The 90,208-nt window shown below is 50.8% G+C and carries 81 protein-coding genes; 51 read left to right on the forward strand and 30 right to left on the reverse strand.

Annotated features, from left to right (window positions below):
- The 6 genes from ACO1NT_RS16025 to ACO1NT_RS16050 form a co-directional block, all read left to right on the forward strand.
- On the forward strand, positions 1-977 hold a 977-nt coding region (locus ACO1NT_RS16025), incomplete at its 5' end, for a helicase-related protein (RefSeq protein ID WP_449049744.1).
- 250 nt (positions 978-1,227) lie between these two features.
- Positions 1,228-2,862 (forward strand): sensor histidine kinase, encoded by a 1,635-nt coding sequence (locus ACO1NT_RS16030; RefSeq protein ID WP_449049745.1) that lies wholly within the window; start codon positions 1,228-1,230, stop codon positions 2,860-2,862.
- 43 nt (positions 2,863-2,905) lie between these two features.
- The gene (locus ACO1NT_RS16035) at positions 2,906-3,559 is read left to right on the forward strand and encodes a response regulator (protein WP_449049746.1); all 654 of its coding nucleotides are present in this window, start codon (positions 2,906-2,908) and stop codon (positions 3,557-3,559) included.
- A gap of 740 nt (positions 3,560-4,299) precedes the next feature.
- Positions 4,300-5,424: a hypothetical protein gene (locus ACO1NT_RS16040; protein ID WP_449049747.1), complete on the forward strand. Its 1,125-nt coding sequence runs from the start codon at positions 4,300-4,302 to the stop codon at positions 5,422-5,424.
- A 32-nt stretch (positions 5,425-5,456) separates the two neighbouring features.
- Positions 5,457-8,153: an Ig-like domain-containing protein gene (locus ACO1NT_RS16045; RefSeq protein ID WP_449049748.1), complete on the forward strand. Its 2,697-nt coding sequence runs from the start codon at positions 5,457-5,459 to the stop codon at positions 8,151-8,153.
- A 5-nt stretch (positions 8,154-8,158) separates the two neighbouring features.
- Positions 8,159-9,061, forward strand: a complete 903-nt coding sequence (locus ACO1NT_RS16050; protein WP_449049749.1) for a PorP/SprF family type IX secretion system membrane protein — start codon at positions 8,159-8,161, stop codon at positions 9,059-9,061.
- A 20-nt stretch (positions 9,062-9,081) separates the two neighbouring features.
- On the opposite strand, the gene ACO1NT_RS16055 is transcribed toward ACO1NT_RS16050, so the two are convergent.
- From ACO1NT_RS16055 to ACO1NT_RS16075, 5 genes are all read right to left on the reverse strand, one after another.
- Positions 9,082-10,365: an NAD(P)/FAD-dependent oxidoreductase gene (locus ACO1NT_RS16055; RefSeq protein WP_449049750.1), complete on the reverse strand. Its 1,284-nt coding sequence runs from the start codon at positions 10,363-10,365 to the stop codon at positions 9,082-9,084.
- A 69-nt stretch (positions 10,366-10,434) separates the two neighbouring features.
- On the reverse strand, positions 10,435-11,442 hold the full coding sequence (locus tag ACO1NT_RS16060; RefSeq protein ID WP_449049751.1) for a 4-hydroxyproline epimerase: 1,008 nt from the start codon (positions 11,440-11,442) through the stop codon (positions 10,435-10,437).
- 32 nt (positions 11,443-11,474) lie between these two features.
- Entirely contained in the window at positions 11,475-12,959 is a 1,485-nt protein-coding gene (locus tag ACO1NT_RS16065; RefSeq protein WP_449049752.1) for an aldehyde dehydrogenase (NADP(+)), read from the reverse strand.
- Positions 12,956-13,906 (reverse strand): dihydrodipicolinate synthase family protein, encoded by a 951-nt coding sequence (locus ACO1NT_RS16070; protein WP_449049753.1) that lies wholly within the window; start codon positions 13,904-13,906, stop codon positions 12,956-12,958. The genes ACO1NT_RS16065 and ACO1NT_RS16070 overlap by 4 nt, the downstream gene beginning before the upstream one ends.
- 132 nt (positions 13,907-14,038) lie before the next feature.
- On the reverse strand, positions 14,039-14,908 hold the full coding sequence (locus tag ACO1NT_RS16075; RefSeq protein WP_449049754.1) for a helix-turn-helix domain-containing protein: 870 nt from the start codon (positions 14,906-14,908) through the stop codon (positions 14,039-14,041).
- A gap of 462 nt (positions 14,909-15,370) precedes the next feature.
- Between ACO1NT_RS16075 and ACO1NT_RS16080 the strand changes: the two genes are divergently transcribed.
- From ACO1NT_RS16080 to ACO1NT_RS16125, 10 genes are all read left to right on the forward strand, one after another.
- Positions 15,371-16,417: a hypothetical protein gene (locus ACO1NT_RS16080; protein WP_449049755.1), complete on the forward strand. Its 1,047-nt coding sequence runs from the start codon at positions 15,371-15,373 to the stop codon at positions 16,415-16,417.
- A 61-nt stretch (positions 16,418-16,478) separates the two neighbouring features.
- Positions 16,479-17,498 (forward strand): hypothetical protein, encoded by a 1,020-nt coding sequence (locus ACO1NT_RS16085; RefSeq protein WP_449049756.1) that lies wholly within the window; start codon positions 16,479-16,481, stop codon positions 17,496-17,498.
- A gap of 62 nt (positions 17,499-17,560) precedes the next feature.
- A complete protein-coding gene (locus tag ACO1NT_RS16090) occupies positions 17,561-18,700 on the forward strand; it encodes a glycosyltransferase family 4 protein (RefSeq protein ID WP_449049757.1) in 1,140 nt (379 codons plus the stop codon).
- A gap of 27 nt (positions 18,701-18,727) precedes the next feature.
- Positions 18,728-19,762, forward strand: coding sequence for a glycosyltransferase family 2 protein (locus tag ACO1NT_RS16095; RefSeq protein WP_449049758.1), 1,035 nt, complete (start codon positions 18,728-18,730; stop codon positions 19,760-19,762).
- A gap of 2 nt (positions 19,763-19,764) precedes the next feature.
- On the forward strand, positions 19,765-20,532 hold the full coding sequence (locus ACO1NT_RS16100; RefSeq protein WP_449049759.1) for a DUF268 domain-containing protein: 768 nt from the start codon (positions 19,765-19,767) through the stop codon (positions 20,530-20,532).
- Entirely contained in the window at positions 20,519-21,376 is an 858-nt protein-coding gene (locus tag ACO1NT_RS16105) for an alpha-1,2-fucosyltransferase (RefSeq protein WP_449049760.1), read from the forward strand. Before ACO1NT_RS16100 ends, ACO1NT_RS16105 begins: the two co-directional genes overlap by 14 nt.
- Positions 21,377-21,621: 245 nt before the next feature.
- Positions 21,622-22,521 (forward strand): hypothetical protein, encoded by a 900-nt coding sequence (locus ACO1NT_RS16110; RefSeq protein WP_449049761.1) that lies wholly within the window; start codon positions 21,622-21,624, stop codon positions 22,519-22,521.
- Position 22,522: 1 nt separating this feature from the next.
- A complete protein-coding gene (locus tag ACO1NT_RS16115; protein ID WP_449049762.1) occupies positions 22,523-23,491 on the forward strand; it encodes a hypothetical protein in 969 nt (322 codons plus the stop codon).
- 48 nt (positions 23,492-23,539) lie between these two features.
- Positions 23,540-24,532: a Stealth CR1 domain-containing protein gene (locus ACO1NT_RS16120; protein ID WP_449049763.1), complete on the forward strand. Its 993-nt coding sequence runs from the start codon at positions 23,540-23,542 to the stop codon at positions 24,530-24,532.
- Positions 24,533-24,601: 69 nt separating this feature from the next.
- Positions 24,602-25,618 carry an NAD-dependent epimerase gene (locus ACO1NT_RS16125; protein ID WP_449049764.1) on the forward strand — a complete coding sequence of 339 codons (1,017 nt, stop codon included), beginning with the start codon at positions 24,602-24,604 and terminating at the stop codon, positions 25,616-25,618.
- Here ACO1NT_RS16125 and ACO1NT_RS16130 read toward each other — a convergent pair whose 3' ends face one another.
- Positions 25,619-26,578: a Stealth CR1 domain-containing protein gene (locus ACO1NT_RS16130; RefSeq protein WP_449049765.1), complete on the reverse strand. Its 960-nt coding sequence runs from the start codon at positions 26,576-26,578 to the stop codon at positions 25,619-25,621. It abuts the gene before it with no gap.
- 243 nt (positions 26,579-26,821) lie between these two features.
- Here ACO1NT_RS16130 and ACO1NT_RS16135 point away from each other — a divergent pair, with 243 nt between their 5' ends.
- Genes ACO1NT_RS16135 through ACO1NT_RS16145 form a run of 3 tightly spaced genes read left to right on the forward strand, consistent with a single transcriptional unit; the run spans position 26,822 to position 29,917 of the window.
- On the forward strand, positions 26,822-27,319 hold the full coding sequence (locus tag ACO1NT_RS16135; protein ID WP_449049766.1) for a SixA phosphatase family protein: 498 nt from the start codon (positions 26,822-26,824) through the stop codon (positions 27,317-27,319).
- 54 nt (positions 27,320-27,373) lie between these two features.
- Positions 27,374-29,380, forward strand: a complete 2,007-nt coding sequence (locus ACO1NT_RS16140; protein WP_449049767.1) for a thioredoxin domain-containing protein — start codon at positions 27,374-27,376, stop codon at positions 29,378-29,380.
- A 39-nt stretch (positions 29,381-29,419) separates the two neighbouring features.
- Positions 29,420-29,917 carry an FKBP-type peptidyl-prolyl cis-trans isomerase gene (locus tag ACO1NT_RS16145; protein ID WP_449049768.1) on the forward strand — a complete coding sequence of 166 codons (498 nt, stop codon included), beginning with the start codon at positions 29,420-29,422 and terminating at the stop codon, positions 29,915-29,917.
- 8 nt (positions 29,918-29,925) lie between these two features.
- Here the strand turns inward: ACO1NT_RS16145 and mnmD are convergent, their stop codons facing one another.
- On the reverse strand, positions 29,926-30,594 hold the full coding sequence (gene mnmD, locus ACO1NT_RS16150; protein WP_449049769.1) for a tRNA (5-methylaminomethyl-2-thiouridine)(34)-methyltransferase MnmD: 669 nt from the start codon (positions 30,592-30,594) through the stop codon (positions 29,926-29,928).
- A 45-nt stretch (positions 30,595-30,639) separates the two neighbouring features.
- On the opposite strand from mnmD, the gene ACO1NT_RS16155 reads away from it, so the two are divergent.
- Together ACO1NT_RS16155 and arfB are read left to right on the forward strand one after the other, a co-directional pair.
- Positions 30,640-31,899 (forward strand): dicarboxylate/amino acid:cation symporter, encoded by a 1,260-nt coding sequence (locus ACO1NT_RS16155; RefSeq protein ID WP_449049770.1) that lies wholly within the window; start codon positions 30,640-30,642, stop codon positions 31,897-31,899.
- Positions 31,877-32,296, forward strand: coding sequence for an alternative ribosome rescue aminoacyl-tRNA hydrolase ArfB (gene arfB, locus ACO1NT_RS16160; RefSeq protein WP_449049771.1), 420 nt, complete (start codon positions 31,877-31,879; stop codon positions 32,294-32,296). The genes ACO1NT_RS16155 and arfB overlap by 23 nt, the downstream gene beginning before the upstream one ends.
- Here the strand turns inward: arfB and ACO1NT_RS16165 are convergent.
- Positions 32,293-33,255, reverse strand: coding sequence for a lipid A-modifier LpxR family protein (locus tag ACO1NT_RS16165; protein WP_449049772.1), 963 nt, complete (start codon positions 33,253-33,255; stop codon positions 32,293-32,295). The two genes, arfB and ACO1NT_RS16165, sit on opposite strands and share 4 nt — an antisense overlap.
- A 167-nt stretch (positions 33,256-33,422) precedes the next feature.
- Here ACO1NT_RS16165 and ACO1NT_RS16170 point away from each other — a divergent pair, with 167 nt between their 5' ends.
- From ACO1NT_RS16170 to ACO1NT_RS16185, 4 genes are all read left to right on the forward strand, one after another.
- The gene (locus tag ACO1NT_RS16170) at positions 33,423-33,860 is read left to right on the forward strand and encodes a cytochrome c maturation protein CcmE domain-containing protein (protein ID WP_449049773.1); all 438 of its coding nucleotides are present in this window, start codon (positions 33,423-33,425) and stop codon (positions 33,858-33,860) included.
- 9 nt (positions 33,861-33,869) lie between these two features.
- Positions 33,870-36,320 (forward strand): cytochrome c biogenesis protein CcsA, encoded by a 2,451-nt coding sequence (gene ccsA / locus ACO1NT_RS16175; protein WP_449049774.1) that lies wholly within the window; start codon positions 33,870-33,872, stop codon positions 36,318-36,320.
- On the forward strand, positions 36,320-37,072 hold the full coding sequence (locus tag ACO1NT_RS16180) for a Rossmann-like and DUF2520 domain-containing protein (RefSeq protein ID WP_449049775.1): 753 nt from the start codon (positions 36,320-36,322) through the stop codon (positions 37,070-37,072). The genes ccsA and ACO1NT_RS16180 overlap by 1 nt, the downstream gene beginning before the upstream one ends.
- Before the next feature lie 63 nt (positions 37,073-37,135).
- Positions 37,136-37,594 carry an SRPBCC domain-containing protein gene (locus ACO1NT_RS16185; protein WP_449049776.1) on the forward strand — a complete coding sequence of 153 codons (459 nt, stop codon included), beginning with the start codon at positions 37,136-37,138 and terminating at the stop codon, positions 37,592-37,594.
- 11 nt (positions 37,595-37,605) lie between these two features.
- On the opposite strand, the gene ACO1NT_RS16190 is transcribed toward ACO1NT_RS16185, so the two are convergent.
- From ACO1NT_RS16190 to ACO1NT_RS16200, 3 genes are all read right to left on the reverse strand, one after another.
- Positions 37,606-38,292 (reverse strand): phosphoribosylaminoimidazolesuccinocarboxamide synthase, encoded by a 687-nt coding sequence (locus ACO1NT_RS16190; protein WP_449049777.1) that lies wholly within the window; start codon positions 38,290-38,292, stop codon positions 37,606-37,608.
- A 63-nt stretch (positions 38,293-38,355) separates the two neighbouring features.
- Complete coding sequence (locus ACO1NT_RS16195) at positions 38,356-38,964, reverse strand: hypothetical protein (RefSeq protein WP_449049778.1); 609 nt, start codon at positions 38,962-38,964, stop codon at positions 38,356-38,358.
- Entirely contained in the window at positions 38,951-39,448 is a 498-nt protein-coding gene (locus ACO1NT_RS16200) for an RNA polymerase sigma factor (RefSeq protein WP_449049779.1), read from the reverse strand. The genes ACO1NT_RS16195 and ACO1NT_RS16200 overlap by 14 nt, the downstream gene beginning before the upstream one ends.
- A gap of 107 nt (positions 39,449-39,555) precedes the next feature.
- On the opposite strand from ACO1NT_RS16200, the gene ACO1NT_RS16205 reads away from it, so the two are divergent.
- Positions 39,556-39,951, forward strand: coding sequence for a hypothetical protein (locus tag ACO1NT_RS16205; protein WP_449049780.1), 396 nt, complete (start codon positions 39,556-39,558; stop codon positions 39,949-39,951).
- A 23-nt stretch (positions 39,952-39,974) separates the two neighbouring features.
- On the opposite strand, the gene ACO1NT_RS16210 is transcribed toward ACO1NT_RS16205, so the two are convergent.
- Both ACO1NT_RS16210 and ACO1NT_RS16215 read right to left on the reverse strand, forming a co-directional pair.
- Positions 39,975-40,769: an amidohydrolase gene (locus tag ACO1NT_RS16210; protein WP_449049781.1), complete on the reverse strand. Its 795-nt coding sequence runs from the start codon at positions 40,767-40,769 to the stop codon at positions 39,975-39,977.
- Between the two features lie 118 nt (positions 40,770-40,887).
- The gene (locus ACO1NT_RS16215; RefSeq protein WP_449049782.1) at positions 40,888-41,904 is read right to left on the reverse strand and encodes a polyprenyl synthetase family protein; all 1,017 of its coding nucleotides are present in this window, start codon (positions 41,902-41,904) and stop codon (positions 40,888-40,890) included.
- A gap of 73 nt (positions 41,905-41,977) precedes the next feature.
- Here ACO1NT_RS16215 and ACO1NT_RS16220 point away from each other — a divergent pair, with 73 nt between their 5' ends.
- Entirely contained in the window at positions 41,978-42,553 is a 576-nt protein-coding gene (locus ACO1NT_RS16220) for an RNA polymerase sigma factor (RefSeq protein ID WP_449049783.1), read from the forward strand.
- 13 nt (positions 42,554-42,566) lie between these two features.
- Positions 42,567-43,676, forward strand: a complete 1,110-nt coding sequence (locus ACO1NT_RS16225; RefSeq protein WP_449049784.1) for a trypsin-like peptidase domain-containing protein — start codon at positions 42,567-42,569, stop codon at positions 43,674-43,676.
- Between the two features lie 94 nt (positions 43,677-43,770).
- On the opposite strand, the gene ACO1NT_RS16230 is transcribed toward ACO1NT_RS16225, so the two are convergent.
- Positions 43,771-44,406, reverse strand: a complete 636-nt coding sequence (locus tag ACO1NT_RS16230; RefSeq protein WP_449049785.1) for a peroxiredoxin — start codon at positions 44,404-44,406, stop codon at positions 43,771-43,773.
- Between the two features lie 157 nt (positions 44,407-44,563).
- On the opposite strand from ACO1NT_RS16230, the gene ACO1NT_RS16235 reads away from it, so the two are divergent.
- From ACO1NT_RS16235 to ACO1NT_RS16260, 6 genes are read left to right on the forward strand one after another with little or no spacing between them, the layout of a single operon-like run.
- The gene (locus tag ACO1NT_RS16235) at positions 44,564-45,313 is read left to right on the forward strand and encodes an EcsC family protein (RefSeq protein ID WP_449049786.1); all 750 of its coding nucleotides are present in this window, start codon (positions 44,564-44,566) and stop codon (positions 45,311-45,313) included.
- Between the two features lie 20 nt (positions 45,314-45,333).
- Complete coding sequence (gene mutY / locus ACO1NT_RS16240) at positions 45,334-46,383, forward strand: A/G-specific adenine glycosylase (protein ID WP_449049787.1); 1,050 nt, start codon at positions 45,334-45,336, stop codon at positions 46,381-46,383.
- A gap of 19 nt (positions 46,384-46,402) precedes the next feature.
- Positions 46,403-46,861 carry a single-stranded DNA-binding protein gene (locus ACO1NT_RS16245; RefSeq protein WP_449049788.1) on the forward strand — a complete coding sequence of 153 codons (459 nt, stop codon included), beginning with the start codon at positions 46,403-46,405 and terminating at the stop codon, positions 46,859-46,861.
- Between the two features lie 33 nt (positions 46,862-46,894).
- Entirely contained in the window at positions 46,895-47,932 is a 1,038-nt protein-coding gene (gene pheS, locus ACO1NT_RS16250; RefSeq protein WP_449049789.1) for a phenylalanine--tRNA ligase subunit alpha, read from the forward strand.
- Between the two features lie 10 nt (positions 47,933-47,942).
- Entirely contained in the window at positions 47,943-48,362 is a 420-nt protein-coding gene (locus tag ACO1NT_RS16255; RefSeq protein WP_449049790.1) for a hypothetical protein, read from the forward strand.
- Positions 48,363-48,365: 3 nt separating this feature from the next.
- Entirely contained in the window at positions 48,366-48,947 is a 582-nt protein-coding gene (locus ACO1NT_RS16260; RefSeq protein WP_449049791.1) for a TetR/AcrR family transcriptional regulator, read from the forward strand.
- On the opposite strand, the gene ACO1NT_RS16265 is transcribed toward ACO1NT_RS16260, so the two are convergent.
- On the reverse strand, positions 48,944-49,480 hold the full coding sequence (locus ACO1NT_RS16265) for a hypothetical protein (protein ID WP_449049792.1): 537 nt from the start codon (positions 49,478-49,480) through the stop codon (positions 48,944-48,946). The genes ACO1NT_RS16260 and ACO1NT_RS16265 overlap by 4 nt on opposite strands.
- A 32-nt stretch (positions 49,481-49,512) precedes the next feature.
- Here ACO1NT_RS16265 and rlmD point away from each other — a divergent pair, with 32 nt between their 5' ends.
- The 4 genes from rlmD (at position 49,513) to ACO1NT_RS16285 (ending at position 52,932) form a co-directional block, all read left to right on the forward strand.
- Positions 49,513-50,925 carry a 23S rRNA (uracil(1939)-C(5))-methyltransferase RlmD gene (rlmD, locus tag ACO1NT_RS16270; RefSeq protein ID WP_449049793.1) on the forward strand — a complete coding sequence of 471 codons (1,413 nt, stop codon included), beginning with the start codon at positions 49,513-49,515 and terminating at the stop codon, positions 50,923-50,925.
- A gap of 32 nt (positions 50,926-50,957) precedes the next feature.
- Positions 50,958-51,356, forward strand: coding sequence for a hypothetical protein (locus tag ACO1NT_RS16275; protein WP_449049794.1), 399 nt, complete (start codon positions 50,958-50,960; stop codon positions 51,354-51,356).
- A gap of 63 nt (positions 51,357-51,419) precedes the next feature.
- Positions 51,420-52,172, forward strand: a complete 753-nt coding sequence (locus ACO1NT_RS16280; RefSeq protein ID WP_449049795.1) for a carboxypeptidase-like regulatory domain-containing protein — start codon at positions 51,420-51,422, stop codon at positions 52,170-52,172.
- A gap of 70 nt (positions 52,173-52,242) precedes the next feature.
- Positions 52,243-52,932, forward strand: coding sequence for an OmpA family protein (locus ACO1NT_RS16285; RefSeq protein ID WP_449049796.1), 690 nt, complete (start codon positions 52,243-52,245; stop codon positions 52,930-52,932).
- 62 nt (positions 52,933-52,994) lie between these two features.
- Here the strand turns inward: ACO1NT_RS16285 and ACO1NT_RS16290 are convergent, their stop codons facing one another.
- Entirely contained in the window at positions 52,995-53,417 is a 423-nt protein-coding gene (locus ACO1NT_RS16290) for a secondary thiamine-phosphate synthase enzyme YjbQ (RefSeq protein WP_449049823.1), read from the reverse strand.
- A gap of 90 nt (positions 53,418-53,507) precedes the next feature.
- Between ACO1NT_RS16290 and ACO1NT_RS16295 the strand changes: the two genes are divergently transcribed.
- Entirely contained in the window at positions 53,508-54,650 is a 1,143-nt protein-coding gene (locus ACO1NT_RS16295; protein WP_449049797.1) for an acyl-CoA dehydrogenase, read from the forward strand.
- 64 nt (positions 54,651-54,714) lie between these two features.
- Here the strand turns inward: ACO1NT_RS16295 and ACO1NT_RS16300 are convergent, their stop codons facing one another.
- Positions 54,715-57,408, reverse strand: coding sequence for a hypothetical protein (locus ACO1NT_RS16300; RefSeq protein WP_449049798.1), 2,694 nt, complete (start codon positions 57,406-57,408; stop codon positions 54,715-54,717).
- Between the two features lie 146 nt (positions 57,409-57,554).
- On the opposite strand from ACO1NT_RS16300, the gene ACO1NT_RS16305 reads away from it, so the two are divergent.
- On the forward strand, positions 57,555-59,942 hold the full coding sequence (locus tag ACO1NT_RS16305) for a TonB-dependent receptor (RefSeq protein ID WP_449049799.1): 2,388 nt from the start codon (positions 57,555-57,557) through the stop codon (positions 59,940-59,942).
- 1 nt (position 59,943) lies between these two features.
- Here ACO1NT_RS16305 and ACO1NT_RS16310 read toward each other — a convergent pair whose 3' ends face one another.
- Positions 59,944-60,828, reverse strand: a complete 885-nt coding sequence (locus tag ACO1NT_RS16310; RefSeq protein WP_449049800.1) for an AraC family transcriptional regulator — start codon at positions 60,826-60,828, stop codon at positions 59,944-59,946.
- Between the two features lie 310 nt (positions 60,829-61,138).
- On the opposite strand from ACO1NT_RS16310, the gene ACO1NT_RS16315 reads away from it, so the two are divergent.
- From ACO1NT_RS16315 to ACO1NT_RS16330, 4 genes are all read left to right on the forward strand, one after another.
- Positions 61,139-62,005, forward strand: a complete 867-nt coding sequence (locus ACO1NT_RS16315; RefSeq protein WP_449049801.1) for a sugar phosphate isomerase/epimerase family protein — start codon at positions 61,139-61,141, stop codon at positions 62,003-62,005.
- 78 nt (positions 62,006-62,083) lie between these two features.
- Positions 62,084-63,217, forward strand: coding sequence for a Gfo/Idh/MocA family protein (locus ACO1NT_RS16320; RefSeq protein WP_449049802.1), 1,134 nt, complete (start codon positions 62,084-62,086; stop codon positions 63,215-63,217).
- An 89-nt stretch (positions 63,218-63,306) separates the two neighbouring features.
- Positions 63,307-66,816: a PVC-type heme-binding CxxCH protein gene (locus tag ACO1NT_RS16325; RefSeq protein WP_449049803.1), complete on the forward strand. Its 3,510-nt coding sequence runs from the start codon at positions 63,307-63,309 to the stop codon at positions 66,814-66,816.
- Positions 66,817-66,892: 76 nt separating this feature from the next.
- Positions 66,893-68,041 carry an aldose epimerase family protein gene (locus ACO1NT_RS16330; protein WP_449049804.1) on the forward strand — a complete coding sequence of 383 codons (1,149 nt, stop codon included), beginning with the start codon at positions 66,893-66,895 and terminating at the stop codon, positions 68,039-68,041.
- Between the two features lie 48 nt (positions 68,042-68,089).
- On the opposite strand, the gene ACO1NT_RS16335 is transcribed toward ACO1NT_RS16330, so the two are convergent.
- Entirely contained in the window at positions 68,090-69,073 is a 984-nt protein-coding gene (locus ACO1NT_RS16335; protein WP_449049805.1) for a sugar phosphate isomerase/epimerase family protein, read from the reverse strand.
- Positions 69,074-69,102: 29 nt separating this feature from the next.
- Complete coding sequence (locus tag ACO1NT_RS16340; protein ID WP_449049806.1) at positions 69,103-69,801, reverse strand: NUDIX hydrolase; 699 nt, start codon at positions 69,799-69,801, stop codon at positions 69,103-69,105.
- A 494-nt stretch (positions 69,802-70,295) separates the two neighbouring features.
- Here ACO1NT_RS16340 and ACO1NT_RS16345 point away from each other — a divergent pair, with 494 nt between their 5' ends.
- The 3 genes from ACO1NT_RS16345 to ACO1NT_RS16355 all read left to right on the forward strand — a co-directional run bounded on the left by ACO1NT_RS16345 (position 70,296) and on the right by ACO1NT_RS16355 (position 76,821).
- Positions 70,296-73,496: a SusC/RagA family TonB-linked outer membrane protein gene (locus tag ACO1NT_RS16345; protein WP_449049807.1), complete on the forward strand. Its 3,201-nt coding sequence runs from the start codon at positions 70,296-70,298 to the stop codon at positions 73,494-73,496.
- Positions 73,497-73,505: 9 nt separating this feature from the next.
- On the forward strand, positions 73,506-75,392 hold the full coding sequence (locus tag ACO1NT_RS16350) for a RagB/SusD family nutrient uptake outer membrane protein (protein ID WP_449049808.1): 1,887 nt from the start codon (positions 73,506-73,508) through the stop codon (positions 75,390-75,392).
- 121 nt (positions 75,393-75,513) lie between these two features.
- Complete coding sequence (locus tag ACO1NT_RS16355; protein ID WP_449049809.1) at positions 75,514-76,821, forward strand: Gfo/Idh/MocA family protein; 1,308 nt, start codon at positions 75,514-75,516, stop codon at positions 76,819-76,821.
- Here ACO1NT_RS16355 and purE read toward each other — a convergent pair whose 3' ends face one another.
- From purE to bshA, 9 genes are all read right to left on the reverse strand, one after another.
- Entirely contained in the window at positions 76,822-77,325 is a 504-nt protein-coding gene (gene purE, locus ACO1NT_RS16360) for a 5-(carboxyamino)imidazole ribonucleotide mutase (RefSeq protein ID WP_449049810.1), read from the reverse strand. It lies immediately after the preceding gene.
- A 94-nt stretch (positions 77,326-77,419) separates the two neighbouring features.
- A complete protein-coding gene (locus ACO1NT_RS16365) occupies positions 77,420-78,562 on the reverse strand; it encodes a 5-(carboxyamino)imidazole ribonucleotide synthase (protein ID WP_449049811.1) in 1,143 nt (380 codons plus the stop codon).
- Positions 78,563-78,588: 26 nt separating this feature from the next.
- On the reverse strand, positions 78,589-79,092 hold the full coding sequence (locus tag ACO1NT_RS16370; protein ID WP_449049812.1) for an NADH-quinone oxidoreductase subunit B: 504 nt from the start codon (positions 79,090-79,092) through the stop codon (positions 78,589-78,591).
- The gene (locus ACO1NT_RS16375; protein ID WP_449049813.1) at positions 79,089-79,688 is read right to left on the reverse strand and encodes an NADH-quinone oxidoreductase subunit A; all 600 of its coding nucleotides are present in this window, start codon (positions 79,686-79,688) and stop codon (positions 79,089-79,091) included. The genes ACO1NT_RS16370 and ACO1NT_RS16375 overlap by 4 nt, the downstream gene beginning before the upstream one ends.
- Positions 79,689-79,710: 22 nt before the next feature.
- A complete protein-coding gene (gene ffh / locus ACO1NT_RS16380) occupies positions 79,711-81,051 on the reverse strand; it encodes a signal recognition particle protein (RefSeq protein WP_449049814.1) in 1,341 nt (446 codons plus the stop codon).
- A gap of 112 nt (positions 81,052-81,163) precedes the next feature.
- Positions 81,164-81,853, reverse strand: a complete 690-nt coding sequence (locus ACO1NT_RS16385; RefSeq protein WP_449049815.1) for a zinc metallopeptidase — start codon at positions 81,851-81,853, stop codon at positions 81,164-81,166.
- 684 nt (positions 81,854-82,537) lie between these two features.
- Positions 82,538-83,101: a ribosome recycling factor gene (gene frr, locus ACO1NT_RS16390; protein WP_449049816.1), complete on the reverse strand. Its 564-nt coding sequence runs from the start codon at positions 83,099-83,101 to the stop codon at positions 82,538-82,540.
- A gap of 33 nt (positions 83,102-83,134) precedes the next feature.
- Positions 83,135-83,842 (reverse strand): UMP kinase, encoded by a 708-nt coding sequence (gene pyrH, locus ACO1NT_RS16395; protein WP_326324761.1) that lies wholly within the window; start codon positions 83,840-83,842, stop codon positions 83,135-83,137.
- 53 nt (positions 83,843-83,895) lie between these two features.
- On the reverse strand, positions 83,896-85,023 hold the full coding sequence (gene bshA / locus ACO1NT_RS16400; RefSeq protein WP_449049817.1) for an N-acetyl-alpha-D-glucosaminyl L-malate synthase BshA: 1,128 nt from the start codon (positions 85,021-85,023) through the stop codon (positions 83,896-83,898).
- A gap of 203 nt (positions 85,024-85,226) precedes the next feature.
- On the opposite strand from bshA, the gene ACO1NT_RS16405 reads away from it, so the two are divergent.
- The 4 genes from ACO1NT_RS16405 to prfB all read left to right on the forward strand — a co-directional run bounded on the left by ACO1NT_RS16405 (position 85,227) and on the right by prfB (position 89,869).
- Positions 85,227-85,607 (forward strand): BlaI/MecI/CopY family transcriptional regulator, encoded by a 381-nt coding sequence (locus tag ACO1NT_RS16405; RefSeq protein ID WP_449049818.1) that lies wholly within the window; start codon positions 85,227-85,229, stop codon positions 85,605-85,607.
- A 38-nt stretch (positions 85,608-85,645) separates the two neighbouring features.
- The gene (locus ACO1NT_RS16410) at positions 85,646-87,331 is read left to right on the forward strand and encodes an energy transducer TonB (protein WP_449049819.1); all 1,686 of its coding nucleotides are present in this window, start codon (positions 85,646-85,648) and stop codon (positions 87,329-87,331) included.
- Positions 87,332-87,432: 101 nt separating this feature from the next.
- A complete protein-coding gene (locus tag ACO1NT_RS16415; RefSeq protein ID WP_449049820.1) occupies positions 87,433-88,680 on the forward strand; it encodes a DUF819 family protein in 1,248 nt (415 codons plus the stop codon).
- Positions 88,681-88,782: 102 nt separating this feature from the next.
- A protein-coding gene (gene prfB, locus ACO1NT_RS16420) for a peptide chain release factor 2 (protein WP_449049821.1) occupies positions 88,783-89,869 on the forward strand; the annotation gives its coding sequence in 2 pieces (ribosomal slippage) (positions 88,783-88,842 and positions 88,844-89,869; 1,086 coding nt in all).
- Here prfB and ACO1NT_RS16425 read toward each other — a convergent pair.
- The coding region (locus tag ACO1NT_RS16425; RefSeq protein ID WP_449049822.1) for a dCTP deaminase at positions 89,866-90,208 on the reverse strand (343 nt) is incomplete at its 5' end. The two genes, prfB and ACO1NT_RS16425, sit on opposite strands and share 4 nt — an antisense overlap.

Below are 90,208 nucleotides of genomic sequence, written 5' to 3' on the forward strand. Positions count from 1 at the left end.
CGCGGAAGTTGTCGTTGGTAGAATACGGGTTCCGCCTGCCCGCAGCGCTGGATAACCGCCCCCTGAATTTTCCGGAGTTCGAATCCATCGTTGGCCAAACCATATATGTGAGCGCCACACCCGGTGATTATGAGTTGCAGCAAACGGAAGGAGTGGTAGTGGAACAGGTAATCCGTCCGACGGGGCTGCTCGACCCGATGATTGAAATACGTCCGGTGGTCAATCAGGTGGACGATCTGCTGGACGAAGTAGATCGGGTAACCAAAGAAGGCGGCAGGGTACTGGTAACTACCCTGACCAAACGCATGGCGGAGGAACTTACCAAGTACATGGCCAAGTTGGGCATCCGCGTGCGCTACATCCACTCGGAAATCAAGACGCTGGAGCGCGTGGAGATCTTACGTGGACTGCGGCTGGGCGAATTTGATGTGTTGGTAGGTATCAACCTGCTTAGGGAAGGGCTAGACCTGCCGGAGGTGACGTTGGTGGCCATCCTGGATGCCGATAAGGAAGGGTTCCTGCGGTCGGAGCGGTCGCTTATCCAAACTATCGGCCGTGCCGCGCGGAATGATAAGGGCCGTGTCATTATGTATGCCGATACGATTACGCAGAGCATGCGGGTGACCATCGACGAGACGAATCGGCGCCGCGAGAAGCAGATCCGTTACAATGAAGAGCATGGCATCACGCCCCGCACGGTGGGCAAATCGCGGGAAGCTATCCTGGAGCAGACCTCGGTGGCCGACTTCAAAGGGGAGGGGGCCAAGATTTACGTGGAACCGGAGCCGACGAGCAGCGTTGCTGCCGATCCGCTGGTGCAATACATGAGCAAGCCGCAGCTGCAGCAAGCTGTCGATAAGGTACGTAAAGATATGAACAAAGCAGCCAAGGAGATGGATTTCCTGCAGGCGGCCAAGCTGCGCGACGAGCTGTTTGCGCTGGAGAAAACATTTGCCGAGCTGTTTGGTGAAGGGTGAGTGCGAGTAGGGTAGGAAGACTAGCTGAAAAAACAATTGGCGGTTTAGCAAAGAACCACTAGTTTTGTTTCTAGCGCATTTCGTGCGCGTGAAGTAGCTAACGATTACGATGAAAAGCCTGTTGGCCGCCTTATGTTCGTGCGTTTTATTAAGCTGTTGGTCCTGCCAATGGCAGTCTGGCAGCGGGCTACACATCACATCGACAGATAGCGTTTTCTTGTACCACGCTTTCACGCAAGCCGACAGCTTCATGGACCTAGACCATTACGACTCGGCCCAGGTGTGGCTCAATAAAATACATCGGCGCGAAAGCTACCGCAAGCCGTCGTTGTTTGCTTACTTTCTCACCGCTCGCCAAGCCGAAATCTATTATTACAACAATCTCCGGGGTCTGGGAATGCAGGAAGCACTACGGGCTAGGCATGTAGCCACCGTCTTAAATGACAGCATTCTCCTGCTTGATGCACAAAATTTCATCGGACTGTTCCATATGATGGCTGGCCAATACGAAGATGCGGTAAGCCAGTTCAGGTTGGGTTTGGTATTTACACGCGCCGCGAAGGAAAGCAATGATACAGACTACATACCCTTGTCCCGACCGCTCCACCTCTATGGTAACCTCGCAGAGGCCTTTGAAAAACTGCGGCAAACCGATAGCGCCATTTTTTACAGCAAAAGGTCGTTGGATGAAGCCAACCGCAGTGGAAATTTAAGAGGAATGGCGACGGCCACCCTCAACTTGAGCTTTGCCTATCTGTTAAGTGGAGAACTTAACCATGCCGGCAGGTTGTTTGCTGAGGTAGTTGACCACGCCGCCAAAGGCAAGGACTTTGATGTGGAACTGGCCGGCTATGGCGGGCTGGCTACATGCGCTGCACAACGGTCTGATCGGTTGGAGGCGCTTCATCAATTAAGCCGTGGCTTTACCCTCTTAGGTAACTATCCACAACTCAACGATTTCTATAAAGGGATTTTTCTCCGGCAAGCGGAGGCTATTTATCGGCGATACGATGAGGATGATGCCTTGATTAAAACGCTTGACACCAAGTCCAGTTTGCTGGAGGCCACGTACACGCGCAATAACCGGCAATTGCAAACCTTGTTGAATTCGGGCTTGGAGAATGAGAAGCGCATCCTCGATCTGGAATTAGCAGAGGCCCGTGCTAGCCAGCAGCTCGCCAATAGACGCCTCTATATCGCATTATTGGTTGTCCTGTTGGTTGTCGTCATGTTTGCGGCATACCGCTATTTCCTTCGGGAGCGATTGCGTTTGTCGTCGCTTCGGAATAAAATCAGCCAGGATTTACACGACGAAGTGGGGGCTACGCTCAGCGGTATCGCCATGTATTCGCATATCACGGAAGAAGAGGTGAAAAAGGCACGGTATGACGAAGCGACCCATCTTATCGGACTCATCAAAGGGAATGCGTCAACCATGGTGTCTACGCTGAGCGATATCGTATGGGCGGTGAACCCGGTACAAGATACCCTGCATGCACTATTGCAACGGCTAAAGGATTTTGCCTTTCCGTTGACCAGTGCGGCCCATATTTCGCTGTTGATGGATTGGGATGATTCGCTGGTCTCCGTGCGCCTGCCAATGGAACACCGTAAGAACATTTACCTCATTGGTAAGGAGGCCATCAATAACGCAGTGAAGCATAGCGGGTGTTCGACCATCCGGGTGGAGGTTGACCTTATGGTCAAGCAACTGCGGCTCAAAGTGGAGGACGACGGTGTGGGGTTTGAAAGTTCCGCCCCGCAACCGGGCAATGGAATGGTCAATATGGCCGATCGGGCCGACCAGATCCGTGCCGTGTTGAAGGTCGTCAGCAGAACCGGAACGGGGACGATTATCCATTTGGAGTGCCCAATCACCCAGTGAGGTATTGCGCGGTAGGAAAGAACATGGGATTTTTGACGTAGCAATGGAAAACCAGGATATCCGTGTCGCCATTTTTGAAGACAACCGCACGCACCGCGACGCGCTGTGCATCCTCATTGCCCATGCCGAAGGGATGTGTTGTGTCGGTGCATTCCCCAATGCCAACCACCTGGAGGCAGATATCGGGTTTTGCAAGCCCGATGTGGTGTTCATGGATATCGAAATGCCCCGCCGATCGGGCATTGAGGCCACCCAGGCCATTAAACAGCATTTTCCCGAAATAAAGGTGCTGATGCAAACGGTATTCGACGAACAGGATAAAATATTCTATGCCCTGTGCGCTGGAGCGTCGGGCTATATCCTGAAAAGCGATTCGCCCGAGAAGCAATTGGACGCCATCCGGGAGGTGTATGCAGGGGGAGGACCGATGTCTGCATCCATTGCCCAGAAGGTACTGGCGTTTTTCCGTCAACAGGTAATCGCGCCGCAATTCGATGCGGTCGATATCCAGCTCAGTGAACGTGAGTACGAAATCCTGAAATGGCTGAAAGACGGATTGAGCGGCCCCGCTATCGCCGAGAAAGCATTCATCAGTTATGAAACCGTGCGCACGCACCTGAAAAACATCTACAAAAAGTTGCACGTGGCCAACCGTACCGAAGCCGTGATCAAAGCCAAGCAACGAGGCCTGTTCTAAAATCACCCATTGGGGTATTTTATCCCAGCTGCCTATCCCTCAGTTTTGTAGTAGTTAAACAGTTCATTAAAATACGACTACGATGAATCGGATTATTTGTTTTTCATTAGGCTTACTGTTATGCGTCAGCGCTTGCAAGAAAGACGGTACGGTTGACGAACGTCAACTGAAGGAAAAAATGCTGGCCACGAAAATCGACAATGTCATCCCGAGGCAATATGTCGATTCCCTGAAAAAGTATGGATTTGAAGTGAATATGGGCGCCCAACCGCCAGATATCACCGGCTCGTACCTGATCAGCCCGCCGGTATTGGAACGGTCCAATCTGAATGACCAGCCGGGTAGGTCATTCAGCGATAATGCGATCCGGTTCTTTAATCAGAACGCTGAAGACTTTTCCATCGAACTGGAATCCTTGCAGAATGATAAACGGCGCACGAGCGTCCGCACGGTCATCTCGGGTGCCGACGACCGGTTTACCGTGTATGGTATTTTGATGTCTGAACAGGGCGAAAAGAAATCTGAATTCGCTTACCTCTATTCCGGAACCATCGAGGAAGGGGGTATCCGAAACCTGAAGTATGGGTTGGTCAATATCGATAACGACGGTGACGGCGCATTTTTCAAGGTGGGCGGTTGCCGGGTCATCTACCACGGGGATGGCATTTCCGACCGGCAGTCACCCCAATCCAGAAGCAATGATTACGATTCGATAAACACAATAATTAAACCCACTCATCATGAAACATCTATTTACTATTTTACTGATAGGATTTGCCGGAGCGGCCTCGGCCCGGGTACACACCGTGAACAATGCCGAGTTCGGAGGGGCTCAGTTCAAGACCATCCAGGAAGCCGTTGACGCAGCTGCCCATGGCGATACCATCTTCATCCACGGTAGCCCTATTGAGTACGCTGCTTTCAAGCAGGAAAATAAGCGGCTCACCTTTATCGGACCGGGTTGGGCGCCTGCCAAGAATAATCCTGTCCGTGCCGTGATAAACGGCGTGCCGACGGTTTTCAACACGGCTTCTGCTCAAGCTGACGCTACCTGCAACGGAAGTGTTTACCAAGGATTGGTTGTCATGTCAAATTTCGAGTTTGCGGGCACGTCCGCTGCCGCGCTACCCGTCAATAACATCCGTATTGAGCGCTGCGAGTTCCGGGGGCGTATCGGCATTAATATAGGAGGAGGTAACTACATCATTGAAGGCAACTACTTCACCGGGTCGGTCGTTGGCTTCGGGTTTGCCGCTAACAAGAGTTACTCCAATTTCCTTTTCCAGAACAATGTGTTCCGCATCGGCAATTTTAACAACGGTGTCACTTCGGGATTGAACAATGCCAGTAATTTCATTTTTGACCATAACCTCTTTTATACCAACCAGCCCGGTACAAGCGGGTCGGCGGTATTTCGCAATGCAGCCAACAAGTTCTTGACCATTACCAACAACGTATTCGTGAACATGGACGTGGCCAGTGAGCTGTCCCAATCGACCTTCAACAACAACATCACGTTCTATAGGTCGGATGTGGTTGTGCCCGAAGCACCGTGGTTGGTGAACGATAACATCGATGGCGGCGGAAATCATCACAATACGAATCCGCAGCTTACGGCGCAGGACGAGGTCAACGAAGGTGTCGACAACCCGTTGCTCGACTTTTCTATTGCGACGGGGCCCGCCAACGACAGCGGCACCGATGGCAAGGACCTCGGACTGCTGTTTGACGAGACGGGAAGCCTGAACTGGTTGAATGCCCGCGCTGCGCGCCTACCGTTTATTTTCAGCATGAACATCACCAACCCTACCATCGGTCCGGGCGAGGAACTGCATGTGGAGGTGACCGCCAAGAAGCAGAATTAACCCGTAGCGGGAGCGCACTAAAGCGATATGCGATGAGAAGATTGTTAACAGCGATATGCCTGTTGGCCGGCCTGTTGGCCAACGGGCAGGTCATCCACCGCGCCGAGTACATAATCGATACGGACCCGGGTGTGGGCAACGGGGTAGCCATTCCCATCGGCGGCAGCGGCGAGTCCGTGTCGTTCGAAGCGCCGGTACCTACGGCGGCGCTTGCCGATGGTTTCCACAACCTCCTTGTGCGGGTGCAGTATGACGACGGTACTTGGGGGCTTGCCGAAAGCCGAACATTTTACATCATGGGTGTCGGCGAAGTGGTAGCCGATGTCGCGGCAGCCGAATATTTTATCGATACGGATCCGGGGGTAGGCAACGGCCGCCTATTGACGGTGGGCGGTACAGGTGCCTCGGTAACGTTCACGGCGGCTATTCCCACGGCGGGGCTCGGTATAGGGTTTCATAACCTGATGATTCGCGCGCGCGATGCGGATGGCCGGTGGAGCTTGGTTGAGAACCGCATGTTTTACCTGTCTAATGTCGGCGAGGACGCACCGGATATCGTGGCCGTCGAATACTATATCGATGCCGATCCCGGCGTAGGAAAGGGCAAGGCCCTTGCTATTAACACGGCAGGGGGCGGTGTTTCGTTGGCGGTGGATTTGCCCACCGACGGCCTTGCCCATGGTTTCCATAACCTCCATATCCGTGGTCGGGATGCCGCGGGCAACTGGGGGTTGGTGGAGTCGCGGGTGTTCTTCATCACCGATCAGGGGCTACCGGCGGTGGACATCACCGATGCGGAGTTTTTTATCGATGAAGACCCCGGTGTGGGCAACGGTGTACCTATTGCTATCGGCCCCGCAGCGGGGACAGCCGAGTTTGTCGTCGATGTGCCCACCGAAGGGCTTACTATCGGCGAACACCTATTGTTTGTCCGTGCGAAAAGCGCCAATGGCTGGGGTGGGGCCGAGTCACACGAATTCACCATTGCCGAATCGACAAAACCGGAACCTCCGGTCATCGAATCGGTTGGCGGCGATGACGCTTTCCCGGTGCTGACCAATAGTCCTACACCTTTGATTATCGGTACGGCGGAGCCGGGTCTTTCGGTTGAGGTCTTCGCAGATGGGTTGTCACGGGGGACGGTTACGGCCGATGAAGCAGGAACGTGGTCCCTTACGCCGGCCGAACCGCTGGTCGATGGCACACATACGCTTACCGCCGTGGCCATCAGCGATACGGATGAAACCAGTGAGCCGAGCAATGCCGTTGAATTGATTGTAGACACGGAAGCTCCGGCAAACGTGGCGATATCCAGTGTGGACGGCCGTACCGAGCCCGAGTTCTTTACATCCAATCCGCGGCCTGTCTTATTGGGTACGACCGACGCTGGTGCTTCCGTTGAGCTATTCGACGGTGCCGCCAGCCTAGGTACCGTCACCGCAGATGCGGAAGGCGTATTCAGTTTTACGCCAACGGCGGATTTACCGGATGGCAATTATGCGGTGACCGCTGTTGCCACCGACGCAGCAGGCAACGCCACTGCTCCTACCGAAGTGTTCGCCTTCACCATCGATACGCGGGTGCCGGGTGTGCCTATCATTGCCACGGTTGATGGGCGAGACGATTCCCCCGCGCTCATCAACGTGCAAACGCCTGAAATTACCGGTACGGCAGATCCCGGCGTTTCCGTGGAAATCGTTGCCGGCACCACGGTGCTTGGGTCGGCCACAGCCGATGCAAACGGTGGGTTTGCATTCGTTCCGACTTCAGCTATGACGGATGGTACGCACATCCTATCCGCCGTGGCCGTGGGTCCATCCGGACTACGTAGCGCGGCGAGCGAAACATTCACGGTAAACATCGATACCAAAGCGCCCGACGCACCGTTGTTGACCGAGGTGGATGGTCACACGGACGAAGGCTTCGTTACTGCCAACAACCGATTGCCGATTGTTGGCAAGGCAGAGCCGGGAGCAACCGTAAAAATCTTTAGTGGCTCGGCATCCTTGGGTACCGTGCGGGTAGACGAATCCGGCAACTTCATATTCGTCCCGTCGGCTGCATTTCCAGACGGAGTATATGTGTTGACGGCTGTCGCTACCGATGACGCCGGTAATACCGGCGAAGCAGGGGAAGGCTTCGGTTTTACCGTTGATACCACGCCGCCCGACGCACCGCTTATAGAGCAGGTGGATGGCCAGCATACACCGGAACTGCTGACCCTCAACAGGCAGCCCGAAGTGGTGGGCCGTTCCGAACCGGAAGCGACGGTTGAAATTTACATGGACGATCAGTTGGTGGCAACCGTCACCACCGGTGCCGATGGCGTATTCCGTTTTGTTCCGCCCCAGCCGCTGGAGGAAGGTGCCTACGTGTTGACCGCTGTTGCGACGGATGGTGTAGGGAACCGAAGCACACCGGGTGCAGCTTTTCCGTTCACCATCAAAATTGACCGTACCATCCGGGCAAACAACGTGCTTACGCCGAATGGTGATGGGATCAACGACCTGTTGGTGTTCGAAAACCTGGCGTTCTATCCCGATAATATACTTCGTATCGTCGATCGATCAGGACGATTGATCTACAGCCGACGCAATTATGCTAATGATTGGGACGGTTACCTAAATGGTAAACCCTTAGCAGAAGGCACCTATTATTATGTGTTGGAAGTGGGAGACGAAACGCCGTCGGTGAGATCTTTCGTCACCATCATCCGAAATAACCGATAATCATCATGTACGCGATAACGATATCTCCATGCAAGGACGGCTTCTGGAAAGCGGCCCTTGTTGTCCTGCTCATTGCGGTGTTCACCGAGGTAAAGGGGCAGTTGCGGCCATTAAGTGCCACCCACTACTTTAATGGTTATTTACAGAATCCAGCATTGGCGGGTTTAGATCCGCTTTGGCACGTGAATATGGGGCTAAGACAGCAGTTTCCCGCTTTCAGGGGGGCACCACAAACCCAAGCGATTACCCTGGACAAAGGTTTTACGGAAAAATCGGGGGTCGGAATCCGATTTGCGAACGATAAGGCCGGCGTGCTAGGAGAAATGTATATCGGTGCTTCCTATGCCTACCACCTCCCCTTGGCACAGGCGCAGTACCTTGATTTTGGGTTGTTATTGTCGGTAAGTGATTACCGGCTGAATAAACAGGGAATATCCGGCGACCTGAACGATCCCGATTTGGTTGCGGTGGACAACCGTAAACCCCAGGTTGATAGTGAATTTGGCATCGCCTATCGCTCGCCTTCCGCCACGCTCCAGGCCATCTTGCCTAAACTTGTTTGGCAGATGGGCAGGCGTACCGAGGCGGTCGACTACACTTGGTTGGTAGCTTCAGCGAGCTATCGTTGGGTAACGAGTAATGCGGTGATTGAGCCGAAAGTGTTCTACAGAAGTGTAAAGGGTTATACGGATTTGGTGGGTGTATCCACCCAGGTTACATTCAACTCCTCCACGGGAAATGATTTAGGGATTTTTGGGACGTACCACAGCGCTCGCTACGCAACATTGGGTTTTTCGTTGGATTATGCCGAAAGTTTTAAGTTCATGGTAGGGTATACCATAGGCACGACAGCAACAAGTCGAATCAGTGCGGGTGAGTTGGAGGTCGGCCTTGGATTGGCTTTTTAATAAACCGGGATATATGTTATTTAATTAAACCGCTCGGGGTCAAACAACCGGATATCGACGGATGTCCTTTCCTCATGTGCGAGTTCGGAGACAATCTTGCCGGCTGCCGGCCCGAGACTAAGGCCCATCATGCCCATCCCGCCGGCAATAATGAGGTTGGAGATTGATTTCGCTCGACCGAGATAGGGAAGCCCATCCGGCGAGCAGGGACGGAATCCATGCCAAACCGACTTCTCGTCGGGCATTGGCAGTTCATACCCTGCATAATACTGTGGTATGGCATTCACAATGCCTTCCACCCGTTTCCGATTAATGCGGTGATTGATGGAGGCGAGTTCCATCGTGCCACCGATGCGCACCTGCCCGCCCATGGGCGTGATTGCCACGCGGGCTTCCAGCAGCAGTGCGGGGTGCCGTAACTTGCCTTCGAATGCCGAGGTCATGAAGGAGTAACCTTTGCCGGCCATCATCGGGATGGTGATACCTGCCTTATTGGCCAATTGGTCCAACCAAGCACCGCCGGTAAGTACGATGGTATCTGCCGTATACTCTTCGTCTGCGGTGGTTACCCGCGCGATTTTATCGCCGATGCGCACGAACCCCGTAACTTCGGCATGGGAAACGAGTGCTACGCCCAACTGCCTAAGCTGCTTCTGAAGTGCCGCCATCAACGCCGGGGGATAAAGATGGGCATCGCTGAGAAAATGGGTGGCACCGAAGACATCCAACCGGACATTCGGTTCGAGGGCCTGCACCTGTTCGCGGTTCAGTATCCCGACATCAAGGCCCAAATCGGTGGCCCGTTCGGCCAGGTGGACTTCCTCTTCCCACGTTTTTTCTGTTTTGCACAGCATGAGGATGCCGCGGTGTGCCAGTCCGAAATCATCACCCAGTTCAGCGGCCAACTCATCATAAAGGTCTTTGCTGAGGTTATTCAAGGCGAGGATATGTGGAGCTGAACGGATTACGTGCCGTTCATTGGCATGCCGGATAAATTTCAATCCCCACGAAATCATCGAGCGGCTGAGCGACGGCTTCATGTAAAAGGGACTGCGGCTATCGAACAGCCATTTGATGCCCTGTGTTACCACGCCCGGTGCAGCCAGCGGTGTGAAATGGCTGGGCACAATCATCCCGGCGTTGCCGTAGGAGCAGTTGTCGGTGAAATCGTCCCGATCTAATACAGTAACTTTCCAGCCATCTTGGGCCAGGTAATAGGCAGATGCGAGGCCGACGATGCCGCCGCCCACGATCAGGGCGCTTCCTCGGGATTGGATGGCGGCAGGTATATGACTAGTAGTCATTTTTTTGAGATGGGTTTTGAAATTAAACTAACGACTTACGACCAATGACTTACGACTTACGACTTATGACTAGATAACCTGAAACCCATGTGCATACGGATCGTCGTCGTCGATAATGATGGTATTGTAACCGGTTACCATGGCCCAACCCTCGATACCCGGCACGATGGCCGGTTTTCCGTCGCCGAAAGCGTTGGATAGTTCCTCTTCGATGGTGCCTGTGAATTTGGAGCCGATGATACTCTCGTGAACAAATTGATCGCCCGCCTTGAGTTTACCTTTGGCATGCCATTGCGCCATGCGTGCGGATGTACCCGTGCCACAGGGCGACCGGTCGATGGCTTTGTCGCCATAAAACACGGCGTTCCTAGCCGTAGATGTAGGGTCAAGTGTGGCACCGGTCCACTGGATATGGCTAAGGCCATTGATGTTACTGTCTTCCGGATGGGCGAAGGTATACTGGTCGTTCAGCCGGTTACGCAATACGCGGCTCCAGCTAATCAGTTGGTCGGCCGAGTGGTGTTCCAGCCCCTTGAAATGTTCCTGCGGATCGATGATGGCGTAGAAGTTTCCACCATAGGCTACATCTACCGTTAGGGTTCCGAGGTCGGGGCAGTCGACGGCCAGTCCTTCAGCGGCCAGGAACGATTTTACGTTGGTCAGTTTCACCGACCTAACCTTTTTACCCTCCTGCACGTATTTGATTAACACCAGTCCCGCAGGCGTTTCGAGCCGCAGCTTACCCGGCGTTTTCGGGATGATCAGGCCCTCCTCGATGGCGATGGTTACCGTGCCGATGGTGCCGTGGCCACACATGGGCAGGCATCCGCTGGTTTCGATGTATAGTACGCCCGTATCGTTGGCCGGGTCGGCTGGCGGATAAAGGATGCTACCGCTCATCATATCGTGGCCGCGGGGCTCGAACATCAGGCCTTTACGTATCCAATCGTGCTCTGCCATGAAATGCAGGCGGCGCTCCATCATATTTTTGCCTGTCAATTGCGGGCCGCCGCCCGCTACCAGTCGCACCGGATTCCCACAGGTATGGGCATCAATACAGAAGAAGGTTTTTCTCACGGGTTACTTTTTTTGCTCTTTGCTCTTTTGCGTCAGTCTATTTGAGTTTGTGTCAGCTTGCCATTCACTGTACGCCAGATGCCCAGTGGATTGGTGTTTTTCAGTTCATCGGGCAGCAGCTCGTCGGGCCAGTTCTGGTAACTGATGGGCCGCGCAAAGCGCTTGATGGCATCGGGCCCCACCGAGGTGAACCGGCTGTCGGTGGCGGCCGGGTATGGACCGCCGTGCTGCATCGATCCGCAGACTTCCACGCCCGTGGGGAAGCCATTGAACAGCAAGCGGCCACTTTTATCCGCCAGTGCTGCGATGAGCTCCCGGTGGTGTTCCAATTCAGTAGGCTCGGCCAGTACAGTTGCCGTAAGCTGCCCCTCGAGTTGGTTCGCTACCGCCAAAGCCTCCGTTGGGGTGTCATACGTTACCACAAGCCCGAACGGGCCGAACACTTCTTCGCTCAATTTCGGGTTGGCCAAAAATTCCTGTGCCGAAACGGTGGCTACTGTGGCGTTGCCATGGGTTTGCGGTGTGGTCTCATCTACTGCAACCAATATATCTATTCCCGCTTGGGCCAGCAAGTCGGTCTTGTTTTTATGGTAAGATGCCGCAATGCCCGGATGCAGCATCGCGGCGGGCGCTACTTGTTCGATCTGTGTTTTCAGGGTGTCGAGGAAACGCGGTAGCTCCGCGTTGTTGGGCGCTACGAATATACCGGGGTTGGTACAGAACTGTCCCACACCCAAGGTGAGCGAACCGGCATATTGCGTGGCCACTTCTTCCGCACGGGTGGCTAGTCGCTCCGGAAGCAGGAAAACCGGGTTGACACTGCCCATTTCGGCAAATACCGGAATCGGCTCCGGCCGTTGGCTGGCCAGATCGAACAGCGTCCTGCCGCCGTAGAGCGAGCCGGTGAAACCGACGGCTTTGACAAGCGGATGCTTCACCAGGTATTGGCCACCGGTGGCACCGTGGGTGGCTATGGCGGCAAACAGGCCGCTGGGCATACCCGTTTTTTCCACCGCATGTTCAATTGCATTGGCCATGATGGCGGATGTTTTGGGGTGCCCCGAATGGGCTTTGAAAATAACTGCGCAACCGGCTGCGATGGCCGACGCCGTATCACCGCCGGCGGTGGAAAAAGCAAACGGGAAATTGCTCGCCCCGAATACAACCACGACACCTAGCCCGGTATACGCTTTGCGGATATCGGGCTTGGGTGGGGTGCGGTCTGGGATCGCCGTGTCGATCTGCACAGGTAGTACATTGCTATGCACCAACGCATCGGCATAGCAACGCCATTGGTACACCGTGCGCGCTTTTTCGCCTGTGAGGCGGGCCTCGGGGAGGTTTGTCTCCGATTGGGCGGCGGAAATCAATTCCGCGCCGAGGGCCTCGATTTCATCGGCAACGGCATGCATGAGCACGGCACGTTGCTTAATGGTCAATTGCCTGAAGTTTAAAAAAGCTTCCTGCGCCCGCTGTACGTAGGGGTCGATTTCCTGAATGGGGATGTTTTCGCTCATGATACTTGCTCAATTGTTTTCCGGAGCGGTAAATTTAAGTAATCTGGCAATACCGGACGAGTGGCGATGGCATCGCTGATAATTTTTTGTACACGGGCAAGCTCTTCGCCTTCCAATGGTAGCCGTGGGGCCCGTACGTATTCATTGCTCAGCCCTTCGGCCGTTGCCGCCAATTTGATGTATTGCACCAGCCGCGGATGGATATCCAATTCCAATAGGGGCATGAACCATCGGTATATGGCCAATGCTTCGTCTAACCGGCCCGCTTCGGCCAACCGGTAAATGGCAACCGTTTCGCGCGGGAACGCATCGACGAGGCCTGCCACGGAGCCATGCGCACCCATCAATTGGCTCTCCAAGGAGATGGTATCCACACCGCCCAATATCTTGAATCGGTCGCCGAAACGGTTGATCATCCGTGTGATATTGGTGAGGTCGCGCGTGGATTCCTTCACAGCATTTATATTCGGCGATGCTTCGAGCTGGGCAAACATTTCCACGGTTACGTGGATGGCGTAGTCCACAGGATTGTTATAGATCATAATGGATAAACTCGTGGCTGCCGCTACCGCTTTGAAATACTCCACCACCTCCCGGTCTGATGCCCGGTACCGCATGGGGGGCAGTAACATCAACCCGTCCGCACCCATCCGCTCGGCCTCCTGTGCCGCACTTACCGCTTCGGCGGTAGCCTGTTCCGCGATATTAAGAATAACGGGTATATGGTTGGGTACGTTTTTTTTTGCAAATACCAGCAGGTCGTATTTTTCTTGCGTAGTTAATGTACTGACTTCCCCTAATGAACCTGCAATGATTAAGCCGGCAACTCCGGCGTCGATCTGGGCCAGGAAATTCTTTTTGAACATATCATAATCAATCGTGCCCGCTTCCGTGAAGGGTGTCAATAGTGCGGGGTAAACCCCATGCCAAAGTTTAGTTGTGTTCATGTTATCGTTATGTGTGTTAATGGATGGCGGGCTATGATGTCAACGCCAAATGATTGGCACAAATATATGGGTAAACAGTAGGGTAAACCAGCCGCTAATTAATCAATGCTATGCAGATATTAACAATAGGGTTTATTTCACGTTGTTGAGGTATTGGGATAGATATTCCTTGGGCGACGTACCAGCGACGCTTTTAAATACACGATTGAAGTTGGTGATGCTGTTAAACCCGCTATTGTAGGCCACCGTCGCGATGCAATCAAATTCGCCTGATGTGAGCCTTTTGCAAGCCTGATGGATGCGCATCTTGTTGAGAAACGTTACAAAAGTTACACCCGTATGTTTCTTGAAATACCTGCAGAAAGCCTGCGGCGTGAGATGGGCTTCTGCGGCGACTTCCTCCAGCGTAAGCGCATTTTGATAGCGCTGCAGGACATAATTATAGATATTTCCCATCCGCATCCCTTCCCCGTTGGAAATGTGTTCCCCGTTACATGTCGACAGGTGCTTGGGCTTGGGGCTCATCCGGCAAAAAATGCGTAGCAGGTGCAGGAAATGCAGCATTTGATCCATGTCACTCGATTCCCTGAGTTTGAGGATATACCTGGATACCGACTTGAAATGTATTTCGGGGAGCCTGAACCCGCCTTTATATTCTTTGAGGAATAGATTCAATTGGCTCAATTCGGGCAAATGGAGGAGATGGGCGAGGCGGCCGTTCGGGTCGTAAAAAACAGATAGGGTATGGATTCCGGTTGTGGCAGACTGGCGGTTGCTTTTGAATACGTGCGATTGGTTTGGGGCGATCATGAAGATATCATCAGGCCGGAAGGAATGCATGGTGTTATCGGTGATCAACGTGCCCTCACCTTTGATTATCCAGATCAATTGTGCCTCTTTATGCCTATGCAAATGGGGATAGAATCGGGGCAAGTTGTCTTCCTGGACCATGACGGTTTTATCGGGCGTCACCGGAACGGTAAATTGAAGTGTCCTCATCATCTTATTATCGAAAACCTACTCGTAAATGTACGGATATTAACCTTGTTTCCAAACCCCGATATACCGCTTCGGTAAACGATGCCAGATGGATCGGTTTTTTTTCTTTTTTTATTGGTTAAAGTTCGTTTAAAATGTTACATTCGCTGACAAATTAACTAATTGTTTCTGCCAACCCTTATGTCATTTGATTAGCTATCTATACAGCCGCACGCTTGCCCTGGGACTGGCTTGCTTGGTTGATGTCGATTTATTCCATCGGTTCATATATTATTGTGTCTATTCGCTCCCAAAGCTGGGAAACCATTCAACAACTTTCGGTAGGTGGGTATTTTCTTTTCGCGAATGAGTAGCGTATATACCACAATTCTCGTTATGAATCAGGAACGCAGCGAAAAGCTGGCAGGTTAATTGAAGCAGGTTAATTGTCGATGCGCATTACTTATTGATATAATTACAAGCTAGATGACGGTATTTAACGGGAAGAAAATTATTTTAGGAGCGCCAACTGCGTACGGTTTTTCTGAAATTATTGAGCAGGAGCTGCGACATCAGGGTTTCGAGGTGTATAACTTGTCTTTGCCCCGCGCCCCTTTTAAATATAGAAATGTATTCGAACGATTAAATGCTTATTTGCACCGGAATTTCCTTGGTCACCCCGATTACAAGACCTATCTGAAATTTAAGCGTGTCGAAGGCGAAATGTTGGATCGCGTAGCTAAGATACCCCGTGTGGATTACGCCTTGCTGATCCGTCCGGACCAGTATTCCGAAGACATCATCAACATGATTGGCCTAAAGGCAGACAAGACAATTGGCTATCAATGGGATGGTCTGAACCGCTTTCCCGAGGTGTACAAGCGGATCGGTCTTTTCGATCGTTTTTTTGTCTTCGACCCGAAAGATGCCAGGTACCCTGCTATGCTGCCGGCAACGAATTTCTATACCAATTCTTTTGATGTAGGACCAAGTGAGGAGCACGAATCGGATGTGTACTATGTGGGAACATATATGAAACGGCGCGCCTCGCAATTGGAAGAAATCATCACGAGCCTTCAGGATTATGGCCTTTCTGTCAAATATCACATTTGCAAATTCAGGAAGCGGAAGCCACGATTTAAGTTTTTGGACACCTCGTCGACGGATTTGACTTATGGCGAAAATCTGCGCTATGCGTTTAACAGCAAGATTTTGTTGGATGTACCGACAACCCATCACAATGGCTTGTCTTTCCGGGTATTTGAAGCTATTGGTTTCGGCAAGAAACTCATCACCACCAATAAAGCGATCAAGCAGTATGATTTTTATCACCCTGATAATATTTTGATTTGGCAAGGTCAGTCGCGAGAAGTGCTAACCGATTTTCTTAATGCGCCGTACATGGAATTGGCAACCCATATAAAAGAAAGTTACAGTTTCAATAATTGGATAAATGCTTTGCTCCGCGAGGACCGGCTCGAACGTGAGGCGATACCTTCCCGTGTTGACCTCCAACCGACGTTGGCCTATTGATTTGGCTCTCGCGGTGTGGTACGACCTTCTGTGAAAAAGACAGGCTAACACTATTTTTTTAATGGGATATTTTGCAGGCAAGAAAATCATTTTAGGTGCCCCAACTGATTACAGCTTTTCAGACATGATTGAAAAGGAGCTGAGGTACCAGGGTTTTCAAGTTGTGAATATCTCTTATTCCCGACAGGGAAAGTTTAAGTATAGGAATATTTTTGAGCGGCTTAAAAGTTTCGTTCATAAGAATTTTTTGGGACACAAAGGCTATAAAGATTACTTGAGGTTCAAGCGTGCAGAAGTATGGATGAAAGGCACGTTAGCGGAAATAACCCATGCAGATTATGCATTTCTTATTCGGCCTGATCAATATAGCGAAGAAATTATTCAAACCATCAAGCGCAAGGCGGCAATGTTGGTGGCTTATCAGTGGGATGGATTAGATAGATTCCCCGCTGTCAAACAACTCGTAAAGTATTTTGATCGGTTTTTCGTTTTCGATCCGGATGACTTAGATGGCCCGCATTTACTTCCGATTACGAACTTTTATACCAATGCATCGGTATTGCATGCTGAGTCGGCACTGACCTCGGACGCCTGCTTTATCGGCACCTATATGAGCGGTCGTTCCCAGCAGGTAGAACAATTAATTGCCGAACTCACTGAAGCAGGTCTAAAGGTACGTTATCATATCTGCCACGGTAAGAAAGCCCGCCCGGATTTTAAAACTTTAAAAACAACCACGGAAAAATTAACTTATCAGGAAAATCTCAAACTCATCTATAATACCCATATCCTTATTGATATTAATAATCAGGTACATAATGGCTTGTCTTTCCGTGTTTTTGAAGCCATAGGATTTCAGAAAAAAATGATTACGACTTCGCAGGAGGTTAAAAATTATGATTTCTATCACCCCAATAATTTTTTTGTTTGGGGAGAGCAAGGTAAGGAGAAGTTAGATGAATTTTTAGCTTCACCATTTGTCCCGCTGCCAATAGACATTAGAAAAAAATATAGCTTCGATAATTGGATTCGGTATTTGTTGGATGAAGGAGAGTATTCCCCAATTTATCTGCCAAATTGATGTGGGTAGATTTGGATTATCTTCGCCCTTAATTAAGCCATGCCCCCTTAAAGTTTTTATTTATGTCAAATAGTTCAGGCTCGCAATCGATTTTGTTTTTTACTTCTTCTTCTGCCAGAACGGGTTCGGAGGTTCTTCTTTTCAGCTTGCTGACTGGGCTCGACAGAGATATGGTTACCCCCTATGTGTATAGTTTCAAAAAAGGGGAGCTTTTAGCTGAATTGCCGGATGATATCCCATATTATTTGCCCTACAATAAGGAGAAAAAATGGTGGAAAAGAATATGGAGGGGCGTTTTAAAAGGACTTAAAATAGATCCGGTTGCTTATCAATTGAGAGCTTTACAGCGAAAAGTCAAAGCAGCTATTTGGTATGTTAATACCATAGTGGTAGACGAGCGGGTTTTGACCGTCGGACAACAGTTAGGTGTTAGAATAGTTACTCATTTTCACGAGCTTTCCAACGCCTACCGATTTATCCGTAAAGATCATCTTAAATTAATTATTCGGTATTCAGAAGTATGTATAGGTTGTTCTAAGATCGTTTGCGAGAAAATACGTGATATGGGCCATGAAAATGTTCGCTTACAATATAGTTTTATTGATGAGGAAGCTATTCAAGATCAGCTTGAAAATGACGGAGTTAGTCGAGAAGAACTGGGGATTTCTCCGGAAGCTTTCGTTTGGATAATATCTGGCACCGTGACCTATGAAAAGGGGCTTGATTATATTCCTTATATTTTAGCCGCTTTGGAACAAGAAAATTGTTGTATCTTATGGTTGGGTAGGATACGTGAAGATGGATTGTTCCACTATGTCCAATCCGTAGTCCGTAAAAAGTGGCCGGGAAAAGTTATTTTTACGGGTGAGCTTAAGGAAAGATATTATGGGTCTATAGCGCTCGGTGATGGACTCTTAATGCCTTCGAGGGAAGATTCCTTTTCCTTGGTTATGTTGGAAGCAGCATACCTTGGGAAACCCATCGTGTCTTTTAATTCCGGAGGTGTCAGCGAGTTTGTAAACGAGGCGCGAGGCATTGTGGTTGATTCGTGGAATGCAACTGATTTAGCGGAGGCTATGAAAGAAGTTATGGCAAGAAAGTTAAATAATGATTCGGTAGGCTGCGATTTTGAGTTTACGAAGCGGAGACAACTTGCGAGCTTCCATAAACTGATTAGGGCGATCGACCCTGCCCAAATTTAAAGGGAACTCGCTAATTACTATTAACCCATGATGATGACGGTTGACCCTCCTGCGACGCCAGCTGTTTCCGTGCTAATGGCAGCTTACAACGCTGGCTTATATATCCGCGAAGCTATTCAAAGTGTGTTAGGTCAGACTTTCCGAGACTTTGAATTAATTGTATACAACGACGGATCCACAGATGATACTTCAGCTATTGTTAATGAGTTTACTGACCCTCGTATTCGGCTGATAGCCGATGAGAACAATAAAGGGATTACCCATGCCAGGCAAGTGGCGTTGCGAGCGGCGCGCGGGAAATATATAGCGATTTTGGATAGTGACGATGTTGCTTTTCCGTCACGTTTGGAAAAGCAGTATCAGTTTTTGGAAGTGCATCCGGACGTGGTGCTGTGCGGCGGAAATGCCGTCGTTATAGATGAAAACGGAAATACGACTACTCAAGTACTAATCCCTTCTTATAAACCTGAAGAATTAAAAGTAAAACTGTTCTTCAACAATATTTTTGTTAATTCTACAGTAATGTATAGAAGAGCCGAAGTGTTGTCATTGGGGGGGTACCGGGATAGAGAGCCGGCAGAGGACTATGACCTTTTTGTTCGTTTGGCAGATGCATATGAAATACGTATGCTCGCTGAAGAATATTTTGTCCGATATCGCCTACATTCCAGCAATAGCTCCTACATCAAGCAGAAAAAGCTGGTTGATCACGTGCGTGAAATTAAAAGGGAACAATTAGTGTCAATTGGCGTTAAAAGTGCTGAAATTTACGTTTCCGCTTTTGAAGCGCTGATAAGGGGTGCGTTTAAAGACCATTCCATTGAAGATTTCTATGAGCTATTGGTTGCGCTCAGGTCGGCAAACTTGACGTCCAACAAGCTCCCGCAAACAATATTCGAAAAAGAATTGTTCGACCGGTGGTATCTGATTGTAACGTCTACGATACGCAAAAGACAAGCTGCGTCCTATTTGCTCAGGAAAGGCCTTTTTAAAGTTTCATTAACCTCACCCAAACAAAAACGCCGTATCTTCAAATTTTGGTTGAGGTCATTGACGAATTAGTTATGGGCATTAGACGAATTTGGAAAAAGACGAAGGGGAAAAGCAAGCATTTGCCCCAGCACTTCGTTTCTCAGTACGAAAGGTTATTGGTGCAGGAACAAACGGCGGGTGCCCGTTTCCGCTTATCAACTGATTTGTTTTATCCCTGTTTGACTGACGCTACCAGCAATACCGCTTTCGACCGGCACTATATCTATCACCCGGCGTGGGCAATGCGGATCATCAAATCCGTGAACCCCGACCGTCACGTCGATATTTCTTCCACATTGCATTTTTGCAGCATGCTTTCCGCTGTTGTGCCCACCGACTTCTATGATTATCGCCCCGCTGATTTGGTGTTGGATAACTTAACCTCATCGTTTGCGGACATAACATGTTTGCCTTTCCCCAATGACAGCGTTCTGTCGTTGTCTTGTATGCATACTGTAGAACACATTGGGCTAGGTCGTTATGGAGATAAATTGGATTACGATGGTGATTTAAAGGCGATTTCCGAATTGAAACGTGTCATCGCGCCGGGCGGTTCACTATTGTTCGTCGTGCCCTTGGGTCGCGAGAGTGTAATCTGCTTTAATGCTCATCGGATTTACGATAAGCATCAGGTGCTGTCGCTGTTCAGTGATATGGAATTGATGGATTTCACCTTGATACCGGAGGATGGTGTGGATGGAGGGTTGGTCCCCAATCCATCAGAGACGTTGTTAGCCAAGCAATTCTATGGTTGCGGTTGTTTCTGGTTTAAAAAAGGATTGCACTATGAAGGTCGTTAAATTTCTCGGTGGCCTAGGCAATCAGCTCTTCCAGTATGCTTTTTTCCGCGCGTTACAGCAAACATTTCCAAAGGTGAAAGCAGACCTGTCCGGTTATGATTCTTACGGGTTGCATAACGGGTTTGAACTTGAACGGATTTTCGGTATCCAACTACCCCAACTAACGTCTTTTGAACGTCGGCTTTTCGACGGGCAGGACCACAGATGGGTGTCGCGGAAGCTGCGCCGGATTTACGGAACAAAAAAAGCATATTACGAGGAGAAGCTGTTATTTGGATATGATGGGGAAATCTTTACTGACCCCAAGCATCGTTATTATTGGGGATATTGGCAACACATTAGCTATATTGAACCGGTGGCAGATCGGTTGCGTGCTGAGTTGCGTTTTCCGGATTTTTCAAATGGGGAAAATATAAGACTCGCTGAAATACTTGCCGCTGGCAATACGGTTAGTGTGCATGTACGACGAGGAGATTATATAAATGACCCTTTGCTGGGTGGGATTTGCGATGTTGGTTATTACCAGCGGGCTCTCGACTATATGAAACGGAGTATTGAGCACCCGCGTTTTGTCTTTTTCTCGGACGATATACCTTGGTGCAAGGCAAACTTCCCGCTTACAAATGCACTTTTCGTAGACTGGAATAAAGGGTTGGAGAGTTTTCGCGATATGCAACTGATGAGCTTATGCAAACATCACATCATTGCCAACAGCAGCTTCAGCTGGTGGGGGGCATGGTTCAATACACATGCTAATAAAATTGTCGTCTCGCCTGGCCGCTGGATAACAAGAGACGGGTGGGACCTGTCCGGAATTATTTTGCCCGGATACCGTGTTTGCTAAGTAGCAATGGTACCCATCTCCCATTTATTGGATACATTTGTAAAAGTAAACCGTTTCGTAAATATATGGAGTAAAGAAAAACGTCAACCTAAGCCTGAGTATACGAAAGCAAAAATTATAACCTGTTCTTTGCTTCGGTTACAAAACCGTGTATATTTACGCCGTCTTCAATAAGTAATATGCTCACTAAGCTAAAAAAGTCTATCACCTTTTTTTTCAATTCGTATTGGCTTGTGGAGTATGTTATGCTGTTGAAGTACCAACAGTTTTCTTTCCGCAAATCGGATAAGAAGCCGATGCTGATTTCCATGGTGGATAGTAGGCGGCGCGGTAATGGTCTGACGGACCGGTTTAAGGGGGCCATCAGTGTATATGCGCTAGCAAAAACAATTGATGTTCCGTATCGCTGCATTTACACCCATCCGGTTTATTTAACATCGTTCTTGATTCCCAATCAATACGACTGGCTGCCAAGACAGGGCGAGCTCGATAACACCGTGGGAGGGATGCGGTTCAAATTGATGCGGAAACAACGGAAAGCCAAGCGTCTTTTGCGCGTATTACCATTAACCAAACAGTTAAGGGTGTATGCAAATAACGATTACTTAGAAGAGATAAACAGGGTCTTCCATACCGAATATAAATGGGGCGAGCTCTTCGACGAATTATTTAAGATCACGGAGCCTTTGGAGCGCAACTTGCAGTTCCATCAAGGGCGAATAGGTGGCCCATACATTGCTTGTGTGTTCCGTTTCCAGGCGTTGTTGGGTGATTTTCAAGAATACCATTTCAAACCGCTTTCTAATGTCGAACAGCGGCGACTCATAGAAAAGAACAAGGAAGCCCTTAGGCAGATAACGGAAAAAAGCCCCGTGCCTGTGCTCGTCACTTCCGATAGCTCGACGTTTATCGGTGAAATCAAGGAGCTGCGCAACGTGTATACCATTCCGGGCAAGGTGGTGCATATCGATAATTCCGCTGATGAAAAGGAAGAGGTTTACATGAAATCATTCGTCGATTTTTTCATGTTGGCAAGGGCACAGAAGATTTACAGCATCGGTACAAAGATGATGTACCGTACCGATTTTCCAGCATACGCGGCCAAAGTGAATGATGTGCCGTTTGAACGCATCTTAATCAGTTAGCATGGGAAGCGGTAGTGTCAAGAAGTCAATTGTTCGTTTTTTCAACTTCTATGGTCTGAAAGAATACTACATGGTGTTGAAGCATTATCGGTTGTCTGCCAACCGGATTAGGAAGCCGATGATGGTTTCGGTCGTGGACAGCCGACGGAAAACCAAGGGCTTGACCGACCGCTTCAAGGGGATTGTGAGCATTTATGCATTGGCGAAGGCGAACGATGTGCCGTTTAGATGTGTTTTTAATCATCCGATGGAGTTGACGGACTTTTTAGTGCCCAACATTTACAATTGGGTGGCCGAACCTGGAGAATTGAGCGAGTCGGTTTGGGATGTCCGCTTCCGCATCATGAGCAAACAGCCGCCGTTGCGGCGACTCACTAACCTATTCCCATTGAAAAAACAAGTGTGGGTATATGCGAAAGTTGATTACCTGGATAAAATAAACAAGAAGTACAATCAGCAATACCAGTGGGGACAGCTTTTCAACGAGCTCTTCAAACCGACAAAACTGTTGCATGATCGGTTGCAGGAACATCTTGATCAGATCGGCCATACCGCGTTCATCGCTTGCGTGTTTCGTTTCCAAGCGTTATTGGGCGACTTCAAAGAGTATCATTTCAAACCGTTGCCACCCGCCGACCGACAAGCGTTACTGTCCAAAAATGTAAATGCGCTGAAGCGTATTTCCGAACAGAGCGACATACCCGTGTTGGTGACTTCCGACAGTTCTACGTTCATTGCCGCTGTAAAAGACCTCAAGAACATCCATACCATCCCCGGTAAGGTCGTCCATATCGATAATGTGGCAGATGCGGAGAGCGAGGTATACCTGAAATCATTCGTCGATTTCTTGATGTTGTCGCGGGCGCAGAAAATATACAGCTTGGGCACCAGCCTTATGTATAAGACCGATTTCCCGAAATACGCCGCCAAAGTACATGACATTCCCTTTGAACGGATTTTAATCGAATAATGCGCTTCAAAAATAAAATCCCTATTTTTGACCGTTTAACGGGCCGGAATGGATATCGATTTTGTAATTACCTGGGTTGACATGAACGACCCGAAATGGCAGCAGGATTTTGCTTCCTATTCGGGCAAGATAGACAACAAGAAGAATGAGGTGACCGAAGCCCGTTTCAGGGACCACGGCCTGTTGCGGTATTGGTTCCGCGGCGTGGATAAATTCGCGCCGTGGGTTCGTAATATCCACTTCGTCACCTGCGGCCAGCAGCCAGACTGGTTGGATACCAGCCACCCGAAGCTACGGATGGTCAATCATGAAGACTATATCCCCAAGCAATTTCTACCGTGCTTTAATTCGAGCCTTATCGAAATTTACCTGCACCGCATACCGGAGCTGGCAGAACACTTCGTTTATTTCAACGATGATTTTTTTATCATCAACGACCTCCCGCAATCGCGGTTTTTTACCGAAGGGGTGCCCAACGATATTGCCGCATTCCGAATGAATATGGGACTATCGCTATGGAGCAAATGTTTGAAAAACAACATCGAGATCATCAATCGGCGCTTTGACAAACGGGAAGTGATGGCGCGCGACCATGATAAATGGTTTCATGAGAGCTATGGAAAGCGGGCCCGACTCACGCGGTTGTTGAAGCCATATGGGAAATTTGTAACGCTGCGGACACCGCATAATGCCCAACCATATACGAAAACGACATTTGAAGAGGTATGGGACTACGCGGGTAAGGAGCTGACCGAAATGTCAACGCATCGTTTCCGCAGCCCCGAGGATTATACGCAGGAACTTTTCCGTACGTGGCAGATCTGTCGCTCCAACTTTGTGCCCTACAATACCTATGCGGATACCAAAATGTTCCCCCTCGTTTTCAGGGCACCGAAAGCGATCAAGGCAATTCGCGAGCAATCGTATAAGCTGGTCTGCGTAAACGATAGTGAGCACATTGTCAATTACGAAAAGACCATGCAAGCAGTCAGTGATGCATTCAACCATATATTACCCGAAAAGTCAAGTTTCGAGCAATGAAACCTGCCATATCGGTGCTGAGAGAACAGGCAGGTTCCATGAGACCATTAAAAAGCAAATAATTTTCGAATGAACATTTTAGTGACCGGTGCAGCAGGTTTCATTGGCTTCCATCTGGTAGGCGCCTTATTGGAAAGAGGTCATGTGGTAGTAGGCATCGACAATATAAACGACTACTATGATGTGAACCTGAAGTATGGACGCTTGTCGGCCTGTGGTATAGACCGAAGCGCAGTAAACGACAACATACCTGTGCGAAGCCAAACCCACCCGGCTTACACGTTTCAGAAAACGGATATAACCGATCTGGGTGAGCTTACCAAGTTGTTCCAGATCCATGGCTTTGAACGGGTCTTCCACTTGGCCGCTCAGCCTGGGGTTCGCTATTCGATGGAAAATCCCCATGCGTACGTGCAATCCAACATCGTCGGCTTTGTCAATATGCTAGAATGTTGTCGCCATCACCGGATCGGTCATTTTGTTTACGCCTCAAGCTCGTCCGTATATGGTACCAATACGAAGGTGCCCTTCCATGAAGATGATCGGGTGGACCAGCCGGTAAGTTTGTATGCCGCTACCAAAAGGAGCAATGAATTGCTGGCCCACACCTACAGCCACTTGTATGGGGTGCCTACTACCGGCCTACGGTTCTTTACCGTGTACGGGCCATGGGGCCGGCCGGATATGGCCCCGATGCTGTTTGCAGATGCGATCTGTGCGGGTAAACCCATCAAGGTATTCAACGGGGGGGATATGCATCGGGATTTCACGTATATCGATGATATTATTGAGGGTGTCGTGCGGGCTGGAAACCACCCCCCGTCGGCGGCCGAAGAACCGCCGTACTACCGGATTTTCAATATCGGTAATTCCCGGCCTGTCCACCTGATGGAGTTTATCCGGATGATGGAAGCTGCTTTCAGTCGCACAGCTAAACTCGATATGTATCCGATGCAGCCGGGGGATTTGAAAACGACTTATGCCGATACATCCGCTTTGGCAGACGTGGCCGGTTATAGGCCCGATACCGTATTGTCCGATGGCGTGGGGCAGTTTGTGGCTTGGTATAAGGATCGGTATCGTTAGTTATTTCTCGAAGGAAGACCTGAGGGGGAATAGGGTTTCCAAAAAAGGGCGGATTTTCTTACGGTCGTCATCCGTTACGCGCTGGTTATCATTCAAGCAGAAGAGTTTCGGTGCATAACGTTCGAGGTATGCCATGAAATCGTGCTTGTAAACCAATATACGGCTAGCTTCCCTACGGTCCACATATTTCAAGTGCCCGTGGCCGATTGCCAGCGCATAATATCCGAAGGCTGATCGGTGGATATCCCCGAATGTACGTACGTGGTGGAACTGCGACGTTCTCACCCGATCTGCAAATACCTCTTCCACCGCGCTCCGGTAATCGGACGTGAGGAAGGCGTCGATATTGTGATGGGGCACACCTGAATAGTACGTTCCGAACTTCTTTTCCACGGCACGGGCCGAATCGGCCAGTTTCTGGGCATATTGCCCCAACTTTTTACCCACCAGTCCCTTGAAAAAGGCGGTCAGACGGGGATGCCATCGGCCGAAGAGCTTCCTTTTTAACCGCACGATGGGATACCCATCTTTCTCAAAGAAGAAGTCCGGCGTAACATCCGCATTGAAAAACATATCATCGTTAGCAAATAGGAAACGGTCGGACAGGCCGGGTATCCGATATAGAAAATATTCGATGACGGTTGAATTGAAACACGGCAATGCTTCCGGCGGCATGATGTCTTTATGATCTACCACCTGTATGCGTGGATGTTGAGTATTCAGCCATTCGGGTTGCTGGTCGTCCGTAATGACAAAGATTTTTCGTATCCACGGAGCATGTATTTCGGCCGACCGTAATGCATACCGCAACTCGTCGTTGTTGACATAGCGGCCTTTGTTGTTGGTCTCGGAGTTGTCACTCACTACACCGGTGAAGGCTCGCTTCTTGGCTTGCCATTTTGGGTCATTGCCATCTACCCAAAGGTATATCAAATCTATTTCCGCGTGCTGATTGCCCATTTTTTTCGATATTATTCCTGCCCAGCAATGCCTGGACAATGCTGGTGAGACCACAAAATTATAATAATTGCGACGGTATTACTTTTCTTTTTTTACGCTACCCCGATCCTCCCTGATTGGAAAAGGGTATCGCACACCTTAAACGCCGGCGGAAATCGGTAACGAAAAGGCTGGGAAAAGCGTTTTCGGTACGGCGGTTGCTAGAAATAACCGTAGGTAGGAAATAAATACCCGGAGAGCATTATGGCAAAGCATTTATTCATCATAAGGCACGCAAAATCGGATTGGAGCTTCGATGTGAGTGATTTCGACCGCCCGCTCAATTCGCGGGGGTTCAGAAATGCGCCTAAAATGGCCAAGCGCTTGGCCGATTATGCCATTAAACCCCAACAACTGGTTAGCAGCCCGGCTAAACGGGCCATTACCACGGCACAGATATTTGCCGAATACCTGGCTATCCCGGTGAACGAGATCAAGCTCGAACCGCGCATATACGAAGCGCTCCCCAACACCTTGTTGCAAATCATCAATGAATGGGACGATAGCGTCGATAGTGTAGCTTTTTTTGGACATAACCCCGGCCTTACCTTATTGGTCAACTACCTGGCCGATGAAAACGTCTATAACCTCACGACCAGTAGCATTGTCCACCTGCGTTTCGACGACGTGACCGAATGGGCAGCGATATCGGGGGGCATGGGAACGAACGTCTGGCTAGCCGAGCCCAATAAAGAAGATTAAGCGCGGTGCCACTGTTCTCCATGTTCGGTAGAAAAATCTTACCTTTATCGCCAGATGCCGAATAAACTCCATAGTGAGACCTCTCCTTATCTGAGGCAACACCAGTTTAATCCCGTTGAGTGGTATCCGTGGGGCGAAGAAGCCCTGCAAAAAGCTAAAGCCGAAAACAAACTCATCATTGTCAGCATCGGATACGCCGCGTGCCATTGGTGCCATGTGATGGAACGCGAAAGCTTCGAAGATGAGGCCATCGCCGAGTTGATGAATGCTCATTTCGTTTCCATCAAAGTGGACCGGGAAGAACGGCCCGATATCGACCAAATTTATATGGTCGCCGTGCAGTTGATGACCGGACAGGGGGGGTGGCCACTCAACTGTGTCTGCCTACCCGATGGCCGCCCCATCTACGGCGGAACCTATTTTCCGCCGGGGCAGTGGAAGCAGTTCCTGCAGCAGCTGGTTGCCATGTGGGCCGAAAACCCGGCGTTGGCAAACGATTATGCGGAGCGGCTCACCGCCGGTATCCAACAAAGCGAACAGCTCCCTTTTGCGCCTATTCCGGATGGCTACACCCAGGAAGCGTTAACCGCGATCGTTACCCCCTGGAAAGATCGTTTTGACAAACGGGAGGGCGGATACAATGGGGCCCCGAAATTCCCTTTGCCAAACAATTGGTTGTTCCTGCTGCGTTACGGTGTGCTGATGGACAACCCCGAAGTGGTCAATCATGTGCATTTCACCCTTCGTAAAATCGCATCGGGGGGCATTTACGACCAGGTGGGCGGCGGCTTCGCGCGGTACGCTGTCGATACGCGTTGGCATATCCCGCATTTTGAGAAGATGCTGTATGATAATGCGCAACTGGTAAGCCTCTATTCGGAAGCCTGGCAGCAAAGGCCGGTTGAACAATATAAGCGCGTGGTCAGCGAAACACTGCAGTGGGTACAACGTGAGATGACCAATCGGGAAGGTGGTTTTCACTGTGCACTGGATGCCGACAGTGAAGGGGTGGAAGGGAAGTTCTATACCTTCCAGCAACATGAGATCGAAGCCGTGCTTGGTGAGGATGCGGAGCTGTTTATCCGTTATTTCGGTGTCACGGCAGAAGGGAATTGGGAAGAAGAACACACCAATGTGCTTAAAATCGATATCGAAGCAGACAGCATGGCCCAAGCGGCTGGGTTTTCTGCGGAGGAATGGTCGGGTTTCCTAGTAGCTGCCAAACGTAAATTGATCGACTATCGTAGCAAGCGGGTACGGCCCGCATTGGATGATAAGCTGCTGACGGCGTGGAACGCCATGATGCTGAAGGGTTTTGTAGATGCGTACCGTGTTTTTGATGAGCCCGGTTACCTCGATGTGGCCCTTGCGAACGCGGCATTCATCAAAATGCGGCTATATGCCGAAGATGGCGGTTTGTGGCGCCAACCGCCGGCAAATGGCAAGGCCATCGGCGGGTTCCTCGATGATTATGCATTTACCATCGAGGCGTACATCGCATTGTATGAAGCTACTTTCGACGAGGCTTGGCTGCATGAAGCGAAGCGACTGGTCGCCCATGTGCTGGGTAATTTTTACGACGCAACGACTTCGACATTTTACTATACATCGGTACATGCCGATCCGCTTATCGCACGTAAAACGGAGACCATGGACAACGTGATTTCCTCTTCCACCTCCACCATCGCACGGCAGCTCCGGTGGCTGGGATTGGCCTTTGACGAACCGGATTATACCGCTATTGCCGAACAGCAGCTGGCTAAAGTGGTGCCACATATCGCCCCTTACGGGTCGGCTTACGCCAATTGGGCTACCCATCTGCTCGATGAGGTAAGCGGAAGCCTTGAAGTTGTGCTTACCGGCCCTGAATGCCAAACGCTGCGCCGCGAGCTGGACAGGCATTACGTGCCTGGCAAAATGATATTGGGCGGAACAAAAGGCAGTCTTCCCTTGTTGGCAGGACGGATGGGCGAAGTGACGAGAGCATATGTGTGCCGTAATAAAACATGTAGTATGCCGATAACCAAAGCCGATGAACTAGTGCAATTAATTACAAATTGATAATCGGGTATGTGTGCCATACCCATAATTTTAAACAAAATGACTATAGCACCCAACAGCGTGGTAACGCTGACGTACAAACTCCACACCGTTGAAAATGGTGAGAAAACCTTTGTTGAAGAAGCCGGCAAAGAAAATCCGCTGGACTTCCTGTTCGGCGTGGGCATGATGCTACCGAAATTTGAGGAAAATATCGCTGGTTTGGGAACTGGGGATACCAAAGATTTTGAGTTGGCTGCCGAAGATGCATACGGCGAGGTAAATGAACAGGCTATTGCACCGCTGCCGGCCGATATGTTCAAGGAAAGCGGGCTTCCTGCCGTGGGCGAGGTTTTGCCGCTACAGGATAACCAGGGCAACCAGTTTAGGGGTAAAGTTACCGAGGTAAGCCCCGAGACCGTGGTGGTAGACCTCAACCACCCTATGGCCGGTCAGAACCTGCATTTTGCCATTGAAGTGCTGTCCGTCCGCGAAGCCACTGCCGACGAGCTCTCCCATGGGCATTCGCACGGGCCTGATGGCACGCACGAGCATTAATTGTTGAATTATTGTTTCACTGCCCGGAGCATCTCCCTTTTACCCGGTGCTCCGGGCACTTTTTCTATGGTAAAACCAAAAGACTTCAGCGTACGCTTGAGGTGGCCGGTAATGGCATAGGTAACGAATACACCGCCGGCCTTCAAGAGAACACAGACATGCCGTAGCGTTTCTTCCGTCCACATCTCCGGCTGGTGAACCGCCGCAAACGCATCGAAGTACAATACATCAAACCGTTTTTCAGTGGTAAACTCCATCACCGGGCAGTGCGCAATTTCGAGTGAACATCCGTCGAGCATGTTTTGGGGCGCCGCCAAGCTGTCCGTATACCGTGCAAGGAAAGCCGTCCATAGCGCATTGCCCACATAGCCGCCATACCCCGTTTCCGACAGCGTGGCCGCAGGAAGGGGGTAAGCTTCTACCCCAGCGTAATCAAGGGCAATGCCCCTGGCCAGGCAATCTTCTGCAGTAAGCAGAAAATTGAGCCCCGTGCCGAACCCGATTTCCAGCACGCTAACCGCTTGCGCGGGGTGCTGCGCCACGAAATGGCCTAGGCCCATACCGACGAATACATGCCTGCTCTCCTGTACCGCACCATGACGTGAATGGTAATGCTCGCCGATGGCGGGATGATACAGCGTTTTGGAACCGTCAGACGTGACAACAAATTCGACCATGTCGTGCAAACTTAAAATAAATCCGTTACTTTAGTGGCTTAAAGTATGGAAAGACGATTGTCAAATTTCTTGGAGAATTACGGCAGCATTCTGCTACTATTACTCGGTATCGTGATGGGGAGCATCGTCGGTGGTTTTTTCCCCGGCACGGTGGCTTGGCTCAAGCCGTTGGGCGATATTTTCCTTAACTTGTTGTTTGCGGCCGTCATTCCCTTGTTGTTTTTCGCTATCGCTTCGGCGGTGGCCAACATCGATGGCTCGCAGCGATTGGGCCGCATCATCTCGGTCATGGCCGGTGTGTTTCTGGGTACCATTGTGATCGCGGCGGTATGCACCATCGTCGCGTTATGGTTTTTCCCCGTGGAGGCTCCCCAGGCGGCCCAGGAGGTCAGTAATGAGCTTATCCAGGGCGATCCGGGCGATACCTGGGGGGATAAGCTGGTGCGGTTCGTGACCGTAAATGAATTCTACAAGCTGCTCTCGCGCGAAAACATGCTGGCCTTTGTCATTTTTTCCTTTCTGGTGGGTATTGCGGCGATGCGGGCCGGGGAAGCGGGCCACTCGTTCCGCAAATTCCTTATTTCGGGCAATGAGGTGATGAAGCATTTGCTCATCATGATCATGAAAATCGCCCCAATTGGCTTGGGGGCCTACTTCGCATACCAGGTCGGTACCATCGGTCCCGAACTCTTCGGGTTTTACGCAAAACCGCTGGGTTTGTATTATGTGCTTGGTGCCTTTTACTTTGCCGTCTTTTTCACCATCTATGCCTACATAGCCGGCGGTAGGCCGGGTATCAACCGGTTTTGGAAAAACAATATCTTACCCTCCGCTACGGCCGTGGGTACATGCAGCAGCATCGCCACCATGCCCGTGAACCTTTCCGTGGCCTCGAGAATGGGTGTTCCACCTGCGGTGGCCAATGTGGTTATTCCGTTGGGGGCAACCTTGCACAAAGATGGGTCGTCGATGTCGAGCATCGTAAAGATATATGTGGCGTTCGTATTGATTGGCTGGGACTTCTTTGACCCGATGACGCTATTTACCGCTATCGGCATCACCGTATTGGTGAGTATCGTGGCCGGTGGCATCCCGAATGGGGGATATATCGGTGAGATGCTGATGATTTCGGTTTATGGGCTTCCTACCGAAGCGATCCCTGCCGTAATGATTATAGGTACGTTGGTAGACCCCATGGCCACATTACTCAATGCCACCGGCGATAATGTGGCGGCCATGTTGGTGGGGCGGTTTGCAGGCATACAGAGGACATTGAACATAGATGGCACAGGCGGAGCGGATTGACATAGATTCGCTGCTCCCTTTCGTGCGATTCCAGACATCGCGGAGCGGTGGGGCCGGAGGACAGCACGTCAACAAAGTGGAAACCAAGGTTGAGCTGCTGTTCGACGTGGGGGCCGCTACGGTTTTCTCCGAAGATGAAAAAGCGCTTATACGGAAGCGCTTATCCAATCGGTTACAAGCCGAGGGCCTTTTGCAGATCAGCAGCCAAGAGACCCGTAGCCAATTGCGCAACAAGGAACTTGCGCTCCAAAAGTTGGTCGAGCTCCTTGCGATCGCGCTGAAACCTGAGAGACCACGTAAAGCTACCAAACCCTCCAAAGCGGCCGTGCAGAAGCGCCTCGACGCCAAGCGGCAGCAGGCGCTACGCAAAATCAATCGGCGAAAGGACTGGTCCTAAAACCTGTATCCCATCCCTACCGAACCATACCGATGGCGGAAGAACATCCCCGGAACCTCCCTTGAATAGAAAATATACTGTAAATGCAACGAAAGGGCATTTTTGGCATACATGATACCGACCTGATGGTACCATACCCACCGGGCCGGGACATAGGTTACCGGTCCCTTGTCGCGCAGGAACATGCCGCCCTGGAGCGTAGCATCGTAACCGACGAAGTGCAACCGCGGACGGTAATATAGGAAAAGCTCCTTGGCGACTGCCTTGCCCTGTACCTGCAATCGGCTGGAAGTGTATATGGATCGGTGGAGCGGATTGATGCGGCCGAACCGGAAACCGGGAGCGATGGAGACGCCGGTATGATTAAAACCCAATGTGGCAACTACCTGGCCAGATATATCAAACCATTGCCCCCGATTCCGGTAAAGCAATCCACCGTAACGGGCCGTGGCATCTATACCGAATGCATTTTTCAGCTGGTATTGCCAGCCGGCAATGTCATACAGCCGGAAGGCTTTGTGAATGCCCTCCTGAAATTGCTTGCCGAGGGCGCGCTGTCCGATCGTGCCGATTTCTGTAGTGACCGAAACGAACCGTTCGCTTTTGAAGTAACGGTCGAAATCGGCGGCAAAGAATAGGTAGGCGGTGATGGGGCGGTCTACCTCTTCTATGTAGCGGATATTGGCCGTATAGGCGTTGTACATTTTCTGCCCGATGGTTAATCCCCAGATCCTGTTGGCCTCGTTGGCCGATAACTCCGTGCTGTCTGCCGTTTTGCGGATATTGAAAAATATGCCGTTGGTGTAATATTGGTCCTGCTTGTTGAAGAGGTAAAGGTCATTGTCATTCCTGAAGTTAAACTCCGTGCGGGGACGATGCTGCGCTAGACAAACGGCATGGCCAAATATCAGAGCCGATACCATGCAGGCTTTACCGATGCGATATAAGGCGCTGGTCATTATTCAGTTAGTGGCTTCATCAATATTCCCGGAAACAAACATACGGATTTTTCCATATGTTCTTTTTAGAATGATTCTAAAAGAGTGCAATCACTTGCATTATTCGTACCTTCATTTTCCAATTCGTAATTTTGCAATCCGGTATTAATCCATTGGGGGATAACGACATGAAGAAAAGTTCAGTAATAGGGATCATCATTATCGCGATAGCCATTGCGATGATTATTGTGATATATGCAGATTCGAGTACCTACTCCACCTTCACGGAAGCCAAGGAGAAGCAAACCGAGCTATATGTGGTAGGTGTACTCAACAAAGAGAAGGATTTGCATTACGACCCGAAGGTGGATGCCAACCATTTTTCGTTCTATATGTACGACAATGATAGCACGGAGTGCCGCGTAGTATTCCGTGGCGCGAAGCCTCAGGATATCGAGCGCTCTGAACAGATCGTGTTGACGGGCAAAATGGTGGGTAAGGACTTCCACGCAAGCAAGATTTTGATGAAATGCCCATCCAAGTATGAGGAGGATGAGGTAGAAGTGATAGAGGCGTCGACGGCCAGTGCCTTAGGTCCCGTTGTGCCTGCAATCGGTAATCGTTAGTGTACGTAGATGGATATAGCTTATGTGGGCGAGAGCCTATTGCCCGGTAAAATCGGCCAGTTCTTTGTTATTCTTTCCTTTGGATCCGCATTGTTAGCCTGTGTGGCGTATTATTTTGCCACAAAAAATGAGCAGGACCGTTCGTGGTTGCGTATCGCACGCGCCGCTTTCTGGGCCAATGTCGTATCGGTGGTAGCCATCGGCAGCTGCCTGTTCTATATTATTTACAACCATTTATTTGAATACCATTACGCTTGGGCACACTCGTCCAGATCGTTGCCTACCCATTACATCATTTCGAGTTTCTGGGAAGGGCAGGAGGGAAGTTTCTGGCTCTGGATGTTCTGGCAGGCTTTGTTGGGTGCTGTATTGTTGTTTCGGGCCAAAAGTTGGGAACGCCCAGTGATGGCTGTCGTCATGCTCTGCCAGGCCGTATTGGGTTCCATGCTCATCGGTATCGCCATCTTCGGGGAACGGGTGGGAAGCTCGCCCTTCATCCTGTTGCGGGATGCCGTTGAGGCGCCGATTTTTTCGGATCCCAACTATTTGGGTATGGTTGCGGATGGACGCGGCCTTAATGCGCTGCTCCAAAACTATTGGATGGTGATCCACCCGCCTACGCTTTTCCTTGGTTTTGCCGCCATGATTGTGCCTTTTGCCTATGCCACCGCCGGTTTGTGGCAGCGGCGCTATAGGGAATGGATTACACCGGGGCTTCCATGGGCACTTTTTGCCGTGATGACGTTGGGTGCGGGTATCATCATGGGCTCCTTTTGGGCTTATGAGGCACTCAATTTCGGTGGTTTCTGGGCGTGGGACCCGGTAGAAAATGCGTCCATCATCCCCTGGTTCACGTTGATTGCGGCGGTACACGTCATGGTCGCTTATAAAAACTCTGGACACTCCTACTTCACCGCTACGTTTCTGGCAATGGTGAGCTTCGTCCTGGTTATCTACGCCTCTTTCCTCACCCGGAGCGGCGTACTGGGCGAAACGTCGGTGCACTCATTCACTGACTTGGGGCTGTATTGGCAACTGGTAGCCTTCAACGCGATTTTCCTGGGTGTGATGGTCTATTTCCTGGCGACCCGCAAGCGAGAGATGCCGTCGCATCAAAAGGAAGAAGATATCTATTCGCGCGAGTTCTGGCTCTTTATCGGCGCGTTGGTATTAACGGTGGCCTGCGTGCAGATCATCGCATCCACGTCGGTACCGGTGTTCAATGCCATATTCGGTACGGATGTGGCACCGCCGATAGACCCGGTGCAGCATTACAACAAATGGCAGGCAGGCTTCGCCGTGGTGGTTGGGTTGCTTTCCGCCGTTACGCAATTCATGAAATACAAGCGGACGAACGTCCGCAAGTTTTTCGCGGTAGCCCTTGCATCATTGGTTGCCGCGGCGGTATTGACGGCCGTCGTGGTGTATATTACCGGTGTATATACCAATTTCATGTACATCCTACTCGTATTTTCAGCCGCCTATACCATCGTGGCGAACGGGCGTATATTGGGCGAAGCCATCCGTGGAAAATGGAAGCTTACGGGGTCTGCGGTGGCCCATATTGGTTTCGGGCTATTGCTGATCGGGGCACTCGTAGCGGCAGCGACCAATGAGGTGATTTCCGTAAACAGTGCCAATTATATCGCCGTAGCGGGCTTTGACCAGGTGGAGAACCCGGGCGACAATCTGTTTCTTACCGAAGGCGAACCCGTTCAGATGGGCGACTACCGCATTACATATGTAGGCGATAGCGTGGCGCCTCCCAACGTGTATTATAAAATCAACTACGAGAAGGTCGATGAAGAGTCGGGCCGGGTAACCGAGAGCTTCCAGTTGCGGCCATTTGCGCAGAATAACCCCGATATGGGGGGGTTGATCGGTACGCCGGATACACGCCACTACCTCACCCATGATATCTATACATTGATTACCGCGGCGATGTCCGATTCGCATACGCAAGCTCAGGGAGATGCCGCCCAGGCCGGCTTTGAAGATTTCGAAGAGCCCGCCGTTTACGAAACCAATATCGGAGACACGCTGCGGTACCGCAACGGGTATATAGTGGTCGAAGGCATCAACCGCAACGCAACGGTGCAGAACATTCCACGTCAGGAAGATGATGTCATTGTTGGGCTGAAAGTCAAGGTCCATGCCGCGGATGGTGAAACGTACGATGCGGAGCCGGTATTCCTTATCCGCGACGGCAATACATTCGACCTGTTCAAAGATGTGGAAGAACAGGGGTTACGGTTACGGTTCAGCAACATCATGCCACAGAAAGACAAATTGGAGTTGATGGTGTACCAGAAGCCCGTGCCCGAGAAGCGGTGGGTCGTATTCAAGGCCATCAAATTCCCGTATATCAATTTCTTCTGGTGCGGTGCGATTGTGATGACCATCGGTTTCCTGCTGTCCATCGTCCGTCGCAACAAAGAAGTGAAACGCCAAAAAGCCTGATGGATATCGTACTGCTTGGCAGCGGCAACGTGGCGACCCATCTGGGCGATGCATTGGTGCAGGCGGGTCATCGCATCAAGCAGGTCTATAGCCGTACCGCGGCCCATGCACAGGCGCTCGCTAATCGGTTGGATGCGGCAGTGACCGCTGATTTGACAGCCGTTGACGCACAGGCAGATGTATACATCCTCGCCGTGAAGGACGATGCCCTGGCTGCCATAGCGGCGCAATTGCGGGGAAAACAAGGGGTCATTGTCCATACCGCCGGCAGTGTCGATATGGCCGTGTTGGCCAAATATGCTACAGACTACGGCGTGCTATATCCGGTACAGACGTTTTCAAAAGCAAAGGCGGTCGACTTTTCCACCATCCCCATGGCGGTCGAAGCCTCGGGAACAACGGCATGGGAACGATTGGAGATATTGGCGGGTAGCTTGTCTGGATACGTTTTCTATTGCGATTCGCAGCAGCGCCTTTCGTTGCACGCCGCCGCCGTTTTCGCCTGCAATTTCACCAACCACCTTTACGCCATTGCTGCCGATATCCTTCATGAACATGGTTTGGACTTCGACCTTATCCGACCACTTATTCTCGAAACGGCCCAAAAGGTGATGGCACATCAACCCAAGGAGGTGCAAACCGGCCCGGCCGTACGCAACGATGTGCGTACCATGGAAAAGCATTTGGAACTGTTAGCGGACGACCCGGCATTGGCGCATCTTTATCGGCTCATCAGTGGGCGGATCGGTTGAATCCCAGCCGATGGTTTTTGATTTCCATATGTATTTCCGAACTTGGTCTAAAATTTAATGATTATGGTAGACGTATTGACTGCAAAAGCGACCATCCAGATTTTGAAGCCGGCCGCAACGGTGTTCGAGGCTATCGTCTCGCCAGATAAGATGAATAACTATTTTATCGAACGCTCTACGGGAAGGTTAGCGGCTGGCAAAGAGGTACATTGGAAATTTCCCGAGTTCGATGATGATTTCCCCGTTGTGGGAAAGGAAATCAAGCCCCATGAATACATTTCGTTCGACTGGTCGGGTGGCGTGGAAGGGATGCTGGTGGAAATCAGATTGGAACCTATCGCCAATGATGCCACCCTTGTACGAGTTACCGAGGGGCCGATGAAAAAAGACGATGCGGGTATCCAACAAGCAATCGGTCAATCCGAAGGCTGGGCTAACTTCCTTGCCTCCCTGAAAGCATATCTCGAATATGGCGTCAATTTGCGCAAGGGCGCGTTTGACTTTATGAAGAAAAGCCCGTAACGGGCGGAAGACTATCCGTTCAGGAATGCGTCTTCCAATTCCAATGGCGTGATGTAGCTTCCGTTTTTATAAACCCGCATATTGCCACCCGAAATTTCGTCGATGAGCATGATTTCGCCGCTCTCGGCATCACGGCCGAATTCAAGCTTGATATCGTATAGTTCAAGGTCTTTCTTGGCGAGTTCATCTTTGATGATGCCGCATATTTTCTTCGTCTCCGCCGTCAGCACGCCATATTCCTGTAGCGATAGGATACCGAGCATCTGCAGCGCATCGGCCGATATCGTGGGGTCGCCCCGCTCGTCGTCCTTGATCGTGATTTCCACGAATGCGTCCAGCGGTTGGCCCGATTCGCAGTAAGCGCCGTAACGCCGGAGGAAACTCCCCACCGCGCGGTAACGGCAAATCACTTCCAGCCCCTTGCCAAAGACGTTCGCTTCGCGGACCGTCATCGTGGCCTGTTCCACATCGGCCTGGATGTAATGGGTAGGAATGCCTGTCGCATTTAATAATTCAAAGAAATGCTTCGTCATTTTGAGCCCCGATTTGCCCGCACCCTCTATGGTAAGCCCTACGGTATTCGCACCGGGGTCGAATACCCCGTTTTCGCCCGTCACATCGTCTTTGAATTGCAGCAAGACCTGGTATGCACCAGCCCGGTATACGTTTTTCGTTTTGCCCGTATAAAGTAATTCCATAGCATACATGATTTCCGGCAAAAATACGATAAACTTACCTTAAAGCCGAAAAAATGCTATATTTTACAAATCTTTGGTTTCGTTGAATTGCCCTTTTATCCGTTCCAGGCTGTCAATCATTTCTGCAATGCGAGCCTGTTCATTGCGGATATACTGCTTCATGAAAACGACGTGGCATATCACAAACCAAAAGATGACGAATACCACCAAGCCAATGAAAGTCCATAGGGGTAGAGCGAAATACATCTCAATGCCATACAAAGCGAATGCCACGCCAATACAAACTTCGTAGAAGGTATAGTTCCGGGTATTGAACCGATAGCGCTTCTGTTGGAAAGTCTTCAGGTAATGGATGTAATCTTGGGGTTTCGACAGTAGGTCCTGACTGTTATTGATGGCGCGGTAGTCACTAAGCTGGCTCACGAAATAATAACAGATACAGCTCACCATGATGGCAATGGCCAGGTAGGTGGTCCATGTCGAAAAGTCGACGGTGAAGCACATCCAGAGCAGAATCGCTACGGCAATACCCGTTGAAATGCTCTGCCAGAATAGTTTTCTGGCAAATGCAGACCGGCTGCTCTTGATACGTTTCAGTACGGTCTCAAAGCTAACGTTTGGATCGGGTGCCTGCCCGTGCCAAAGCTGTTGTATCTCATCAAACCCTTTCATTGCTATTGTATATTTCTGTTAGCTTATGTTTTATCCGATGTATTTTTACCCGTAGATTGCCCTCCGAGATTCCCGCTACTTCGGCAATCTCGGGGTACGGCACCTCGTCCAAGACCATGGTGATGATGATCCGCTCGTTTTCCTCCAGCTGTGCGATGGACTTATACAGCTGCGCGATCTGCTCCTGTTTTTCCGAAGGCTCTTCCGTGTAATTCTCGATAATGCTGTCGTTCAGCTCATCGGTGGCCCGCCGTTTGGCGGTGCGAAGGTAAGATAGGCACGTGTTGACCGCAATGCGGTATATCCACGTCGAAAATTGCGATTGGTTGCGGAACTTACCCAAGTTCTGCCACACCTTGATGAACGTTTCTTGCATCAGGTCGTTCGCCGAATCGCTATCACCCGTATAGCCATAGCATAGGTGGTAGACCCGCTTGGAGTTCTCTTCAAATAATCGCTGGAACAGTTGTCGTTGGTTACTCATGAACGGCAGTTACCTAGATTAGACGCAACCGGGCGGCTCGTGTTACAAAAATACGGTTTATCGACAGCAATACATCGTTGTCGAAATTATTTCCTAACTTTAGGTCGATGGAAACGTTTATTACCATAGTCATTGCGATTGCCATTTTTGGATTCCAGGCGTATGCCAATTACCAAAAGGAGCAAGATAAGGCACGCAAGCGGAATCCGGCCCAGCCACCGCTTCCGGAAGATAATGCCAAATATATCCAGCATGGCCCTGCGGGTGATTCCACGCCGGCAGCAGCGCCCGTGACCTCGTCAGCTGCCACGTCAGAATTTGAACGTTATTCGGGGATGATGGACTCTTCTGAATTTACCCGCGATGAACATCAAAGGCCATCGATACCGCAGCGGCTGGTAGTGGATACCGACACAGATACGCAGCCCGTATTGCTTGCGGAAGAATTTGACCTGCGCGATGCCGTCATTAAATCGATTATCCTTGAACGGCCGTATAAATAATACCTATTCGGCCTGCGATTGCCTTACGACTTACTACGATTTACGACTAAATTAAACGTATCCATGTCTTTCAGGAATGGCAGCTCCTTGCGGGTATCGTCGAGATCGCGCCGATAGATCGTAAACGTATAAAGGTCTTCATATTCGGGCTTGTAGTACACCACGTCACCGGCGGGTGAAATACACATCGATCCACCGGAATAGTAAATCTCGTTGCCGTCGTGCCCCACGCGGTTTACACCGATAACAAACGCTTGGTTCTCGATAGCACGTGCAGGGATCAGGCTCCGCCAGTGGCCCGAGCGTTTATCGGGCCAGCTCGCGATATAAAGCAATATATCATAAGCGCTGTCGAGATTGCGTGTCCAAACAGGGAACCGGAGATCATAGCAGATCATCGGGCATATCTTCCACCCTTTGAGATCCACGATGACCCGTTGCGTGCCGGCGGTGAATACCTTGTCTTCCCCTGCCATGCCAAACAGGTGGCGCTTGTCATACGTCACATAATTACCGTCCTTGGTCATCCAGACAAATCGGTTGTAGTAGTTGCCTTCCTCTTCGATGATCAGGCTCCCCGCTACCACACAATCGTATTTTTGCGCTATTTCCAGCATCCAATGCATCGTCTTTCCATCCGGCTTTTCCGCACAACGTTCCACGTCCATCGTAAATCCGGTATTAAACATTTCGGGCAAGACGATTAAATCCGTTTTCTCGCGGATTGCAGAAAGCTTCAATGCGAGGTTGCTCAGGTTTTTGTCGATGTTTTCCCAAAAAAGGTACGCTTGGAAAGTCGTGATTTTTAGTGCTTCCATATCGGTAAACGATGAGGTCCTTATGCGTTGCCAGTGCCAAAGGCACAAGTTAATAATAAATCGATAAACACAGAAACTGATAGCACGTTTCCCAGCAATTATACTGCCAGTTCTATGGCTATTGTCCGCGGCTGAGTAGGGCGTGGGCAAGTTCCCGCAATGGGGCCTTACGGCTAATATCAACAGGGATGGCATCCAACGCGGTATAGGCACGTTCAACATAGCGCTGCTTGGCGGTTTCCACTTCGGCGCGTATGCCAAGCGCATCGTATATGGCCGTAACACGGTTGATTTTCTCCGAGGGTTCCGAATGATCGGCCAGCCACCCATCCAGCTTCGACCGGGTTGCCGTATCTGCCATCTCCAATGCTTTCAGCAAGAGATAGGTCTTCTTATTGGCGAGGATATCGCCACCGCGTTGCTTACCAAATTGCTTGGGGTCGGCATAGACATCCAAGATGTCATCCTGCAATTGGAAGGCGATGCCCACGTCCACGCCAAAGTCATAGATGAGCTGGGCGCCCGTATCCGTGGCCCCGGCCAAAAGGGCTCCCATTTTCAGCGCTGCACCCAGTAGTACCGAGGTCTTGAGCCGGATCATGCGGAGGTATTCGTCGATGCTTACGGCGGTGGCCCGCTCAAAGTCCATATCCAGCTGCTGCCCCTCGCACACCTGGGCAGCCATCGTATTGAACGTGTCAAGGATAGCCGGTAGGCAATCGGTAGGACATTTCGCCAATTGCGCATAGGCCATAATGAGTAGGTTGTCGCCCGAAAGGATGCCTACATTCGAATCCCATTTCTCGTGTACAGTGCGGTGCCCGCGGCGCAACGGGGCATGATCCATGATATCGTCGTGCACGAGGGAGAAATTATGGAATAGTTCTACGGCTAACGCGGCCGGTACAGCGCGCCACATGTCTGTGATGGAAAAAAGGTCGGCAGCCATGAGGGTGAGTAATGGCCGGATGCGTTTGCCCCCGATTTGTAGCATGTAACGCACCGGATCGTACAAATTGGCGGGATGTTCAGGAATACCGAGGTCTGCCAATCCGTCGGCTATCCGGTCCTGCAATGCGTGGGTATGGTACATCGACGTGTAATTTGCGGCTAAGATAGGAATGGAGGTATCCATTTCAAAATCGAAAAAAATATCTTAGGTTTGGAGGGGTGTATGGGTTACTATTTGAGCAAAATCGTATTAATCAGTGAGTAAAAGGAAGAAGTCTTTTGCGCCGGAATCGGATGCCGTGACCCTCGAAGGTGTGGCACAGGGTGATGCGGCTAGTTTGGAGCGGCTGTACCATGATTATTTTCCGATGGTTTTGAATATGGTTGTGCAAAATAACGGCACGGAAGACGAGGCGAAGGATGTTTTCCAGGAAGCGGTTATCGTTCTTTATGATAAAGTTAAACAGCGCGACTTCGAATTGACCAGCCAATTGAAGACATACATTTACTCGGTATGCCGACGGCTTTGGCTCAAGCAATTGGGAAGTAAAGGCCGTACCTTCCGCGATGTGGCCGCGTATGAGGACATCCTCGCGGTGGAGGAAGATTTGGCGAGGCATGAGGAACGGGACCTCCAGTTGGCAATGATGGAGCAGGCATTGGACGAATTGGGAGAGCCCTGTAGGACGATTATCCGCGATTTCTACATCGCTAATCTGTCCATGCAGGAGATTTGTGAAAAATTTGGATATACCAATGCCGATAATGCCAAAACCCAAAAATATAAATGCCTGCAACGATTGAAGAAATTGTTTTTTACAGCGGCAAAGTAAAATTGATACAGATATGATGGAGAATGAGCAAGAATTTATAAAACGGGTCGATAGGTATCTGAATGGTGAAATGGGAGCGGTGGAGCGGGACGCCTTTGAGCAGTACTGCGCGGATAACGCTACGGCAGCCGAGCAATTGGCAACCCATCGTTTGTTCTTGCAGCAGTTGAAGGAGCATGCCGACCGTGTGGCCTTTAAGCATACGCTATCCGCGGCGGCTGCACGGTACCATGCAGGCGGCAGTGAGCCATTAACTGAGCGGCCGGAACCCTCGGTGGTAACCCTGTGGAACAAATTTAAGGTCAATTCCTTGGTGGCGGCAAGTGTGGCCATCATCGCGGTATTTTCCACCCTATGGTTATCGGGTTATTATAAAACCATCGAAAAGACGACGACCAATTACAGCGCATTGCGGCGGGACATGAATGACGTGAAGAAAAATGTAAGTGCCCAGAATGCCGTCATCCGGAATATCAACAACGGAAAGCAGCGTGACGATCGGTCGGCAAGTAACTTCGGAGGTACCGGCTTCATGATTTCAGCGAACGGTTACGTCGTTACCAATTACCACGTGGTAAGGGATGCCGATTCGGTTCATCTTCAAAGTACGAAAGGAGAGTCCTTTAAAGCGAAGGTCATCTATATCGACCCGACGCATGACTTGGCGATGCTGCGCATCAACGACAGCACGTTTACGCCGCTCAAAAGTGCACCTTATACTTTTAAAGAAACCCCTTCGGAGCTCGGCGAGGATGTATATACCATCGGATACCCCCGGGATGAAGTGGTCTATGGGCAGGGTTACCTGAGTTCGCGTACTGGTTATGCAGGAGACACCACGGCTTATCAGATATCCATTCCCGTGAACCCCGGAAATAGCGGTGGACCTGTACTCGACAGCAAAGGTAACGTGATCGGTATCATCAGCGGCAAGCAGACCGGGATTGATGGGGCATCGTTTGCCATCAAAACCGAGGCACTGCTGAAATCAATTGCGGCGGTTCCCGAAGATTCGCTTGAAAGTGAGATGGTTATCAGTAAGAAGAACGTGCTGAGTACACTTAAACGCACCGAACAGGTGAAGAAGATACAGGATTATGTATACCTGGTAAAGGTATACTAGTGTAGTGACGCGGGTGAAATAAATGAAAAAAAGCGGTTGATGCTATATCAATCGCTTTTTCTTTTTTAATGGCTAGCCATTTACCGCGCTTTCGTTAAATATTCGGTTGCGGCGTAGTGCGGAGATAAGGCTTGATAACCTTATGGCCCTTGGGGAATTTTGCCGGGATATCTTCCGTAGCGATAGCCGGCGACACGATGACGTCCTGTCCATGCTCCCAATCTGCTGGAGTGGCAACGCTGTGGTTGGCTGTGAGCTGAAGTGAGTCGATGACCCGAAGGATTTCCAGGAAATTCCGTCCGGTGGAGGCAGGGTAGGTGAGCGTCAGCTTAATCTTCCGGTCCGGTCCGATAACGAATACCGAACGTACGGTGGCGGTAGCCGATGCATTGGGATGGATCATGTCATACAGTTCGGCCACCTTCCGGTCGTCGTCGGCAATGATCGGAAATTCAACGTTGGTATTTTGCGTTTCATTGATATCCTTTACCCAACCGTGGTGGCTATCGATAGGGTCTACGCTCACCGCGAGTACGACGGTATTGCGCTTGTCAAATTCGCTTTTCAATTGCGCGGTACGGCCCAACTCAGTCGTACATACCGGTGTGTAGTCGGCCGGGTGCGAAAACAACACTACCCATTTGCCTTCGGTGTAATCGTAGAAGTCGATTTCTCCTACCGTCGTTACCGCTTTGAAATTCGGCGCGGTATCGCCTAATCTTAAACTCATATATTATTCCTCCTAATTATATGTTAATGAATTTGTAGTCTACAAAGTTAATAGATTTTCTTTCAATACAAAGGTCGTTCGTTTTTTTTGTCGCCCGTTTATGTGAAAACCTGCGTTCGAATGTAACAATGCCGTTTACCCACCGTCGAAATACGTGATGAAACACGATAGGGAGCCGGACATGTCGCCGGTGTACCGGAAAAAAGTGATGATTGAATTGGCCTTCTGGAAGCATAAGATGACAAAGAAGCAGCCGATGGGTGCGGTATGGGCAAAAAATATACAGGCCAAACTGAATGACCTCATTCCGGAGAAGGTTCACCAAGTAATCACGTTCACCATCGAGAAAATGGTGAAGGGTGTATTATTCGGCACCACATACACGGTCTCCTCCCCACGGGCTTATGGAAGTTTCCAACTACGCGAAGCCTATGTCAGGAAGCTCATAGACACCTACAGGAAAACCGCTTCCGTGGAAGGCGCCGTAACGGGTGCGGGCGGTATCTTGATGGGGATTGCCGATTTTCCCGCACTGCTGGCCATTAAGGTGAAAATGCTGTTCGATATTGCCACAACATATGGCTACGATGTACGTCAATATAAGGAACGCCTTTTTTTGCTTACCGTATTCCAACTGGCTTTTTCGAGTCATAAGCACCGGGCCGCCGTCTATCGGCGGCTGTGCGATTGGGAAACGTATGCCGAAGGGCTGCCGGACGATATCGACAGTTTCGATTGGCGCACATTTCAGCTGGAATACCGCGATTACATCGACTTAGCGAAAATGGCCCAACTGATTCCGGTAATCGGCGCTGCCGTGGGGGCAGTGGTCAATTACCGCCTGGTGCAACAGCTTGGCGTTACGGCCATGAATGGCTACCGCATGCGGATGTTGGAGACAAGCTAAAAAAAGGGGACCTTTGCCACATGGCATTTTCCAACGACATCATTACATGGTATAACCAACATAAGCGGGATTTGCCCTGGCGCCACACCACGGATCCGTATGTCATCTGGCTGTCGGAGGTAATCCTGCAGCAAACACGGGTGGCGCAGGGGCTTCCTTACTTCCATCGGTTCGTGTCCCATTTTCCAGATGTGGCGTCGTTTGCATCGGCCTCCGAGGGCGAAATATTACGGCATTGGCAGGGGCTCGGCTATTACTCAAGGGCGCGCAATATGCACCGGGCCGCCAAAGCGGTCGTCGCCGATCACGACGGTGTGTTCCCCAGCAGCTACGACGACCTCATTAAGCTGAAAGGCATCGGTGAATATACTGCATCGGCGATTGCTTCTTTTTCGGCCAATGAACCCCGGGCGGTGGTAGACGGTAACGTATTCAGGGTGTTGGCGAGGTATTTTGGCATCGATGAGCCCATCAACTCCACCGGCGGACGGAAAGTGTTTCTGAGGTTGGCACAGGAGCTCTTGGACAGTAGCCGCCCGGGCTTGTACAATCAGGCGATCATGGAATTCGGCGCTTTGCAATGCAAGCCCAACAACCCCGATTGCGGCAACTGTGTGCTGCGGTTGGAATGCCAGGCATGGAAAGAAAACCGGGTAAAAGAATTGCCTGTAAAACTTAAGGGGAAAGCAAGTCGTAACCGGTATTTCAATTATTTCGTAGTGGAGAATGGCGACCGTATCTTGATGAATAAGCGTGGGCGGGGTGATATTTGGGAAAGCCTATATGAGTTGCCGTTGATTGAGACAACCCATCGAATGGACCTCGCGGAGTTGGCCGCGGAAGAAGCGGTTATCGCGCACTTCGGGCCAAATGCTGGTTTGAGGCAGTTGGGACGGCCGGTGAAGCATGTGTTGAGTCACCAGAACCTTCACGCACAATTCATCGCCGTGGATGGCCACGAGGGTCTCAACGACAAAAAAATAGCGTGGAGTTATGTTTTTATCAAAGATTTGGGTACATTAGCTAAACCGCAATTGATTTATTCTTTTTTAAAAGGATTGTATGGTTAACCAAAGAAATACCTAAATTATGTCAGGCATCAACAAAGTTATTTTAGTCGGCCACCTCGGTAAAGACCCCGAAGTACGCCATTTGGAGGGGAATGTTACCGTAGCCAGTTTTCCGTTGGCAACTTCAGAAATGTATAATAAGGATGGCCGCCGGGTAGAGCAGACCGAGTGGCACAACATCGTCATGTGGCGGGGGCTAGCCGAAGTTGCCGCCAAATACTTATTTAAAGGGAAATTGGTTTATATCGAAGGGAAGTTGCGCACACGGACCTATGAAGACAAAGAGGGAATAAGGCGTTACACAACGGAGGTGGTGGCCGATAATTTCACATTATTGGGCCGACGAAGTGATTTTGAGGTTCCGGCCAATGCCGGTGGCACACAGGCCTCGACAGAACAAACCTCTAGAAAAGACGAGCATGGAAACACACCGGTCGATTTCAAAGAGAACGACGGCGACGAGGATTCCCTGTTTTAAAAATTTCTATTTTTTTCCTGTATCTTTGGCGTCATGTTGGACGAGAAGATAGCACAGTACGCGCAAGAAATCGAGCAGTTTACACCGCAGTCGCCGGGGGATGTGGAAACCTTCCGGTTAAAGTTTTTAGTGGCCAAGGGCGTGATACGCAATTTGTTCGAGGCGTTTAAATCCGTTTCACCAGAACAGAAACGTGCGCTCGGCAAAAACCTGAATGAGCTTAAACAAGCTGCTGAACAAAAATACAAAACGATCCAGGAACAATTTGCTGCTAATCCGGCGTTCAATAAACGTGAGGTCGGGGATCTTACCTTACCCGGCGAGGGATTCGTTGTGGGATCGAGGCATCCGCTTGCGTTGGTGCGTAAGGAAATCGTAGAGATATTCAAGAAGCTGGGCTTCGTGGTGGCCGAAGGGCCTGAAATTGAAGACGACTGGCATAACTTCACGGCACTTAACTTCCCGCCTGAACACCCCGCGCGGGATATGCAGGATACATTTTTCATCAAGAAGCAAGATGGTAACGACATTGCACTACGTACCCATACCTCGTCCGTACAAGTGCGGATGATGGAGAACGGCCAGCCGCCATTCCGTGCCATCATGCCGGGGAGGGTTTACCGCAACGAAGCCATATCGGCCCGTGCACATTGCTTTTTCCATCAGGTAGAAGGATTGTATGTCGACGAAAATGTATCTTTTGCCGATTTAAAACAGACGTTGTACTATTTTGTACAGGAGCTTTTCGGTGAGGATACCAAAGTGCGCTTCCGCCCGTCGTACTTTCCGTTTACCGAGCCCTCCGCCGAGATGGATATCAGTTGTACCATTTGCAAGGGTAAGGGATGTGCGATGTGCAAAGGAACCGGTTGGGTCGAGATATTGGGATGTGGCATGGTCGACCCCAATGTGCTCGAAAACTGTGGTATCGACTCGCAAAAATACAGTGGTTTCGCCTTTGGGATGGGTATTGAACGGATCACCAACCTCAAATACGAAATCAAAGACCTCCGGCTGTTTTCTGAAAACGATGTTCGTTTCCTGAGCCAGTTCGAGACGGAGTTGATTTAATTATTAGCGCATGGCCAAGGGTCGGCTGTTCTTATTCTTCATCGGATGCCTTTCACTTACCGGATGTAAAAAGGGCGGATGCAATGTGGTGGACTACATTCCATTCCAGGAGACTATATCGCTGGTGGAATTCAACGAACTACGCTTACTCATGCAGCCGGTGGCTTTAGGGGCCGAACATGGTGGGGTTGCCGGTCTTATCGTTATGCAGGTGAGTGAAGGGCAATACGTAGCGTTTGACAGGTGCAGTACCGTTAATCCGGAAAAACGATGCGCGGTGGAGCTGGAAGGAGAAGGGCCGGTAGCGGTGGATCCTTGTTCCGGTGCGAAATTTATCTTAACCAACGGTTCGCCATCAGCGGTCGCGGAATGTCCACTCAGACCATATTATGTAAGACGGAATGGCGATATCTTAATCGTTTCAAATTAATTAATGGAAGCGGATAAAGTAAAAGAATCAATCAAAAAGGCAGCTCGTGAGCTTTTCAGGCGCTATGGCTATAAAAAAACCAGTGTCAATGAAATTGCACGCCGCGCAAAAATTGCCAAGGCAACCATCTATAAATATTTCGATAGCAAAGAGCTTGTGCTGCATGCCATTCTGATGGATTATATCCGCGAAAGTGTGGCCGATCTATTGAGTAAATACAATCATCAGGCTGATCTCGAAACCTATCTCGGCAATACCATCCTCCGCGTGAGCCGCCTCACCTATGCGATATGCAACGAGTTTCTGGGGTGGGATTTCATCCGCGAGTCGGCCAACACACAGGAATACCTGCGTACGCTCTCTGATGACCTTGAGTTTCTATTGATCAGCTCTTTTATCAACAATGCGGAAATCGGTGGCGCGGTGACACCCGAAAAACTTACTTTCCTTATCAAGGCCAGTAAGAACATCGTTTTCTCGTTTGCATTCACGTCGGTAAGCGAATCCGATGTACGCAAGAACTTCGTCTCCTTCCAGAAAGAAATTCTCCCTTACCTGGTAAAAGCGACGGTAGACGGCGATTAAAACCGGTACCCGACGCTTATGTGCGGAAGCGCCGCTACGGAATTGTTGTTAAACGGCCCTGCTATGCCTGTCATCCCTATGCGTGCCGTTATTCCCCGCTGCAGCGGTTGGTACCGGTAGCCTGCACTTAATGAGCCGAAAACCAACGAGCCTTCTTTTTGGGGGCCAAACCATGAGTTGGTTTGGTTGCCGTGGAAAAAGGTTGCTCCCGCCCCCGCTTCGAAAAAATGCCGCGTGCTGCCCAGTAAATAGTTCACTTGTACCGGTACGGAAATATTGTTGATGCCTTGGCTCGGCAAAAAGCCAACGCCGGCACGGAGCCCCCAACCGTTGTTACTGCGCGTAAAACGCGTGTCATACGTAACGGAATAAATGGCCGAAGGGCCGCCATATTCCACATACACGCTTTTTGCGCGCAGAGAAGTATCCTGGAGGGGCTGCATCTTGGTCAACGGGTTTGATTGGGCGCTGAATATGCCGAGGAGCAGGAAAAATGGGACGAGTAGCACACGCATGACGAATGTTTTTCTCATACCCCCACAAAACGCGTACCTTTGTACGTTTTATGAGCAGAAAAAGATTGACAGCCGAGCAGCGGTTACTGGCAGATGTTTCGATTGTGGATATAGCCGAGGGGGGCAAAGGCGTAGCGAAGGTTGACGACCTCGTGGTTTTTGTCGATAAGGCCATCCCGGGAGATGTGGTGGATGTCGAATTGACCCGGAAGAAGAAGAATTTTGCGGAGGCGCGCGTCCGGCATATCAAGGAGTCGTCAGCACATCGTATAACGCCATTTTGTGGCCATTTCGGTGTGTGCGGTGGATGCAAATGGCAACACATGGATTATCCGGCACAACTTACCTATAAGCAAAAAGGTGTGGATGAGGCACTTACCCGCTTGGGTAAGGTGGATACGTCTATGATGGAAGCGATATTGCCCGCGCCACAAGCACGGTATTACCGCAATAAACTGGAATACACGTTCTCCAACAAGCGGTGGCTTACAGACATCGACGATGCCCATGAAAGCCTGGAGATGCGTGCGCTAGGGTTCCACGTGCCGTCCCGTTTCGACAAAATTCTCGACATCGAGCATTGTTATTTGCAGCAAGACCCCTCGAATGCCATCCGCAACGGGCTTCGCTCATACGCATTGCAACACGACATCTCGTTCTACGACCTGCGGCAGCACGAAGGGGCATTGCGTAACCTGATTATCCGCACGGCGTCGACAGGTGAACTGATGGTCATTGTTGTTTTCGCGTACACCGACGATGAAACGATCCAAGCGACGATGGCCTTCCTGCAGTCGGAATTTCCAACAATTACGTCGCTGTTGTATGTGGTTAACCAAAAGAAAAACGACACCATCTTTGACCAAGATATCCATTTGTACGCTGGGCGCGACCATATTTTCGAAGAAATGGAGGGTTTGCGCTTTAAAGTCGGGGCCAAGTCTTTTTATCAAACCAACTCTGCGCAAGCTTACGAACTTTACAAGATAACCCGCGATTTTGCGGGTTTAGAAGGATGGGAACGCGTGTATGATTTGTATACCGGCGCGGGTACGATAGCCAATTTCGTTGCGCGGCACGCTGCTGAAGTAATCGGCGTAGAGTATGTGCCGTCGGCCATCGAAGATGCGAAAATCAATTCGATGATCAATGGCATCCAAAATACGAAGTTTTATGCGGGGGATATGAAAGACGTGCTTACGGCAGATTTCGTAGCCACAAACGGCAAGCCGGATGTGGTCATTGTGGACCCGCCACGGGCCGGAATGCACCCAGACGTGGTAGCGAGGCTGCTCGAGATGGCTGCACCCAAACTGGTGTATGTGAGCTGCAATGCCGCCACCCAGGCACGCGACCTGGCGCTACTCGCTGAGCGGTACGCGGTCCGGCGCATCCGTCCGGTCGATATGTTTCCACATACGCAGCATGTTGAAAACGTGGTGTTGCTTGCGCTAAAAGGCTGAAGTGACGACCCGCGAATTGACGTTTAATTGTTATGGACTTAGAAGATTTACTTGCCGCGCAAGCCGGCGACGATGGGCAACCGAAAAAGGAGAGTCCGCTGAAGAGCTTACAAGTGGATTTAGACTTCTACAGCGATTCTATCAAGGAAATCGCCGTAGAAATCATGGCCGAAGGGCTATCGGCATACCCTATTTTCATTGCCCACCAGCATGAAGTGGCATTGGGCGAATTGATACTGGATAAGGACGAACTGGGAACGAATTGGTCCATCCATGCGTCGACCCTCGAAGATTTCGTAGAGCGGGGGGTAATTAAGGAAGACCGGAAAGCACACTTTATCAAGAGGTTCAAAAAGCCGGAAGACTTTATGTGTTTGTTCGTCATCGTGCCCGAAGGCGCCAACTTCGTGTTTTATCCGTACAAGAAATGAGGCATCCGTCAATAAGGGTTTTGTATATTAAACGTTTGGCGGGATAAGCAGTCCAATAAATTGATGAGTTACCGTAGTCTACTTGTGTTGTTTGTTTCGATGTGGGTACTGCCCGAGTGGTTGACGGCCCAAGAGGCTGGCCCCGTCCGGGGTATCGTGGTCGAAGCGGGGACAAGTAAACGGCTGGGCAGTGCCACGATTTCCAATAGCAATACCAGCCAATCCACGGTTTCTAACAGTTTGGGCACCTTTGAGATCAGGGCCACCGTGGGCGATACGCTCGTGATAACGCTGATGGGTTACGAAACGGTGCGTACCGAGGTCAAAACGCTCAGTGACATCCTTGTCGACATGCGGTTGGCAAGCATCCTCTTGGATCAAGTGGATGTGAACCGGACGAGTAAAGAAGCCGAGCTTCGCGATGCGATGCGCGGTTACCGCAAACAAGGTGTCTATTTCGATGGCAAACCACCGGCACTTGCGTACATTTTTAATCCAATTACCTCCTTATACGAGTTGTTTGGCCGTACGCCCCGGAATGCGCGGCGTTTCCACAATTATATGGAAAGGGAGCTCGCCGAAACGGATGTAGACCGGAAATTCAGCCGGACCAAAATCCAGCAACTTACCGGCCTTAAAGACCAAGACTTAACGAATTTCATGTTCTGGTATCGACCGTCTTTTGAGAAGGCGCAGTATTGGGGCGAATACGATATAACGGCCTATATCGTGCAGTCGTTCAAACAATTTGACCGTGATGGGCGGCCAGCCGCACCCAAATTGCCCGAGCTACCCAAGCCGGAGACAAGCCAGTGAAGTAAATCGCCACCCCGACAAGGTTTGGCATTGGGTTTGCACTTATTCCGGAAAACAACACGTTAATGTTATGATTAGGAATAGAAGAATCGTATTATTTGGACTGTCTGTCGCTACCTCAGCCCTATTGTTGAGCAGTTGCGGCACCATCCAATCCATGAGCAACACCCAAAAAGGTGCCGCAACGGGCGCCGTGGCTGGCGGTGCGTTGGGGGCTCTTATCGGCAATAAAGCAGGTAACACGGCCGTTGGCGCGATTGCGGGAGCTGCTATCGGCGGTGTAGCCGGAGGACTCATCGGCCGGAAAATGGATAAACAAGCGGCAGAGATTGAACGTACGGTAGCGGGGGCAGAAGTGATCAAGGCAGAGGAAGGTATCATCGTCAAGTTCGACTCAGGTATCCTGTTCGATTTCGACAAAACCGACTTGAAACCCGCGGCCCAGGACAATATTGCCAAGCTGGTGGAATCGTTGAATAACAACCCCGATACAGATATCCTGGTTATCGGTCACACCGATAACAAAGGTACCGATAACTATAACCAGGGGCTTTCCGAACGTCGGGCAAAGTCGGTAAAAAGTTTCGCGGTTTCCGAGGGACTAGCAGGACGCCGTGTGAAAACAGAGGGTCGTAGTTTCCACGAACCCATTGCCGATAATAATACCGAAGCGGGACGCGCACAAAACCGCCGTGTGGAGATTGTTATCGTAGCTAACGATAAGATGAAAGAAGAAGCATTGGACGAAGCAGGCTCGTAACGGAGCGATATCCTACAAACAAATCAAAGAATGCGGCCTGCGTAAGTATGGTCGCATTTTTTTTAGTTACCCCACGCGGTAATAATTAATCGGCGGCTGCCTCCGCGGTTACGGTGTTCGCAGAGGTATATGCCTTGCCACGTACCCAATGCCAGTCGCCCGTTGCGTATCGGGATGGTGACCGAAGCGCCCAATAATGATGATTTGATATGTGCTGGCATATCGTCCGGGCCCTCGTAATCGTGGCGATAGTCGGGCTCGTTTTCGGGTACCGCTTTATTGAAATAGGTTTCGAAATCGATGCGGACGGTGGGGTCTGCATTTTCGTTGAGGGTAAGTGCCGCTGAGGTATGTTGGATGAATACTTGGCATATCCCCGCACGCCAATGCCCGATGGCTGACAAGCCATCTTCGATATCGGCCGTAATGAGGTGGAAACCCCTTGGTCGCGCCCGCAAGGTCACCAGTTGTTGTACAATTTCCATACGGATGGCAAGATACGGATTATTGGAAATATGGTATTTCATGTCCAGTTTCGCATTTTTTCTATCTTTGTTTCCAAACACCTCCTGATTATGATATTCGAACTCACCGAAGAACAACGGATGATACGGGACGCTGCCCGCGATTTTGCACAACACGAGCTGAAGCCCGGCGTCATCGAGCGCGATGAAAAGCAACGGTTCCCTGCCGAACAGATAAAGAAGCTCGGCGAATTAGGTTTTTTGGGTATGATGGTCGACCCGAAATATAACGGCGCCGGGCTTGACGCGGTTTCATACGTGCTGGTAATGGAAGAGCTATCCAAGATCGATGCATCGGCGTCGGTGGTGGTGTCGGTAAATAATTCATTGGTATGTTACGGCCTTGAAACCTACGGCACGGAAGAACAGAAAGAGAAATACCTGAAACCCCTAGCCGCCGGTATACGCATCGGAGCGTTCTGCTTATCGGAGCCCGAAGCGGGGTCGGATGCGACTTCCCAGCGCACAAAGGCTGAAGATAAGGGTGACTATTACCTGCTCAATGGCACCAAAAACTGGATTACCAACGGCAATACTGCATCGACTTATTTAGTGATTGCGCAAACAGACGCCCAAAAAGGGCATCGCGGTATCAATGCGCTCATCGTGGAAAAAGGAATGGAAGGTTTTACGGTGGGGCCCAAAGAGAATAAGCTGGGCATACGGGGGTCAGATACCCATTCCCTGCTGTTTGACGACGTAAAAGTGCCGAAAAATAACCGGATTGGTGAGGACGGCTTCGGCTTCAAGTTTGCGATGAAAACCTTGGAAGGCGGGCGCATCGGCATTGCCGCACAGGCGCTCGGCATCGCGTCGGGTGCATATGAACTTGCTCGCGATTACGCTAAAGCACGCCACACATTTGGCCAGCCCATCGCCAACCATCAGGCCATACAGTTCAAGTTGGCCGACATGGCTACACAGATCGAGGCAGCACGGCTATTGTGCCTTAAAGCGGCGTGGCTCAAAGACCGTGGTCAACCGTATTCACAAGCTGCCGCCATGGCTAAGCTGTACGCTTCGGAAGTGGCCATGCAGACTACCGTGGAGGCGGTGCAGATACACGGCGGCTATGGTTATGTGAAGGAATACCATGTGGAGCGCTTGATGCGCGATGCCAAAATCACCCAAATCTACGAGGGTACTTCCGAAATCCAGCGTTTGGTTATTGCCCGGGCGCTATTGGCAGACTAAAAGAAAAAAGACAGGGCCGATGCAGAATTTTTTAGCCGCCAAGTTGTTTGGTGTGCATGCGTTGTTATTCCGAGGTAGCCAGAAACTTATACACCAATCCCAACAAGAAATATTGGCGCAAGGTTAATCGTTCGCTATAGTAGTTGGAGTTGCCGCTGCCTCCCATAGAGATACTTTGATTTTGATTAAGGATGTCAAAGGCCGTCAATTTCAGCTCTCCTTTTCGTTGCATGATGGGGTAGTATAAGGACGCATTTATGAGGTGCAGGTTGGTACGGTCATTGCCCAGATTCCGGGGCTGGTTTCTTATGGTATAAGAAGTCTCCAAGCGGAATTTTCGGATGTCATCCAGCCGCAGCATACCACCGATACTATGGTCTACATTTTCGATGTCGCGGAAGTTAGCGGTTTGCCGCTGATTCTTGCTCTTGTTAACGCCAAACCCATAGGTTGGTATTACCGTGATTTTATTTTTGTAAGTTACCGTAAGGCTACTATTCAGATTGCCGTAAAGACGTTGTGTTCTATTTTCCTCGCCATTCACAATGCTGTACGATTCGCTCGACGATCCATTTCCGGAGATATTCCAATTGATGTTCCATGTCTTATTTTGCGCGATACGTTTGTTGACGCTGACATACCCATACAGGCGTGCGGTTCCGGGAGCTTCGTAATAGGTCCGCGTATTTTCAGAACTGCTCACATCGTACGTCGTATTCGAGCCGATCGATGAATCGTTGACCGTGTAGTTTACCGTAGCGTTGAGGTTGAGATGGGCATTTGCAAACCGTTTGTAATAGCTTATCCGCCCCGTTTGTTCCTTTTGGTTGTTGAAATAAGGGCTGGCGATGGTCAGCGAGGTGGGGTAGAGGTCGGAGTTTACCGCTACAATCTGGTAAAAGGAGGGTAGCCGTACCTGTTTGTTGTACGACAGCCGCAGACCCATATAAGTTAACGAGACACTGGGCAACCAATAACGGTGTCGATCATCTAGATCGGCTACTTTTCCGTAATAATGGTAGTTGCGGCTTAAATCCAATTGTTCGATACCGACGGTGATCCGTAGCTTCTTCTTGAACAAGGAGGCGTTTGCACGCGTGCCGATATATAGGAAGTTAAATCGCCCCTGCTTGTTATTGGCGATGTCATTCCGGCTCGAATATGCATCCGCGTTGATCTTACTGTCTATTTCCTCAATATTCCGGTCCAGTTCCCAATTATAGCGGGCATAGACGTCCCAATTCAGCTGTTCGCGGATAGGTACCTGTATATTGAAGGTATTGTTAATAGACGTATTATTTCCGTTGGTAAGCTGTAATATCCCTTGATTGACAGTGCTGTCGTTAAACAGGTAGTACCGATTGAACGAATTGCGGTTATTGTTGTTTTCCGATTGATGGATGCCGGTGTTTTGTTGGAGCGACAGGAGTATCTTCGAGGCGGGTAATTTTTTTTCTGCATGGAAGCTATAGCGGAAGTTCCGATTACCCGAGGAACTGTTGCTGTTGCTTTCGCTTTCCTGCACCTGTGTGCCTTCATCGCGATGCCTATTCGAGCCGCCGGAATGCTCGTTAGCGTTACGGCGGAATGCCACATTGACATCTAACGATACCGAAGCGGTCGTGTCGGGCTTGTACCTTGCAAATGCCCGCACGCTATGTTCATAGTTTTTATAGGTTGCATTGCTGTGGTTGTTCGCGATTTCAGTGACCGACTCGTAGAAGTTTGAATTCGTGCCGCTGTTATCTAGGTAGTCATTCTGCTGCTCAAATGTATACATCAAATTGGCTTTCAATTTTTTGGCGATATCATAATTCGCATTGATGCCTGCTGAGATTTTGTTTTGCAGCCCACCGTAATTCATGATACTGATGAAGTTATTCTCCGCACGGTTCAGCCCGCCATACTGACCCAGTTCACTGTAGTTGAAACCCTGTCGGCTCAGGTTATTGGCATAGCCGATGAAACTGATCTGCAGGGTATCTCTGAAGGTGTTGACCAAGGCGCCCGATTCATAACGGTCACGTGTACCGCCGCTGGCATAGAATTTCCCGAAGTTGGCCTTCACAAATTCCTTTTTCGTTTTCAGGTTGATGATGATGGGAAGGTCCGTATCATCTAGGACCTCCCGCTTAGATTCGCCTTTGTCTTTCACCACCTGCACAGCATCAATCAGCGAGGCGTCTAGGTTGCGTGTTGCGATGGTGAGATCGTGCGAAAAGAAATCTTTGTTGTTGACCCGTATCCCCGATACTTGCTTCCCCTGGTAGTAAATCGAGCCGTCCACGTTCACTTGAAGTCCAGGTAGCAGTTGGAGTAATTCTTCCACACTGGCGTTGGGCCGCGTTTTAAAATAATCGGCTTTGAATTCCAATGTGTCGCCAATCAGCCGTACGGGCGCAACCTGTGTGACCACCACTTCGCCAAGACTAACGCCGGCCATCACCACGGTATCGAGCGCAAGCGTTTCGTTCGGCTTGAGGTTAAATTCGTAACTATAGGGCGAACTGCTGACGTGCGTAATGTGCATCTTCAGCTTCTGCGATGTGGGTATTTTAATGAGGTTGAACTTGCCACTGTTGTCTGTCAATGAATAAGTGACGACAATGGAATCTTTCACGGAAACGATTGCGATGGTCGCTTTTTCCAAGGGTTGGCGGGTTGCGTCTACGACGATTCCTTTGACCGCCCCATTGTTTTGCGCGGTAAGCAAAAGGGGAAACGACAGGAAGCAGATGCCTATAAGAAGGAGTCGCATAAGGGCTTAAAATGATTAGTAACTGCGCCACTAATATATAAAGAATATACCGATTCCCGCAACACATGGCATGGCCATTTGCATTTATGATAGGAATTATAGTAATTTCGCCGTGTCTCAAAAAAAATCTCAAGCAAGAAAGAATAATGATACGGATACCCAAGGTTGAAGCGTCTTTACGCGGTGTGTTTTTAGTAATCGTATGTGTGGCGGTGGCTACGACTACGGCATTGGCCCAGTATAGGATAAACGGTAGGGTGCTGTCTTCCAATAACCGGGGTCTGCCCGGCGCGAGCATACAAGTGCTGAATTCCAACCTGGCAACAGCCACCGACGAGCAGGGGAATTTCGTGCTTCAACAGGTGCCGTCCGGCAACCATATCATCAGGGTTAGTGCCTTGGGCCATGCCACGGAAAACCATACGTTGTTGGTTGACGGGGATTTGACCATTGATATCCAATTGGGTAGCATCGAAAACCGCCTCGATGAAGCGGTGGTTACGGCACAGAAAATGGAAAGTGACCCACACGATATCCCTGCCAGTTTATCGGTGGTTGGCAGTAAGGCGGTAGAGCAGCAGTATATGTGGAATATCATGGATGTCACGGCCGTGGTGCCCAACCTCAATATGGCTAATCCGGGCGATGGCCGGAATGTGGCATCGCTACGGGGTATTACTACCACATCCTACAATCAGGCGGTGGCTACCTACGTGGATGGGGTGAACCAATTCGGCTTGGATACCTATATTCCCTATCTGCAGGATGTGGAGCGGATTGAAGTGCTTCGCGGGCCGCAGGGCACACTGTACGGCCGGAATGCGATGGGTGGGGTAATCAATATCGTTACCAAGCAACCTACCAACCAAGCAACCGGTTTTGTGGAGGTCAACCTCGGCAGCCACGGCCAACAGCGCTATCTGGCGGGGTTACGTGCACCCGTTGTGAAAGACAAGCTGTTCTTTGGGGCATCGCTGCTATATAACGGCCTGGATGGGTTTTATAAAAACGACTTCGACGGTTCGGATTATGACAGGCAACAGGCTGTGTCCGGCAATTATTACCTGAAATACCTGTTAAACGCCCAATGGGCCATGACGCTCAATTTCAAACACGTATCCAACCGGAACGACGGTGCGTTTGCATTGAGCATGGATATGGATGAAACGTTTAGTCACCCTTTCCATGTGAGTCAGGACGCAAAGACCACTATGGTCGATGAGTCGCGCAATGCCTCGTTATCCATCAACCATTTTGGAAATACCGTTAGTTTCAGCTCACAGACGGCATACCAAGCAAACTATCGTTTTTACAGAAGCCCCATTGATGGTGATTTTTCCATATTGGACATGGTCTCCATTGTCAACGACTATGGCAAAGACTGGAACAATGTGAAGGTGTTCACGCAGGAGTTTAAACTTTCTTCGGCGCCATCGAAAAATAGCCGGATGAACTGGACGGCCGGAATGTTCTTGTTTCATCAAAACGCTCCCACGAAACAGGGCACGCATTTCGGTGCGCAGGCCGAGATGATGGGGGCGCCGGTCAATACGACCAGTATCCTCACCAATTCGGCGACCAACCAAGGTGCTGCCGTTTTCGGGCAGCTGGGGTATCGGTTTGACAACGGATTGGAGCTCCAAGCGGGGTTGCGGTATGATTACGAGCATGCAGCCCTGGATGCACGTGGCGAGTTCCAGCCCGATGGGGGTGACCTGGTCGTGCTGCAACCGGATACGTCGGCTTCAGCCGATTTTTATGCACTTAGCCCCAGCTTCAGTGTCAAATATGCTTTCCACGATCGTAGCCAAATATATGGGAGCTACACCCGTGGGTTCCGCGCAGGGGGTATTTCGCAGCTTTCTTCCGACCCTAGCGAGGCGGCTTTACGGGCGTTCGATCCGGAGTACAGCGACAATGTAGAGGTGGGTACCAAAAACCGATTGTTTAATCGACAGCTGGAAGTGAACCTAGCTGCTTTTTATACGCGCGTACATAACGCACAGGTACCCACCCTGGTGCTGCCCGATGCCATCACCGTAACACAGAACACGGGCCGCATGGAAAGCATGGGCCTTGAAGTGGAAGCCACCGCACGGGTGGTGCGTAACCTTAGCCTTTGGGGCAATGCGGCATTTACCCATGCCCGTTATCTCGATTTGAACACGGCGGGCGAAGATGGAAACGTGCAATTGAAAGGCAACCGACCTGTATTTACGCCGGATTGGACCGGTTTTCTGGGTGCGCAATATGACTTGCCAATCGGTACTTCGCAGCAATTACAATTGGGCGTATATGGTAAGTTCATTGGCCAGCAGTATTTCACTGTGGAGAACACGCTGGGGCAAAAATCATACAGCCTGCTGAATGCCCATATCGGTTATTCATTGCACGGATATGAACTTATCCTATGGGGACAGAACCTTGCCGACAAGCGCTATGCCGACTACGCATACGACTTTGGTTTTGCTGCGGTGCATTTGGGGCGGCCGGTTACCTACGGGTTGACGTTGAGGAAGCGGTTCGGGTCGTAAATCAAAGTGTCAAGAACTTCTGTCGGTATTCTGTGGGCGTCATACCGATGAACGTTTTGAACTGCTTATTGAAGTTGGACAAGGTGTTGAATCCCGATTCATAGCAAATCTGTGCGATGGTCTTCGCCTCTTCCGTGGAAAGCTGCTTGCAGGCATTCCGGATACGGAGTTCCGTAAGGAAATAGGAGAATGATTTACTGGTTTTCATCGTGAAATAACGGCTGAACGATGTGGGTGTCATATTTAGCAGCGAGGCGACCTCCTCCAAGGTGATTTTGTATTTGAAATGCTTGGCCGCATAGTTATAGACAATGTTAATCCGGTTTGTTTCGACGTCTTTTAGCTTGTATTGCACCATGTCATCATGTAGCAGATGGTATTCCTTGCTCTTGGCAAGCAAATCGAGTATCCGGAATAGGTGTATGATGCTTTCCATGCCGTGTAAATGCACCAATTCGTGCATGAGCACCGACGTCTGGCGGGCAGCTTCCCCATGGATTTCCATTCCGCGCCGAATTTTTTCCAACAAGACTTTCAGCTGGTCGAATTCCTGTTTTTCCATGAGCTGCCCAAGCGCGGCACCGTTGAAATAAATCACCAACCCTTGGCTGACCTTTTCGCTGTGGGGGTCGAAGTAACACTCGTCGCTGCGCCAAAGGTGGGGAATATTCGGCCCCAGGAACGTTAAATCGCCGCCATCAAAAGGTTTGACTGTATTGCCGATGAATTTGGTGCCGGTACCTTCTACAACCAGAAAAAGCTGGTATTCCGAATGGGCGTGCCAAGTGGGATCGAAATGCCTATCGTGCAATTCTCGGATGAAGAATATGTTGGATTCCGGGATTCTGGTTTTTTGGATGGCCGTCTTTTTCAACGTGACATTCATAATAACTCCTTGTTTGGTCCTATTGGCGTTCTAAAAATAATTAAACGGCTGGCTTTTCCATTTATTGTAAAGAAAATGTTAGCTAATTATCCATTAATCGTGTGGTGTTGACATTAATAAGATAAAATACAGTCGGCATTTGTTAATTAATAGGAGTGTTGAAATGCCGCAAACCGCTACCTTAGCAGATACAATTAGCCCGCATAATCAATTAGTCCGAATGTTTAAAAGCTTATAGTGACCGATTGACAGGTAGGGGCGACGGTAAATTTTTTTAAATCAGGTAAATAACCGGCGTTATCGTGGAAATATGGCATTGAACGTTAGACTGGGGGTAAGCACATGGCTGTGGACTTCTCCGTTCCACGCAGAAGAGGCGGCTGTGCTGTTTGGGAAAATCGCTTCACTGGGTTACAACGCGGTAGAAATTGCGGTGGAAGATCCGGCATTGATTGATATACCGACGGTAAAAGCGGCTCTGGAAGCGAACGGGTTGGAGGCAATCATATGCGGGGCGTTTGGTCCCACACGTGATTTAACGAGCGATGACGAGCAGCTGCAACGCACCGGGTTGGATTATATCGAAGCGTGTTTGGACATCGCCCGCGCGCTTGGCTCCCGGTTTTTCGCCGGGCCGATGTACTCGGCGGTGGGGAAAGCACGGATGGTCGCACCGGCGCAACGCGCCATTGAGTGGGAGCGGGCGGTGGTTAACCTCCGGACCGTTTGCGAAAGTGCGGCCGCCAGGGGGCTGGAAATCGCATTGGAACCATTGAATCGTTTTGAATCGGATTTGATAAACAATGTGGATGATTTGCTTCACCTTATCGGCGATATCAACCATCCCGCAGCCAAGATATGCTTGGATATGTTCCACATGAATATCGAGGAACCTGACCCGGAGGCAGCGATCGTCAAATCGGGAGAGAAGCTCATCCACGTGCAGGTATCCGAAAATTATAGGGGTACACCGGGAACGGGCAATGCCAGTTGGGATGCCTACCGGCGGGGGCTGGAGGCGATTGGCTATCAAGGGGTGGTGTCGATAGAGAGCTTTACACCGGAGAATCAGGAACTGGCGGCTGCGGTCTGTATCTGGCGTAACCTTGCAGAAAACCAAGACGCCTTCGCGCGCGACGGATACGCATTTTTGAAGAAGTGGAGCGTAGGTAACTGATTGCCCACGGAGACTTGTTTTATACGCAAACAGCATATAGTAAACAGCAAAAGCAAAAAAATAGAAAACCAGAAAAGCATGAGCAAAAAACCAATCAATGTGGCCATTGTCGGCTTGGGTTTCGGAGCGGAATTCATCCCCATCTACCAACAGCACCCCGATGCCCACATGTATGCCATCTGCCAACGCAATGAAGAAAGCCTGAATAAAATCGGCGACGCATTCGGCATCGAAAAGCGGTATCGCGATTATGACGAGCTGCTAAAAGACGATCAGGTCGATGCGGTGCATATCAATACCCCCATACCCAATCATGCGGAGCAGTCGCTCAAAGCATTACGCGCTGGCAAACACGTGGCGTGCACCGTACCCATGGCTACAACGGTGGAAGAATGCCGGCAGTTGGTGGAGGCCGTGGAAGAAACCGGCCTGACATACATGATGATGGAAACCGTGGTCTATGCCCGCGAATTTCTGTTCATGAAAGAACTGTATGAAAAAGGCGAATTGGGAAAAATCCAGTTCCTCAAAGCCAGCCACCAACAAGATATGGATGGATGGCCGAATTACTGGCCGGGTTTGCCGCCCATGCATTACGCGACGCATTGCGTGGGTCCCGTACTTGGGCTAACGCGTAGTGAGGCGGAATACGTGTCGTGTTTCGGGTCGGGAACGATCCGCGAAGAATTGCATCACCATTATGGCTCTACCTTTGCCGTGGAGACCGCGCATATCAAATTTCGGGATTCGGATTTGAGTGCACATGTTTACCGGTCGTTGTTTGATACGGCACGCCAATACCGGGAGAGTTTTGAAGTTTATGGCTCCAAAAAAGCGGTAGAATGGCCGTTGATTGAAGGGAACCCCCTCGTGGTCCATACGGCGAAGAAAGAAGAGCACGAAATCCCCGAGGAGGTAACATGCCCCGATTATGCGCATTTGCTGCCAAAGCCGATCCAACATTTTACAACGGGAGGCGTGTATGATGAAGACGACAACCAACACCTGTCCTTCACCCAAGGTGCGGGGCATGGCGGGTCACACCCACACTTGGTTCATGAATTCGTCAGTGCATTGACCAAAGGCCGCCAGCCTTTCCCCAATGTGCGGCAGTCGGCCAATATTACCTGCGTGGGTATCTTGGCGCATGAATCGGCATTGAAAGGTGGGGAACTTATACCCCTGCCAGACTTTACCCTGGCGGGTCGCTGACGGTCCACCGCGATGGCGGGCTAGGTAGCCCGCCATGCTAACCGATGAATATATAGTTATCAATCAATAAACGTCGTTTGAACAATAAAATGAAAGGATTAATTAAACTACTCATGCTGGCCATGTTACCGCCCTTCTTTTTGGGCTGCGGGAGCCAGCGTAGCGATGATGGGCCACGACGGCTGGAACTGTTTTTTCTTGGCCACGCCAGCAAGCACCACGACTCGGAGTTGTTGGCCGGTATCTTGGCGCAGGAGTATTTCCCCGAGGGGATGAACATTACCTATTCGGTAGATCCCGAGGATTTGACACGTCAGGACCTGCAACGGTACGATGGGCTGATTCTGTACGCCAACCACGATTCCATCAGCCCCACCCAGGAAAAAGCTTTGTTGGATTATGTAGCCTCGGGCAAAGGGTTTATCCCTTTGCACTCAGCTTCCTACTGCTTTCGCAATTCGCCGGAAGTCGTGGCACTGATCGGCGGGCAATTCAAAAGCCATGGCGGCGGCGCATTTTCGGCAGAAATCGTGAAACCCGATCACCCGGCCATGGCGGGTGTCACCGCGTTTGAGACCGAATGGGACGAAACCTATGTGCACGACCATATCGCTGATGATATCGAGGTGCTGATGGAACGGGTAGACAGTGCGGGCCGCGAGCCCTACACGTGGGTGAAGGAATACGGGGAAGGCCGGGTATTTTATACCGCCTTCGGACATGACGAACGTACATTCCGCAATCCGGGATTCCTCCAGTTGGTCAAGAGCGGTATCCGTTGGGCGGTCGGCGACGAAGCGGTGAAAAAGATGGATGCCTATACCATTGCCCAACCACAATACGAGGAAGGGCGCATGCCGAATTACGAACGCCGTGATCCGCCACCGCGCTACCAACTGCCACTCAGTGCCGAAGAATCGCAAACGCTGATCCAGGTACCCGTGGGCTTCAAACTGGAACTTTTTGCCAGCGAGCCCGATATTAGGAAGCCCATTGCCATGGAGTGGGACGAGAAAGGAAGGCTGTGGATTGTGGAAACGGTTGATTACCCCAATACCGTACGGAACGATAACAGCAAGGGAGATGATCGCGTGACGATCTGTGAGGATACCGACGGCGATGGCAAGGCCGATAAATTCACGGTGTTCGCGGAAGGGTTGAACATCCCGACGTCATTCACCTTTGCCAATGGTGGTATCATCGTTGCACAAGCACCCGAATTCCTGTTCCTCAAAGACACCGACGGCGACGACAAGGCCGACGTACGGGAAGTGCTGATCGATGGCTGGGGTACGTTTGATACCCACGCTGGCCCATCGCACCTGCAGTACGGGTTGGACAACAAGATATGGGGAACCGTAGGCTATTCGGGATTTGAAGGCACCATCGGTGGCCAGCCGCAGAAGTTCGGTTCAGGGGTGTACCAGTTCGACTCCGATGCGAAACACCTCGAATTTTTGGGCAATACCACCAACAACACATGGGGGCTTGGTTTTTCGGAAGAATTTGATGTGTTTATATCCACGGCCAATAATGAGCATAGCGACTTCTTTGCGATCCCGGCACGGTATTACGAAAAGGCCAATTTACGCGAGCGGGGTATCGAAAAGATCGATGGGCATTATGGTATGCACGTGCTTACCAAAGAATTGAGGCAGGTGGATGTGCATGGCGGATTTACCGCCGCGGCCGGGCATGCCCTGTATACCGCCCGGGCGTTTCCACAGGAATACTGGAACCGGGTGGCATTCATCTCGGAGCCGACGGGCAGGCTGGTGCACCGGCATGTGCTGGAGCAGGTGGGCGCTGGGTTTAAAGAAAAGGGCGACGGCTGGAACATGGTGGCAAGCTCCGACAATTGGTTTGGTCCGGTTGCTGCCAAGGTAGGTCCCGACGGGGCGGTGTGGATATTGGATTGGTACAATTTCATCATCCAGCATAACCCCACGCCGGACGGCTTTGAAAACGGCGAAGGGAACGCTTATATCGACCCTTTACGCGATAATACCAAGGGGCGCATCTACCGGTTGGTCCATGAAGACGCCAAACGGTATAAGCCGGTGAAGTTAGACCCCGATCGCCCGGGCACGCTGGTCGATGCGTTGGAAAACGATAATATGTTCTGGCGGCTTACCGCCCAGCGGTTGTTGGTCGAGTCAGGCAATACCGAAGTGGCAGACGACCTGTACGCGCTCATCCGGGATGAATCGCTGGACGAGGTGAATACGAATGGCCCAGCCGTACACGCCATATGGGCGCTGCACGGGTTGGGGCTGTTGGATGGCAGCGACGAGGAAAGCCTGACGGTGGTGTTGGAGGCATTGAAGCACCCGGCTGCCGGTGTACGGCGGGCTGCGGTACAGACGCTCCCGATCAACCATGACGGTGTGGTGCAGCAGTTGATTGCGTCTGGCGCTACAAAAGATGCGGATCTACGTGTGCGCCTGGCGGCGTTTTTAGCACTTTCGGATGCTGCACCATCGGTTGAGATCGGGAAAGCGATTTTCGAAGCCGTGCAGCAACCTGAAAACATCCAGGATAAATGGATTTCACATGCCCTGCTCATTGCCGGTGCGGTGCATCGGCAAGCGTTCATGGGTGAATATCACCAGCAGATCGGTCATCCCGACCTCTCGAATACCGATGGTTCATTGGCCGAGCGGATATTTGCCGGTAAAAGCATGACGGTGCTTCCCTTGGGTATGGAACGTGGCGGAACGGTTGGGGGCCGTCAAATCCCTGATTTCTCGAATCAAGAAATCAGTTTCGTCAGTGATGTCCGCCCCCCCGAAATGCGGCGTGTATTGGTTGAGGGTGTGTTGGTGTCGCATGGCGACGGTAGGAACGGATATGCCGTGTACATGAAAGATGGCAAGGTGAACTTCCAGGTAAACCAAAGCGGACGCCAAACAATCATCCAGTCGGCCGATGAACTGCCCGAGGCATTCAAGGTGAAGGCTTCGTTGCTTACGGGCGGCAAGATGACCTTATCTGTAGATGGTCGGCAGGTTGCCGAAGGCCGTGCTTCCGGATTATTCGCGAAAGTGCCCGACGGGGTTATCCGGGTCGGTCACAACCGACGGCGGCAATGGGGCACGGAAGATCTGCTCCCCAATGTGGGCGACTACCCCGACGACTTCCATTTCACCGGTGAATTGGCGAATACGAGGCTTGTTGCGGTCAACCTGCATGCAGCGGAGGGCGGTGGAACGGTCGTGGCCGATAATACCATCACCATCAAGGCGGTTATCGGCGAGATGAAATACGACGTGACCCATTTCACCGCCAAGGCGGGACAGACGTTGAAGATCATCTTTGAGAACCCCGACCACATGCAGCACAACCTGTTGCTATTGAAACCGGGCAGCTTAGAGAAAGTGGGCGAAGCCGCCGATGCGCTGGCTAAACAACCCAATGGGGTCGAAATGCAATACATTCCGGCAACACCGGACGTGTTGTTCAGCATGCCGCTGGTCAATCCGGAAGAACGGTACGAACTGACATTTACGGTGCCCGATACTCCGGGCGATTACCCGTATGTGTGTACCTTCCCCGGCCATTGGCGCATCATGCATGGCGTGATGAAGGTGACGAATTGATGGGTGACTTTGTTTTATATGCAGATTTTCCTGCTATCTTTGCGAGGATAGGCATTATTAACCTGATTTTAAAATAATGATAAGAAAAGCAAGCAAATCAATAGCCCTCGTTCTTGCCCTTGCCGGCGCATGGGCCTGTAATCCTGCCCAAGAGCACTCGTCAACTGCTGGTGTTTCAACCGTTTTGACCGTATCGCCAGCGGACTTCCAAGCTGAAATAAATGGCGATTCGGTCAAACTCTATACGTTGACCAATGGCGAGATGGTAGCAGCGATTACCAATTATGGTGCCCGTGTAGTGAGCCTGCACGTTCCAGACCAAAACGGCAACCTTGTTGATGTGGTATTGGGATATGAAAACTTGCCTGCCTATCGGCAGCCTGGTGAAGGGTTTTATGGTGCGGTTGTAGGCCGGTATGGCAACCGCATTGCCAAAGGTCTATTTGAGCTTGAGGGAAAACAATACCAGTTGGAAATCAACAATGGTCCCAACTCCCTACATGGCGGTACGAATGGATTTTTCTCAAAGGTTTGGGAGGTGAAGCATGTCACCGATAGCAGCCTTGAACTGCAATACATTTCGCCCGATGGTGATGCCGGTTATCCGGGGACCTTGGACGCAACCGTGATTTATACGGTAACGGCGGCCAATGGGTTGGAAATTGCCTATCATGCAACGACTGATAAGGCTACCGTGGTGAATTTGACCAACCATGCCTATTTCAATCTTAGCGGCGAAGGGGATAGTACCATTTTGGATCACCTGTTGACCATCCGTGCCGACGGTTACACGCCGGTAGACGAGACACTGATCCCTACCGGGGAAATCGCCCCTGTAGAAGGGACACCGTTTGATTTCCGTCAGCCCACGGCTATTGGCGCGCGGATTGACACGGCCGACGGGCAGCTGTTGCTTGGTGGAGGGTATGACCATAACTTTGTGTTGAAGAAAGAGCCAGGATTGCAGTTGGTAGCCACGGTGGAAAGCCCCAAAACAGGTATCGTGATGGATATCCTGACGGAAGAACCGGGCCTGCAATTCTATAGTGGTAATTTTATGGATAACGTGCAACACGCCAAGGGTGGGAAAACATATGGTTACCGCTCGGCATTTTGTTTGGAAACCCAGCATTTTCCCGATGCGCCTAATAGGCCGGATTTTCCTTCTACGGTACTGGAACCGGGTAGTGAATATGCCACCAAAACGGTTTACCAGTTTAAGTAATGCATGGTGTTTCCCGTTACCGTCAAGGTGGCGGGAAACACCATGGCTCTATGAGCCCAGCAATTCGTTTTTGACATAATCATAGCTTTTCGCGATACTCTCGAACGGGTCTATCGTGATGAAGTCCTGCTCTACAAAGGCATACTGCAGGCCGGCTGTCTTTTCTTCCGCCATCACACGCTTGAAGTCGATGCTTCCCGTTCCGACTTCCGCGTACGTGATGTCTTCAACGATTTCCATGAATGGCTTCGCGTCATAGTCGCCCCCGATGATGACCTCCGAATTGTTTTTATCCATGTCTTTGATGTGCCAAAGAGGAAAACGTCCCGGGTGCTTTTTGAAGTATGCCGCACTGTCCGTTCCGGATTTTTCGCTCCAGAATAGATCCAATTCGAACGCAACCAAGTCTTCGGTGGTATTCTCGATAAGGATATCTAACCCCTTGTTACCGTCATCCAGTGTGCGAAACTCCCAAAAATGATTATGATAACCAATCTTTAAGCCCGATTTGGCAGCCAGTTCGCCACCTATATTGAGCTGGTCGGCCATGAAACGGTAGTTATCCGCCGTTAGCTTATCGATCAACAAGATGGGTGGTATGGGGGCAATGAGGTAATGTTGGCCCAATGCGGCGGCCGTGTCGATATAGGCTTTCAATGCTTCTTGATCGCCGTTCCCGGGCGTTAGGAATGCTGCTAGGTCATAATGTCCGCTGTGCGTTTTCAAGTTATGGTCGCGGAGATGCGCCGACAGAGCCGGAATATCCAAGCCCCAGAAAGTTGTTTTCCCATCGGCGCCGATCATGGCGTCGAAAGTTTCCACATGATTATACCCGATTTCGGCTACGCGGGCGATGGTAGCCGTCACATCTTCGGCGAGTTGGTCGCGTAGCGTGTAGAGCTGTAGGCCGACTTCGGTTAACGTGGCCGTTGATTTCCCTTGCGGTGAGCAGGAGGAGAGCAGTGACGGACTCAAATAGGCTGCTGCCATACTTATCCCTGCCTGTTTCAGGAATGTACGTCTGTTGTTCATTGTTGGTTCTTTATTTAGCGATACCCTCCCTAATACTCGGGATTCGATACGAAATTCAAAAATTTGGTGAATTTTTCCTTATAGGTGGCCTTATCCAGCTTATAATAGAAAGCGCCTTTCTTGGAGTTTTCCTTGTCTTTATCCAGTTGTTTGATAAGCAGTCCGGTCGATCGAAGTTTCCTTGTGAAATTGCGCTTATCCAATTCAACATCATAAACCTGCTCGTAGAGCGTCATGATTTGCGGAATGGTGAATTTTTCTGGTAATAACTCAAATAAGATGGGGTGCAATGCGGCTTTGTAACGTAATTTGTTCTTGGCATCCCGTACCATTTTAATATGGTCGAAGATAAGTTTGGGTATACGGTCCAAGGGGAACCATTCCGCACGGTAGTCGTTGCTGAGCTGCGTCTCGTATTTTTTGATATCGATAAGTGCAAAATAATTGATGCTGATGGTCCGCTCGATGGGGTCACGCTTAGGCTCACCAAAGACCAGCAGCTGTTCCATATAAACGTTTTGGAGACCCGTAAGCTGTTTCAGTACGCGAGAGGCAGCATCTTGGGGTTGTTCATCCGACTGAACGAACCCTCCCATCAAGCTCCATTTGTTTTTCTCGGGTTCGAACCCTCGTTTTACCAACAACAATTTGAGGTTATATCCATCGAAGCCAAAAATGATACAATCTACGGCGACTAACATCCGGCTTTCTTTTGCGTATTTTGTCATAATGTAGGCAATTCGTCTATGCAATAATAGCGGATTAAAACGGAATTACATAATTGTTTTCTCAACGTTTATCTCTTTGATTTGAAGCAACACATTTGTTATCAATGAATTGGGAAATATTTGCTGGATTTTTTAAATTGTTTATTTGACATTTAGAAACTATTCACCTATTATTGTGGTCGATTATGAACCAACTCCGAAGTGGAGTGGGTAGGCAAACTATCTCCAGATACGATACAAACCATGTTTGCTAGAAACGTATGAATCGCATTGCTTGCATACGCCAACTGATTGGCGTATGAAGTAATGGTTTTCTTCTGCCGGAAACAATAGACGAATACAAGTGTTATTTTAACCGTAAAAGTAATTGAAGTATTCAAACTGCTTTGTTCCAAAGCATCGTAATACCTTATGAATTATAAAGAATCCAATGCGTATGGACCCTTTTTGAAGTAGCCTATTTTTTTCTTTTTATATCATTAAAACACACAATTATGAATCAAATGCTATTGAAGCGACCGCATCGTCTGTATCAGCGTGTTTTCCGTACATCGATTGCCATCTTATGGATGTTGATTGCCTTTCCCGGCCTTTCATTGATGGCACAAGACAGTACCCTTACGGTACAGGGCAAGGTTACGGATACCCAAGGTGCGCCGATTGTGGGAGCTAGTGTGGCCGTAGCAGGCAGCACAACAGGTACAACGACCAACGACGAGGGTAACTACAGTATAGATGTGACCAAAGGTGCGTCGTTGGTTTTTTCCTATGTGGGCTATGTATCACAGACCCTGGTTGCCGATGGACAACGAATCGATGTCCGGCTTGTGCTGGACGCAGCGATGTCTAATTTGGAAGAAGTCGTCGTGGTGGGTTACGGTACACAGCGTCGGGAGACCATTACGGGCTCTGTTGCCTCGGTAAAGAGTGCCGAACTGATGAAATCGCCTACGGTAAACGTATCCAATGCACTTGCGGGGCGCCTGCCGGGCGTTGTCGCCACGCAGAGCAGCGCCGAACCTGGCTACGATAATGCCGCTATACGGATACGTGGTACGAATACATTGGGGAACAGCGAACCCCTAGTTGTCATCGACGGCATCCCGGCCCGCGCGGGGGGCTTTGCGCGACTGAATCCGGCGGACATCGACAACATCTCGGTACTGAAAGACGCCTCCGCTGCCATCTACGGTGCGCGGGCGGCCAACGGTGTTATCCTCATTACGACCAAGCGCGGCCAAACGGGCAAACCATCGTTATCCTATACGTTTAACCAGGCGTTTTCGCAACCCACGGTAATCCCCGAACTCGCCGATGCGGTGCAGTACGCTGAAATGCGCAATGAGCTTGAAATATTCAAGCTTCCGGTAGCGGAATGGTCGGCCGCACAGGCCGCGTTGGACGAAACGGGTACCTACACCCGCGCAGATGGCTCCGTGCTGACCGCGCCGTTTTCGCCCGAAGATAGGCAATTGTTTGCCGATGGTTCTGACCCGTGGGGACACCCGAATACGGACTGGTACGACGCCACCCTCAAAAACTGGTCGCCGCAAGCACAACATAACCTGCAAATCAGTGGGGGTACGGAAGATATCAAATACCTCACCTCGATCGGATACCAGAACCAGGATGCGTATTACAAGAATTCGGCCACTGGCTATTCGCAATATGATGTCCGTGTAAATCTGGATGCAAATATCAACAAGTATATCAGCACCAAAATCGGTATTCTCGGCCGCCAGGAAAACCGGCAATTCCCCACGAAATCCGCCGGCACTATTTTCCGTATGTTGATGCGGGGAATACCGACCGAACCCGCTTATTGGCCCAACGGGATGCCTGGCCCGGATATTGAATATGGTGAAAACCCTGTAGTAATCACCACCGATCAAACGGGCTACGACAAGGATAAACGGTATTACTTCCAAACCAACGGACAAGTGGATGTGAGCATCCCTTGGGTGGAAGGGCTGAAGTTCAGCGGGACAGCTTCCATCGATAAGTATATGCGTAAAACCAAACGGTGGGAAATCCCTTGGTATCTGTACACCTGGCAGGGTGATTATGAAGCGGATGGGGTGACGCCGTTGTTGGTCCGCGGGCAGCGTGGCCCGGCGGATCCGCGCCTAAGCCAAGGTGATGAAGACCAGATGAACATCCTACTGGGTGGCGTGCTTACCTATGACCGTACCTTTGGCGACCACACCGTCAACCTCTTGGCCGGTGTCAATCGCGAAACGATACGGAATGATAATTTCAATGCTTACAGAAGGTATTTTATTTCAACGAATATCGACTATCTGTTTGCCGGCGGCGACGCGGAAAAAAATAATAGTGGCGGTGCATGGGAACGCGCCCGTCTCAATTATTTCGGGCGTGTTGGTTATAACTACCAAAGCAAATACATTGCGGAATTCCTATGGCGTTATGATGGCTCGTATATGTTTCCGGGAAACAGCCGGTATGGCTTTTTCCCAGGCATTATGGCGGGCTGGATGATTTCTAGTGAGGATTTTTGGAAAAACAGCGTGCCTTTCGTGAACTACCTGAAATTGCGGGGATCCTATGGACAGATGGGGAATGATAATATTTATTACGACGGCGCATTGCAGGAGTACCAGTATTTCTCTACCTACGGGTTCGGTACGTACATTATTGGCAACGAATTGGTCAAAACGCTGTATGAAAGCCGGGTACCGAATGCCTTCATCACTTGGGAGGTGGCTAATAACTACAACGTCGGACTCGATGGCCAACTGAACGACGGTATGTTCAATTTCACCGTGGAATGGTTTAAAAACCGCCGTGAAAGCATCCTATGGCGCAGGAATGCTTCCATACCGCAAAGCACGGGTATGACCCTGCCTGCCGAAAACATCGGTATTGTAGAAAACCGCGGTTGGGATTTTTCTGCAGGTTACACCGACCAGATCGGCGAACTGAACCTGAATGTGAGCGTGAACGGCGGCTATGCCAAGAACAAAATCCTATTCTGGGATGAAGCCCCGGGAGCGCCGGAATGGCAGCAATCGACGGGCAGGACCATTAACTCCGGCGTGTACTACATCTACGATGGCGTATTCCGCGATGAAGCTGATATTGCCTCCAATACACTGGATTATAGTGATGTGACCAACTCACTGCGGCCGGGCGACATGAAATTCGTGGATTACGACGGCGATGGTAAGATCACACCCGACGACCGGGTGCGGCGCGACAAAAATACCATACCCACTTTCCAGGGCGGGTTAAACATCGGTATGCAATATAAAGGCTTTGATCTGACCATACTCTTCCAAGGTGCTACCGGCGGCGAGCTGCGTGTGGGCACCGATGAATCGGGTGCCATCGGTAACTATTTGCTCCATTTCTATGAAAATCGGTGGCGTGTTGACGCACCGAGTAGCGAACACCCACGTATCACGGATCGCAGCGACCAGTATTATTCGTCTGGAAACACGTATTGGATGCGGAGCACAGATTACATCCGGTTGAAGAACCTTGAATTGGGATACACTTTTCCGACCCAATGGATGCAACCTGCTGGCATCAGTAACCTGCGGGTGTACCTGAGCGGATTCAACTTGTTTACTTGGAGCAAAATCGACGTGTACGATCCGGAGTCACTTAACTCGACGGGACAATATTACCCCCAGGCACGGTTGATCAATACGGGTATTGCGGTAACTTTTTAAGAACATATGATGATGAGAACTTTAGGGAAATATAATTTCATGGGCATGCTACTGTTTATGGCGTGCTTGATAGGATGTAACGACAGCTTCGTGAATACAAAGCCATTGGGAGAAGTGCCTAAGGAATCCACTTGGAGCGACGCGGCACTTGCCCAAGCTTTTGTCACGGAGATTTACAACGGGTTTGGCCAAGGTGGGTTGGATGAGCAGATGCAGGCATCGCTTACCGACGAAGCCATGTTCACACACCCCGGCCGTGGTATCAATACGATTACGGAAAGCCGATCGAACGATGCGGACCAAGGGTGGATCAACGGGTCTTATAGCTGGGGCAATCTTTATGGGCGTATCCGTGCCACAAATATTGCCTTGGCGAACCTTGAAGAGCCGGGATTCGACAATGCCAGCGGTATTGCCGAACAGCTGAAGGGTGAAGCCCATTTTCTCCGGGCGTTTTATTACCACCAGCTGCTGCGCTACTATGGTGCGGTGCCGTTGATCGACTTCGTATATGAATTGGGCCAGGAGGATTACACAGCACCCCGCAATACTTATGAAGAATGCGTGGCGTTTATCGTTGCCGACTGTGACCGTGCGGCCGAATTGCTGGTCGATGCCCCGGCTGTCGACGGTCGTGCAAGCACGGTGGCTGCGTTGGCGTTGAAGTCGCGTATGCTTACGTATGCCGCGAGCGACCTCCACGACATCCCCACAGCATCTGGAAATTCGTCAGTGATCAGTGGTTATTCGAATAAAGAGTTCCTGGGGTATACCTCGGGCGATCAACAGGCGAGGTGGGTGGCAGCGCGCGACGCGGCCAAGGCCATCCTGGATGCGCATGGGGCGGGTTACATGATGGATCTTACCGAACCGGCCACGGCGGAAGACGGTACGCAAAACTACCTTTCGATTTCCATGGCCGGCGGGAGTAAAGCCGTCTCGGCGGATGGCAAAGCGGATCTGATACTAGGTCGTTTTTTTATAGATCTTAAGGACGAAGGGGGTAACTACGTAGGCCGGAACAACGGACCCAACGGTTACCACAATTGGGCCGGAAATACGCCGACGCAGCAACTGGTGGACGACTACGGGATGGCCGATGGATCCCCGTTCGATTGGGGCAATACCGCGCATGCCACTACGCCCTATGAGAACCGCGACCCACGTTTCTACGCGACTATCCTATACGATGGTGCTGATTGGAAGCCCCGTACCGCCGATGTGGCGGGGCGCGATCCCGCCAACCAGGTGCAAACGGGCCAATACGAGGTGATGCAGGATGGGAAAAAGGTCATCCACTATGGCTTGGATACCCGGAATAGCAGTGTGGAGGATTGGAATGGTTCCCACACGGGTTATTACATGCGTAAATTCATCGATCCGGATCCTGCGGTGGTCGACCAAAACACCCGTCAGTTTGTCCCGTGGCCGGTGTTGCGCTTCACCGAAGTCGTTTTGAATTACGTAGAGGCCTGCATTGAACTGGGCGAGGAAGAAGAAGCAAGAAATTGGCTTAATCGTATCCGCTTCCGGGCAGGCATGCCCGCCATCGCCGCTTCTGGCGACGCCCTGCGCGACGCTTACCGCAATGAGCGGCGTATTGAGCTGGTCTATGAAGAACACCGTTTCCACGATGCGCGCCGTTGGATGATTGCCAATGAAACGTTGGGCCGTAAGGTGGGCATCATACGGGTATTCGGACGGCTGAAGGCAGGTAGCTCGGTGTCGGTATATGGCTATGATCCGGCAAACTACGATTATACCTATACGGTTGGTACCATCGATCCCGGTATCGAGAATAGGCAGTGGTTGGATAAGATGTATTTCCTTCCGATCCATCGGGATGAAATCAACCGGAATGGCCAATTGATACAAAACCCCGGTTATGGGGACTAATTATTAGCGCGTTCGAACAAAGGTCCTTGGCAAGCCGCTAAGGACCTTTGTCGTTATGGACTTAATCCGATATTTTCTTATCTTGGTCGGATAATTTGCACCTTTTATGATAATAGATGATATGAATACAAGTAGAAGGAAGTTTTTAGGCACAATGACAACGTTGGCAGCGACGGTGGGTGCCGCATCGGCATGGCCGCGGGCGTTCGCCATGGGAGATACCCTCCAAGATACCGTCCGGGTGGGCCTCATCGGTGCCAATGGCATGGGGTGGGCAGATCTCAACTCCATGCTGAAAGTGCCGGGGGTACAATGCACGGCACTTTGCGACGTGGATGCGAATGTGCTGAATAAACGCGCGGCGGAACTCAAGGGGCGTGGTATCGCACCTAGGTTATACGGAAAACACGAGGAGCTGCTGGCCGATCCGAATGTGGATGTAGTGATTATCGGTACTCCCGACCATTGGCATTGCCTGCAGCTAGTGGACGCCTGTAAAGCCGGAAAAGATATCTATGTGGAAAAACCATTGGGCAACTCCATTGCCGAATGCCAAGCGATGGTGGCTGCGGCTAGCAAATATAACCGCGTTGTGCAGGTAGGGCAATGGCAGCGAAGCCAGCAACATTTCAAGGATGCGGTCGATTTCGTACACTCGGGCAAGCTGGGAAAAATCCGCCTGGTGAAAGCCTGGGCCTACCAAGGATGGATGAAGAGCATTCCGGTTAAGCCCGACGGTCCGGCGCCCGAGGGAGTGGATTACACGCGCTGGTTGGGGCCTGCTGAGCAGCGGCCGTTCAACCCCAACCGTTTCCACTTTGAGTTCCGGTGGTTTTGGGATTATGCCGGTGGACTGATGACCGATTGGGGGGTACACATGCTCGACTTTGCCCTGATTGGCATGAAGGCAACCACGCCCAAATCTATTATGGCAACGGGGGGCAAATTCGCCTACCCTGATGATGCGGCCGAGACACCCGATACGCTCACGACGGCGTACGAGTTTGACGACTTCACCGTGCAATGGGAGCATGCAAACGGCATCGACGGTGGCCCCTATGGGCGTAATCACGGCGTGGCATTCATCGGCAATTCAGGCACATTGGTGCTTAACCGTAGCGGTTGGGAGGTCATCCCCGAAGGGGACCGGATGGAGGCTGTTCCGTTTCAAAAAAGCCAGGATAGTGGGGTAGACAAACATACCACCAATTTCGTCGACGTGGTTCGCTCACGGAAACTGGAAGACCTCAACGCGCCCATCACCGCCGGTGCTCATATCGCCATTTTTTCACAGATGGGTAATATTGCCTATCGCACGGGCGAGAAAATCTACTGGGATGCGAAGAAGGAACGCTTCACCAGTAAGGCGGCGAATAGATTGCTGGCCGCGGAATACCATAACGGATACCGACTACCCGCCATGGGGTAGTCACGATTCCAGTTCTTTCGCGCTGTCAACCACCTTCTTCGCCAATTCCGCCTTGTAGGCCAATAGGTTCTGGGCGAGTTGTTCATTAGACACCGCGAGGATCTGTGCGGCCAGGATACCCGCGTTTTTTGCGGCATTGAGCGCTACGGTAGCAACGGGGATGCCATTGGGCATCTGCAGGATGGAGAGCACGGAGTCCCATCCGTCGATGGAGTTGGATGATTTTACGGGAACACCGATGACCGGCAAATGGGTGATGGACGCAACCATGCCGGGAAGGTGGGCTGCACCGCCAGCGCCGGCGATGATGACTTTCAGCCCGCGGGAAGCCGCGCTTCTTGCATAATCATACATGCGGTCGGGTGTACGGTGTGCCGATACGATGGATACTTCCGTGTTTACACCGAGCACTTTCAATATCTCTACGGCATCCTGCATCACGGGCAGGTCCGATTTGCTGCCCATGATAATGCCTACTTCCGGTATCGTTGTTTTTGTTGTCATCCGCTGTTTGCAGTTTGTTTTTTGCTTTTTTGCCGTTTGCTAATTGCTTTTCTCGATTTCATTACACCGATCGGTAACTATCCACCATCAACTATTAAGTTACCACCTTCAATGTCCGTTGCACTTCCCTTGCAATGGCGATAGCCTGTTCGCGGTTTTCATTGACGATACACACGTGGCCCATCTTACGGAAGGGTTTGGTGAACTTTTTCCCGTATAGGTGCAAATATACGCCTTCCATGGCTAAAATATCTTCGATCCCTTCATAGCGCGCTAGCCCTTCGTGGCCCGCTTCGCCGAGCAGGTTCACCATCACTGCGTTGGTCCTTGTGCCCGTATTGCCCGGAGCGAGATTGAAGATGGCCCGCAGGTGCTGTGCAAACTGCGACGTGAAGTTTCCTTCAATGCTTTGGTGGCCGCTATTATGGGGGCGGGGCGCCAATTCATTGACCAGTAGCTGTCCGTCCCGTGTAAGGAACAGCTCAACGGCAAGCAGGCCCACAATCTGAAGGTCTTCGGCAATCTTTTTGGCCAGGAGCTCCGCCCGCTGCTGGACCTCGAACGGTAGTGTGGAGGGTGATATCAGGAACTCTACGAGGTTGGCTTCGGGATTGAATTCCATTTCTACACAGGGGAAGACCGCAACCTCGCCGTTATCGTTGCGCGAAACGATAATCGCCAGTTCCTTTTCAAAGTCGACCCACTGTTCAATGAGGCTCGGTGCCTCGAATGCCGTTCCCACATCGGATTCATTGACGATTTTCTTTACCCCCCGGCCATCGTAGCCGTCTTTACGGAGTTTTTGGATATAGGGTAGGGGTATCGTGGCATTTGCTAGGGCCTCTTTCGAGGATATCAGCTGGAACGGAGCCGTGGGAATATCGTTTTGCTTGAAAAACTGCTTTTGCAGCCCCTTGTCTTGTATCAGGCGGATGACGCGTGATTGCGGATACACCACCACACCTTCTTCTTCCAGCTTTTCGAGCGCGTCCACGTTCACTTTTTCGATTTCGATGGTTACCATGTCGAGTCCTTTTCCGAACATATAGACCGTGTCGAAGTCATCCAGTGCGCCGTGTATGAATTGGTTGCTAAGGTTGCGGCACGGCGCGTTTTTGTCGGGATCGAGTACGTGTACGTTCACATTGAAATTGATGGCTTCCTGAATGAGCATGCGGCCCAATTGCCCGCCACCGAGGATTCCCAATTTCAGTTCGCCATAAAAATCTTTTGCCATGATGAAGATTGAAATTACATTGAAGGTTATGCGTGTGAGGATTGCAGTTTATCGCCCACGATGTGTTCCTTTTCTATTTTTTTCTGCAACTCGAGGAAGGCGCCGATGAGCGCTTCGGGCCGCGGCGGGCATCCCTGCACATAAATATCTACGGGAATGATGCGATCTACCCCTTTAACCACATGGTAGCCATGTTGCCAATAGGGCCCCCCACAGTTGGAGCAAGAACCCATGGAAATGACATATTTAGGATCGGGCATCTGTTCGTAAAGCCGTCGGATACGGTCGGCCATCTTGAAGGTTACGGTGCCGGCAATGATCATCACGTCCGATTGCCGCGGCGACGGCCGCGGAAACACGCCGAACCGGTCCAGGTCGTAAGTGGAAGCCATGGCTCCCATCATCTCGATGGCGCAGCAGGCGATGCCGAAACTCATGGGCCACATGGATGACAACCGTGCCCAGTTGAGCAGGTCATCCAATTTGGCGATGACCACCCCGTTGCTTTCCAGTTGTTTGTCGATGCTCATGATGGTGTCGTTCCGGGTTTTCTGAAGGTGGGCCGAAAATTCGGCTTCTTGGCCTCGCCGCCGGCGTTAGCCGGCTTGGCCGTAGTAGGGGCCACAGTGTCGGGGTTGAATTTCCGCACACGGTATAGGCTGCTGTTCAGCCGATCGTATGCTGATAACGGGATGGGTACGTCCACGCGCGGCATCACTGGATTGGGCTTTATCCATTCCAGGTCGCCTTTCTTCCATACATATACCAAACCGATGATCAGTATCCCCACGAATAGTGCCATTTCCAGCAGCGCAAACCAGCCCCACCGTACATCCGCAGCCATCAGCTCCTGTTGTCCGAAAACGGTTGCCCACGGGAAGATGAACAGCAGCTCGACATCAAACAGCAGGAATACCAAGGCAATGACGTAGAAACGCGGATTGAACTGTATCCATGCGTTTCCCACGGTTTCCTCACCACATTCGTAGGTGCTCAGTTTTTGGGGCGTAGGTTTCTTGGGCGACACGATACGGCCCAATAACAGGGTGAATAATACCAATAAAAGACCCGCCACTCCAATGAGGAGTATTTTTCCGAATTCGGTTATCTGCGCCGGGTCATCCATGATTCAAAGGTAGTGATTTTTTTTATCTCCCCATTGGCATTTTGGGTGCACCCCGCATCATGCGGGCCATGGCGGCAGGATTAGACATTTGCTTCATCACCTTGCGCATGTCGCCGAATTGTTTCATCAGTTTGTTCACTTCCACTAGTTCCGTGCCCGATCCTTTGGCGATGCGTGCCCGGCGTTTCTGGTCGATCACGTCGGGGTTTTCCCGCTCATAAGGCGTCATGGAGTTGATGATGGCTTCGATGGGTTTGAAGGCGTCGTCGTCGATTTCCACATCTTTGATGGCCTTGCCTACACCGGGTATCATTCCCATGAGGTCTTTCATGTTGCCCATCTTCTTGATCTGCTGTATCTGGCTCTTGAAGTCGTTGAAGTCGAACTTGTTCTTCCGTATCTTACGTTGCAGCTCGGCGGCCTCTTTCTCGTCGAACTGCTGCTGTGCACGCTCCACGAGCGATACCACGTCGCCCATGCCCAATATACGCGAGGCCATCCGGTCGGGGTGGAACACATCAAGTGCTTCCATCTTCTCGCCCGTACCGATGAATTTAATGGGTTTGTTGACGACTGATTTGATCGATAAGGCAGCGCCCCCTCGGGTATCGCCATCCAGTTTGGTGAGCACCGCGCCAGTGAAATCGAGCCGGTCATTGAAAGCTTTGGCCGTATTCACGGCGTCCTGGCCGGTCATGGCGTCCACTACGAAGAGGATTTCATGTGGTTTCGTAGCGTCTTTCACCGCCGATATTTCGTTCATCAACGCTTCGTCGATGGCCAGGCGGCCGGCCGTATCGACGATGACCACATTATACCCTTTCTGCTTGGCCTCGGCAACGCCCGCTTGTGCGATACCGATGGGGTCTTTGGATTCCCTATCGGTATACACCGGTACATCCACCTGTTGGCTGAGCACTTCGAGCTGGTCGATGGCCGCCGGCCGGTATACGTCGCCGGCTACCAACAGCGGTTTCTTACCCTTTTTCTCTTTGAGGTATTTTGCCAGCTTGCCGGAAAAGGTGGTTTTACCCGCACCGTTGAGCCCCGCGATGAGGATAACCGTGGGATTGCTGGATAAATCCAATTCGGTGGTCGAACCGCCCATCAGTTCGGTCAGCTCATCGTTCATGATTTTGGTGAGCAATTGGCCGGGTGAGATGCTGGTGAGCACGTTCTGCCCCAGGGCCTTTTGTTTCACCTCATCGGTAAATGCCTTAGCGGTTTTGTAGTTCACGTCGGCATCGAGCAATGCCTTGCGGATTTCCTTCATGGTTTCCGCGACGTTGATCTCAGTAATATTCCCCTGGCCTTTTAATACCTTGAAGGCCCGATCTAACTTATCCTGTAGGTTCTGAAACATTGTCCGTTATAAAATATAAATGGAACGAGGTGCAAAGGTACAAAATCTGTTATAAAAATAGTCCGCCCACCCCAAGGGGCAGGCGGACATACCTAAATTATGAAAAGAATCGTTAATCCCGCCTTCCCAATAGCATGCTGGCGTAGTAGAGGAGGGTTACCAAAGACGACAGGGCTGCTACCACATACGTCATTGCCGCCCACCACAGTGCGTCCTTTGCACCCGCATGCTCCGCACTGCTATGGGTAATGTTTTTACTATCGAGCCATGCCAATGCGCGTTTAGATGCATCGAACTCCACGGGTAACGTTACGAACGAAAAGATCGTGGTAATGGCCAGTGCGGCCACGCCGACGGCGAGTACATAGGGGTTGTGAATGAATATCATCAACAGTACACCAATCATCAATACCCACGTAACCAGGTTGGAAGCCACACTCACAATGGGTACCATTGCTGAACGGAATTGCAGCCAAGAATATGCCTTGGCATGCTGCACGGCGTGGCCGCATTCGTGGGCTGCCACAGCTGCTGCGGCGACGCTACGGCCGCTGTATACCTCAGGGCTTAGGTTAACGGTACGGTTGGCGGGGTTATAGTGGTCGCTCAACCGCCCTTGGGCAGAAATGATCTGCACGTCGTAAATCCCGTTGTCATGCAGCATTTGCTCTGCCACGTCCCTGCCGGTCATCCCGCTGCTGAGCGGTGTCTCCGAATACTTCTTGAATTTGCTTTTAAAGCGCCATTGCACGATCATGCTTACGAGCATGATACCGCCGAAAATAATCCAATAACTGATCATAATGTCTTCTTTTTTGCTATTTGCTATTTGCCTTTTGCTGTTTGTCTTTTGCTTTTTGCCTGCTAATCATTGCTCACTCACATCGATGGGACAAAAAATATACCGAACGCTTTTCGCTGACGATATGGCGTTTTATGCTCGTTACGAATATAAAAATTCCCTTTTTGGTCTGCAAATTCGTCGGACGATTTAGGTGATTATAATGACAAAGTTGCAACGGATCTGAAGAGTTTTGCTCGTTAGCTGAAGAGTTTTGCTCGCTAGCTGAAGAGTTTCGCTCATTAGCTGGAGAGTTTTGCTCATTAGCTGGAGAGTTTCGCTCATTAGCTGGAGAGTTTTGCTCATTAGCTGGAGAGTTTCGCTCATTAGCTGGATAGTTTCGCTCATTAGCTGGAGAGCTTTGCTCATTAGCTGGAGAGCTTTGCTCATTAGCTGGATAGTTTCGCTCATTAGCTGGAGAGCTCTGCTCATTAGCTGGAGAGCTTTGCTCATTAGCTGGAAAGCTTTACTCATTAGCTGGAAAGCTTTGCTCACTAGCTGGAGAGCTTTGCTCATTAGCTGGAAAGCTTTGCTCACTAGTTGGAGAGTTTTGCTTATTAGCTGGAAAGCTTTGCTCATGAGCAAAAGCCCCGCGCTAGCCAGCGTCACTCATGTCCAGGGTATTTCGTGTCTATGGTGCAACGGTTAAACCGTCATGATATCTTTTTCCTTTGCCTCGGCCAACTGGTCTACTTTGCCGATATAGGTGTCGGTAAGTTTCTGCACTTCGGCTTCGCCGGCTTTGATCTCATCTTCGGATACGCCGTCGGCTTTCAGCTTCTTGATGGTGTCATTGGCATCCTTACGGATATTACGTACGGCCACACGGCCTTTCTCGGCTTCTTCTTTTACTTTCTTCACCAAATCGCGTCGGCGCTCTTCGGTGAGCGGTGGGATATTGAGCCGGATGATACTGCCATCATTCTGCGGTGTCAGTCCGATGTTGGCATCAAGGATGGCTTTTTCAATGGGCCCGAGCATGGTCTTCTCCCACGGTTGCACCACCAGGGTACGCGCATCCGGGGTGTTGATGTTGCTTACTTGTGACAGCGGCGTGGCCGTACCGTAGTAATCCACGTGTATGCCATCGAGCATGGATGGCATGGCTTTTCCAGCGCGGATTTTGGTGAGTTCCGATTCGGCGAAGGTCACCGCTTTCCTCATCTGTTCGGTGCTATCTTCCAGCTGTAGGGATATCAATTCGTCCATGGTTATGTGTTTATTATGGTTGGTCAAAGATAGTTATTCTCGCACTAACGTACCAACATGTTCGCCATTGGCCAGCCGGGCCAGGTTGCCGGGTTTGTTCATGTCGAATACGATGATGGGGAGTTTGTTCTCTTGGCAAAGGGTAAAGGCCGTCATATCCATCACGCTGAGGCCGCGGTTATACACATCTTGGAACGTGATTTCATCAAACCGGGTTGCCGAAGCGTCTTTCAGTGGGTCGGCTGTATAGATGCCATCTACGCGTGTACCTTTGAGTACCACATCCGCATTGATCTCAATGGCACGGAGTGAGGCTGCCGTATCCGTGGTAAAATAGGGATTACCTGTACCGGCGCCGAAAATGACCACACGGCCTTTTTCGAGATGGCGCACGGCCCGCCTACGGATGAAGGGCTCGCAGATCTGTTCCATTTTGATGGCTGTGAGCAAGCGTGTTTTTATTTCGAGTTTCTCGAGGGCATCTTGCAGCGCCATACTGTTGATTACCGTGGCCAGCATACCCATGTAGTCGGCTTGTACGCGGTCCATCCCCGCCTTTTCGGCGCTCAGCCCGCGGTAAATGTTGCCCCCGCCGATGACAATGGCAATCTCCATGCCCTTGCCGTGGATTTCTTTGATGTCTTTGGCATATTGGGCAACACGGTTGATGTCGATGCCGTATTGCTGATCGCCCATAAGGGCCTCACCGCTGAGTTTGAGTAGGATGCGCTTGTATTTCATATTTTTGCTGTCTTGGAAGGGGGCTTCCAAGCGCCAAAGATAAAAGAAATTTTTTAACTGCCAGCGATGACTTCCTGGTAATACTGTTCGTACAGCGGCATGATGTTGGCCAGTTGGAAATCCTTCGCCCTGTTTAGCGCTGCTTCCTTGAACTGCTGCAATCGATCGCAGTCTTCGAGAATATGGATGGCATGGGCGGCCATGTCATCCACATCGCCTATTTCACTGAGGAACCCGGTTACTCCGTCGACATTCAGTTCGGGTAGTCCCCCCGAGTTCGACGAAATGACAGGGACCTTGCAGGCCATGGCTTCCAAGGCGGCGAGGCCGAAGCTCTCCGAACCGGAGGGGATGAGGAAAAGGTCGGATACCGAAAGGATTTCTTCAATGGCATCCTGCTTGCCGAGGAAACGGATATCGTTGGCCACACCCAGCTCGCGCGACAGCTGCTCGGCTGCGGTCCGTTCGGGTCCGTCGCCCACCATCAGCAGCTTGCTGGGGATTTTCTCCTGCACCTTCTTGAAGATACGGATCACATCGGTGGTGCGCTTCACCTTGCGGAAGTTGGAGGTGTGCACCAGCACGCGCTCATCGCCGGGGGCGATGGCCTGTTTGAAATGTTGCCGTGGTTGCAGGTTGAAGCGACCCAAATCGATAAAGTTGGGGATAACACGGATTTCGCGCTTGATGTCGAAATGGTCCAACGTCTCCGCTTTCAGGTTTTCGGAAACGGCCGTGACCCCATCCGACTGGTTGATGGAAAAGGTAACCACCGGGCTGTAGCTGGCGTCTTTGCCCACCAAGGTGATGTCTGTGCCGTGCAATGTGGTTACCACCGGTATATTGATGCCGTAGGTGGCCAGTATCTGCTTGGCCATAAACGCCGCCGAGGCATGGGGGATGGCATAATGTACATGCAGTATGTCCAGTTTTTCGAAACGGACCACATCCACCAACTTGCTCGCCAATGCAAGTTCGTAGGGTGGGAAATCGAACAACGGATATTTGGAAATCGTGACCTCATGGTAGTAGAGGTTTTCCGAAAAAAAATCCAACCGGGCGGGTTGGCTATAGGTGATGAAATGAATCTGGTGCCCATTAGCAGCCAAGGCCTTGCCCAATTCTGTAGCGACTACGCCGCTTCCACCAAAGGTGGGATAACATACGATACCGATCTTCATGTATTCCCGTCTATTTTGTTGCCAGCAAAGTACGGATAAATTTCTCGATGGGATGTTCATCCGAACGTAAAAAGATTGGGATATACCCGGCATTTCAATGCTTCGATAAAAAAAACTAAAAAATTAATTGGAAAACTAATTTATTAGTTTGTACCTTTGGTTATGTAAATGGGAAGGACTTAACAAAAAAATAAAATACACAGATGAAGGAACTCAAGGAATTGACACGTGCGGAGGAGCAAATCATGCAGGAGTTATGGAACCTGGAAAAAGGTTTTGTAAAAGACATTATCGAGCGGCTACCCACGCCCAAGCCGGCTTACAATACGGTATCTACCATTGTGCGGATATTGGAAACCAAGGGATTTGTGGGGCATGAGGCATTCGGCAAAAGCCATCGGTATTATCCAGTGGTTTCCAAAGAAGACTACCGCACGTTTGCAGCGGGTAAGCTGCTCCACGGCTATTTCGACAACTCGGCGAGGAACATGCTCTCTTTCTTCCTTGAAGAGCAGAAGCTCGACCTGAAGGATGCCGATGAATTGCTGAAGCTGCTTGAAGACGCGAAGAAGAAAAAGAAGTAGCGGCATCACCCAACCGTTCACGATTAAAACTTAATGTTATGATGTATTTAGTGTTAGCCAACTTATACCTTTGTGTTTTCTACGGCTTTTATTACCTCTTTTTGCGTCGGGAAACCTTCTTTCAGGGGAATCGTATCTATTTGCTTACGAGTTTGTTGCTGGCGTTTACGCTACCGCTTGCCGAATACGCCGGTTTTGACGACAGTGTGGTATACCAATATCAGTTGCCCATGGTCGAATTGGGGGGGGCGGCATCCGGGCCGGTTGCCGGCGAGGTGGGCGTTGCTGCGTCTCCGTCGTCGGCCGTCGCTTACCTTCCTTTGCTATATCGGGCAGGCTGTGGCATTGCGGCATTTTTGGTGCTGTTGCAGGTGTTTGCGACCATCCGTGCGCTACGAAGCGGCAGGGCGGGGCAGGCATTTTCCTTTTTCGGCATGATACGGGTGGACCACGCGGCATACGGGAGTTATCAGATGGCCCACCACGAGCGGGTGCATGCACGGCAGTGGCACAGTGCCGATATCGTGGTGATGCAGGTGGTTAAGATACTCAACTGGTTCAATCCGGTGATATACCTTTATGAACGGGCTTTGCGGTTGCAGCACGAATACATCGCCGATGGGCGGACCGCTGCCAACGATCAGTTTGCATATGCCGAGTTGTTGGTATCGCGTGCTATGGGGGTAAGCGGCCCAGCATTGGTCAACCCGTTTTCAAACAGCAACCTGTTGAAGCGGCGGATTGCCATGCTGTTGCGCGATAAGTCGCCCAATCGCCACGGCTGGCGCTACGTGGCCCTGTTGCCGGTCGTGGCGGGGATGCTTGTTTTTTCGTTGGCGTGTAACCATCAAGGTAAGGCCGGGGGAGATACTGATTCCACGGAGATGTTGTCATCGACAGCGGGAACGGTCGATGCGACGGCGTTTAAGAAGGCCTTGGGTATGTATGTGATGTATCGGGAGGAAGCCATACGCAACGGCACGCAAGGTATATTGGCCTTTACCTTTGAAAAGACCGACGGTGGCACGATAGAAAATATCTCGTTTCTCAATGAATTGGGTGATGGGCAGGAGGAAGAGGTGAGAAAGGCCCTTCAATTGGAGCATGTGCAGCGTGCCGCACCGGTGGGTAAAAGTATGGCGTATATCCATTTTTTGCTTTCCAATACCGAGCATACCGATACGTCGACACCTTCGGCTCCCAGCGGGTACAATGCGTTGGGCGAGATCGTTATCATGGGCTATCAACCCCCGCCGCCCCCACGGGTTCAACCCGCTCCGCGAAAGAGCGATCAAACAAGTGCTACGACCGAAAAAGAAAGATTCCCCGAACCGACAGTGGTGCAGGTACGTGTTGGCGAGAATAAGCCGGAAGCGGAAAATAAGCAGGAGGGGGAACCAAAGGACCTGATTTTCCAGTCGGTCGAAATCGACCCCAAGCCACCGGGAGGAATGCGGTCCTTTATGCAATATATTGGCGATAACTATGACTATCCCCAAGAGGCTATTGAGGCTGGGGTGAATGGTATTGTGCAGGTGGCGTTCGTAGTGGAACGCGACGGCAGTCTTACCGATATGAAGATTATCCGGGATTTAAAGTATGGCACAGGTGAAGCCGCCATCCGTGTATTGCAAAGCAGCAGCAAGTGGTCGCCGGGTGTACAAAATGGCCGGCCCGTACGGGTGGCGTACACCTTGCCTATCCGGCTGAATCTGCAGCAGTAAAACCATATTGAAAAAGGAAAGCCGGCAATCACTATTGAAGCTGCTTCCTTTTTTTTACCTTTGGCGCGTACCAACGAAGTTTGATCCGCCAATTAACAACCATGGATAACACTGTAAATGCTTCCGCGCTGATTACTGACGACGCCGCCGTATTCGGGCTATTGATGGTCATCTTGGCCGTCATTTTCTACACATCCAATAGCAAACATGCCGGGTTCCGTAAATTTTACGCCATCCTTCCACCGCTTTTGCTCTGTTACTTCGTGCCGGGACTGTTCAATTCATTCGGTATCATTTCCGGCAGCGAATCCGAACTGTATAGCATGAGCTCCAATTACCTGCTGCCGGCGTGTTTGGTGCTTTTCACTTTGAATTTGAATTTCCGGGAGGTGTGGAAACTCCGGAGAAACGCTGGTTTGTTGTTCTTTACCGGTATGATAGGGATCATATTGGGCGGGCCGTTTGCGGTGTGGTTGTTTTCACTGTTCGCACCCGAGGTGGTGTCGGGCGAGGTTTGGAAGGGATTGGCCACCCTGGCCGGCTCATGGATCGGCGGCGGGGCCAACCAGGCCGCCTTGTTCCGCATTTTTGAACCGCCGCCAGAGATTTTTGCTGTCGCCGTGGCGGTGGACGTGTTTGTGGCTTATGGCTGGATGGCCATATTGCTGTACGGAGCGGGTAAGCAACAACAGCTTGATCGCTATTTCAAGGCGACAGGGAATGAAGTGCAGGAACTTACCCAGCGGATGGAGGCTTATACGGAAGGCACGGCGAAGCCCAATGAAACCAAAGACTATATCATTATGCTAGGGGTTGCCTTTGGCGTAACCGGGATTGCCCATTTATTGTCGGGCCGTATTGCAAACTATATAAGCATGCATGCCCCGCAGCTTGATAAATTCAGCCTCACATCGAGCTTTTTCTGGTTGATATTGCTGGCCACGTTGATGGGTATCGGCTTATCGTTTACCAAGGCCCGGCGGTTGGAAGCGAAAGGCGCGTCGCGCGTAGCGACGGTTTTCTTATATGTGCTTATCGCGACGATCGGGATGCAGATGAATATATTCGCGATTTTGGATAATCCCGGCTTGTTTTTAGTGGGTCTCACCTGGTTGGCCTTCCATGCGCTGCTGCTTTTCATTGTGGCCAAACTGGTTAAAGCCCCCTTCTTCTTCCTAGCCATCGGTAGTATGGGTAATATCGGTGGCGTGGCGTCCGCATCGGTTACTGCTGCCGCGTTCCACTCGGCGTTGGTTCCCGTAGGTGTCTTCATCGCCGTGCTCGGCTACGCCATCGGGACATACGGCGGTTACCTGTGTGGCATATTGATGCAGATGGTGGCGCCTTGATCGGTGGGGAGACAACAAGGGGCGTTTTTCGGCGCGGGATAACAGGAGGGGTACGATAAAAAGATAAACCCGAAAACATCAAAAATACCTACCTTTGCGCTTATGACCAAAGAACAGATACAGGACTTGAGGGATAGAACGGCTTCCCTGAGGAGGCACCTTTGACATCGATGCACGCAAGAACGAGATAGAAAGTGAGCAGGCCACCACATTGGAGCCCGGTTTTTGGGACGACTCCAAGGCGGCCGAGAAAGTCCTGCAATCCATTAAGAGCAAGAAAATATGGACCGACCACTTCGATGAGGTCGCTGCGGCGGTGGACGACACCGTCGTGATGTTCGAGTTTTACCAAGCTGGCGATGCTTCCGAAGGCGAGGCACAGGAGCAATATGAGGCTGCCGTGGGTAAGGTGGAAGCGCTGGAGTTCAAGAACATGCTCAGTGCCGAAGAAGACCAGTTGGATGCGGTGTTGCAGATAACGGCCGGGGCTGGCGGTACGGAGAGTTGCGACTGGGCGGGCATGTTGATGCGGATGTACATCATGTGGGGCGAAGGTAGTGGCTATAAAGTGACCGAACAGGACTACCAAGAGGGAGACGTGGCAGGAATCAAAACCGTTACGCTGCAATTTTCGGGCGATTTTGCTTACGGATACCTGAAAGGTGAAAACGGTGTACACCGGCTGGTACGTATTTCACCGTTTGACTCCAATGCCAAACGGCACACTTCTTTCGCCTCTGTATACGTATATCCGCTGGTGGATGACAATATCGAGATCGAAGTGAAGGACTCGGAAATCGATTGGGATACCTTCCGCTCCGGCGGCGCCGGTGGCCAGAACGTCAATAAGGTGGAAACGGCCGTTCGCCTGCACCACAAGCCCACGGGCATCATTATCAAGAACCAGGAATCGCGTTCACAACTGCAGAACAAGGAAAATGCATTGCGGCTACTGAAATCGCAGCTATACGAAATCGAGATGCGTAAGCGGCAGGAAGCCAGTGCGGCAATAGAAGGAAGCAAGAAGAAAATCGAGTGGGGTTCACAGATCCGGAATTATGTGCTGCACCCTTACAAACTGGTGAAAGATTTGCGTACTAACGTAGAGACCTCCAATACCCAAGCGGTGCTTGACGGCGATATCGATGATTTCCTGAAGGCTTACCTGATGGAGTTCGGCGGAAGCTAAAATTCATTCTTCCACATCATGCTCTCTACGGGCCGAGTGGTTTTCCGGTTGTACTTCGCGTTGCCTTTGGTGTTGTAGAAGACTTCGATGTCGCCCGCCACGTGGAAATAGATCAGTTGCCCGATGGGCATGCCTGCGTAGACCCGCACGGGCTGTGCCACGGAGATTTCCAACGTCCATGTGTTACAGAAACCGACGTCGCCCTTGCCGGCCGTCGCGTGGATATCGATGCCCAACCGGCCCGTACTCGACTTTCCTTCCAGGAAAGGGACGTGGTTATGTGTTTCGGTGTACTCCAGTGTTACGCCCAAATATAATGTGTTCGGTTCCAATACGAAG

It is taken from the genome of Parapedobacter sp., from assembly GCF_053550995.1.

Coding starts and splice junctions, on each gene's coding strand:
- rlmD (WP_449049793.1), top strand. CDS start 49,513: ATGAGCAGAAAAAGATTGACAGCCGAGCAGCGGTTACTGGCAGATGTT.
- ACO1NT_RS16185 (WP_449049776.1), top strand. CDS start 37,136: ATGGTAGACGTATTGACTGCAAAAGCGACCATCCAGATTTTGAAGCCG.
- ACO1NT_RS16255 (WP_449049790.1), top strand. CDS start 47,943: ATGGCCAAGGGTCGGCTGTTCTTATTCTTCATCGGATGCCTTTCACTT.
- ACO1NT_RS16385 (WP_449049815.1), bottom strand. CDS start 81,853: ATGATCAGTTATTGGATTATTTTCGGCGGTATCATGCTCGTAAGCATG.
- ACO1NT_RS16055 (WP_449049750.1), bottom strand. CDS start 10,365: ATGACTACTAGTCATATACCTGCCGCCATCCAATCCCGAGGAAGCGCC.
- ACO1NT_RS16410 (WP_449049819.1), top strand. CDS start 85,646: ATGATGTATTTAGTGTTAGCCAACTTATACCTTTGTGTTTTCTACGGC.
- ACO1NT_RS16320 (WP_449049802.1), top strand. CDS start 62,084: ATGAGCAAAAAACCAATCAATGTGGCCATTGTCGGCTTGGGTTTCGGA.
- ACO1NT_RS16260 (WP_449049791.1), top strand. CDS start 48,366: ATGGAAGCGGATAAAGTAAAAGAATCAATCAAAAAGGCAGCTCGTGAG.
- ACO1NT_RS16305 (WP_449049799.1), top strand. CDS start 57,555: ATGATACGGATACCCAAGGTTGAAGCGTCTTTACGCGGTGTGTTTTTA.
- ACO1NT_RS16275 (WP_449049794.1), top strand. CDS start 50,958: ATGGACTTAGAAGATTTACTTGCCGCGCAAGCCGGCGACGATGGGCAA.
- ACO1NT_RS16195 (WP_449049778.1), bottom strand. CDS start 38,964: ATGAAAGGGTTTGATGAGATACAACAGCTTTGGCACGGGCAGGCACCC.
- ACO1NT_RS16105 (WP_449049760.1), top strand. CDS start 20,519: ATGAAGGTCGTTAAATTTCTCGGTGGCCTAGGCAATCAGCTCTTCCAG.
- ACO1NT_RS16335 (WP_449049805.1), bottom strand. CDS start 69,073: ATGAACAACAGACGTACATTCCTGAAACAGGCAGGGATAAGTATGGCA.
- ACO1NT_RS16165 (WP_449049772.1), bottom strand. CDS start 33,255: ATGACCAGCGCCTTATATCGCATCGGTAAAGCCTGCATGGTATCGGCT.
- mnmD (WP_449049769.1), bottom strand. CDS start 30,594: ATGGTCGAATTTGTTGTCACGTCTGACGGTTCCAAAACGCTGTATCAT.
- ACO1NT_RS16290 (WP_449049823.1), bottom strand. CDS start 53,417: ATGGAAATTGTACAACAACTGGTGACCTTGCGGGCGCGACCAAGGGGT.
- ACO1NT_RS16365 (WP_449049811.1), bottom strand. CDS start 78,562: ATGGCAAAAGATTTTTATGGCGAACTGAAATTGGGAATCCTCGGTGGC.
- ACO1NT_RS16190 (WP_449049777.1), bottom strand. CDS start 38,292: ATGGAATTACTTTATACGGGCAAAACGAAAAACGTATACCGGGCTGGT.
- ACO1NT_RS16340 (WP_449049806.1), bottom strand. CDS start 69,801: ATGACAAAATACGCAAAAGAAAGCCGGATGTTAGTCGCCGTAGATTGT.
- ACO1NT_RS16265 (WP_449049792.1), bottom strand. CDS start 49,480: ATGAGAAAAACATTCGTCATGCGTGTGCTACTCGTCCCATTTTTCCTG.
- purE (WP_449049810.1), bottom strand. CDS start 77,325: ATGACAACAAAAACAACGATACCGGAAGTAGGCATTATCATGGGCAGC.
- ACO1NT_RS16095 (WP_449049758.1), top strand. CDS start 18,728: ATGATGATGACGGTTGACCCTCCTGCGACGCCAGCTGTTTCCGTGCTA.
- ACO1NT_RS16330 (WP_449049804.1), top strand. CDS start 66,893: ATGATAAGAAAAGCAAGCAAATCAATAGCCCTCGTTCTTGCCCTTGCC.
- bshA (WP_449049817.1), bottom strand. CDS start 85,023: ATGAAGATCGGTATCGTATGTTATCCCACCTTTGGTGGAAGCGGCGTA.
- ACO1NT_RS16040 (WP_449049747.1), top strand. CDS start 4,300: ATGAAACATCTATTTACTATTTTACTGATAGGATTTGCCGGAGCGGCC.
- ACO1NT_RS16180 (WP_449049775.1), top strand. CDS start 36,320: ATGGATATCGTACTGCTTGGCAGCGGCAACGTGGCGACCCATCTGGGC.
- ACO1NT_RS16375 (WP_449049813.1), bottom strand. CDS start 79,688: ATGGATGACCCGGCGCAGATAACCGAATTCGGAAAAATACTCCTCATT.
- ACO1NT_RS16070 (WP_449049753.1), bottom strand. CDS start 13,906: ATGAACACAACTAAACTTTGGCATGGGGTTTACCCCGCACTATTGACA.
- frr (WP_449049816.1), bottom strand. CDS start 83,101: ATGGACGAATTGATATCCCTACAGCTGGAAGATAGCACCGAACAGATG.
- ACO1NT_RS16210 (WP_449049781.1), bottom strand. CDS start 40,769: ATGGAAGCACTAAAAATCACGACTTTCCAAGCGTACCTTTTTTGGGAA.
- ACO1NT_RS16120 (WP_449049763.1), top strand. CDS start 23,540: ATGGATATCGATTTTGTAATTACCTGGGTTGACATGAACGACCCGAAA.
- pheS (WP_449049789.1), top strand. CDS start 46,895: ATGTTGGACGAGAAGATAGCACAGTACGCGCAAGAAATCGAGCAGTTT.
- ACO1NT_RS16115 (WP_449049762.1), top strand. CDS start 22,523: ATGGGAAGCGGTAGTGTCAAGAAGTCAATTGTTCGTTTTTTCAACTTC.
- ACO1NT_RS16100 (WP_449049759.1), top strand. CDS start 19,765: ATGGGCATTAGACGAATTTGGAAAAAGACGAAGGGGAAAAGCAAGCAT.
- ACO1NT_RS16140 (WP_449049767.1), top strand. CDS start 27,374: ATGCCGAATAAACTCCATAGTGAGACCTCTCCTTATCTGAGGCAACAC.
- ACO1NT_RS16225 (WP_449049784.1), top strand. CDS start 42,567: ATGATGGAGAATGAGCAAGAATTTATAAAACGGGTCGATAGGTATCTG.
- ACO1NT_RS16110 (WP_449049761.1), top strand. CDS start 21,622: ATGCTGTTGAAGTACCAACAGTTTTCTTTCCGCAAATCGGATAAGAAG.
- ACO1NT_RS16215 (WP_449049782.1), bottom strand. CDS start 41,904: ATGGATACCTCCATTCCTATCTTAGCCGCAAATTACACGTCGATGTAC.
- ACO1NT_RS16415 (WP_449049820.1), top strand. CDS start 87,433: ATGGATAACACTGTAAATGCTTCCGCGCTGATTACTGACGACGCCGCC.
- ACO1NT_RS16090 (WP_449049757.1), top strand. CDS start 17,561: ATGTCAAATAGTTCAGGCTCGCAATCGATTTTGTTTTTTACTTCTTCT.
- ACO1NT_RS16125 (WP_449049764.1), top strand. CDS start 24,602: ATGAACATTTTAGTGACCGGTGCAGCAGGTTTCATTGGCTTCCATCTG.
- ACO1NT_RS16205 (WP_449049780.1), top strand. CDS start 39,556: ATGGAAACGTTTATTACCATAGTCATTGCGATTGCCATTTTTGGATTC.
- ACO1NT_RS16050 (WP_449049749.1), top strand. CDS start 8,159: ATGTACGCGATAACGATATCTCCATGCAAGGACGGCTTCTGGAAAGCG.
- ACO1NT_RS16280 (WP_449049795.1), top strand. CDS start 51,420: ATGAGTTACCGTAGTCTACTTGTGTTGTTTGTTTCGATGTGGGTACTG.
- ACO1NT_RS16065 (WP_449049752.1), bottom strand. CDS start 12,959: ATGAGCGAAAACATCCCCATTCAGGAAATCGACCCCTACGTACAGCGG.
- ACO1NT_RS16155 (WP_449049770.1), top strand. CDS start 30,640: ATGGAAAGACGATTGTCAAATTTCTTGGAGAATTACGGCAGCATTCTG.
- ccsA (WP_449049774.1), top strand. CDS start 33,870: ATGGATATAGCTTATGTGGGCGAGAGCCTATTGCCCGGTAAAATCGGC.
- ACO1NT_RS16350 (WP_449049808.1), top strand. CDS start 73,506: ATGATGAGAACTTTAGGGAAATATAATTTCATGGGCATGCTACTGTTT.
- ACO1NT_RS16405 (WP_449049818.1), top strand. CDS start 85,227: ATGAAGGAACTCAAGGAATTGACACGTGCGGAGGAGCAAATCATGCAG.
- ACO1NT_RS16135 (WP_449049766.1), top strand. CDS start 26,822: ATGGCAAAGCATTTATTCATCATAAGGCACGCAAAATCGGATTGGAGC.
- ACO1NT_RS16200 (WP_449049779.1), bottom strand. CDS start 39,448: ATGAGTAACCAACGACAACTGTTCCAGCGATTATTTGAAGAGAACTCC.
- ACO1NT_RS16245 (WP_449049788.1), top strand. CDS start 46,403: ATGTCAGGCATCAACAAAGTTATTTTAGTCGGCCACCTCGGTAAAGAC.
- ACO1NT_RS16285 (WP_449049796.1), top strand. CDS start 52,243: ATGATTAGGAATAGAAGAATCGTATTATTTGGACTGTCTGTCGCTACC.
- ACO1NT_RS16080 (WP_449049755.1), top strand. CDS start 15,371: ATGACGGTATTTAACGGGAAGAAAATTATTTTAGGAGCGCCAACTGCG.
- ACO1NT_RS16075 (WP_449049754.1), bottom strand. CDS start 14,908: ATGATGAGGACACTTCAATTTACCGTTCCGGTGACGCCCGATAAAACC.
- ACO1NT_RS16345 (WP_449049807.1), top strand. CDS start 70,296: ATGAATCAAATGCTATTGAAGCGACCGCATCGTCTGTATCAGCGTGTT.
- ACO1NT_RS16325 (WP_449049803.1), top strand. CDS start 63,307: ATGAAAGGATTAATTAAACTACTCATGCTGGCCATGTTACCGCCCTTC.
- ACO1NT_RS16045 (WP_449049748.1), top strand. CDS start 5,457: ATGAGAAGATTGTTAACAGCGATATGCCTGTTGGCCGGCCTGTTGGCC.
- ffh (WP_449049814.1), bottom strand. CDS start 81,051: ATGTTTCAGAACCTACAGGATAAGTTAGATCGGGCCTTCAAGGTATTA.
- ACO1NT_RS16295 (WP_449049797.1), top strand. CDS start 53,508: ATGATATTCGAACTCACCGAAGAACAACGGATGATACGGGACGCTGCC.
- mutY (WP_449049787.1), top strand. CDS start 45,334: ATGGCATTTTCCAACGACATCATTACATGGTATAACCAACATAAGCGG.
- ACO1NT_RS16170 (WP_449049773.1), top strand. CDS start 33,423: ATGAAGAAAAGTTCAGTAATAGGGATCATCATTATCGCGATAGCCATT.
- pyrH (WP_326324761.1), bottom strand. CDS start 83,842: ATGAAATACAAGCGCATCCTACTCAAACTCAGCGGTGAGGCCCTTATG.
- ACO1NT_RS16035 (WP_449049746.1), top strand. CDS start 2,906: ATGGAAAACCAGGATATCCGTGTCGCCATTTTTGAAGACAACCGCACG.
- ACO1NT_RS16315 (WP_449049801.1), top strand. CDS start 61,139: ATGGCATTGAACGTTAGACTGGGGGTAAGCACATGGCTGTGGACTTCT.
- ACO1NT_RS16230 (WP_449049785.1), bottom strand. CDS start 44,406: ATGAGTTTAAGATTAGGCGATACCGCGCCGAATTTCAAAGCGGTAACG.
- ACO1NT_RS16355 (WP_449049809.1), top strand. CDS start 75,514: ATGAATACAAGTAGAAGGAAGTTTTTAGGCACAATGACAACGTTGGCA.
- ACO1NT_RS16370 (WP_449049812.1), bottom strand. CDS start 79,092: ATGAGCATCGACAAACAACTGGAAAGCAACGGGGTGGTCATCGCCAAA.
- ACO1NT_RS16300 (WP_449049798.1), bottom strand. CDS start 57,408: ATGCGACTCCTTCTTATAGGCATCTGCTTCCTGTCGTTTCCCCTTTTG.
- ACO1NT_RS16310 (WP_449049800.1), bottom strand. CDS start 60,828: ATGAATGTCACGTTGAAAAAGACGGCCATCCAAAAAACCAGAATCCCG.
- ACO1NT_RS16130 (WP_449049765.1), bottom strand. CDS start 26,578: ATGGGCAATCAGCACGCGGAAATAGATTTGATATACCTTTGGGTAGAT.
- ACO1NT_RS16085 (WP_449049756.1), top strand. CDS start 16,479: ATGGGATATTTTGCAGGCAAGAAAATCATTTTAGGTGCCCCAACTGAT.
- ACO1NT_RS16145 (WP_449049768.1), top strand. CDS start 29,420: ATGACTATAGCACCCAACAGCGTGGTAACGCTGACGTACAAACTCCAC.
- ACO1NT_RS16235 (WP_449049786.1), top strand. CDS start 44,564: ATGAAACACGATAGGGAGCCGGACATGTCGCCGGTGTACCGGAAAAAA.
- arfB (WP_449049771.1), top strand. CDS start 31,877: ATGGCACAGGCGGAGCGGATTGACATAGATTCGCTGCTCCCTTTCGTG.
- ACO1NT_RS16030 (WP_449049745.1), top strand. CDS start 1,228: ATGGACCTAGACCATTACGACTCGGCCCAGGTGTGGCTCAATAAAATA.